Here is an 86,908-nt window from a genome sequence, read left to right as displayed (position 1 = left end):
ATGCTAGAGTTGGTTGAGATGGAATTGCGTGAGCTATTGGAAACTTATGAGTTCCCAGGCGACGACACTCCAATCATCGCGGGTTCTGCGTTGATGGCTCTAAATGGCGAAGACGACAACGAGTTGGGTACTTCTGCTGTTAAGAAGTTGGTTGAGACTCTAGACGAGTACATCCCTGAGCCAGAGCGTGCTATTGACGGTGCTTTCATTCTTCCAATTGAAGATGTTTTCTCAATTCAGGGTCGTGGTACTGTTGTAACCGGTCGTGTTGAGCGCGGTATCGTTAAAGTTGGTGAAGAAATCGAAATCGTTGGTATCAAGGACACTACTACCACTACTTGTACTGGTGTAGAGATGTTCCGTAAGTTGCTAGACGAAGGTCGTGCTGGTGAGAACGTTGGTGTACTACTACGTGGTACTAAGCGTGATGAAGTTGAGCGTGGTCAGGTATTGGCAGCTCCAGGCTCAATCAATCCGCACACTAAGTTCGAAGGTGAAGTATACGTACTGTCTAAAGATGAAGGTGGTCGTCACACTCCATTCTTTAAAGGCTATCGTCCACAGTTTTACTTCCGTACTACTGACGTAACGGGTGCATGTGAGTTGCCAGAAGGCGTTGAGATGGTAATGCCAGGTGACAACATTCAGATGTCTGTTACCTTGATCTGCCCAATCGCCATGGACGAAGGTCTACGCTTCGCGATTCGTGAAGGTGGCCGTACCGTTGGCGCTGGCGTTGTATCTAAGATTCTTGATTAATCGTTAACTCGATTTTCAAAATCTAAAAACCGGGGCTTGCCCCGGTTTTTTTATGCCCGTAACTTAATGTTATTGAAGTGTTTCTAACATAAGCTACTTTTAACTCATTAAATTTACCGTAATAAAGCGCTGCTTATTACTAAAAGTAGTTAATTTATATGGTTTTTTAATAAAAGCTAAATTAGACTCACTTTCACAAGAACTTTCTAATTATGGGGTATAAATAGGAATTATGAAAAAATTACTGACAGCTGCAATGAGTGCGGTGGCATTAAGTTTGGCCGCTTGTAATGGAACCATGCCAACCATGGGTAATGCTGGGGGCAATACTGTTTCTGGCGCAGCAGGTGGTGCAAATGCTGAAAATAAAAACACAGCATTGGAAAGCTGCTCCGAGCCACTCGGGACCATGTCGGTTTTTGAGGATCGCACTCTTCCATGGTGGAATGTTTACGCCTCACGTTATCCTCAGTTGGGAAGCACTATTCCTGTAATTCGTACAATGATTCAGCAATCAAACTGCTTTGTGGTTGTTGAGCGTGGACGAGCTATGCAGGCCATGAATACTGAACGTGAGTTAATGAACTCTGGGGAAATGCGATCTGGTAGTAATTTTGGCAAAGGCCAAATGGTTGCGGCTGATTACACCATGAACCCTTCAATTCAGTTCTCTGCCAAAGGTACTGGTGGTGTGGGCGGCTTGCTTGGTGGCGTTTTGGGGTCAACAGTAGGTGTGATTGCTGGTGGTTTAAAGAAGAACGAGGCGTCAACCACTCTATTATTGATTGATAACCGCTCAGGTGTGCAAATTTCAGCAGCTGTTGGTAATGCCAAAAACTACGATTTTAATTTGTTTGGCGGCTTTTTTGCCGGTGCTGTAGGTGGTGCTGGTGGCTTTACCAATACCCCAGAAGGCAAGATTATCGCCGCATCTTTTGCAGATTCTTACAACAATATGGTTAAAGCTTTGCGCAACTACAAGGCTCAAACCGTTAAAGGTGGCTTGGGTAAAGGCGGCAAGCTGAAAGTTGGTCAGTAATAGTCAACAGGCACAAAAAAGCCGGCATTATGCCGGCTTTTTTGTGCCTGTTATTTTTATCTGTTACGGAGTTCTAGATCCGAGCTTAATGGGGCTATTAATAAAGCGTTAATTTTGAGTTAAGTGAAAGTTTAAGGCGCGCCTCCAGAATACAATTTTTATTCGGAGGAAAAGTAATGTTCAAATCTAATTTATTTAATAAGCCTGTTCTACTTGCGGCGGCGCTCTTAACTCTAAGCGCCTGTGAATCTACCGGTGTTATCGAGGGTGTTAGTGGGGGTGAAGTCGTGCGAATGGAATACCAGCAAGGTTTTATGGATAGTGATGGTAAGTTATCGCTCACCATGCCCAATGGTGAGCGATTTGAAGGTAAGTTTATCCAAGCCTCACAGGTGAGTGAGGGCGATGAAATTCGCATCGGTGAGTCTTCACGTGATGATATGTGGGTTTGGGGTGATGCAACTCAGCGCTCGTCTTCTGCTAAAGCTCTATTGCTAGGTGATCGTGGTCGGAATATGAAATGCCAATTTCAGTTTGCTTCGGCTCGCTGGGGGATCGAAGATGGTGGAATTGGTGAGTGCAAAGTTTCTAGCGGCGAAACAGTTGAGGTGGTTTTTTAATTTTCAAGCGCCCTTGCTTGCACAAACCTAACAATAAGATTTGTGCAAGCGCTATCAGCTTAATCGTTTAAAAATTAAGGAAGTATTAATGCCACCAAAAGCAAAGTTATTGCTCATAATACAATTGCAATCTAGTGAGCGAATTGAATCGGTAACATAGTCTAGCTGCGCGCATTCAGGGTCGATATTGATAAGGTTGGCAGTTGGGTGTACCCAGCCTTCATTCATCATGTTTATGGATACCCAGGCTTCGAGCGCCCCGCAGGCCCCTAATGTATGGCCAGTAAAGCTCTTGAAAGCGCTAATGGCTGTATTCGAGCCAAATACTTGAGCTGTAGCGTGGCTTTCGGCAATGTCGCCTCGGTCGGTAGCGGTGCCATGTGCGCTAATATAAGTAATTTCTTCCTTGGCTATACTCCCATCTTGTAGGGCTCTTTGCATTGCATTAGCCATGGTTTCAGGTGATGGCTGCGTTACATGATTTCCGTCTGAGTTGGTTCCAAAGCCGACTACCTCTGCAAAAATCTTTGCGCCGCGGGCTTGGGCGTGCTCATATTCTTCAAGAATTAGGGTGCAGGCTCCTTCGCCAATAACTAATCCATCACGATTTGCATCAAACGGGGACGGTGTTCGTGATGGGGAATCATTTTTAGTACTGGTTGCATAAAGCGTGTCGAATACCGCAGCTTCGGTTGCGCAAAGCTCCTCAGCCCCACCAGCTATCATGATATCTTGCTGCCCATATTTAATGCTTTCGTAGGCATATCCAATGCCCTGGCTCCCTGAAGTGCAGGCACTGGAAGTGGTTATGATCCTTCCTTTTACACCGAAATAAACTCCAATATTAACCGCCGCGGTGTGGGCCATCATTTTGATATAGCTCGTTGCATTTAAACCATCTGTACTGTGGTTTAACAGCATATTGCCAAAATCTCCCATGGCGCTGGGCGTGCCGGCAGAGGAGCCATAAGCGATGCCGGTGCTGCCATCTACAATGCGTGGGTGATTGAGAAGTTGTGCGTTTTCCAGAGCTAATTCTGTTGCCCTTGTGGCCATAATGGCAACGCGCCCCATGCTTCGAACGTCTTTGCGGCTGTAATGTTTGGGTCTGCTGAAATCGCATGGACCGCCAAGGCGAGTTTCTAGGCCGCTGTATTTTTCCCAGTCATCCATAACTTGAATGCCGGTGTGACCAGACTTTAGATTGCTTGCAACGGTGCTCCAGTCGTTACCTATCGGGCTAATACCGGCCATGCCAGTAACTACCACTCGCCTCATTAGACCATCCCTCCATTCACCGAGATAACCTGTCGGGTAATGTAAGAGGCGCTATCTGAAAGTAAAAAGCACACTGCGGCTGCTACTTCTTCGGGTTGCCCGACACGTTGAGCAGGAATAAGCCTTAGTGCTTCTTCAAGTGGCGCATCATCGACCATATCGGTCTCTATGAGGCCTGGGGCTACGCAGTTAACGGTAATTTTGCGCTTGGCAAGCTCTATTGCTAGTGCTTTAGTAGCTCCTATGATGCCGGCTTTGGATGCGCTGTAGTTAACTTGGCCGCGATTTCCAGATATGCCAGAAACGGAGGAAAGGGTAACGATTCGTCCGGGCTTTCGTCGTCGAACCATCGGCATAATTAATGGATTCAAGACGTTGTAAAATGAGTCTAGGTTGGTGTGAATTACTTCATCCCACTCGTTCTCTGGCATAGCTGGGAAGGCGTTGTCTTTGGCAATGCCCGCATTACAGACTACGCCATAGTAAGCTCCGTGTGTTTCAACATCTTGCTCTAGCAACTCTCGGCATTCTTCGCGATTTGCAATATCAAAATTTAGTACACGGACATTGCGTCCCATTTCGCTAATTTTTTCGGCCACTTCATTTGCAGCGCAAACATTGCGGCGACAGTGAAGGACAATATCAAATCCATGCTGTGCGGCCATCACGGCTACGGCTTTGCCAATGCCGCGGCTAGATCCCGTTACGAGAACTGTGTTACTCACATTCCCTCCTTTAAAATGTCTTCTATGCTGTTAGGTTGGTAGACGTTTAAGCTGGCTTGTGCGGTGCACATACGGCCGCAAGGTGCTTCTCCTTGGAGCTCGCATTGGAAGGCACCTAAACCATTTTCACCCCACAGCGATTCTTCAATATTGATTTTAATCTTGCTGCCAATGGCAAGCTTACTTCCATGGCTTTTGTATTTTCGGGTGCCGACTAAAAATCCTAATTTTACTTCCTCGCCTTTATTTCGTGCATCTAAACCAGCGTAGGCGGCAACAGCTTGCGCCATGTATTCAATGCCTACCCAAATGGGCAGGTGATCATCAACTAAAAAGGGGTTGTCTGCTTTAACGGTGGCGACGGCTCTCAATTGTTTGTCTTGCGCGTAGCTTACCTTGTCAAGTAGGCTCATTGCGCCCCTATGACTGATTAGTTGTTCTATCGTATACATGTTTGTCTATGTTCGTTTAGCTCAAGGGTTTTGATAAAACCAAGCTGATATTATTTCCGCCAAAAGCAAAGGAGTTGCTCATCACTGTATTAATTTGGCCGCCTCTCTCTACTGATTTTAGCCAATTTAATGGGGGCAGGTTGGGGTCCCATTGATGGTCGCCCAGCTGAGCTGGAAGCATATTCTGCTCGAGGCTTAAGTAGCAAAAGCCAGCTTCGAGAGCACCTGCAGCGCCCAAAGTGTGCCCTGTTAGTGCTTTGGTTGAGCTACATGGGCATTGATCGCCGATGACTCGGGCGGTAGCTAAGCTCTCCATCTTATCATTTTGTATCGTCCCCGTACCGTGGAGATTTAGATAATCAACCTCTGCAGCGCTTATGCCAGCATCCTGTAGTGCTTGTTGCATTGCTTCCTCAGCTCCGTTGCCTTCAGGATGAGGGGCGGAAATATGATGAGCATCTGAGCTTTCTCCAACACCCGTTAGCGCGATCAAGCTTGGGTCTCGACTCATTAAAAATAAACAGGCCCCTTCACCAATATTGATACCATTGCGGTTTTGGCTGAAAGGTTGGCAAACTTGACTGCTTATAGCGCCTAAGGATGCAAACCCCTGTTGCGTCAGCTCGCAAAGGCTGTCGGCGCCTCCACAAATTACTGCATCGCACAAATGAGCGTTGAGGAGTCGCTTAGCGCTTGCCAGCGCCTTTGCTCCGGAGGAGCAGGCCGTAGAAATAGTGTAGCTAGGGCCGCCTAGCTCGAAATGCTCGGAAAGAAATTGGGCGGGTGCGCCAATTTCCTGTTGCTTATAGTCAAATGAGTTTGGCCATTCCCCTTTTTTCTGTTTTAGAGAAATAGCCTCCTCAGCTTCGGCAATACCAGACGTACTTGTGCCAATAACTACCGCAATTCTAGATTTTCCGTAACAATTGATGGCTTGGTTTAAGTCCTGTTGAATTTGATGGGCAGCACTCAGTAATAGCTGGTTGTTCCGGCTGCGATGCACTGCAGGTAGTTGCTCAATATTGGGTAGCTCTGTGAGCACTCGGCCAGTGGGGGTGTGTTTAGCGCCATAGGACTCAGCCTCTATCCCCAGTGCTTTTGGAGTGTCGGAAAACAACTGCTGAGCAATCTCTTCTCTATTCGCTCCAAGCGCACAAACCATACCGGGTTTTGAAAGGTAGCCTGTCTGCTCATTCATAATGGTGCCAATTCGTGAGTCTTAATGTTTATGGAAAAGCCGCTTCTGTGGTCATCAATTCTTGCGCCAAGTAGCCGCTGTGATGTGCTGCCTTCAGCGTGAGCGCAATAATTTACCGTAAGAACTAATTCTTGGCGATAAGTTATGTTCCTTTGGCATAGCGAGTCTGTTATCGACCACTCTTTAGTATAGGTTTGATTCAAAATGTCAATGGGCCAAAGTGAGGCTTGTAGCTGCCTAATAATGGCTTCAGCGGGGAGCGTGATATTTGGCCAGTGTTTATTCATTTGAATGCCGTCGCCATCATGTCTCAACTGAACTAGCCTTTGACCTAAATTACTTAGGATAGTGATTTCTAGGCTGTCACCTTGCTTAACTAAAGCAAGTAATAGAGCGCTATCTTGACCACTAATGATTATCGACTGATTCAGTTGGAATCTAGAGTCCCAACTATCTGCCGGCAAAAGTGGGAGCTTAACTTTTGGCTGCAAGGAGACATGGGTGCAAGCGATTAGGCTTAGGGTTGTGACAAGGCTAAATAGCTTGCCTGCAGGTTTCCACCAAAACATTTAAGCGCCTCTCGCTGTCTTTCACATAAGGGTTTTTTAGATCCCAGGCATAGCCGGCAAGTATCGAACTTATCATGTCTCGAATAGGCTTCGACTGGTTTTTGGAAAAAATAACATCTTGAAAGCGGCCATCGTACCAGGCTTCGACGAAAGTCCTGAAAGTGTTTACTCCTTGTTTCAGGGGCACTGAATATTCATTTTCCCAGCAAACAGCTTCCCCGCGCAACTGCTTATCCAAGACTGGAACTGCTAGGCTCGCCGATTTCATAGCAATGGTAACCCCGGATGAGAAAACGGGATCCAGAAATTCTCCAGCATTACCAAGTAAGGCGAAGCCCTCACCCCAAAGTGATTTTACATCACAGGAATAACCGCAGATTTCTTGGACTTTAGTATCCCAGTGACAGGATTGTAATAGCTCTTTCAAAGCTGGGTCTTCATTGCATAACTGTTTTAGTTTCTCCGTACTTGTGCCTGGTAGTGGGTCGAGAAATTCAGGCGTAGCGACCACCCCTATTGAGCTTCGGCCATTTGAGAAAGGGATTAACCAGTACCAAACATCTTTGTATTTGGGGTGTACTGTAATTAAGATCTTGTTTCTCTCAAGCCCGGTTTGAATATTATCTTCAATGTGGGTAAATATTGCCTTGCGCACAGGAAAACTAGATGGGGTTTCCAAATCTAACAGACGAGGCAGTACTCGGCCAAATCCGCTGGCATCCAAAATGAATTTAGCGCTTGCAGTGTATTGGGCACCTTCTTCGGTAAGTACTGTTAGCGTTGGATCGGATCCAGGTTTAACGGCTGTAATTTCATGGCCATAATAAATATCAGCGCCGGCTTTTTCTGCTTGCTGAGCTAGGATGTGGTCGAACTCCCCTCGCTGAACTTGAAACGTTGTGCCCCAGCCGGGAGTGAATTTCTCGGTAAATTCAAACTCGGTATATTGATTTCCAAGGCGAAATGCAGCTCCATTCTTAAACTGAAATCCTGCCTCTTCGACAGCTGCTAGCATTCCGCTGGACTCAATAAATGACATGCATTGTGGTAGCAGGCTTTCACCGATGGAGAATCGAGGAAAGTGTTGTTTTTCAAGTACCGCGACTTTATGCCCCCTCTTGCAAAGCTGCGCTGCTGCGATTGCTCCTGAAGGGCCTGCGCCTATTATAATTACATCCGCTTCCAGGCGGTTCATATGTTTCATGACGTACATTCTCTGCTGTGCTGACTGTTTGATAGAGACCAACTGAAAAGCCAGTTAAAAGTTATTCCGAGTAAAATAGTTAGCCCAAAGTGATAAAGCACTGGAGTTTCACTTAGGCTAAGAAGCCCAAATGCTAATAATGTGGTACATGCTGATAGGCTTATTGTTTGCCAAGCGTGACAGCTATAGGCTTCTTCTCTTAGTACAATTCCCATGTCTAGCCCAATGCCTAATATCAGTAGGCTTGCTAAAACGCTAAAGATATTTAGCGGTATGCCCATTAGTGACATTAATGAAAATGCGCAAAGCGTTGACATTAATGGAACTAAGATTATAAACAAGGCTTGCTGCTTAAATCGGAGGGATAAAATAAATAATGCAGCGCCATAGCTTAGGGCGAGAAGCAGCATAATCTCGAGGCGATACTGCCTTAATATATGAGAGATGTTCGACAGTTTGTCTACATATTGAACTTTCTCGGAGTTCAGCGCAGAGAGGGCCTCTGCATCAATAGGTGGCTTGAGCGCTGCAATAGCCGCTTTATCTTTGTTAGGGGTTTCTACCCAGAGGTGATCGGCCAGTTCGGCTATTGGTGAGTTTGACCATGAAAGCCAGTTGAGTTGATTAGCTGCAGCTTGTTTATATAGGTCAAGGCTGTGTGTAGCGGCGCTCTTTGGGAGACCTAATTTCCCATAATAATAGCTAAGTGATTCTTCATTAAAAACGTGCTGGGCTAGAATTTTTTGGGATTCTTTTTGTTTTTCTATGGAGGGGATGTACTGGCTCAACAATTGAATACCACCCAACGCCCTATTTTCTTTCAATTGGATGATATCTTGTTCAAGTTCTTCTTGGGTTTGCAGGATCGATTGCCATCCGTCTCCTGTGATTAGTAGATATCTACTGCTATCGAATCCGCCAAGTAATGTCTGGCTGAGTTTCTCGTTTTTAAGGAGCTCATCGGGGGAGTTGTTAAGTAATCGTATGTCATCTTGGAACTTCCAAGGTTTGTTACTTCCGCTTAGTGCTAGCAATATTACAGATGCAATTAAAATAAGATAGACATTGGGCCTTTTAGTACTCTGAATAAAGTTGAAAATTTTAGCTGTTGTTCTCTGCGGTATTGGGGAAAAAAAAGGAAATACTGCTAATACGGTTAAGCAAGATATCGACAAGCCTGCGGCGGAGAATAGCCCCATTTGTTTTAGGCCCGGAAATGGGGTGATGGTCAGCGATAAATACGCCATTACTGAAGAGGTTAAGGCTAATGCCAGAGCGGGACCTATTCGCTTTAGGATCTTTTGTGGGTCGCTTTGCTGACTGCTAAAAAAGTGAAATGAATAATCTATAGAAACTCCAATTAAGCTCGCACCGAAAGCTAAGGTTATGAGGTGAATTTCTTGAAAAGCTAATAGGCATATAGCTAAGGCACCTACAAAGCCGAATGCTATAGCGCTTAGGCTTAATAAAATTGGTTTTGCTGATCGAAATGCAAACAGCAGTAATATGATAGCCCCTAAAGTTGATCCAAGGCCGATTGTGCTAATTTCTCTTTTGGCCTGATTGCTAGCATGCTGTGCATGAAATAACAGACCAGAATGAAAAACCTTAAGGTTCGGATTGCTAATTTGGGCGGTTTGCTGCGCGTTTTGAATGGCTGTAATGACTTTTGATTGATAGCTTTGCTCAAATGGTGAGCCTGTTAGCTGTAGAAAAACAACTCTGTATATATCTTTTTTTGATTGGGCAAAAAAACCATATTTATCCAATTTTAATTGGGAGCTCGCTGTAAGCTGTGAAAGCCAGTGTTGATAGGTGAGACCCGGATCCTCTAGGATATTCGTATTCTGAGAGAGGCTGAATAAGCTATTCCTTTGGATGATGGCCTCATCGATAAACGATTTATGGTCTAACTTGAGGGCGTCTTCGTCTTGTGGGCTCAATAAGCTATAGCGGTACGGTTTGTAGAAGCTAGTATTTGCCTGTACAGATTCTCGGCTCGGGCCCGTTATGGCGCTTGAAAAAAGGCCGCTATCATTAAGCTTGCTTTCAATTAATTTTGCGCTTTCAATAGCATGATTTTTGCCGTGAGTTTCCGGAATAATGAGTAAAGCTCGCCTCGAAAAAAGTTGGTTTAACTTTGACTCAGCCGCTTGAATGGTAGCGTTTTCGTCGCTGTGGGGCAGCAGTTTTAAGATGTTACTTTCAAAGCGGTTTGCTTTTGGCAATGTGCTAACTATCACGCCAATACTGATGCTAATAATGAGTAGCCAGAATCCAAAAAGTAGATTTTGCACATTACTTAGCTTCATCGGTAAACCAAATTACTGTCTGATCTTTATTACTTTTTGTGAATTCAAAGCGTCTTATTTTGGTGTCGCCAAATACAGTGGCTGATTCTATGGCAACTTCTAGCGCTTCTTGTTTGGGAGTCAGTTTTAGCTCCCAAGTCTTTTCGCTGCCTGTAAGCTTTAGCTTAAAACTCTCGGACAGCTCACTCCAGTCTCTGTCAAAGAGAGTGAGAAACAGTTGGTTAATGGTTTTTAGAATAGGTTGTTCCTCTGCGCTTACCGAGAGCCGCTTTTCACCCGCAACGTATTGCTCGATAGAATCGGCGGTAAGGATAAGAGAGCTTTTCACAGGGCTTATATTTTTCCACGTCAATGTGCCCGCCGAGAACTCATAGTGTCCACTGGACTTAATGGGGAAGGGTATACCTTGCAGTTTATTTTCTTGCTTAAAAAATCCTGTGTTTGAAAGCTCTATCTGGGAGAGCTGGCTCTCAAGCTTCGGGTCCATTTCGAAGGCATAACTGCCGATGCTTGATAGCATTGTACCGAGGAAAAGTAGGAGGGTTCTGGTCTTTGTCATAAGTTAGCCTCCACTCTGTCAACAAGCTCTGCTGGCGATGCGAAAAGCATTTCTCCATTACTTATATCAACCGCAACTTGAACGGTATAAGCTTTGGTAAGTCTTTCTCCGCTGTCAAGATCTCTAATAACATAGTTTATTTTTAGACGATGCTCCCACTCAACTATGGTGGCCGTGATCTTTATTTTTTGTTGGAATCTTGCTGGTTTGGCGTAGCGTAGCCTCATATCTATCACTGGCCAGGCATATCCTGATTCTTGCATTTGCATATAGTTGTAATCGATAGAATCCAGTAACTCGCAACGTGCTATTTCTAAGTATTTTACGTAATGTCCATGCCAGCTTACGCCCATCAGATCAACGTCATGAAAAGGTATTTCTAAGGTGGTTTCTATGCTGATGGTATTTGGCTTATTCACAGCTATTGATCCTCGCTAGTATTGGCGTTGGGAATATTTCTATCGCTCTGCCAAAGAGAGTAAAAGTTATACCATTGCAATGGGAACTTATAGCAGAAACTGGCCAAGATATTAGCGAAGCGCTGTCTGTGTAAGCTTAAAGCGGAATGCCGGTCTTTTCTTGCTAAGGTGAGCTGCTCTGAAAATTTATCTAGAAATATCTCGTAACGATAATTTGGATTTCGGCTGCGGAAGCAAAATATCGTAAAGACTGGGCATTTTAGCAGTGAGGCAAGTATAAGGGGACCATTTGGGAAATCTGCTTGTTTGCCTAGAAATTCAACCGGGGCACTATTTTTTTCTCCTGTTGGCGGGGTCCGGTCACCAGTAAGCACAATGAACTCCCCTTGCTCAACTTTTTCTTTGAGCATCATGGCAGTTGCAGGGTTGATGTTGTTCACCTGGATGATACTGATTTGTTCGCTGCCTAGCTGTTTGAGGAGTTTATTGAAATTCTCTGCATGAGATGTGTGCATCAGCACATTGATGCGAGTATTTTTTTGTTGAAGGGATAGTGCTCGACAAATTTCCAAGTTGCCTAGATGCGAACCTATCAAAACTCCCCCTCTACCTTTTGCGCAACAGTCCAAAAATTCTTCCCTGGGGTGAAAAAGTATATCGTCTAAGGAGATGTCACCTTGCCATACAGCTAATTTATCTAACAGGCTCTCACCAAATTCCAAGAAATGCCTAAAGCTCAGAAGCTTACTTGCTCCGATTTTGTTGTCAGCTTTAGAAAGCCGTTCTAGGTATTCGTGCGAGGCTTTGCGGGCCTCTTTTCGTCGGATAAAAAAGTACAGAATTACCGGATAGAGAACCAGTTTAAAAGGTAATCGACCCAAGTGTTTGTAAACAAAAAACATAAAGCGTATGCCGCTTAGGGCGCCAGCTTCTCGTAATTCCGACCAGTGCTGCTTATCCATTGTTGCTGTTACCTTTCAAGCGTTTTAAGGCGCGCTTTGGCAGTTGGCTAAGTAGGCCAAAGAACAGTCTGGCATGCATCGCGCTGATCAGGTAATTATCTTCAAGGCCACGGAAGTGCGAGATTCCATCTAGTGGGTATTGGACCTCGGTTTCAATATGGACAATATCTGAGTGAGCCCAGTGCCAGCGCACCATAAACTCTGGGTCGAAGTCCATTCGGTTCCCCATTTCTGTGCTTTCCAATAAGGCCGTTGATCTTGCTAAGGGGTACACCCTAAAGCCGCACATTGAATCTTTTATATCTAGCGAGAGGGTGTTGATCCATATCCAGATGTGGGTGAGGTATCGTGCGTAATAGCGTAACTTGGGTATGGAGCTGTCATACTTAGGTAGCCCGGAAATTAGCATGTTTGGCATTTTTTCGGCTTGCCTAAGAAAGATCGGTATATCTAAATGATTGTGCTGACCGTCGGCATCAATTTGCAAGGCGTGGCTATAGCCCTCTTTAAAGGCCGTGCGTAGACCTGCTTTAACCGCACCTCCCTTGCCGAGATTTTGCTTGAGTCTGACGAGGTGAACTCCTTGGTGTGCCTGGGAAATTTCCTCTAAAACAGTAGCGCAGCTCTGTTCCGATCCGTCATCGATAAGTATCACGTCCAGGCCCTGCTTCAAAACTAGCTTGGTCGTGTTGTTAATAGTAGCAGGATGGTTGTAAACAGGTATTACTGCGCAGGGCTTAAACATGAGCAGTACCATCGTGAGAAGGTTGGGTGTAAACCATGCGCCCGGATGAGAATTGATGCTCTTCGTCAAAGTACTTGAAGTACAGCTTTTGCTTGTCTTTCTTGAACTCGAGCTGTAACTGGATTTTTTCATTCGGGCGAATAACCTGCTGAAACTTAACGGCTTCTAGGTGTGAGAATCGCTCTTCTGGTGGCATTACCGTGCTTAGGTATATTCTTGCGAAGTGTTCGGCCCAAAATATCTGAGTTACTCCCGGAAGTATCGCCTGCTCTGGAAAATGCCCATCAAAATACACAATCTCTGGATCTATATTCAATTGCAGGTTAATGCATTCGGGGTCTGTTTCGCTTAATAAAGCCTCGGGGAAGAGTTTCTTCATTGCTTTGATTCCTTTCGAGGGAAAAGCGACTCTAGGTCGCTGATACGTACTTTACCTTGCTTGTCTTCAGGAAGGCGCTCCATAAAGCGCCATTTTTTGGGGATGACAGGCAGAACAAACTCTTTAAGTAGGTGTTTCTTAATTTGCTCTGCTAAGGCCCTTCTTGACTGGCTATTCAGTATGACAGAGGGTTTGATTTCAATTGCTGCTCCGAGTCCCCCGGTAGAGTTAATGCTAATAACCTTTGCGCGAGTTATGCTATCCAGTTCGCAGATCCGTGACTCAATGGCATTTAAAGAAACTCGAATCCCCTCTACCTTAGCTACTCTATCGCTTCTTCCAATTAATTTAAATTTGTTTGCTTCGGCCAGTTCGATTCTATCATTGACACTTTGCCAATCGGCTTCAAAGCTATGGGGGCTTTTTATTTTAAACTGTTCGTCGTCATTTGATATCTTGACCCCTGGGAGAGGTGTCCACAAGGCCTGTTTCGCTTGATTTCTCCAGGCTATGGCTCCGGTTTCTGAGCTGCCATATATCTCTATGATTTCCGCTTGGAAGTAATCTCTTGCAGTTGCGCTGTCCTGGGCCGAAAGCGCTGCAGTGGAGGATATTACAATCTGACTAGAGCGGTGAATGCTATTTTTATCAACATTAGGTGGAAGTCTGCTCAAATGGCTGGGGGTGCTAACTAAAATAGTTTTTTTGTTGTGTTCAAAAACTGAGGGTAGCTCATCTAGGTAATGAACACGCTGACAGGGGAATTCCCTCTTGTAAAGTAAGGGCCACAATAGGGAAAATGTTAACCCGTAAAGGTGTTGGTGGCTCACGGTGCTGGCGAAGCTGCAACCCTGAACCAAGTGGCCAAATTGCGTTTCAAGAGCCGCGGCTTCAGTTTCTAATTGCCCTAGGCGTATAGCCACTTCACTGGGTTCTCCGCTGCTGCCAGATGTGAATATTACCATCGCAATGTCTTGGCGGTTTAGCGGCTTGGCGCTTTGAACTGGATTTTGCTTAATTGTCGATAAGTTATTGTGTTTGGGAAAATCTCCAATAAAGCCTACTACTTTTTTCTCTAGTCTTTGTACGCTGACTGCTTGGGTGTCGGCTGCCAAATAAACGGTATTTCCAAGTTGCCACATGGCAATTAATTGGCATGCAAATTCATAGGCGTCACTGTTGTGCAGGGCCCAAGCTCCCCTTGGAAGCTCATTGAAGTGCTGAATATAGTGCCTGCAGTTGTGAGTGAAATCACCCCAAAGAAATTTTTTGGAGCCTTGTGAGGCTACTATCTCACATTCTTCTCTGGAGCTTGTTAAAATTTCTTCGAGCTTAAGAGGCGTAATCATTTTTCGTGCTTTGATCGATAGTAGTTGCGATAGAGTCGCTCAGCAGCGAATATCAAGCCAATAATTAAATAGGCTATCCCCCCGTTATATAGAGCCCACAACTTGTCGCTTGCAAATAAGGCAAGAGAGCCTGCAATCAGAGAGTTGAGAGCAAAAAAAGCTACCCAAACGATAGTGACTGCGCGAGTATAGCGTATCGCATGCTCAGGCAGTTCGGGCTCTGTAAGCCTAGCAAGCCTTTCGATAATTGGTGGCGGATTGAACAAACTCCAAGAGAATAAGGCTAGCATTCCAAGGTTGACGATAACGGGATAAAACTTAAGCCCAATACTGCTATCGTTAAACCAAGAGAATACTGCTATGGCTAGGCAGGCGATAACCCAGATTAGGCTTTTTTTATCTCCGCGATAAAAATTAAAAGAGTGTAGGGCGCCTAAAAACAGCACTAAAAATATTAACGAGCGCATACCGAACTCTTGGAGCCCGTAAAACACCAAGACAGGGTAGCTAATACTCAGAATAACTAGCAGCAGCTTATTCAATATGCTCAAGCTCTTATTCTTGCATTAACTCTATTACCGCTTGGATAACATCTTCAACGGTGCGAACGTTTTTAAAATCTTCTGGTTGTATTTTCTTGCCACTCCATTTTTTTAACTCTACTACAAGATCGACAGCATCAATGCTGTCGATATCTAGATCTTCATAGAGGTTTGCTTGGGGGGTAACTTCGTCAGCATCCAGCTCGAATAGCTCGCAAATAACATCGCTCACTTTCTGGCTGATTTGTTCCTCACTGTAACTGCTCATATCTCCTCCTTATGGGCGATGCTGCGCAATTAAGGCTGCAAGAGATTTTACATTGGCGAAGTGCTTTCTGTTTTCTTCTGAGTCAGAGTCAAGCTTTACGCCATATTCTTTTTGAATGGCTAGCCCAAGCTCAAGAGCATCAATTGAATCTAGGCCCAGCCCATCTACAAATAATGGTTCATTGCTGTCAATTTCCTCACAGCTCAAGTCTTCTAGGTCTAAGCTGTCTATTATGAGCTGTTTGATTTCTTGTTCGAGATTACTCATCTCACTTACTCTCCTTTTCAAAGTAATCTGTAAGGCTTTTGCTTAGTTCCCTCGCTGCTACGGAGGGTGCGCGATCCAGATATGAAGTAACAGCAATATCATCTCTAACACTAATGCTTATGTGGAAGCGACGGTGCGGGATATTGTACCAGCGCTCCTGCTTCGTCAGAGTTGAGGGGGTGCATTTTATGATAACGGGCGTAATATTGTTAGCTGTGCGAATAGCTATATTGGCCGCACCGCGTTGCAACTTGAGAGGTTTCCCGGGTTGCGTGCGTGTTCCTTCAGGAAAAACTATTAGAGAATTGCCTCTAGCGAGGGAGTGCTTGGCCGCTAGAATAGTGTCTTCGGCATGGTCGTTTGCAATATATCGGCCGGCGCTGATGGGGCCTTTGGTAAAGGGGTTCTTAAGGAGGCTTGATTTGACAACACAGTCAGCATTGGGGATCAGGGAAATTAGAAATACAACATCGATGAGGGTCGGGTGGTTTGCCAGAATTAGAAGCCCTTCGCGATTAAGCTTTTCACCTCCTTCGACTTCAAATGTGCAAACTCCTAGCCCTTTCATTAGATGCATAAACAAGTAAAATGATTTGTGGATCATCCATTTGATGCGTACTTCCAGTTTTTGTGGGTCTTTTGTGAAGAGTTTCACAGGCAAGACAGCAAGTGGCATTAAAAGACCGCCTAAGCCAAAGCAAAAAAAGCTTATGGCGGTAGCTATTAGTCGCCAGCAATAGTTTATTTGGTTCATTTTAATTTGTGCGCTTTAATGTCCAGTGGTGAGCGCTACTGCTGTATTGCATTGTCGCATCGGGGTTTAGGAGGAATTTTATAAGCTCTTCCCCAGGGTATCTTGTCTGTGCCGTTTGGGTTGGTTTTTTTATAAGCGGCTCACCCTGAAGCTCAAATTCATTGCTGCCCCCATTGCCGGAGCTGGTCGATATTAAGAGTGCAATGGCAAGCGCCTGTTGCCCTAGCTTGTGTGCTGGCAAGTACATGCTGGGTAAGGGTTCGTCGTATATGAGGCATGCCACTTGTTGGTGCTTGTCTTTAAGTAAGCTATACGCTTCGATAAGTGTGGTGAACACGCTGTCCGGGCCAGCACAAATCGCATTTATTGGGCTTTTGTAATTGTGTGCAATCGAGTAGATGCCTGCAATTGAATTGTGTACGGAAAGGCTGAAGCTTGTTGGTGACATATCTTCATTGCAGGCGATGCCACTGAGTAAAGAGGCAGTTCTTTCCACTTCTCCGTGCTCTGAACAAAAAACGATAGCGTCGGCTTGGTGCTCAGGAAGTGATTCGAAACAGCTGAGCGCAAGTTTTCCTAGGGGGTTGAGGCGCCGCCGAAGCATGGGGGGGATGCTTTTGGGGGTGGCAGGAGTTGCCTCGCGAAGGCTGTCCTTACCTTCGCTCCATGCCTGCCATTCGTCTAAGCTTTGAATGCCTGGGCTTTGAGCGGTCCATGCGTTTACGCTGAAGGTTACTTTAATCATCGGTTTGTAGAGTGATTACGTCAACTCTAACTCTCGGGTGAGTGTTGGCCTTATTGATAGGAGGCCATAATATCACGCGTTTGCTGAGATTTCCTCTCTTAGCTTGGGGATATATTTACCTTCAGGCCTAGCTTAAGTAGACTAATGAGAACTGATGCAAGTTTATGATTTATATAGGAGGTAATCATGGTGCGTGTTATCGCAATGTCAGGTTTATTATTGGCTCTGTTTTCATCTGTTTGTTGGGCAAGGGATACTACTCATTATCTTTCAATAAGCGACGCTATGAATACAGCTGATGCAAAGGCTAAGTTGAATGCTGGGGTTACATTCCATTTTGCATCAACTCCTAAAGGAGCAAAATTAATTACTTCTGCGGTAGCGAATCGAAAGACGAATGCTTTTGGTAAGTCAGATGAAAAAGCCTGCAAGTGGGTCTTTTTATCGGCCATGATTGCCTTGCAAGACCGCGCTGTAAAAGAAGGTGCCAATGCCGTAACGAATATTGTCAGCTACTACAAAAAAAATGAACGTAGTAGTAAGGATGAGTACGAGTGTCATGCTGGGGCAATTATGGCGGGAGTAGCTCTTAAGGGCGATATCGTTAAGTTGAAGTGATGAACGCTTGCGATCTATTCCTCATTCCCCTGACTGAACAAGTAAAGAGGCCAGCTGATCAGCTGGCCTCTTTGGTTTTGCAGCCTGCTGAGTTACAAGAATTATCCTACTTGCAAGGGCGCAAGCATTACCAGTACTTAGTTTCGCGCTTTTATTTAAAAATAATTCTTTCGGGGGTATTTGGGCTGCCTGAGCCTTTGGCTATGCAGCTCTTAAGGCGTAAAGATTTACCTCCTGTTTTAGAGCCTCCGTTCGATATTGATATCGCTATTTCTCATAGCGCTGATGTTGTTTTGTTGGCTGTGTCTAGGTGTGGGCCGGTGGCAGTGGATGTGGAGCAATATCGCCAACGAGCATTTGTTGAATTTGCCGAAGCGTATTTTCATCCGAGCATCGCTGGTGAATTAAAATCACTGCCGCTGTCAGCTATAGAGCAGAGGTTTTACGATTACTGGGCAAGGCTAGAGTCAGGGTTGAAGTTGGCAAAAGGTAGCGTTCTTTCTGATCTTATTTCTCGCTTTTATCCGGCGCGTTTATGTGCAGATAAAATTGAGAATCGCTTCTACAGTTATGCAGCAGGCTACAAGGGCTATTCATTGGCGATTGCAGCTGCTTCGCAGCTTGAAGTGCGGGCTTTTGTTCTTTCTAGTGATGGCGAAAGTTTCAGCTTTATTCCTTTTGCGGATGAATTCGCTTGTATGGGGTTTGGTATAAATTCGTAGCGGCATAAGTTGAAGGCAATAAAAAACCCCGCAAGCGCAAGCTGACGGGGTTTCTTTTGCTTAAAAAGCGCTAATTACTTCTTAGCTTCTTTCTTAGCTTTCTCGTCTGCGATGACTTCGTCAGCAACGTTTTGCGGACAAGGCATGTAGTGGCTGAACTCCATAGAGAACTGACCACGACCAGAAGTGATGGTGCGTAGGTGACCAATGTAACCAAACATTTCAGCTAGTGGTACGTCAGCTTTAATGCGAACACCGGTGGTGCCAGGCTCTTGATCTTTGATCATGCCGCGACGACGGTTCAAGTCACCGATAACGTCACCAACGTGATCGTCTGGGGTGAATACGTCAACGTGCATGATAGGCTCGATCAGCTGAGGGCCGGCCTTAGGCATGGACTGACGGAAAGCGCCTTTAGCCGCAATTTCAAACGCTACAGCCGAGGAGTCAACCGCGTGGTAGCCACCATCGTAAAGCTCAACGTGAACGTCTAGTACAGGGAAGCCAGCTAGAGGACCTTCGTCCATCATGCCTTTAAAGCCCTTCTCAATTGCAGGGAAGAATTCTTTAGGAACGTTACCACCAACAACGGTAGATTCGAAGGTAAAGCCTTCACCTGGCTCATTAGGCTTGATGCGGTAGTCGATTTTACCGAACTGACCAGAACCACCAGACTGCTTCTTGTGCGTGTAGCTGTCTTCGATTGGCATGGTGATAGTTTCGCGGTATGCCACCTGAGGCTGACCAACTTCAAGCTCAACACCGTAGGTGCGCTTCAAGATGTCTACCTTAATGTCTAGGTGCAATTCACCCATACCTTTAAGAATGGTTTCACCAGAATCTTCATCAGTTTCAACAACGAAAGAAGGATCTTCTGCAACCATCTTACCGATAGCAACACCCATCTTCTCAGTAGAGCCTTTATCTTTAGGTGCAACAGCAATAGAAATTACTGGCTCTGGGAAGATCATTGGCTCAAGAGTACAAGGGTTCTTAGGATCACATAGGGTGTGACCAGTTTGAACGTTCTTCATGCCTACAACAGCGATGATGTCGCCGGCTTGAGCGGTGCTCAATTCGGTACGCTCGTCAGCGTGCATCTCAACCATGCGGCCGATACGCTCAGTTTTGCCGGTGTAAGAGTTAAGGATGGTGTCACCCTTGTTCAAAACACCAGAGTAGATGCGGATAAAGGTTAGGGCGCCAAAACGGTCGTCCATAATCTTAAACGCTAGGGCGCGTAGTGGCTCTTCAGCAGAAACGATAGCGTGCTCACCAGTTTCCTCACCTTCTTCGTCAGTCAAAGGTTGTGGGTCAACTTCAGTTGGGCTTGGCAAGTAATCAACAACAGCATCCAGTACTAGCTGAACACCTTTGTTCTTAAATGCAGAACCACAGTAAGTTGGGAAGAAGTCTAGGGCGATGGTGCCTTTACGGATGCAGCGCTTGATATCTTCGATAGAAGGCTCTTCACCTTCCATATAAGCTTCCATTAGGTCGTCGTCTTGCTCAACAGCAGTTTCAACCATCTGCTCGCGATACTCGTCAACCTGATCAACCATATCTTCAGGGATATCGATGATTTCGAAGTTTTCTGGCAGGCCTGAGTCATCCCACTTGTAAGCAGTCTTGGTTAGGATGTCTACAATACCTACGAAATTGTCTTCGCGACCGATAGGTAGAGTCATAACCAGTGGGTTGGCGCCTAACACCTTCTCAACCTGACCAACTACGCGCAAGAAGTCGGCGCCTACACGGTCAAGTTTGTTTACGAAGATGATACGAGCAACTTCAGATTCGTTTGCATAGCGCCAGTTGGTTTCAGACTGGGGCTCAACACCACCAGAACCACAGAATACGCCTACGCCACCATCAAGTACTTTTAGGGAGCGGTATACTTCAACGGTGAAGTCAACGTGCCCTGGGGTATCGATGATGTTCATGCGGTGGTCTTTCCAGAAGCAGGTAGTCGCTGCTGACTGGATAGTAATACCACGCTCAGCTTCCTGTTCCATGAAGTCGGTGGTGGATTCACCATCGTGTACTTCACCGGTTTTGTGGATCTTACCGGTTAGCTTAAGGATACGCTCAGTAGTGGTAGTTTTACCGGCATCAACGTGTGCGAAGATACCGATGTTACGGTAGTGTGATAAGTCAGACATTTCTGTTTCTCGAGTTAAACCAAGTCCAATTCCAAAAAAATAGCGCGCAATTATACGGAGTCTTGCGCGCTTATTGAACCTAAAATAGTAGAAAATGGTGATTTTTTGCACGCTCATAGTAAAAAAGCCACCCCAAATTGGGGTGGCTTTGATCTTAAGCAGCTTGTGGGGCTATTCTAGTCGGGAATTGCGGCGCTTAGAAGTCATAACTTAAGCCGAAGTAATAATAAGCACCATTAAAGCCAAATGGGGCTGAACGGCGAGAGTAAGTAAACACTCCTTTGCTATCAACAATGAGATTGCCGCCGGGGCCATCTTCAATTGCGCCAGTACGAGAGTTGCCAATTTGGTTTTCGTCGGGAGTCACATCAAAGATGTTATTGCCGCCGAAGTTAATCCCCAAGCCATTGTCGAACTCGTAAGCGATGCGCAGGTCGGTCAATATCTCGGCGCCATAGGTCTGGCGTCCGCCATCTTCAATGGTGTACTCGCCAAAGCGATTAAAGGATAGGTTGGCCGTCCAGTTATCGTTGCTATAAAAGCCACTAAGGCTGATGCGGTCCTTTGGTTGCCACTCTTCGATGATCGAAATATCTTGCGAGCTGAATACCTGGCCTGTGCTCAATGTGGCAAGGCCGCTATCGGCTGGGGTAAATAGGCTGGTGACATCGGTTTTGGTGTAGTTGGCCGCAAAGGTGATATCGAGATTGCCGTTGCCGATCTCGATGCCCTCATAAGAGGCGACAATATCAACACCCTTGGTTTCGGTGTCGGCACCATTTAAGAAGAACTGGGCTTGTGAGGCGCCAGCGCTGTTAAGGGCGGAGTCTAGCTCGTCGTTTAAACCGAGTCCCAGTCCTTTACTGATTACAATGCGGTCATCAATTTGCACCTGATAGAAGTCAACAGTCATGTTCAGGTGGTCTGTAAGATCGGCTACGATGCCAAAGCTAAGGTTAACGGACTCTTCCTCTTTTAATGAAGGAATGCCGATGGCCTTTGCGACTGGGCTGTCATTGCGGAAGGTGCCCCGCTCGGCGGCAACAAGATTGCCGTTGCTGTCGGTGACGAATTGGGTGCTGACATTATTGAAATACAGCTGCTGCATAGATGGGGCTCTAAAGCCGGTGCTGGCAGCGGCGCGCAGGCGTACTGTGTCGCTGGCTTCAAAGCTACCTGCTAGCTTGTAATTAATTGTGTTGCCAAATCCGTCGTAGTCGTCGTAGCGCATGGCGGCGCTGATCAATAGCTCGTCGCTAACTTGGTACTCGCCATCTATATAGATGGAGTTTACGTCGCGTTCTTCGTTAACAGCTGATTGGGGTCCGATGCCGGGGAAGCCCTGGATGCCTCCGCTGCGATCGCTGTCGTACAGGCTTACGCCATTTTGGGTGTCGTAATCGTTGTACGCATACTCCTCCCCAGGGATAACCTTATAGCTGTCTTTGCGAATGGCGGCACCAGCTGCTAAGGCGAGGTCACCATAAGATTGAGTGAAATCGACATTGAATGTGTCTAGCCCGAGTTCAAGTCCATATGCCTTGGCCGTTCTTGGCACGCTGTTACGAATCTCAGCGTCGCTCATGTTAGTGCTGTTGAGCAGGTGATTGGCAAAGGAAGAATTGAGTGAGTCACTGGTGCTGTAGTCAATGCTGTTCTCGCCAGTGGTGTACGAGAAGTCCAATGTCGCTCCGCTATCAAGCTCCATGCGATAGCCAATATTTACCGAAATGTCTTCGATATCGCTGTTGATCTTGGGTAAGAAGCCGCTTGGAATGGTGGCGTCGCCATCTGAAAGTGGGGCGTTGCCTCCGTTATTGGCGTTATGGCGGAAAAAGGCGGCTGATTGGTTGTCTCGGCTGGAGTATGTGGCAAAACCATAGAGTTCTCCTTGGCCTATTTCTACTCCGGCATTTAAAGTCAGCGCGGTTTGTTCGGAGTCGGCATCGCCAATGCGAAAGGTTTGCCGTGGCGCAGTTACTTCTCTTGGGTCGCCAGCTTCCATAATGCCGTTGCTGTCAGTGTCGGCACAGCCGCTGAACTGGCAAGAGCCGTGTAGGCCGGCCCGATTGGTGTGCTCACGATCGCGAAAATTACCTGATATGTTGAGGTAGCCATCGCTGCCAAGGGTGAAGCCTTTGGAGAAATCTATGTTGGTGGTGTTGCCATCACCTTCAGAGTATTCGCCGTTAGAGATGCCTATATGGCCAGCTTCGTTGTCATCTTTCAAGACGATATTGATCACACCGGCGATCGCATCTGAACCATATTGGGCGGCGGCGCCATCGCGTAACACTTCAATGCGTTTGATTGAGGACGCTGGAATGGCGTTCATGTCCACGCCGGCAGTTCCTCGGCCGACTGAGGTATTAATGTGGATGAGAGAAGCTTGGTGGCGGCGTTTGCCGTTAACCAAAACTAGAGTCTGGTCGGGGCCTAGGCCTCGTAGCGTGGCGGGGCGTAGTGCATCCGTACCATCGGATATTGATGAGCTGGGAAAGTTGAATGAGGGGGCAAGTGACTGCAGCATTCGGCCCACTTCGGTTTGGCCGCTATTTGATAGGGCGTCTGAGCTTAAGGTGTCTACTGGAACGGGCATGTCGCCAGCTGATCGGCCAGCTTGGCGGCTGCCAAGGACGGTAACTTCTTCGATTTCAGCGGTGCTATCCTGGGCGATGATAGGCATGCTGCCGGTGCTGATTGCGCTGGCTACAGCGGCGGCTAGCAGGGTTTTTTTATTAGTCATGTTAACTGCATTCTCCGGTTGGCTTTGTATTTCAATACTCAGCTGTCCGGATTTACCAATGCGAGCTCTTAAACCGCTACCCCTCAGTAGTCGCTCAATACCTTGCTCTAGGCTGTGGCGCCCTCGTAAGGTGTTGGCTTTGAAGGTTTTGGTTGCCTTGAACGAGAACACGATAGTGCTATCACTTTGGCGGCCAAATTCGGTTAGTGCTCGGTCGGCTCTCTGTGCGGGTATGTTGAAGGAGTGTATCTGTCTTAGCTCTTGCTCATGAGCAGCTAAGCTATCGCTGCTGTGCCAGGGTATGGCAAAAAAGCAAGTGACTATATAAATGCGCAAAGATCCGTCAGCCTTGCCAAGTGCTGACAGTTGGTGAGAGAGTTTCCGCCATGAACCACCAAAAATATTTAAAGTTCTCATGCTTTAGCGTTGGCGGAGGTAGATGGTTTGTCCTTTGCGTTCAGAGCTTAGATCGAAACTCTGTTCTAGGGAGGCGATTAATTTGTCGATGTCGCTGGTCTTAAAGAAGCCTGCAATTTCAAGGTTTTGAATGTCTTCAGTGGCGACAATGTCGTACTCAGCGTAGCGCTGAACTTCTTGCAGCGCCTGGCCTAGGGGGGTGCCGTCAAATACGATAAAGCCTCTTTGCCATGCTAGCTTGCCGTCTATTGCTGAGCTGGCTACAGGTTCAATTGGGCTTTGTGCCAGGGTGTTGGCTGCTATTTTTTGTCCGGCGTCGAGATAGGTTGTGGTTGTCGGCGTTGTGGGGTTGGGCTGGTTGGTTGCGCTATCGTCAATTTTGTTTGCTAAAGATACGCGTCCCTCTGTAACCAGTAGCTCCATGTCGTCTTGTTGTGACAATCTGATGTTGAAGGCTGTTCCGACCGCGGTGACGGTTTGTTGTCCTGCGCTAACAACAAATGGACGCTGCTCGTCGTGCGCTACATTAAAATGTGCTTCACCTTGTTCTAGGGTGAGTTGCCTTAGGCCTAGGCTGTAATTGACGCTGACTCGACTATTGGTATTAAGGTGGATACTTGAACCGTCGTTGAGTTCAAAGAGTCGGTGCTCACCGATGGCAGTGGTATATTGATCTTGCAAAAGCAAGTGTTGGTTGATCCAGAATAGCCCAATTCCAAGGCTAAGCAGCATAAGGCTTGCGGCTATGGCGCTGTAATAGCGCCAGCTTGCCTTGCTGGGTTTGGCCTGCTCTTCCAGTGGGAACATTTCGGACAGTTCGCTAAGTATGCTCATGGAGTCCCACAATGCGGCCATGTCGAATAGGTTGCGGCGGTGCATGGGGTTGCTGTCTAGCCACTGCTGCAGGGCTAGCTGCTCGCTAGGGCTTAGCCCGCGGTCTACCTTAGCTAGCCACTCGCTAGCTTGGTCGAGGCTATCTTCGTTGTTGCTGAGTTGGCTTAGCTTGCTCATCGTATTGCGGTATTCTGCTCTTTACTTGTTGCGTTTGCCTGGGTGCTGCTAGGATGCTCAATATTCCTTATATAGGTAAAGCAGAGGCGCATGCCTTTGGCAATATGTTTCTCGATCGTGCTTTCACTGAGTTGTAGGTATTCTGCAATTTCTTTTTGACTTAAGCCATAGACCTTTTTGAGTACGAATGCTTTGCGGCAACTATCGGGTAGTTGCTCTACGGCGCGGCAAAACTGCAAAAAACGCTCTTTAGACTCGAAGTCCTGCTCGGCGCTCGGCGCTAATAGTTGGACAATTGGCTCGTCAAAATCCTCTATATGTTGGCAGCGACTATTGTCCCAGCGCTGATTGTGATTGATGGCTAGGCGCTGAACAGTCTGCAGCATATAGGTTTTGGGGTATTCGATTTCTTGCTTGAGCTCTGCCTCGTAGCAGCGCACGAAGGTGTCCTGGATAATATCATCTATATCCTGGGGCTTGACTAGGTGGCGGATTCTGCTGGCTAGCTTCTGTCGATAGCTCTGGAATACCTGGCTGATGCGGCTTGCTTTGTTGGTCATTTTTATGGGTTTATTATTTGACTGGGGGCAGTCTAGCAGGAATGTGGCTTTAGGCGCTACCGGGCAATTTGTGTGGGTTTTGGGGGTGTTGCTACGGGTGGGGCTTGCTTGTTTACTGTGCTGGTTAATTTTTTTACAAATAAGGCTTGACCAGTTTGAAATGGGTCTATAGAATTCCGCTTCCATTTTTCAGGGTCGTAAGGCTTTGCAAAATGGGTAAATTTATTAACGATTTTGGAGTTTGGTTCAGATGCAGAATCAACGAATTCGAATCCGCCTTAAGGCTTTCGACCACAAGCTCATCGACGCTTCTACTGAGGAGATAGTTGAGACGGCAAAGCGTACTGGCGCACAAGTTCGGGGTCCGATTCCGCTGCCGACTCGTAAGGAGCGTTTCACTGTATTGGTTTCTCCGCATGTAAACAAAGATGCGCGTGATCAATATGAGATTCGTACACATAAGCGTTTGTTGGATATTGTTCAGCCGACTGAGAAAACTGTTGATGCACTTATGAAGCTAGATCTAGCTGCTGGTGTTGAGGTTCAAATTAGTCTCGGTTAATTATTTAATTAATGCCGAAACCTAAGCCTCAATGCTTAGGTATGTGTAACGCTCTGAGATGGGCGGCCATAGCGGGTAAAAGCCCCGTACACTGAGAGGTTAGCAAAATGACGATTGGTCTAGTCGGCCGCAAAAGCGGTATGACTCGCATTTTTACTGAAGATGGTGTTTCCATCCCTGTTTCTGTGATTGAGGTTGATCCCAATCGCATCACCCAGGTTAAGAACGTGGAAACCGACGGTTACAACGCTGTACAAGTAACCGTAGGGTCTCGTCGTGCCTCCCGTGTCGCTAAGTCTGCTGCAGGTCACTTCGCTAAAGCTAACGCTGAAGCGGGTCGTGGTTTGTGGGAGCTTCGTAACGACAATGAAGAAGCTTTCGAAGTTGGTGGTGAAATCACCGTAGAAGCTTTCGAAGCTGGTCAAAAAATCGATGTTACCGGTACCTCTAAAGGTAAAGGTTTTCAAGGTGGTGTTAAGCGTTGGAATTTCCATATGCAAGATGCTACTCACGGTAACTCAATTTCCCACCGTGCTCCTGGTTCAATTGGTCAATGTCAGACCCCAGGACGTGTGTTCAAAGGCAAAAAAATGGCTGGTCACATGGGCTCCGAGCAGGTAACTGTTCAGAACCTAGAAGTGGTTCGCATTGATGCTGAGCGCAATCTGCTGTTAGTTAAGGGTGCTATTCCAGGTGCTCCAGGTGGTGACGTGATTGTACGTCCTGCTGTGAAACTGCAGAGCAACGGTTAAGGCTTCCTAGGGGGATGACCATGGAATTAAATATTGCAACACCTGAAGGCGCTAAAGGTACAGTTTCTGTATCTGATGTTGCTTTCGGTCGTGAATTTAATCAAGACCTGGTACACCAGGCGGTAGTAGCCTTTATGGCTGGTGCTCGTCAGGGTACTAAGGCCCAGAAGAACCGTTCTGCGGTTTCTGGTGGCGGCGCCAAACCTTGGCGTCAAAAGGGCACAGGTCGTGCACGTGCTGGTACCAGCCGTAGCCCAATCTGGCGCTCTGGTGGTGTTACATTTGCTGCTCAGCCTCGTAACCACGAGCAAAAGCTGAACAAGAAAATGTACCGCGCTGCGATGCGCTGCATCTTGTCTGAGTTGAATCGTCAGGATCGCCTAGTAGTTGTTGAGTCTTTCGCTGTTGAAGCGCCAAAGACTAAAGAGCTGGTAGCGAAAATGAAGCAGTTCGACTTGACTGAAGCGTTGATTGTTACTGAAGAGATCGATACCAACTTGTACTTGGCGTCTCGCAACTTGCACAAAGTTGACGTTCGCGATGCACAAGCTGTTGATCCAGTAGCTTTGATCCGCTTTGACAAGGTTGTAGTAACTGTTGCTGCACTGAAAAAGCTTGAGGAGACATTGGGATGAGCCAGGAACGCATTTATAAAGTGCTGCTAGGTCCAGTGATTTCTGAAAAAGCGGCGATGGCTGGCGATGCCGCCAACCAGGTAGTTTTTAAAGTAACTACTTGCGCCACTAAAGCTGAAATCAAAGCCGCAGTTGAGCAGCTTTTTGAAGTTAAAGTTGAAGGTGTACGTGTTTTGAACGTAAAGGGCAAAACTAAGCGTACCCGTCACGGAATGGGCAAGCGTAGCGATTGGAAAAAAGCTTACGTTCGTCTAGAGCAAGGTCAAGATATTGACTTTGCCGTAGCAGAGTAAGGGAGACGTTGAGATGGCTATTGTAAAACGTAAGCCTACTTCTCCAGGTCGTCGTCACGTTGTTAGTGTCGTCAATCCTGAGCTGCACAAAGGTGCTCCTTACGCGCCTCTGCTAGAGAAGAAGTCTAAGTCTGGTGGTCGCAACAATAACGGTCGTATTACGACTCGTCATATTGGTGGTGGTCACAAGCAACACTATCGTTTGATCGACTTCAAGCGCAACAAAGATGGCATTCCAGCCAAAGTTGAGCGTCTTGAGTATGATCCAAACCGTAGCGCTAATATCGCTTTGGTTTGTTACGCTGACGGTGAGCGCCGCTACATTATCGCTCCTAAAGGTGTTAGCGCTGGTGCGGAAATCGTGTCTGGTGACGCGGCGCCAATCAAGCCAGGTAACACTTTGCCACTGCGTAATATTCCAGTAGGTTCTGTTGTTCACTGCATCGAGTTGAAGCCTGGTAAAGGTGCTCAAATCGCTCGTTCTGCAGGTACCTCGGCTCAGCTGGTTGCTCGTGATGGCGCTTATGCAACTCTACGTTTACGTAGTGGTGAGATGCGTAAGGTTCTATCTGAGTGTCGCGCGACCTTGGGTGAAGTATCTAACAGTGAGCACAGCTTGCGCTCTCTGGGTAAAGCAGGTGCTTCTCGCTGGCGTGGTGTTCGTCCTACCGTCCGCGGTGTGGCGATGAACCCGGTAGATCACCCGCACGGTGGTGGTGAAGGTCGTACTTCTGGCGGTCGTCATCCGGTGTCACCTTGGGGTACGCCTACTAAGGGTTATAAGACCCGTAAGAACAAGCGTACCGATAAGATGATTGTACGCCGTCGTGGCAAGAAATAATCTTGTCTAAGTAAGTAGCTGAAAGAGGAAAGAACAGTGCCACGTTCACTGAAAAAAGGTCCTTTCATCGATCTTCACTTGATTAAGAAGGTCGAAACAGCGATCGAAAAAAATGATCGGCGTCCAATTAAAACCTGGTCTCGTCGTTCAATGATCATGCCGGAAATGGTTGGTTTGACCATCGCTGTGCATAACGGTCGTCAGCATGTGCCAGTTCTTGTTAATGAAGAAATGGTAGGTCACAAGCTGGGCGAATTCGCTGCGAGCCGCACTTACCGCGGCCACATCGCAGACAAGAAAGCCAAGAAGCGCTAAGAGGTAAATGACAATGGAAGTAGCAGCAAAATTGCGCGGTGCTCGTTTGTCGGCTCAGAAAGCGCGTCTAGTAGCAAATCAGATCCGTGGTAAGCACGTTGAAGAAGCTCTAGACATCTTGGCTTTCAGCCCGAAGAAAGGTGCCGAAATTATCAAGAAAGTGCTTGAGTCTGCAATTGCAAACGCTGAGCACAACGAAGGTGCGGATGTTGATGAGCTGAAAGTTTCTACAATTTTTGTAGACGAAGGCTTAACAATGAAGCGTATCAAGCCACGTGCGAAAGGTCGTGCAGATCGCATTTTAAAGCGTTCTTGTCACATCACCGTTAAAGTCGCCGACAGTTAAGAGAACAGACGTTATGGGTCAGAAAGTACATCCGACAGGTATTCGTCTGGGCATCGTTAAGAAGCACACCTCTACTTGGTATGCTGGCAGCGATGAGTATGCAGACAAGCTGAATACCGACTTGAAAGTACGTGCGTACATTCAAAAAGAATTGGCAAACGCATCTGTTAGCCGTGTAGACATCGAGCGCCCTGCTAACACAGCTCGCATTACTATTCACACTGCCCGTCCAGGTATTGTGATTGGTAAGAAAGGTGAAGACGTTGAAAAACTTCGCACCGCTGTGAGCAAAGAGATGGGTGTTCCTGTTCACATTAACATCGAAGAGATTCGCAAGCCTGATCTGGATGCGACTCTGGTAGCCCAAGGTGTTGCACAGCAATTGGAGCGTCGTGTGATGTTCCGTCGCGCTATGAAGCGTGCTGTGCAAAACGCTATGCGCCAGGGTGCTGAAGGTATCAAGATTCAGGTTGGTGGTCGTCTTGGTGGTGCTGAGATCGCTCGTAGCGAGTGGTATCGTGAAGGTCGTGTACCTCTACACACTTTACGTGCCGATATCGACTACGCAACTGCTGAAGCGGCCACAACTTACGGCATCATTGGTGTCAAAGTTTGGATCTTCAAAGGTGAAGTGATTGGCGATATGGAAGAAGCGCAAGCTGAAACCAAAAAGCCTGCACCGAAGAAGAAAAATTCTAAGTAAGGGGTACGCCACATGTTGCAACCAAAGCGTACAAAGTTCCGCAAAATGCAAAAAGGCCGCAATCGCGGTTTAGCGCATCGCGGTTCTAAAGTGAGCTTCGGCGAATTCGCTCTGAAAGCTGTAGGCCGTGGTCGTATCACAGCCCGTCAGATTGAAGCGGCTCGTCGTGCGATGACTCGTCACATTAAACGTGGCGGTAAAATTTGGATTCGAGTATTCCCAGACAAGCCTATTACTGAAAAGCCTTTGGAAGTTCGTCAAGGTAAAGGTAAGGGTAATGTTGAATACTGGGTAGCTCAGATCCAGCCGGGTAAAGTTCTTTATGAAATGGAAGGCGTTTCTGAAGAATTGGCCCGCGAAGCATTTGAGTTGGCTGCTCGTAAGCTGCCAGTAAGTACAACCTTCGTTAAACGTTCGGTGATGTAATGAAAGCTCAAGAACTCCGCGAAAAATCAGTTGAAGAGCTGAACCAAGAGTTGCTTTCTCAACTGCAAGCGCAATTTAAACTGCGTATGCAAGCCTCTACTGGTCAGCTGAATCAGACTCATTTGATTCGCCAGACTCGTAAAGACATTGCTCGCATCAAGACAGTGCTGAACGAAAAGGCAGGTAACTAACCATGGCAGAAGCAGAAAAGTTGGTACGCACGCTGACTGGTAAAGTTGTAAGTAACAAGATGGATAAAACCATTACTGTTCTTATTGAGCGCCGCGTTAAGCACCCGATTTACGGCAAGTATGTTAGTAAGTCATCTAAGCTGAAGGCCCACGACGAACAGAACGAGTGCAAGATGGGTGATGTTGTAACCATCTCTGAGTCTCGTCCTTTGTCAAAGACTAAGTCTTGGGCTCTGGTTAAAATCGAAGAGCGCGCTGCTGAAATTTAATTCAGTAGTGTGCATTAGAGTTTCGGAGACGAACGATGATTCAAACAGAATCTTACTTAGATGTCGCTGATAACAGTGGTGCTCGCCGTGTAATGTGCATCAAAGTGTTGGGCGGTTCTCACCGTCGTTACGCGTCTGTTGGCGATATCATTAAGGTAACGGTAAAAGAAGCCATACCTCGCGGTAAGGTAAAGAAAGGCCAGGTCATGAAGGCTGTTGTGGTACGCACCAAAAAAGGTGTTCGTCGCCCTGACGGTTCTCTGATCAAGTTCGATGACAATGCTGCTGTATTACTGAATGCCAGTGATGCTCCAGTGGGTACTCGTATCTTCGGCCCTGTAACTCGCGAGCTCCGTGGTGAGAAGTTCATGAAAATCATCTCTCTGGCTCCTGAAGTACTGTAACGGTACGACAAGCTAGGTATTGAGGACAGGGTAATGCGTAAGATTAAACGTGAAGATGAAGTGATTGTTATCGCTGGCCGCGACAAGGGCAAGCGAGGCAAAGTCGTTAAGGTTTTGCAAGACGATCGCCTAATCGTATCCGGTGTGCAGATTGTTAAGAAGCACCAGAAGCCAAACCCACAAGCAGGTGTTGCGGGCGGTATCGTTGAGAAGGAGGCCCCTATTCAGGCTTCTAACGTAGCGATATTCAACCCAGCTACCCAGAAAGCTGATCGGGTTGGTTTTAAAATCCTTGAAGATGGAAATAAAATTCGCATCTTCAAATCCAACGGCGAAGCCGTAGACGCATAAAGCAGACGGTAAAACGGTAAGAGTAAAATGGCTAAGTTGAAAGAACTTTACCAGAGCGAAATTGCTGCCCAGCTTAAAGAAGAGCTAGGTTTGGCAAACGTGATGGAAGTGCCGCGCATCACCAAAATCACCGTCAATATGGGTGTTGGTGAAGCTATTGGCGACAAAAAGGTTTTGGAAAACGCAGTTGCTGATCTAGAGAAAATCTCTGGTCAGAAAGTTGTTGTTACCAAAGCTCGTAAATCTATTGCTGGTTTCAAGGTTCGTGAAGGATGGCCGGTAGGCTGTAAAGTAACCTTGCGTCAGGATCGTATGTACGAATTCCTAGAGCGCTTGGTTTCTATTGCTATCCCACGTATCCGTGACTTCCGCGGCATCAGTCCTAAGCAGTTTGATGGTCGTGGTAATTTTTCCATGGGCGTGAACGAGCAAATTATCTTCCCTGAGATTGACTACGATAAAGTAGACAAGCTACGTGGTTTAGATATTTGCATCACCACCAGTGCTCGCACCGACGAAGAAGGTCGCGCACTGTTGAAAGCCTTCAACTTTCCTTTCAAAGGCTAGGGTAGAGTCATGGCTAAGAAATCTATGATTGCACGTGAAGCTAAGCGTGCAGCTACAGTGGCAAAGTACGCAGCTAAGCGTGCGGAGCTAAAAGCGATCATCGCCAACCCAGAGAGCTCAGAAGAAGAGCTTTGGGAAGCCCAGGTTAAGCTGCAGAAGTTGCCACGTGATGCGAGCCCAGCTCGTCAGCAACGTCGCTGTCGCGTAACCGGTCGCCCACACGCGGTTTACCGCAAGTTTGGCCTGTGTCGTAACAAGTTACGTGAAGCTGCCATGCGCGGTGATGTACCTGGCTTGGTTAAGGCCAGCTGGTAATTTAGATCGCTGAACCTAGGAGCAGATTCCGATGAGCATGCAAGATCCTTTAGCAGATATGTTGACCCGCATTCGTAACGGTCAGCAAGCTGCAAAAACTGAGGTAACCATGCCTTCTTCTAAGTTGAAGGTTAGTGTTGCACAAGTTTTAGAAAACGAAGGTTACATCAGCGGTTACAGTGTTGCAGAGGGCGCTAAGCCTGAGCTAACTGTTGAGCTGAAGTACTTTGAGGGCAAGCCAGTTATTGCTGAGCTTGACCGTGTAAGCCGTCCAGGCTTACGTAACTACGCTGGTAAAGATGGCCTGCCAACCGTACGCGGTGGTTTGGGTGTCGCTATTGTTTCTACCAGTAAAGGTGTTATGAGCGATCGTGCTGCCCGTGCCCAAGGCATTGGTGGTGAAGTTCTTTGCACCGTATTTTAATTTAACTTTTTTTAAAAGTTTTATAGGAAATCGTAATGTCACGAGTTGCAAATAGTCCGGTTGAAGTACCTGCTGGCGTGACTGTCGACCTTAAAGGTCAAGACATCACTGTTAAAGGCAGCAACGGTACTTTGGCGCTAAGCGTTCACGATAAGGTTGAAGTTAAATTGGATGATTCCAAGTTAAGCTTCGCTGGTCGTGACAGCGCCAAGCAGTCCCGCGCATTAGCGGGCACTACCCGTGCATTGATTAACAACATGGTTATTGGCGCAAGCCAGGGCTTCGAGAAGAAGCTTATTCTTAACGGTGTTGGTTATCGTGCAAAAGCAGCGGGTAACACTGTAGACCTGACTTTGGGTTTTTCTCATCCTGTTGTTTACACCTTACCAGAAGGTGTAAAAGCTGAGACCCCAAGTCAGACAGAAATTGTTCTGAAAAGCGCTGACAAGCAATTGCTTGGTCAGGCGGCCGCAGAAATTCGCGCCTTCCGTCCACCAGAGCCTTATAAAGGTAAGGGTGTTCGTTATGCCGATGAGTATGTGCGTCGTAAAGAAGCTAAGAAAAAGTAGGGCATAGGTCATGAGCGATAAAAAGCAATCTCGTTTGCGTCGTGCACGCCGCACCCGCGCTAAAATTCGTGAGTTAGGTGAAACACGTTTGTGTGTTAACCGTTCACCACGTCATATTTATGCACAAATCATCGCCGGTAACGGTGGCCAGGTTTTGGCCAGCGCTTCTACTCTTGATAAGAGTTTGCGCGGTGGTAAAACTGGTAACGCTGAATCAGCTGCAGCTGTTGGCACTTTGATCGCTGAGCGTGCAAAAGCCGCTGGCGTTGAAAAAGTAGCTTTCGACCGTAGCGGTTTTAAATATCACGGTCGCGTTAAAGCTTTGGCTGACGCTGCTCGTGAAGCTGGCTTAGAATTTTAAAGGTTGAGATATGGCTAACGGTAAAAAAGAAGACGCCAACACAGAAGGCCTGCAGGAAAAGCTGGTTCAGGTTAACCGTGTTGCTAAGACTGTAAAAGGTGGTCGTATCTTCGGCTTCACTGCACTAACTGTAGTTGGTGACGGTAACGGTAAAGTAGGCTTTGGTCGTGGTAAAGCTCGTGAAGTGCCTGTTGCTATTCAAAAAGCAATGGAAGCTGCGCGCCGCAACATGATTCAGGTTGAGTTAAATGGTGATACCATTCAATACCCAACCAAAGGTCGTCATGGTGCCTCTAAGGTATACATGCAGCCAGCCTCTCAGGGTACTGGTGTAATTGCTGGCGGTGCGATGCGTGCCGTTTTGGAAATTGCCGGTGTTCAGAACGTACTAGCTAAGTGCTACGGTTCTACCAACCCTGTAAACGTTGTGCGAGCTACTTTTGAAGGCTTGAAGGCAATGGCTTCTCCGGAGTCTGTTGCAGCCAAGCGCGGCAAGAGTGTTGAAGATATCTTGAACTAAGTTTTTAACTTAGTTCTTAAAGAGCTGGTAAATAACCATGGCTAAGAAAACAGTTAAAGTTACTCAGGTTAAGTCCACTAATGGACGCCTGCAGTCCCATAAAGCCTGTGTTGCAGGCTTGGGTTTACGCCGTATTGGTCACACTGTTGAAGTTGAAGATACGCCTTCAACTCGCGGTATGATCAACAAGGTAAACTATTTGGTTAAGGTAGAGGGAGAGTAAGACTATGCGTTTAAATACTCTAAGCCCCGCTCCTGGCCGCGTTAAAGATCGTAAGCGCGTAGGTCGCGGTATCGGTAGCGGTGTAGGTAAAACTGGTGGTCGCGGTCACAAAGGTTTGAAGTCTCGTTCTGGCGGTAGTGTTCGTCCAGGTTTCGAGGGTGGTCAAATGCCTTTGCAGAAACGCCTTCCAAAATACGGTTTTACTTCTCGTATTGGTCGCGTAACCGCTGAAGTTCGTTTAGCTGAGCTAAACAAAGTTGAAGCAGAAGTTATCGATCTGGAAGCTCTAAAGGCTGCCGATTTGGTTAAGCAAAACATGAAGCGCGCGAAAGTGTTCTTGTCTGGCGAGCTGACCAAAGCTGTGACCGTTAAAGGTCTTGCAGTAACTAAGGGTGCCAAGGCTGCGATTGAAGCGGCTGGCGGCAAGGTCGAAGAATAACTTTGTTAACGCTTACGGCTAAGTGAGGTAGCGATGGCAACGGCAAAGATGCCATTAGCGAATCAGAAAGGACTAGGCGAGCTTTGGGCTCGCCTTCGTTTTCTGTTTTTAGCGATTCTGGTTTATCGTATCGGCACCCATATTCCTGTTCCGGGCATCGACCCTGATCAGGTAGCGAACCTCTTTAATCAGGGCAAGGATACTATCCTTGGCCTGTTTAATATGTTCTCGGGTGGTGCACTAGAGCGTATGAGTATCCTGGCATTGGGTATCATGCCATATATCTCTGCCTCGATTATTATGCAGTTGATGTCTGCAGTATCGCCCAGCCTTGAACAGCTGAAGAAAGAAGGCGATGCAGGACGTCGCAAGATCAGTCAATACACCCGTTATCTAACAGTAGCACTGGCCCTTGTACAAGGTACTGGTATGACTGTTGGTATGGCGAGCCAGGGCTTAGCCTACGGCGGCGGTGGAATGTCTTTCTACATTGTGGCGATTACCTCTTTGGTAACCGGTGCAGTATTTATGATGTGGTTGGGCGAGCAGGTGACAGAGCGTGGTATCGGTAACGGTATTTCCATGTTGATCTTTGCGGGCATTGTTGCTGGTTTACCAGCAGCTATTGGTCAGTCCTTTGAGGGCGCTAAGCAGGGTGATATCAATATTTTGATGTTGCTGGCAATTACCTTTTTGGCAATTGCTCTGATTTGGTTTGTGGTTCGTATGGAGCGCGGTCAGCGTCGAATTACGGTTAACTACGCTAAACGTCAGCCTGGTCGTGGTGCGCAAAGTAGTCATCTACCACTGAAAATTAATATGGCTGGTGTTATTCCTGCCATTTTCGCCAGCAGTATTCTGTTGTTCCCAGCCTCTGTAGCTCAGTGGTTTGGTCAGGGCTCAGAAGGTGTTGCTGCCGAAGTATTACAAGAAGTTGCCCTTTGGTTAGGGCCTGGTCAGCCGTTGAACTTTATTTTGTTCACCGCGATGATCATCTTCTTCTGTTTCTTCTATACGGCGTTGATGTTCAACCCGCAAGAAGTTGCAGATAACTTGAAGAAATCCGGCGCGTTCATTCCTGGTATTCGTCCAGGTGAACAGTCCGCAAAATATATTGACAGTGTTTTGACTCGCCTTACGGTAGTTGGCGCTGTTTATATTGCCGCGGTGTGTTTGTTACCTCAGTTCTTGGTAGTAGCGGCTAATGTGCCCTTCTATCTAGGTGGTACTTCACTATTGATCGTAGTAGTGGTGGTCATGGACTTCATGGCCCAGGTGCAATCACACTTGATGTCTCATCAGTACGACTCACTGATGAAGAAGGCTAACTTAAAAGGCTACGGCAACTCCCGCTAAGGGAAGGGTCTAGCTTCGCAAAGAGGTTGAAACATGAAAGTTCGTGCTTCAGTTAAAAAGATGTGCCGTAACTGCAAAGTTGTACGTCGCAATGGTGTTGTTCGAGTAATCTGCAGCGCCGAGCCACGTCACAAGCAGCGTCAAGGCTAACAGAAAGCAGTTCATCACTGCCTTCTGCTTTGGGGGCGTTGACTGTCGCCCGGGGGGAAACCTCCGGGCTATTGCATTTGTGCGGCTTTATCGGTATCCTTTCGCGCCTTTTGGTGCTGAGGGAGCTGTTAATTGCTGTCAGCGCTACAATTTATATGATATGTGGAGTATCTAGATGGCTCGTATAGCTGGTGTAAACATACCAGATAACAAACACGCCGTTATCTCTCTGACCTATGTTTTTGGTGTAGGTAAGACCACCGCACAGCAGATCCTTGCTGCTACCGGTATTGCAGAAACGACTAAAATCGGCGAATTGTCTGAAACAGAAATGGACGCGATTCGCGCCGAAGTAGGTAAAATCACTGTAGAAGGTGACCTGCGTCGTGAAATTTCCATGAACATCAAACGTTTGATGGACTTGGGTTGCTACCGTGGTTTGCGTCATCGTCGCAGCTTGCCGCTACGTGGTCAGCGTACTAAGACTAACGCTCGCACCCGTAAGGGCCCGCGTAAGCCAATTAAGAAATAAAGGTTAGGAAGATCGTTATGGCTAAGCCAAGCAAAACTACCCGTAAAAAGGTAAAAAAGACGGTCGTTGATGGCATCGCCCATATCCACGCCTCTTTTAACAACACAATCGTGACTATCACAGATCGCCAGGGCAACACCCTGAGCTGGGCTACCGCAGGTGGTTCCGGTTTCCGTGGTTCACGTAAGTCTACCCCTTTCGCTGCCCAGGTTGCTGCAGAGCGCGCTGGTGAAGCTGCAAAGGACTATGGTTTAAAGAACCTAGACGTTGAAGTAAAAGGTCCAGGACCAGGCCGTGAGTCTGCAGTTCGTGCCTTAAATAACGTTGGATATAAAATCTCCAACATTACGGACGTAACACCCATTCCGCACAATGGTTGTCGTCCTCCTAAGAAACGTCGCGTATAAGGGGGCTTAAAGAAGATGGCACGTTATATCGGACCAACTTGTAAATTGGCTCGCCGCGAAGGAACTGATTTGTTCCTTAAGTCTGGCGCTCGCCCATTAGATTCAAAATGTAAAGCTGAAACCGCACCTGGTGTACACGGTGCTCGTCGTGGTCGTCTATCTGACTACGGTGTTCAGTTGCGTGAAAAGCAAAAAGTTCGTCGCATTTACGGCGTACTAGAAAAGCAGTTCCGCGGTTATTACAAAGAAGCAGCCCGTCGTAAGGGTGCTACTGGTGAAAACCTGCTTAAGCTGTTGGAATCTCGTTTAGACAATGTTGTATACCGCATGGGTTACGGTGCTACTCGCGCTGAATCTCGTCAGTTGGTATCTCACAAGTCAATCACTGTTAACGGTCAAGTAGTAAACATTGCTTCTTACCAAGTGAAAGAAGGTGACGTTGTTGCTGTTCGTGAAAAGTCTAAAACTCAGCTACGTATTCAGAATGCATTGGCAATTGCTGCTCAGCGCTCTGAAGTAGAGTGGGTTGACGTAAACTCGGACAAGAAGGAAGGCACTTTCAAGCGCGTTCCAGATCGTGCAGATTTACCTGCAGAGATCAACGAGAACCTAATTGTTGAACTTTACTCCAAGTAACGGACTAACCTAAGGTATGGCTATGCAGAGTGCTGTAAACGAATTTTTGACCCCGCGTCACATTGATGTTACCGACACCGGCCCAACTCGCGCCAAGGTTGTATTAGAGCCTTTAGAGCGTGGTTTTGGTCATACCCTTGGCAACGCCCTACGTCGTATTTTGTTGTCTTCAATGCCAGGTTGTGCTGTCACTGAAGTTGAAATCGACGGTGTATTGCACGAGTACAGTGCAATTGAAGGTATTCAGGAAGACGTTATCGAAATCCTGTTGAACCTAAAAGGTGTTGCCGTGGTTATGCACGGTAAAGATCAAGCGGTTTTGACCCTGAGCAAAAAAGGCCCAGGCGTAGTTACTGCTGGTGATATCCAAGTTGATCATGAAGTAGAGATCAAAAACCCAGACCACGTTATCGCTAATATCACTGGCGACGTTGAGTTGAGCATGAAGTTAAGTGTTGCTCGCGGCCGTGGTTACCAGCCTGCTGATGCACGTCGTAGTGATGACGAGGAAACTCGCGCTATTGGCCGTTTGCAGCTGGATGCTTCTTTCAGCCCAGTTCGTCGCTTGGCGTACTCTGTAGAGAGTGCACGTGTTGAGCAGCGTACTGATCTGGATAAGCTGGTTTTGGATTTAGAAACCAACGGTACTATTGACCCAGAAGAAGCGATTCGTCGTGCAGCTACTATTCTGCAGCAGCAGCTAGCCGTATTTGTCGACCTTGAAGGCGAGAAAGAAGCTGAGCCAGAGCAGAAAGAAGAAGAGATCGATCCAGTTCTATTGCGTCCTGTGGACGACTTAGAACTAACTGTTCGCTCTGCTAACTGCTTGAAAGCTGAGAACATCTACTACATTGGTGACCTGATTCAGCGCACCGAAGTAGAGTTGTTGAAGACGCCGAACCTGGGTAAGAAGTCGCTTACCGAAATTAAAGACATCCTAGCTTCTCGCGGTTTGTCTTTGGGTATGCGCTTGGAGAATTGGCCACCAGCCAGCCTACGTGCTGACGACTAAGCCAAATTCAACGCTTAAAGTAATATGGTTGGCATTTGGCCCAGCCAATGCCAACGTTAATAGCGCCTTCGATGTAAATTGAAGGCCCAAATGAAGGATTTAGAGTCATGCGTCATCGTCATAGTGGCCGTCAACTGAATCGCAACAGCTCACACCGTAAGGCTATGTTCAAGAACATGGTTTCTTCATTGGTTGAGCATGAGTTGATTAAAACAACCTTGCCTAAAGCGAAGGAACTGCGTCGTCACGCTGAGCCTTTGATCACTTTGGCCAAGGAAGACAGTGTAGCTAACCGTCGTTTAGCTTTCGACCGTCTACGTAACAAAGAAGCTGTAGGTAAACTATTTTCTGTATTAGGTCCTCGTTATCAGGATCGTCCAGGTGGTTACCTACGTATCTTGAAGTGTGGTTTCCGTACTGGCGATAAGGCCCCAATGGCCTACGTTGAGTTGGTAGATCGCCCTCAAGTTGAAGCGGCTGCTGAAGAAGAGTAAGCAAACGTTTCTAAAGAAACCGGCATATCTCATTGAGAATGCCGGTTTTTTTACGCCTAAATTTTATGAATTTGGAGTTTTGCCTTTTAAATTAAATTGCATAATCAATGGTTAAATAATCAAATTTGGTCAGTTAGATTAAATTTTTATGACACTGTTTACTAATTGAGACTATCGCCGACACTTGAATGGGTACCGCAGCTATTGCCAAGGAGGCAAACATGACTTTGCGTATTAGCCATAGGCTTGGAATTCTAGTCACAATGTCTATTGGTGTATGTATCTTTGTATCGTTTATGGCTTGGACTAAGATACGCTCTGAAGTCTCATTTGCAAAAAGTCTCAGCCAGCAGCGTCTAGAGCCCGTTTGGATTCTAGAGGAGCTTTCGCGAGTTTATAGTCATGAGATTAGTGACACCGCTCACCAGCTTCGTGCGCAGATGATTTTTTGGGGTGAGGGTGAGAAAACAATACTGAAAGCCGATCAGCATATTAGAGAACTTTGGGATAAATTCAGCGAGCGTTCTCTGACCTCTGAAGAAGAAAAGCTTCTTTCTGAGATTGCTCCGGCGGTTGAGCAATCGTTATCGACCATCAAGGAGCTTGAATCAAAAATACAGTCTAAATCTACATACGAGCTCGGCCAGTTTGTAGACATGAAAATGTATCCTGGATTGCAGCCGTTGTTTGAATCTCTCGATCAGCTAATAGAGCAGCAAACGCAACTGGCTAAGGCCGAGCAAATTGCCGCTGATCAACGGCTCGCGGATACTACCAATCAAATTTTAATTTTATTATCTGTACTTACTATTTTTCAATTGGCGCTAAGCCTATGGCTTAGCCGTAGTATATTACGGCCACTGGAAAGTATTCGCGCGTCCGTGGCGGGGATCATTCAGAGTATGGATTTTTCGGGCCGTGTTGCAGTGACTTCAAAATGTGAAGTTGGCGAATTGGGGCAAGACGTGAATCAAATGATTGGTGTCTTGGATCAGTTGTTAGCTTCGCTGCGCCCTATAACGAAGCAGTTGCAGGATTCTGCCGGTGATTTAGTTAATGGTGCAAAGAAAGTTGATGTTCAAGTGGAGCTTCAGAACCAAGAGCTTCTTGGCGTCCAGCAGTCTGTCGATAGTGTTTTCAAGGCAGGGCAAGATGTTCTAAATACAGCTCAAGCTAGCAACGAAGAAACTAAGGCTGCAACAGATGCAGCGGCGATTGGGTCGGAGCGCTTAGCTAAGACGATCGATGCCATAAACCAGCTCGCAAGTATCGTACAGCGTTCCTCCAATGATATGGCAAAACTATCCAGTAGTAGCGAAGCCATTGGTGGTGTGCTCTCAGTTATCAGTGAAATTGCAGAGCAGACAAATTTGTTAGCGTTAAATGCTGCCATTGAGGCGGCTCGAGCAGGAGATCAAGGTCGAGGCTTTGCTGTGGTGGCTGATGAGGTTAGGCAGCTAGCGCAACGGACGGCCAGTTCGACAAATGAAATTCAAGCCATGGTGGAGGCCATACAAGCCAGCAGCCATGAAGTTTCGAATTCCTTAGGTGACAGTGTGCAGGCAGCCAGCAAAAGTGTTGAACAAGCTGAAGCTACCGGCGAAATTATTGAGCAAATTCTTCAGGCAATTACTTTGATTGCAGCGCAAAGCGGGGGTATTTCAAGCAGCTCTAAACAGCAGATTGATTTATCTAAATCGTTGAGTGCTCAGGCTGCAAAGCTGTCTGATCTTAGTCTGCAAACCGCTGGTTTAGCTGAGGGTTCATCAAAGGCCAGTGAAGTGGTTTCAGAGATTTCCTTAGGTTTATCAGAGCAGCTAAGCACCTACCGCCACTCCTAAAGCAAATCGCCCTCTTTAAAGAGGGCGATTGATCTACTCGTTTTAACTTTAAAAGCTAAACCGGCGCCGCTAGCGACATTAGCCAGGCGCAAAGCATAGCGCCGTAAGTTCCAAGCGCATAACCCAGTACGGCAAGTAAAACACCTACTGGCGCTAGTGAGGGGTGAAAGGCGGCTGCAATAATGGGTGCTGAAGCGGCACCCCCAACGTTCGCTTTACTACCAACGGCTAAGAAAAAGAAAGGAGCGCGTATCATCTTAGCAACGATGATTAGAAGTCCAGAGTGAATGCTCATCCAAATGATACCTACAAGTATCAATCCTGGTTGTTCGACAATTTTCATAACATCCATTTTAGTGCCGATGATCACCACCAACAGATAAATAAACAAGCTGCCAAACTTAGAAGCACCCGCGCCTTCGAGTTTATTAAAGCGTGTAAAGCTGAGCCCTAGCCCCATGGTGGTTGAGACGATGACAATCCAGAAAAAGTGATTGGCTAGAATGCTATCGGAGGTCGCAGGAATGGCTTTAAAGAAAGGCGCTAGTACATCACCAAGTAGATGACAGAGGCCGACGGTTCCAAAAGCAATGGCGAAGATGGCAGTTAGCCTAGGTAGGTCTAGCTCCAGCTTTTCGCGGCCGTGATACTCTTCTAAGCGACGCTTCACGTCATCAATAGCAGTGGTATCCGCTCCAAGCCAGCGATCAACTTTAGCGTTGTTACCCGCCCCCCAAAGTAGAAAGGCCATCCAAATATTGGCAACGATAATATCGACAGTAACCATGGCCGAATAATTGGCTGGGTTATATTGGTATAGCTCTAGCATCGCGGCTTGGTTAGCACCGCCGCCAATCCAGCTACCGGCAAGTGTTGCAAGGCCTCTCCAAACCGCCTCCGGGCCGACGCCCCCAACTGTTTCCGGGCTAAAGGCAGACATTATTAATATAGCCAGCGGGCCACCGATTACGATGCCCACGGTGCCCACTAGAAACATAATAATGGCTTTATCGCCAAGTCGCATAATGGCCTTTAAGTCGATACTTAGGGTCATCAAGACTAGGGCAGCAGGCAGGAAATAGTTTTTTGCGATGGTCCAAAGACCAGAGCCCTTAGAGGAAATAATGCCGAACGTGTTCAGCAGCGAGGGAATCAGATAGCAAATCAACAGCATTGGAACGATGCTATAAAAACGCTTCCATCTCGGGCCGGCATTGTTGGCAGTATGCATGATTAAGGCAAGGATCAACGCTAGCAGGCCGAAGCTAACGGCATCATTGGTAATCAGTGGGCCGGTTGAATTCATAGTTATTCCTCAGCTCTCGATGGAGCCTTTTTGTTGTAGTAGTTTGAACCCGCTTAGCGGCTTCAAAAGCTCTGTATTACTAAACGAAAGACTACGCCTTTGCCTCCTTTTACAGGAGTATTGGTCGTCCGGATGACCTCTAATCCCAGTAAATAAGGAGTGTTCAGTTGGTTTGTTGGTACTTACTATTGATAAGCCCTACACAGTGTGTGCCCCAGCTAAAACTGATTCTTAAATCTACAAAAAATACATTGATTTACTTGTAAGGTATTAATTTAAAGGTTAAATTAAACTTAAATTAACGCCAGATAAAAATAATGAGGTGAATCATGAGCACAAACCACTACTTTCATCGCGACCACTTTAAGCTAGGCACCTTCTCTGCAAACTGTTCAGGCGGTTTGGCGGTCACCAAGGTGCCCGAGCGTTGGGATAACAGTTGGGAGAACAATCTGCAGATGGCTAAGATGGCCGATGAAGCGGGTTTTGATTTCTTGCTGCCTATCGCTCGCTGGATTGGCTACGGTGGCGACACCAACTTCCATGGCAATGTTTTGGAAACCATCACCTGGGCAACTGCTTTGTTAGCTCACACCAAAAACATTCACGTATTTTCTACGATTCACACTTCCTGCAATCATCCGGTGGTATTGGCTAAGCAGATTGCCACTATGGATCATATCGGTGGCGGTCGTGCGGGCCTGAATGTGGTGTGCGGCTGGAATCGTCCTGAGTATGAGGCTTTAGGTCAAGAGCTGCCAGATGACCATGAGACGCGCTACGCCTATGGCCAAGAGTGGTTTGATATTGTGAAGCGTCTATGGAAAGAAAATGATGCATTTGATTATGACGGTGCTTGGCACAAGCTAAAGCAGACTTACTCGTTGCCGCACCCGGTACAAAACAATGTGCCTATTTTTAATGCGGCGGGCTCCGCCCAAGGGCGTGATTTTGCTGTCAATAATGCTGATTTTCTATTTACCCCAGCGATGGATCTTGAAAAAACCACACAGGATATTAAAGATATCAAAGCAGCTGGAAAGAACGTTGGTCGTGACGTGGGAGTGCTAACCTTGTCGTTCTCTGTTTGTCGCCCTACACAAAAAGAGGCTGAAGAGTATCATCGCTACTACGCTGAAGAAAATGCCGATTGGGCTGCGGTAGATAATATCACCCGCATCATGTTTGAGAATGCTGAATCTTTCCCGAAAGATCAAATTTTACAAATGAAACAAGCAATGGCTACGGGCCACGGCGGCTTCCCGCTAGTAGGTGATCCAGATACCGTAGCCGATGGCTTAGAATCGCTTCACAATGCTGGATTCGGCGGCAGTGTTTTGGGCTTTGTGGATTACGTTAAAGAGATGCCGTATTTCATTCAAGAAGTTGTTCCGCGTTTGGAGCGCAAGGGTATCCGTATGCCGGTCACTACTGACAGCTAAAGCGTCTTTTGTCTTAGCTTAGTTAATTAGCCTTTTTATAAAAGGCTAATTGGTGAACAAAAAAGCACAACAGCGGGTGCCTCTGTTGTGCTTTTTGGTTATTCTAGGGGTGAAGTTTTAACACCAAGGAAGCCAATGAACAATAACAATGTAACTAGCCAAGATAACAACGAAATTCTAGATAAAAAATGGCACTTGGCAACGGATACCCATGAAGTCGCTCTAACTGAGTTGGAGTTCGCCTTGTTTCGGATATCCGAAGCCTTCGAGCGCTGGCAGTCGGACTGTTTAGCCTGTTGTATAGAAGGAAACTTTAGTGGTACGGATAACGCTCTGCTACATATGATTCGTATGCACGATCGTCCAAAAAGTATTTCTGATTTAGCTCGCTTGTTAAACCGTGATGATCTGTCGAACCTGCAGTACAGTTTGCGCAAAATGAGCAAAGCAGGTTTGATTGAAAAAGCCAAAGGTGACAGTAAAAAAGGTGTTACCTATCAGGTGACGGAAGTGGGGATGCAGGTTACTGATCGCTATGCTAAGTATCGCCAAGAGTTATTGCTTAGCTTGACAGGCTCAATCGCTGAGTTTGAAGGCAAGTTAAATGGCGCAACTCAAGCCCTTAATTTAATGGTGGGTATGTACGATCAAGCTGCATGTGTGGCGGCGTCTCACAAAGGTAGCTAAGACGTAATTTGGAAAATAAAAAACAGCTTAATGTGTTCATGGAGTTTAGCCAGAACGCCTTAAGCTGTTTTTTTTATGTCTGGGTCTATGCCTGCCGAGCTAGTTTAATCAAGAGTTGCTTTCAGAAAATAATTGATCCTCCAGGCTAAGCCCCTTTTTAAGCTGTTGGTATTCAATGCCTGAGTGGGCTAACAAATCCAGCAGCTGGCGATCGAAACCCTTTTCCTTAGCGTCGTAGCGAATCAAAAGATGCCTTGGATTGCGGCTGTCTGCGCGCTGAAAAGAAGGAAGACGGCTAAGTTGTTGATGTAGTTGCTCGGCTTGTTCTTGGCAGAGCTCGATGTCAATAACTGCGCTACTGCCAGTATCGCTTTGATGGTTTTGGTGCTCTTGTAAAACCCCTTGTTCAATATACAGCACGCGTTGGCAGAGTTTTTCTAGCTCGGCGATATTATGCGAGCTGATAATAAATGTCTGCTTGTGCGACTGCTGCTCGATAATATTGCGAATTAAACGTGCGTTGTTTGGGTCAACACCTGCAGTTGGTTCGTCAAGTAATACCAACTCTGGATCGCCAATTAATGCCTGCGCAAATAGCACGCGCTTATTCATGCCGTGGCTTAACTGCTGAGGTTTTTTATCCGCTGATTCCGCCAGATCAACAAGGCCTAGAACTCTTAAGGCCTCTTGTGTTGCAGCAGCGCTACTAAAGCCTTGCAGGCGCGCCAGAAAGCTAAGCTGTTGCACAATGCTTAGCTCTCTATCTAATTGGGCATCTTGTGGCAGGCTGCCGATTCGGCCTTGAATCTTAGGGCTGTCGATGGGCTCTCCGAGTAATTTAATGTCACCACTGCTAGCTTGTATGTAGTTACAAAGCAGGCTAAAAAAAGTGGTTTTACCCGCGCCATTGGGCCCGATTAAGGCAATTGGGCTGCCTTTATCCAAGTGCAAATTCGTCGATTTTAAAGCCTCAACAGTACCGAAGCTTTTGCTTAGATTTTGACATTCCAATAAGCTCATATGTCTTGCCTCTTCCATAACCAAAGAGCCAAAACTAATACCCAGCTGCTTTGCAGGATCGGCAGGCCAATTGCCGGTAGGCACTCGCTGGCGGAGCACTGTTCTAATAATTGACTGTGAGAGCCAGGTAATAAATTATCTACAAGGGCAAATGGTGCAAAGCTGTTTGCGAGTGAAGAGAATAACCAGCCTACAATAACCAACCCAATAAATGCGAGCAGTAATGAACGAATAGGGCTAGATGCAAAAATACTGCTCAAGCTCATTAACGCAATATAGGGCAGTCCCAGAAAAAATAATAATAGCCACATCACGATTGCGCCGCCGAGGCTAGCTTCAAAGCCGCCGCTTTGACGGCTTAAGCTAAGTGCCAGGGTGCTAAAAATGGCGATAGCGAGAATACCGGCGAGTATCGCAGCTTTGGTCAAGCAGCGGCCAAGCACAACACTTAATCGATGGCTGCGGGCTTGCCAAAAGCGTAAGCGTCTAGTTTGGCGGTCTTGGATTAATAAGTCAGCGCTAAGCAGCATTACCAATAATGGTAAACACAGCTCAAGCAGATACCAGCAAATTGCTAATTCATAACTTGGCCAATCAAAGCGTTGCAGCAATTGAAGTTTATCTAGAATCAAGAGGCTGATACCGCTTTCTTCACCGCTTTCTATCAGGCGTGTGCTTGCCAGAATAACGTAGCGCAGTACGAGGCCCCAGGCGATAAGGAAGCTGCCACCAAACAAAAGCCATTTAAAACTGCTAAAGTTTCTTTTTAAATCATAACTGGCATGAAGTAGAGAAGCCCGGCCAAAGCTTGGCGGGGCATGCAGATTATTCAAGGTGTATCCTTATTCTTGATTCTTATTGTGTCGTAAGCCTGCAGTCAACGAATTTTGCTAGGCTAAATTGCGCGGTTTGCTATCCTGTTGCGCAGCGCTAAGTTCTGACCAGCGTTTTTCAATGGCCTGCTGGATACCTTTAGCGTCTAGTTGTTCTTTTTCTAGCAATTGCTGTGGTTTACCGTGATCTACATAGCGATCATCCAGCCCCAGTTGTAATATCGGCAAGCAAATACCTTGGCTATTTAAAAATTCGCTGACAGCACTACCAGCGCCACCGGCGATAGCGTTTTCTTCAATAGTGACGAGCAGCTGATGGCTGCTGGCAATTTTTAGAATTAGCTCTTCATCGATTGGTTTTACCCAGCGCATATCGCATAGGCTGGCATCAACTGCGGCCGTGGCTTCTTTCGCCGCTTGCAAGCGTGTACCGAAGTTTAAAATGGCAATGCGATTGTTTTTGCTTTGGCTTAACTGCTTGCCCTTACCGATAATGACCGTATCAAGGTTTTCTTCAATACTGACGCCAACACCGTTGCCACGAGGGTATCGAACAGCAGATGGGCCATTGTATTGATAAGCGGTGCTCAACAACTTGCGACATTCATCCTCGTCGGAAGGTGCCGCGATAATCATATTGGGAATGCAGCGCATAAAGGTAAGGTCAAAACTGCCTGCATGGGTAGGGCCGTCTTCACCAACTAGCCCGGCTCGGTCAATGGCAAAGGTAACATCAAGGTTTTGCAAAGCGACGTCGTGAATTAATTGATCGTAGGCGCGTTGCAAAAAGGTCGAATAAATAGCGACTACCGGTTTTTGTCCTTCACAGGCCATGCCGGCTGCTAGTGTGACCGCGTGTTGCTCGGCAATAGCAACATCGTGAAACCGTTCACTGTATTGCTCGGCAAATTTCACCATGCCAGAGCCTTCACACATTGCTGGGGTAATGCCGATTAATCGTTTATCCGCGGCAGCTTGGTCGCATAACCAAGCACCAAACACATCCTGGTATTTGGGTGGTTTTGGCACAGCTGTTACCGGTGCGCTATTGGGCGCTTCAATTTTATTGAGCGCGTGATAGCCAACTGGATCTTCTTCGGCAGGGCTAAAACCTTTACCTTTTTGGGTTACGATATGAAGCAGCTTAGGGCCTTTGATATCCCGCAAATTTCTTAAATCGTGGACAAGGCGAGGCAGGTCGTGGCCATCAATTGGGCCGATATAGTTAAAGCCTAGTTCTTCAAATAAAGTGCCTGGCGAAACCATGCCCTTCATATGTTCTTCGGTACGGCGAGCAAATTCCCAGGCTTGCGGGATAGCGCTCAGCACTTTTTTGCTACCTTCGCGCATTTGGTTATAGGTTTTGCTGGCCCAAATTCTTGAGAAGTAAGTGGCTAAGCCGCCGACATTTTTGCTGATCGACATATTGTTATCGTTCAGAACGACCAACATATCAGTTTCAGTGTGGGCGGCGTGGTTTAAGGCTTCAAAAGCCATGCCTGCCGTCATTGCGCCATCGCCGATAATTGCCACAGCTTTGCGGCGTTGCTCGGGGGCTTGCTCTTGCTGAATAGCTTCTTGCTCGGCACCCAACGCCATGCCTAAGGCGGCACTAATGGAGGTGCTTGAATGGCCCACGCCAAAGGTGTCGAATTCACTTTCTTCGCGCTTTGGAAAGCCTGCTAAGCCGTCGAGCTGACGAATGCTTTGCATTTCTTCGCGTCGTCCAGTAAGAATCTTATGGGGGTAGGTTTGATGCCCTACATCCCAAACTAGACGGTCATCCGGGGTTTGATAAATGTAGTGCAGCGCAATAGTAAGCTCTACCACACCTAGGCCAGCGCCAAAGTGCCCGCCGGTTTTCCCCACGCTGAACAGCAGAAATTCACGCAATTGGCGCGCTAATTCTGGCAGCTGTTCTTCTTCCAGTTCACGTAATTGTGCTGGTGAATCGATGCTATCCAATAGGGGCGTCGATGGCCGCTCTAGGGGGATTTCTTTAAACATTCAGTACAAGGTCTCTAGGTTGCAAGGCAACCACATCATCAAGCTATCAGGGTTGTCACGGCCATGCTGTATTTGAGCTGGCGCGGAGGATCGCCCATTGTATTCGGCCCGGCCCGCCAACGCAAAGAACTGGCGGATAAGCAGACCTATTATTAGACGATTAATGTGATCTTTCGACGATATAGTCGGCCAAAGCGCGCAAGGCCTGAGCTTCGGGGCCAAAACCCGCTAAGGCCTGCTGGGCGTCTTGGCGTAGCTGCTCGGCCTTGGCTTGGGCTGCTGCCAGTCCTAGCAGCGATACATAGGTGGGTTTGTTGAGCTGTTCGTCTGCGCCTTGTTGCTTGCCAAGGGTGTCGGTATCAGCGGTGACGTCTAAAATGTCATCCTGTACCTGAAAAGCTAGGCCGATGGCGTCTGAATAGTCATCCAGAGCTTGCAGCTGGGCTACGTTGCTATTGCCAGAGGCGATAGCTCCCATGCGGATGGCAGCTCTAATAATGCGTCCAGTTTTTAGTTGGTGCATCTGCTCCAGCTGCGCAAGGCTAATGCGTTGATTAACCGATGCCAAATCAATGGCTTGGCCTGCTACCATGCCTGCAGCACCAGAGGCATAAGCCAATTCCTGAACTAATCTTAGTTTGATTCTATCAGGGCAGTTGGGGGTGTTGCTTAGCTCGCTAAAAGCTTGGGTTTGCAGAGCATCACCGGCCAAAATGGCGGTGGCTTCATCGAAGGCGATGTGACAGGTTGGCAAGCCGCGTCGCAGCTTATCGTCATCCATTGCTGGTAGATCGTCATGAATCAAGCTGTAGGCGTGCATCATTTCGATGGCCGCTGCGGCGCTATCTACAGTAGGATTCTGGCTGTTGCCGCAGGCCTCGGCGCCGGCCATTACCAACAAAGGCCGCACTCTTTTACCACCATTAGTTGCACTGTATTGCATAGCTGCGAGCAGTGTAGCTTGCGGGCAATTTGCACGGCTTAGCGCTTGGCTAATGGCTAAATCAGCGCGCTCTCGACACTGCTGTACATAGGCGGAAAAATCGAAACTCACAGAGGTACTTACCTTTTAATGGTGGATCAGCTCTCGCCGGCATCCTGAGTGTCAAAGGGCTGGCTCAATAGCTGACCTTGCTGTTCCATTAATAGCTCAACCTTTTGTTCGGCAGCGCTGAGCTCTTGCTGACATTGACGGGTTAGTTTCACGCCGTTTTCAAAGGCAGCAAGAGAGTCCTCTAGGCTCATATCACCAGCTTCCATGGCCTCTACCAGAGATTCTAGCTCGGCTAGAGAGGTCTCAAAACTCGGTTTTTTCTCTTTTGTCATAGTGCACTCAAGGCTAAGAAAAGAATGGCGCCACCCTACCTGAGGCTAGGAGCTTGGTCAATGCACCTTTAGCCGCAAAAAGTTGGCTGCCCTAATATCGTGCCAATGTGAAAGCAGGTGCCAAATTACGGGCTTAAGTTGCTGGCTGTACTACATTTTAAAGATAAGGGGTTAACTTGTCTTGGGAATGGCCGATATAAGCCATAGCGAAACCTATAAACCACTCATTCCTCATGATGAGTGCACGCTAAGGAGCAATCTGTGGATTTAGCAACCATAGTCGGTATTATCGGCGCCTTTGGTCTTATCATCGTCACCATGCTAATGAGTGGCGACTTAGGTATGTTTGTGAACATACCATCGCTGGTAATCGTAGTCGGCGGTAGTATTTTTGCGGTGATGGCCAAATTTGGCCTCGGCCAGTTTTTGGGAGTGGGCAAGATTATTGGTAAAGGTATGACCAATAAACTCGAGCAGCCTGGCCCTTTAATTGATGAAATTGTTGAGCTGGCAGATGCAGCGCGCAAAGGCGGCTTGCTGTCACTTGAAGGCAAAGAAGTGAGCAGTGACTTTTTGCAAAAGGGCATTCAGCTCTTGGTGGATGGTCATGATGCCGATGTGGTGAAGCAGCTGCTGAGCAATGATAAAAAGCTTGCTGAAGAGCGCCATAAGATCGGCTCTAACATCATGATGTCTATGTCCAGTATGGCTCCTGCGATGGGGATGATCGGAACCCTGATTGGTCTGGTGGCGATGTTGGCAAATATGGATGATCCCAAATCGATTGGTCCGGCAATGGCGGTAGCACTTTTGACCACACTTTACGGTGCGGTTATGGCGAACGCCTTCTGTGAGCCAATGGCTGACAAACTCAAATTGCGCGCCGCCGAAGAAGCGATGATCAAAAGTTTAGTGATCGATGCTTTGCTGGCCATTCAAGGTGGGCAAAACCCTCGTGTTATTGAATCAATGCTGCGCACCTATTTGCCGGAAGGCCAGCGCGAAGCATCTGAGTAGAGGGCTGACAGATGAGTGATGAAGAAGAGCAAAGTTGTGATTGCGTCGAAGGCCTCCCCCCGTGGATGGGGACCTTCGCGGACTTGATGTCTCTATTGATGTGTTTCTTCGTATTGCTATTGTCATTCTCGGAGATGGACGCACAAAAATTTAAGCGTTTAGCGGGTTCTCTCTCGCAGGCTTTTGGCGTGCAAACCAAATTGGCTGTGACAGATCCGCCAAAGGGTACCAGTATTATTGCACGTGAATTTAGCCCAGCTATTCCAGAGCCAACACCGATCAATGAGATCTGGCAAAAGACGGAAGATATTACCCAATCCAGTTTGGAGTTCGATCAGGCTAATGAGTTCGACATCGAAAAAGGTGAAGAGAATTTAGAAGCTGGTGTCGAGAAGGCCAGCGACAAAGAGCTGCAAGAAAGGCTTGAGGAAAAGCTCGAAGAGCTGGTGAAAGAAACCGAGCGTGATGCGGCTGTCTTAGCGCAGGCTTTGCAGGCACAAATTGTCACTGGTGAAATTGAAATTGAGACTATTGGGCGAAAAATTATTATACGAATTCGTGAAAAAGGCTCTTTTAAATCTGGCTCGGCTACCTTAACCGAGAAATATTTCCAGGTGTTAGAAGAGGTCTCGGCGGTGCTGGCAAAGCAAGCGGGTAAAGTACAGGTGCAAGGCCATACTGATGATTTACCAATTCGTACTAAACGATTTAGATCGAATTGGGAGCTGTCCACGGCGCGGGCAGTGTCGGTTGCTCATGCATTAATGGTGGGCAAGCGGGTGGCAGAAAATCGTTTCGAAGTGGCAGGTTATGCGGCAACGAAGCCCTTGGTAGAAAATACCAATCGTAAAAACCGAGCCAAAAATCGACGGGTAGAGATCATGATCAGCCAAGGCTTAGATGATGAGCTGAACGAAGAAGATAAGAAGCTTCTGCAAAATCAGGAAGGGCAGGACTTGTTACGCAACCTAGATTTAGAGCCACCAAATTATCAGTTTGAGTTAAAACCAAACGAAATATTTTAAATCAGCCGTGGCATTGCCACTGCAATGACTGGAAGACACTATGAGCCATGAACGCCGCCGTTTTTTTCGTATTGACGACAGCATAGGTGTTGCCTATCGCCTACTGAGCGATGAAGAGCTGGCTGATCAGTTAGATGGAGAGATTAAGCCTGTCGACTCGATGAATTTGATCGCTTCATACGATAATAAAATAGCTAATCTATGTGGCCAATTGCAGACTCGCGACCCCTTGGTTGCAGAGCTGATGGAAACCTTAAACGCCAAATTAAGCGCGGTAATCAATCAGCTTGAACTGGATAGCCGCTTGGTTCGCCGCGTTGCTTATAAAGTTCATGAAGTTAATATCAGTGCTTGTGGTATGGCTCTATTCACCGATGAGTCGATACCAGAAGGTGCGACGATTAGTTTAGAAATGTCATTAAAACCCGGCAATCATTTGGTGCAGTGCTATGCCAGCGTCGTATCATGTGGAATGGATGAAGAAAAACAAAAATTCTACATTCGTATGGATTTTGCCAATATGAGTGAGCATGACCAAGAAATCTTGATTCAACATATTGTGCGCCGCCAAGGTGATCAGTTGAGAGAGGCTAGGCAAGATACCCGTATTGAAGTAGCGGGTGATGTGCAGGAAGATTAATATGCACCAATAATAACCGCGCAGTACAGTGAAACGCTATAAACACTAGCCATAAAAAAACCGGAGCATGCTCCGGTTTTTTTATGGCTTCAAGCTGTTGCCTATTGACTTAATAGGAAGTCAATAACCGCCCCTAAGTCTTGGCCAACCGCGCCTGGGTCAACCAAGTATTTGCCGCCAACCAGAATAGATGGCACGCCACGTAGGCGATATTTCTGCGCTGTATCGATCGAGTCAGCAATGGACTTATGGGTATCTTGGGCATTCATATGCACCAAAATCTTGGCGGCATCTTCACCGCTAACCTCTGCTAAAAACTCGGCAATATCTGTTGGCGCAAACAGCTTCTTGCGATCTTTATGAATAGCATCAAATAGTGCTTGGTGAGTCTTATCGCTAATGCCCAATTGCTCAGTGGCATAGAAAGCTTGAGCATGGGGGATCCAATTGCGACCTAAAACGGCCGGTATGCGGGTAAAGGCGATATCGGCAGGCTTGTGCTCTAGCCAGCTTTCTAAGGTGGGCTCAAAGGCATAACAGTGGCCGCAGCCATACCAGAAGAAGCCCGCTACAGATTTAGGAAGGCCTTTAGCTGAAATCTGTGGAGCGACGTCCTCATAGTGTTTATGCTCCTGAAACTTAGTCTGGGCGCTTGCCAGCAAGCTAAACAGCGCCAGTGTCAGGCCGGCTAAAAGAGCGGTAAAACGCTTCATACTTATCTCCAAGATCTATAGGTCTCAATAAAAGGCCAAAGTGTATACCGTTTAGCCAAAGCCTGAAAGCAGGCGCAAGCTTAGACTTTCTTTAATGAGAACTTAGAAGATCTTAGGTGAAATAGTTCCGTGTTTTAGGCTATAATCGCGGTTCGCATTGCGAGGGTTTCAGGTCTGGCAGCTGCCAAAGCTTGAAACTCCGGGGCCGATTAGGATTCGACGCCGGTGACAAAACCTTAGGTGCATGTCGTGATGGTAGCCAATCACGTTAATCCAAAGCTGCACATTATTAGTTGCCAATGATGACAACTACGGTGCTCAACTAGCTGCGTAAGTAGCTTTTTGCTGTACCACCTAGGGGTACGCCCCTAGCGGTCCTTAACAAGGTGCCTATACCGCGTTATTGACTGTCATTCAGAATAGGATCGCAGCAATATTTGCTCAGGGTGGCGCTGCTAAACACTTAACTGAGATCGCAAATTACGTCACGCCCGCCGGGCTGTAAGGCGCTAAATTAACAGGCGGAACTAAACATGTAGACCCTAAGGCGGAGTGCTGACGGACGCGGGTTCAAATCCCGCCGGCTCCACCAATACCAAAAAGGCCCATCCCCGCAAGGGGATGGGCCTTTTTGGTATTGGTGGAGCCGGTGGGTGAATGACCACGCCCGGGTTCACAAAATCGCCCGGAGCGATTTTGGATTGCGGCGCCCAGCCGCAACCCCGCAGGGGTGAGCGCAGGAGCGCGAATCCAATCCCGCCACAGTCCTCGAACCTTAAACAACACTAAACACTGTGATATAACTGTCAGCCTGTACTTCCCACAAGGAACTGTGATGAAGAGAAAGCCCCACATTCGCAAAGACGAAAGTCATACATGGCTCATAGTGTCAGTCCTTGTGATAGTTTTCTTTATCTATCAGTGGCAATTGATCTATATGATTGTTACCGACAGCTGTAAGTTGTTTAATAGCTATTGGTTAAACTATGGTCATGGTGTTTATTCCCCTTTGGGACTTACCTTCTTATCTTTCTTTTTAATAGCCGGTTTGTCAGCTATAGAGCTAATGCGGGCTATCTATAATCTCGTCTCTGACAAGTATTTTTCAGTGTTTGTAAATAGCGCAATTATTGTTTGTGCTCTAAGCTGTATGGCAATTCAATTTCGTCAATTGGAATATATGCAGGTGCAGTGGGATAAAAAGCGCTACGCTGAAACATTCTCCCCTGTGCCCTTTGGTTCCTATCGAGAGTACATGGAATTTTTAGATTTTCAGGCAGACCAGTTTTGCGACGCGCAAGGCCAGTTAACGGGGAGCTATGATGATCGTAGAGATGCGTTTTATGAATCAGATAGAATGCGAAAGTTAAGGTAAGTATCACAAAAACCCCACCACCGTCGGGGTCAGAACCCATGGGTTCTGACCCCAGATTCATGCACGATTCAAACACTCCTCCCAACCCCAAAAACCAATCATTCGAATCCATAGAACAAATCTTTCAATAAATTCCGTTATTCATACACCCTTTAGAACATTAAGCTTTCTCCTAACTTAAACCTCCATCAAAGGCTTTTTAAACAACAGGAGCAAGGCAATGGGCCTACTAATCGAAGGACAGTGGCACGACCGCTGGTATGACACCGAGGGTAACGATGGCCACTTTCAACGTGAAGAGGCTCAGCTAAGGAATTGGATTACTGCTGATGGCCAAGAGGGCCCCAATGGAGCATTGGGTTTTAAAGCTGAAGCTGGCCGTTATCATCTGTATGTCTCCTTAGCCTGCCCTTGGGCACACCGTACTTTGATCTTTAGAAAGCTTAAAAACCTTGAGAAATACGTCTCTGTCTCAGTTGTTAGTCCCGATATGTTGGGTCAGGGCTGGAGCTTCAATGAAGCTGAAGGTAGTAGCGGCGACGACTTATTTGGCGCAACACATCTGCATGAGATCTACACCCGTAATAAGTCAGATTACAGTGGCCGAGTCACTGTGCCGCTATTGTGGGATAAATTAACAGGTTCGGTAGTCAGCAATGAATCCTCTGAAATTATCCGCATGTTTAACTCGGCCTTTAATGAGTTAAGCGGTAATCAAGATGACTATTATCCGAAAGAACTTGCCGCCGAAATTGATGAGGTTAATAGTTGGGTATACCAAGATATTAACAATGGCGTATATCGTAGCGGCTTTGCTACCTCTCAAAAAGCCTACCAAGAGTCTTACGACCGTCTATTCTCTGCTTTGGATAGAGTAGAAGAAATTCTATCCACGCAGCGATATTTAGTGGGTAAAAAAATTAGCGAGGCGGATTGGCGATTATTTACAACACTGATTCGTTTTGATGCGGTATACCATGGCCACTTCAAATGTAATCGTCAGCGCTTAGAAGATTTCCCAAATATCAGCAATTATGTGCGCGAACTATATCAGTGGCCTGGAATAGCCGAGACTGTCGATTTTTATCATATCAAACGGCACTATTATTACAGCCACGATATGATCAACCCTAGCCGCGTTGTTCCTGCAGGCCCAGATATTGATTACTCCTGTTCACACGATAGAGGGCGTTTTGATTAATGCAAAAAGCAACTCTTGAGCAATGGCGGATGTTTAAATCCGTCGCGGATGCTGGCGGTTTTAATCAGGCAGCGCTCGTTGTACATAAAAGCCAGTCGACGATTCACCATGCGGTAAATAAATTAGAAGAGTCTCTGGGTATCAAATTGCTAACCGTTGTGGGGCGTCGCTCTCTTTTGACCGAAGCTGGGCGCCTGATGCTAAGGCGTGCGGAATATCTATTGGAAGAGAGCGCACGCATAGAGGCCGTAGCCAAATCGCTTCAGGCGGGAGTCGAAACAGAGTTAAGGCTGGCAGTCGATAGCGCCTTCCCGAAAGGCCTACTCTACAAGGCACTAGACCAGGTTTCGCTTATCTACCCCCAGTTGCGCATAGATATCATAGAGACAGCGCTTTCAGGCGCCAATGAATTAACCGCAGCAGCACGAGTAGATATAGCGCTTTCGCCCCTGTCTATGCCCGAGGGTTTGAACGAAGAAATTTGTAATATCGAATTTGTCGCGGTCGCGCATAATCTGCATGCATTGTTTTCAAATGGTGCAGAGCTCAGTTATGAAAACATTAAATCCCATCGTCAAATTGTGGTGCGAGATTCAGCCGAGCATCAAAGTGTCGATGTGGGTTGGCTAGGTGCCGAGCAGCGCTGGACGGTGAGCCATATGCAGGCTTCCATAGCGTTGTTGCAACAAGGTATGGGCTTTGCTTGGCTGCCACTACCCGCGGTCTCCAGCTTGTTGCAAAGTGGCGAGCTAAAATTGATCCCCTTGGCAGAGGGCGCAAGGCGCAGTCAGAGTTTTTATTTGAATTATCAAGATCGTGACAAGCTTGGCCCTGCTGCCAGGGAATTTATGGGCGCCCTACGTATGTGTAGTTTTGATCTAAGTAATACTGAATTGGCGTAGTTGAGGGCGGTATGAGGTACATTCGTCGAGGTTCACAAAGAGGCACAGCTAATTATGGCTGGCTGAAAAGTCGACATTCTTTTTCTTTTGCAAACTATTATGACCCAAAGTTTATGGGCTTCTCCTATTTGCGAGTTTTAAATGATGATCTGGTCATTGCTGGGGCAGGCTTTGGTGCTCATGGCCACCAAGATATGGAGATTCTATCCTATGTTGTAGAAGGAGCGATGGAGCACCGAGATAGCGAGGGTAATAGCTTTATTTTACCAGCCGGTGATATTCAGTTAATGAGTGCAGGTCGCGGCATACGCCATTCTGAATATAACCACTCCCAAAAGGAGCGCTTACGCTTTTTGCAGATCTGGATAGAGCCCAATAGCCTTGGTGGACAGCCAACTTACCAACAAAAAAGCCTACAGCAACATTTAACTGAAGAGCTCTTGCTTAGCCCTAGTGGTCAAGACGGCTCATTAAAAGTAAAACAAGATGTAGAGCTTAAAATGCTACGTCTAAAAACCGGCGAGAAGTGGAGCCATCAAACCGCAGGGCGAGCTTACTATGTTCACTTGATTGCGGGATCGGCCAGCTTGGCTGGTGAATTTCTAAAAGCGGGGGATGCTATTGCTATATCAGACGAAGGCTTTTCGCTGGAGGCTATAAATAAACCTTGCCAAGCGTTACTGTTCGATCTACCTATACCGTGAGTAAAAGTTACCGTTGAACTTGTCTGAAATAGCGCTGTGGCTTTGTTTTCAATTGGTCGGTATAAAGCTTTAACAAACTAATGAGCTTGCCGTCACAGATTTGTGATAATTCAAGAAGAGATGGCTTTTAGCATTTGCACACATAAAAATGCTGGAGAAGCCCATGAAGCTTGCTGCAAAAACGGCCATGTTTAGTGCATTGCTAATATTGATCGCCCTGCTTAATCTAATCTTTCATAATCAGAGTGCTCGTTTAGAGCAACAGTCTACCTTGTTGCTTTCTTCTGCAGAGACTCTAGAGCGCGATATTAAAACCCTAGAGGCCAAAGCCGCCTCCTATGGGGCGAATGCGCCCAGAGATTATCAATCGTATTTTCGTGATGTAGCTTTGTATTACAAAGAGTTTGAAGCTGCCGTCAGTTCGCTGCAACAAGATGATTTGCATTTGGGTGAACGTTTGGCGGATATCGATGGAGGTTCTCTTATTTTACAGCTTAGTACAAAGGGGCTGGCTCAAAGTCATCAGCAATGGCAGCTAGCTTTGGCCAGCTTTACTCGAAGTTACAACGAGGCTATTGGTGATAATAAGGAAGAGCCTAGGCTCGAGTGGGCGACACAGAAAATTCGCGAGCAAGGGCCGGGCTTAACAACGCTAGCGCAAGTGTTGGTTGAAAAAGCGGAGCAGTATAATCAGGAGCGTCAAGTGAAGCAGCAGCAGTTCGCTTTGAGCTTGGCATTGGCCGTAATTGTCGCTAGCTTGATTTTCAGCTTTTGGTTTTTTATGGCAGTAGTTAAGCCCGTTAAGCGTTTGGCCGAAACAACCAATAAAGTAGCAGAGGGTAATTTTGGTTTGCAATTGGAAGCCAAGGGTAAAGATGAAGTTTCTGAAGTAACAACAGCGTTTAATTCACTGTCAATTCGAATCGATCTTATTCTTAAGCTACTGGATCAGCTTGAAGAAGGTGCCAGTGAGCAGCAGACAGTGGATGCCGTTCTCGATATTTGTGGTGACTATTTTAATGTTGATTGGGTAGGGATTATTTCTTTACAGGAAGCAGAATTGCGCTTGCAGGCGGCAAGCCCTGCCAGCAGCATGAAGCGTTGGTTTGCAAAAACAGCAACCATAGAAGATGGCAATTTAGCTGAATTTATTGCAAGACATATTATCGCGAAGCGACTTTGGGCCGAAAAGGACATCGATAGTTTTGCGGTAAAAATCAAAGATAGCCGCTTGATGCGTGAGCTCATGCGTAATACTCATGCGCATTCTATTCTAGGTGTCCCTCTTGGAGAGCCGGGCCAACGCAGAGGCATGCTCTTACTGGCTAGCAAACAGCAAGGCTTGCTAGAGGGTAAGCGGGGTGAGTTATTGATGAAGTTAACTCCGCTAATATCTCAACGCACCTTGGTCAATGAGCTCGAGCGAGCAGTTTAAGAGCTCAGGCAGATGGCCAGACTGCCAATGTCAGTCTCAACACGCAAAATAGAAACTTGCTCGAATATTGTATTCAGGCTAGAAATATCTTGGCTAAAAACTGGCGGCTTGGCTTTATAGCTACAGTCGTCGGGAATAGTTTCCTTTGCGAAATAACCCGCAATTAGGTTTAAGAACTCTCCGCTAGCATCCCAGGCCAGCTCGCTATCGACTTCATCGCTTGGGATTTTTATCAGCCGACAAGCAATGTCAGTCATAAGCTGTTCTTTGCAGCCAAGAGTAATAGTAAGATCTCGAACACTTTCTATAGTAATGCTGCTTAAGAAGTATTCTTCAGAAGCATAAGGTAGTTCGTCTATTGAAACCAAGCCTTGAAAATGAGCTTGTGTTGCCAGTGCACGTTGGCTTAGCCGGCATGCGATCCCCGCCAGCGCATTAATATTGTATGTGTTGCCATGTTGTTTGATGGCGGATTGAATTTGTGCGAGCGCCAAAGTTTGTTCGTTATGGTGGGCCTCTAGCTGCTCTCGTAGCCGCTCGCTACTCAAATGCCCCAGCTCCACAAGCACTTCGCCAAAAAATTTACGGCCTTGTTTCTGTAAGCTGATTAGTTGTTGCAATTGCTCGACACTTATAAACTTCATACTTACGGCAATATCGCCAAAGCGTGCGTCTTCGGCCTGCTGGCGTTGGTTGACTTTTCTAGCCTGCTCTAAACTAAGAAATCCATGCTCGACAGCTATTTCACCCAGCAGAGGGTTATTTGCTCTTTGATAGGTCAATGCTTCTAAAAGCTGATCTTTGTTGATTAAGCGGTGTTCCAACAAAAACTGACCGAAAAACTTAGTCGCCATTATTCTCTCCTGCTGTATTACAGTTCGTTCAATGTGCTAAGTAAAATATCTTCTTCAAAAGGCTTTTGGATATATGATGAAGCTCCACTGCGTAAGCACTCTTCGACGTCAGACTCTGAGCCCAGCGAGCTTAATATGACTACCTTAGCTGAGGGGTTGTGTTTGACAATTTGTCGCAGAGCCGTTTTGCCATCCGTTTCAGGCATTACGAGGTCCAATAGAACCAAGTCTGGGTTATGTGTTTTAAAAGCTTCAGTTGCTTCTGTACCATTGCTTGCTTCACCAACTACTTGGTAGCCATGCCCTTGTAGTAGGCGTTTGGTCATCAGGCGAATTGATCGCGAATCGTCGCAGATAAGCACCTTGTTATTAGTCATAGTTAAAATTCCCTTAGTAATACTTAGAGCAAGTCAGGCTTGCTAACACGTAAAAATCAGCGTTCATTTTTGAGTATAGGAGTGATTTGTAGCTTTGCTGATGGAAAGTCTGTTGAGGCTTTCTTAACTAGCAATAACAGCTCGCTTTTATGGGTTCAGTGACCAGTGGCATGTGGTTGCTTAAGCAGTTGCGTTTGGAAGCTCTTTGTAATCAAAAAGGACAATCAATGGGGCTTTAAGTATCAAGCTCTTTTCGCCTCGCGAAACACCAAGTTAAAGGATAAAGTTCTAATTAATTTGCTTGATTCAGACGCGGAGCAGGGATTAATATAACCCTAAATTAATAAGGGCTAATGCAATGCTGGCTAAATTAGCTCTACTATAAAGTCAGCGTAATTCTGGCCGAAGCATTCGTATATGAGTTGTTACGAAATAATCCCCGCAGGCGCTCGTCGAGACCTGAAATTTACCCCCTCTTCAATTGTGGGTTTTGCCTTCTTTTGTTTGTTACGAATCAGTTTTCCTTGCTTGGGAGTTGCCCGTGTCGTTTGAGTCACTCACCTGTGCGGATTCTTCATTATTGGATGCTATTCCTGATAGCTTAATTGTTTGTAATCATCAGGGTGAGATCCTTTGGTGTAACAAATCCATTCAAGAGTTATTGGGTTACAGCAAAGATGAGTTGCAAGGGCAGCCGGTTGAGGTCTTGTTGCCATTTAAATTACGAGAAGTGCATAAGCGTCACCGCGAGGAATATGTTAAAAAACCTGTCCGTCGCCCGATGGGAAATGCTGCGGAGCTTTTTGCTTTAGCAAAAGATGGCAGTAAGGTTGCTATTGATATCGAATTGGCGCCGTTAAACTGGCATGGCCAAGCTTGTGTGTCAGCGGTTCTGCGCTGCCGGGAAACAAAATTAGCTCATGAAGCCGACCAGCAAAAATTATTGCGGGAAAACGAAGAGCGCTTACGGCGATCCCAGGCCATTGCAAAAATCGGAACCTGGGATTGGAATCTACCTGAGGATCGAGTTACCTGGTCAGAGGAAATATATTCTATTCTTGGCCTGCCTACTGATTTTGAAATACTGGGCATTCAAACGGTATATGACCTTGTATTACCCGAAGATGTTCAAAGCTTCAAAGAGAGCTTGATTGAGGGAGGCCGACAAGGTTCTACATTTGTGTTTGAGCACCGAGTCACAAAGGCTGATGGCGCTATATGCCATATTCGGCAGAATGGTGAAGCATTTCTAAACGCAGATGGTGAAGTTGTACGTATGTTGGGAACCGCTCAGGATATAACACAAGAGTTCGAGCGAACCCGTCAGCTGCAGTTATCCCAAACCATTTTTGAAAGCGCTAATGATGGCATTGTCGCCACTGATTCTGATTTTAATATCATATCTGTAAATCCAAAGGTCGAGGAGCTTTGCGAGAGCACTGCCGGGCAGATGTTGGGGCAGCACATTATGACTTTGGCTCCACAGTACGCAAGAGCGGAGCTGCTTCGTAAACTGCAAGAGAAGGTGCTTAAGGAAGGCAGTTGGCGAGGGGAAACTGAACTGCTTGTTAAGAATGCTCCCAATGTGCCTGTTGTGGCATCAGTCGCTCTTATAAAAAATACGCAGGGTGATAATGATGGTGTGATCATTACGGTCACGGATATCTCTAAAATTAAAATGAATGAAGCTCAACTTGAGTTTTTAGCACATTATGATCAGTTAACTCGCCTGCCAAACCGAACCTTATTGCTGCGTGAGTTGACGGCTAAAGCAAATGCAGACTTTGCGAATGGGTCTAGTTTGTATGTTTTATACATTGATTTAGATGGTTTTAAGCAAATTAATGATAGCCAAGGGCATAGTGCGGGTGATGAGCTCTTGTCTGAGGTGGCTGAACAGTTGCGTAACTGTGTGCCGGATAGGGCTGTGATATCACGCCTTGGTGGAGATGAGTTTGCTGTCGTTTGTGATTTTTCTGATGTCGAAGAGGTGGAAGCCCTGGCACGTAAGATTATCCGTCGTCTTCAGCTGAGAAAGGAGTTTTCAGAGTTTAGTGTGGGAATTAGTGCCAGTGTTGGTATTGCTTGTTGTCCGAAAGATGGCCGGGAGCCTCTGGAGCTTATTAAAAAAGCAGATCAGGCAATGTATGAGGCTAAAGCAAATGGCAAAAATGGTTTTGAACACTACAGCGATAGCGTTGGTAGATTATTAAGGCAAAAGCTACAGATAACATCGGATCTTGCCAAAGCCTTACAGCAAAGGGATTTGAGTTTAATGGTTCAGCCCAAGCTTAATCTACAGAATCCAGAGCTCTATTATGTAGAAGCATTGGTGCGCTGGCCGCACCCTAAGAAAGGTTTAATCCCTCCCGATGAGTTTATTCCTCTTGCCGAGGAGTCAGGTCAGATTCTAGACCTGGGGCGCCAGGTTTTGGCAATGGCTGCAGAGTTTGTTGCTAGTTGGAAAAGGCACAATGATGCTGAAATATCTGTCGCTGTGAATCTTTCAGCGCGACAGTTGCACGACAAGCACCTATTGAATGATATAGCGGTGATTCTCAACTACTACGATGTAGACCCGTCTTGTTTTGAGTTTGAGGTAACAGAAAGCGTAGTGATGGATGATGTTGAGGCCAGTCTTCCGGTTCTTAAGGCTCTCAAGAAAATGGGTGCAAGATTCGCGATTGACGATTTCGGTACAGGCTATTCGTCGCTTAGTTATCTCAGTAAATTGCCCATTGATGTGTTAAAAATCGATCGAAGTTTTATTTCCGAGCTGCCGGAAAATCAAGAGGATTTAGCCATTGTGGAGGCCATTATTTCAATGGCCAAGGGTCTTAATGTCGAGGTGGTCGCTGAGGGTGTGGAAACCCATGGCCAGTATTTACTGCTAAAAGATCTTGGCTGCGAGCATCTGCAGGGTTATTTCCTGTCTAAGCCAAAGGCCTTGCAAAAATATTTACAAAGCCCTTGGCGCTTCGATGGCTCTATTTTATCTGCTTGTATTGCTTAGTTCGGTTTGTCGTCGCTTGGTGATTTATTTGTTTGGCCTAAGCTGTACCAATCAATATTTCTTGTGCCTAGCATCAAGGCTGATAATAAAGCGAATACTAAAATACTACCCATCAGTAAGGCAAAGTCTTCTGCTTGAATAATTATATACAGTAAGGCCCATAAACTGACAATGCCGGCCGAGAAGGACAGTGTTAGGGCTTGATTTTTAAGAACCCTTTTCAAGTAGCCATAGAGCAATGCGGAACAGGCCACGGTAGACAGTAGATACGCAAAGGCAAAGCCGATATGTTCGGCCAGGGCTAATAGAAGTAAGTAAAAAATAGCAATGGCTAGGCCGACGAAAGCATATTGGATCGGGTGCATTGATAAACCTTTAATATGTTCAATAATATAGAACACCATAAAGCTTAAGCCGATGAGCAAAAATGCATATTTTATAGCGCGTTCGGTTTTAAGATAAATATCAACAGGATTTATAAAGTCTACCCCTAAAAGCAATCGGTTCTTCCTTTCGAGCACAGCACAGTTGTTTTGTTTTAAACAGCTCTCAATATAGCCTAAGTTGTCCAGAGCAAAGTGATTGCTATGCCAGTTGGCTGAAAAGGAGTTGGCTTCAATTTTATAATCAAGCGGAAGTTGAGCGCCCATGAATTTAGGGTGAGGCCAATTTGCTTGCAGCGAAAAGGTATTGCTTTGCGCTAAAGGGAGATAGTAAATCTCGCTCATGCCCTTAAGCTGCAAACTGACTGCAAAATCTATTTTTTTGCTTTTTTCGGTATCAATTAGATTGGCCATTTGATGGTGCAAACCTTGCGATAAATTTTTGAGTTTGCTGCCAACTTCAAAGCTTTGGGTTTGGCCATTAATGTCGAGACTTTGTTGCTCTAGGCCTCGCATGTCGGCAAAGCTCAAGCTCAAAATAGCTTGGCCTATATGGTCCACTGATGGGTCAGCCGCAAGCTTTTCCATGGCGCTAGCGATGTCTTCTGTTTGAAAATACCCCTGTATTTGGAAGCGGCTGCGATACACTGGAATCTCATAAATACCTTTCTTGCGCTTCTCTACAGATAGCTCAGCATTAAGGGATGCCTCTTTAGCCGGCACGAAAGCCCACAATTGACGAGAGGCCGCGCTATAACCGTTGTTTTGGACGATGGCTTTAGTTTGGTATGGGATGGCTATTACAGGGCTGCCGAGCCACTGTTTGCCGGTCCAATGTTGCGCTACCGAGAACTGCGCCTGACTTTGGCTGCGGGATCTATCTTCGGTTTTGTGTTGCACCATAGTGATGGGGATGACGAGCAACAGAAAAAGGAAGAGCAAGAGTAAAAGTTTAAAACTGGGTGATCTGAACATGGTTTGACCTGAGCAATGGCTTGGTTTTATGGTTCTGTTTAACTTAAACGTAAATAATGACTAGCCTGCGGCTCAAATATGATCAAATATGGCAATAGTGAAGCTCAGATTGTGGCTTTGAATGCGATAGTCTGGTGTTCTTATAAGGTCAAATAAGGCCTAATACACACTTGCTTCACATTCTTGCCATATAATGCCCCCCTTAAAAATAGCGTTTTAACGCACATGAATAAAAGCCTTAGATAAGACCCTTGATAAGAGAAGTAGCTATGTCTGATACCGCACAAAAACTAAGCAAAATGACAGTCGCCTTGCATTGGGTAGTTGGCCTGATGATGATTGGTTTGTTGGCCGTTGGGGTCTACATGGAAGAGAACGAGGTTTACTCTCTGTATCCGATTCACAAATCCTTAGGTGTTCTTATTCTATTGGTGGTTTTACCTCGCGTTATTAACCGTATGCGAAATGGCTGGCCAGAGCCAGCTAGCCAATACACCGCGATCGAGAATGTACTGTCTAGAATTACCCACTATTTATTGATTGTTGGTACGCTATTAATGCCTATTTCAGGTGTGTTAATGTCTGCTATGGGCGGTCGTGGTGTTTATGTCTTTGGCCTAGAGCTATTTGGTAAAAACTTTGATGCTATCGACCCTACTAAAATTGCACCGATCAATGAGTCCTTGGCAGGCCTTGCCCACAGCTTGCACGGCTGGGGCGGCGATATCTTAATTGTAGCGATCGCCTTGCATGTTATCGGAGCCGTTAAGCACCATGTGATCGACAAAGACGGCACTTTGCGCCGCATGTTGGGTAAGTCAATCTAAGTACTGACTTTGATAGGCCTGGCATAGTGCTGGGCCTTTATGCATGGGCTAGCCTGAACAGTGAGCTTATACCCATGTCTCTTGATACCAACTTTTACTCTCCCTTCCCCGAGCTTCCACTGCCCCAGTTAAAGTCTTATAGCAAAAGTTCCAAGGCGCTTAGCGTGAAAGAGGTAGGTGATCTTTTTAGCGAGCTAGAGCTATCGAGTCATGCTTGGCGTGTAGTAGATAATCTGGAAATTATCCGTAGCTATAGGCCAAGTGACTATTTGAGCGGCTTGGCATTTGTGCAATATTTAGCCGTGGCGGCCGAGCTGTGTGATCATCACCCAGACATACGCTTTACATACAGCCTGGTCGAAATACGTTGGCACACTCACTTTGTAAAAGGTTTGCACTTTAACGATCTAGTCATGGCAAAATACAGTGATCAGCTATTTGCAGCTTTAAATGAAAGGAGCAGCACTTGAGTACACTATATTGGCATGATTATGAGACCTGGGGTGAGGTGCCAAGCCTAGATAAGCCCAGCCAATTTGCTGGCATTAGGACGGATGAAGAGCTAAATATCATTGGTGAGCCTCTAATGGTGTATTGCAAGCCAAGTAGCGATACCTTGCCAAAGCCAGATGCCTGTTTGATTACTGGGATTAGCCCGCAAAAAGCACTGGCTGAGGGCTTGTCTGAGCCCGAATTTATGGCAGCTATTGCAGGAGAGCTGGCCGCTCCAGGAACTTGCGGTGTGGGTTATAACAGCATTCGCTTTGATGATGAGGTGAGTCGCTATGGTTTCTATCGAAATTTCCACGACCCTTATGAGCGTGAATGGAAAAACGGTAATTCGCGGTGGGATTTAATTGATGTCGTGCGCCTGTGCTGCGCTTTGCGCCCGCAAGGCATTGAGTGGCCGCAACATGAAGATGGCAAGCCGAGCTTTAAACTGGAGCATTTATCGGCAGCCAACGGTCTTGCCCACGAGGCTGCGCATGATGCACTGAGCGATGTCTATGCCACTATTGCCTTGGCGAAGTTATTGAAAGAGAAACAGCCTGCTTTGTATAGCTACGCCTACAGTTTGCGCGATAAGCGTAAGGCTATGGAGCTGATTGATTTACAAAGCCGTAAACCATTATTGCATATTTCCTCTATGTTTCCGTCGGAGCGATACTGCTCGGCACTCGTGATGCCAGTTGCCATGCATCCAAAAAACAAAAATGCCGTAATATGTTATGACCTTATGATTGACCCTGAGCCTCTATTGAGTTTGCCTGTGGATGAAATCATTCAACGTTTATACACCGCAAGTTCAGAATTGCCCGAAGGTACAGAGCGTATTGCCCTTAAACTGGTTCACTTAAATAAAAGCCCAATGTTAGTGACGGCGGCGATGGTGAAAGAACCCGAAGAAGAGCGGTTGCAGATTAATTTAGCCCAATGTCGGCAAAATTGGAGCAAAATTAATAAAGCTATTTTGCAAGGAGGGTTGCTGGCAACCTTGCAAAGCGTGTATTCCCATAATGAGTTTACTCCGCAGACAGATCCAGAGCGAATGCTTTACGATGGTTTTTTTGCTGATGGCGATAAAGCCGTCATGGAGCAGGTGCGTAGGGCAGACGCAAACCAGCTGGCCGATAGCCGTATTGAGTTTCAAGACCAACGCTTGCAAGCTCTCTTGTTTCGCTACAAGGCCAGACATTTTCCAAGTAGCTTAACGGCTGAAGAAGCCGAAGAGTGGGAGGCTTTTCGTTTTTCTCGCCTAACGGAAGCGGAGGCTGGCGCTTCCATCACCTTAGAGGATTTTTTCGAAAGAATTGCATGGTGGCGAGAGCAGGCGGATCTTAGTGAAAAGCAGGCCGCCCTACTGGATGAGCTAGAAGCCTACGGTGATGGCTTGCTAGCATAGTGGTGGACCTTAAACGGTCATAATACGCTCAAATTCTAGTTCAAATTTGCCAGTGACGATCTTCGCCTGAAATATTTTGGTCCGGCGATAGCGTTTTTGCAAAAGACGCATTAGGACATCTTTAGCTTTCTCATCCATAAAGGCACCAAAATAAACCGCTGCAAGATCTTCAGTCTCAAAGTGAATATCTTCAAACCATGTTTTAGGGTCGCTGTCTTTTTCGGTCTCTTGATAGCGAAAGCAGCGCCACTCAGCGATATCTTTTTGGTGCGGAGCTTTTTGTAAAAGCTTACTTCTAAATTCATCTTTGTGATCTTCGGCGTTGGCGGTCACGATGGTATTGAGCTGTTGCTTGAGCGTGGTGATTTCAGGGCAAATGCCTTTGTAGTTAACCTTTTCGGGGTAGTTGAAATCACTGTCGTCGTGGTCGCTGCCGCGGAATTTCAGTGCGGCACCAGTGTGAGCTGCGCCATAGTGCTCCCAGGCGCTCATATTTTCTGCTTTGGCGCTGAAGCTACAAATCCGTACTGAGCGGGAATATTCGCGCCAATCTTGGATAATGGTTTGGATCTCGTTGTAGCGTTGATCGACCATTTGCACCAGTAGCTCACTGAGCACCTCTTCAGCTTCTTCGGGGGTATCAAATCGCTCTTCATCGCGCCAGCGACGAATAGCTTTAGCGAGCGGTGACACACCCTTCGGATCGTCTTTGGCAAAAATCATTGACGAGGCCATCTGAATAGTGGCTTTTAGCAGTTCACCATGGGTAAAGGTGAGCTGAGAGCTTGATGAAAGCTCAAAAATGTCATCAAACAGGCCGGGCGCGCTCCAGCGCAACTCCTGATTGTTCAGAACTCTCCCAGCGCAGCCAGCACTGCAAAATTTGATGAGGTTTTCTTGGTTTAAAGCCACTTTGGTTCCTTTCAACGATACTGCACGGGCCATCTAGATGGGGGCATTCCCTTTTCGGCCCAGCCTACAGGCTGTTTTACTCTATAACTGTAGGTCACGATTCTTAAAAATTAAAGCTGTGTAGGGTATATCGGTCATATAAAACCAGCCTTTAGCGAAAACATTAGACTCTTGAGTAATGAAAGCCTCACGATTGGGCTGCGAAAGCGGCCAATTCCATAGGATGCTGTTGAAGGTGGCTACAACAAGCTACAATACGCCGGTTTCTTTTTCGCTGCCCGCAACGTTGCAAAGATCTCCTGTGGGGCGGCGTTTTTGGCTAATTTAGGAGGTTTTGTGGATTTTAAAGGCGCCAATATCGTATCTATCGGCCAATTTGAGAGAGCCGATATCGAAAGAGTGTTTTCCGTGGCCGACCAGATGGAGCCTTATGCATTACGACATAAGGTAACTCGGGTACTTGAGGGGGCTATTCTGGGGAATATGTTCTTTGAGCCTAGTACTCGTACCAGAGTAAGTTTTGGTTGTGCCTTTAACTTGCTTGGGGGTGAGGTACGCGAAACCACAGGCTTTGAATCATCCGCCATCGCAAAGGGCGAGTCGCTATACGATACGGCACGGGTGCTATCGGGCTACAGTGATGTGATCTGTATGCGTCACCCAGCGGCGGGCTCTGTGGGCGAGTTTGCTGCGGCCAGCCGGGTGCCGGTAATCAACGGCGGCGATGGCCCAAATGAACATCCAAGTCAGGCTCTGCTGGATTTGTATACTATTAAGAAAGAGTTGGCGACTAATAACCGGGGTATCGATGGCTTGCGTATCGCGATGATTGGCGATTTAAAGCACGGCCGCACAGTGCATTCGCTTTGTAAGCTACTTATGCTTTATAAGAATGTTCAGCTGACTATGGTTTCACCTCCTGAGCTGGCGATGCCAGAGGCGATCATTGAGCAATTACGTGAAGCCGGGCATTCGGTGCTTATCTCTGATGATTTGGCCGCTAGCTTAGGTGATCAAGATATCGCCTATGCAACACGCATCCAAGAGGAGCGTTTCTCTAGTCAGGAAGAGGCCGACCTTTATCGTGGGCGCTTTCGATTAAACCAAGCGGTATACACCCAATTCTGTAAACCCAACACGGTTATTATGCACCCGCTGCCACGAGACTCGCGTGAAAGCGCAAATGAGTTGGATAATGACCTGAACCAAAATCCAAACTTGGCCATCTTTAGGCAGGCTGATAATGGCGTGCTGGTACGTATGGCTCTATTTGCTTTGGTGTTGGATGTAGCCGATCAGGTAGATAAATATTCTAAGCCGGTAAATTGGTTTCATCGACGAAGCTAGATCGTTAACCATAAAAAAGGCCAGCTACTGCTCGCCTTTTTTATGGTGCTTACAGGTCATCAAAAACGAGCCTCATAGCGCAAGCCAAAGGCGAGCTCTCTCGATGTCACATCATCGGTCATAAACTGCGACTGATAATCGATAAACCCGGATAAGCCGTATTTAAATTGCGCGGCTAAGCCAATACCTAGGCTTAGGTAATTTCTATCGGGGATGTCCGAAATAATCAGCATGTCACGAGTAGGATTGTTGGCGTCGAATTTAAATGGGTCGTGCACAAAGCGTGCTCGCATGATGCCATTTTGGTTTTTAAACTCGCGATAATAAGTGCCGGTGACATTAGCAATTAACACGCCCCAATCGGTTAAAAATACCCGGGAACCGTGAAAGCCTAACCCTAGGGTGCTGGTAATATTATCTTGTCCGCTATACTCCAGCTCCAAGCCAGAGTCACCTCGCTCCGCATAACCATCGATACTGGTATCGCTATAGCTTAAGCTGCCGTTAGGGCCGAAGGTCCAGGGTCCGCTGTTGTAGTCCCAGCCAAAGTCCAAGGTGGCAAGTAGCTGTTCACCATTGGTATTTCCGCTACGACGTAAATCTACTAGGCCTGACATGTCTCGATATTTAATGTGCCGAGAGACATCGAAGTCGGAATCGGCATAAGTAACGCTGCTATCGATATAGTAATTTGCCGCATTGTAATAAGAGGTATAAGCCGAGTAGAAAGTACTGCTTCCTTCTAGCACTCCACCGTCGTTGGCGTAATCCAAATCACTATTAGAGTAGCCGACTGCGACACCGCCAATAAAGCTATCACTAAAGCGATAATCCATACCTGCGGTTATGCCTTCAATATCCAGCTTGAAACCGCTGTTGTTTTTCGTTGGGTCACGCTCACCGTATGAAATATTGCCGTTTACGAATAAGCCAAGACGAGAATTGGCAAATATTTCAGGTTCGGTCTCTTCATCACCACTTGCTGCCCCGCCTAGAATATCTTGGCCTAAGGAAACAAATTGACGACCATTAAGGCTGCCACCATCGAACTTTAATCGAATATCGCTAACATCAATTAACGCTTTGCCGCCGCGTCGCAACTGAGTAAAACGATTGCGTAAATTGGTGTGATGCATATTGGTAAAGCGAGCTGCAGTTATAATTATCGCTTCGGCTTCTTCACCAGCTATCTGATCTAGAGCGTCGACAATGTCCTCGTCGCTTAAATCTGGATCTCTTAGCTGCTCGCAGCGTTGCCGTAGATTCCCTTGTCCAGTCGTTAAGCTGTTTTGTTGCCCAAGCTCGGATAGGCGCGGGCATAAATCATCTAGAGCGCCAGCAACAGTACCCTGTTCGTTATTTAGACCAGGGGTATCTCCTAGCATTCGAGTGGCGTCAGGATTGAGTTCTTTTACTTCAGCAATAAAGTCGACTGCGGCACGTTTTCCATTGTTATCGGTAGCAATCACCCGTAGTGGGTGAGTTCCGATAGGAAGTTTTGCACTGGTGACCATTCCGTTAGCGATGTTTTGCCCATCCTTAATCCAGGTGACATCATCGATTGGGTTGTCGCTCACAATTTTACCGGTAGCATCAAGCACAACATCTACTAAGCCGTCGCCATCAAAGTCAGTGACACTGATATCGTCTTTACTTATTGCGGGTGCTCCGGCTTCGCTGACATTGGTAATGTTAAGGACAGCGTTTGCTAGCTTACCTAAAGCTGCAGTTCCGCTTGGGCTTGAAAGCTCTAATAGGACTTTTTCAGTATCTTCATTCAGGATGTCTGTGTTAACGGGGATATCGAATGTTTTATTACTAGTGTCGCCTGCGGCCCAGCTCAAACTCCCCGCCGCTGTACTGTAGTCCTCCCCAGAAGTAGCGCTATCATCGCTACTGCTATAATTAACACTCACCGCCCCGTTACTACCACCGCTGCGGGTAACGGTAATAGTCGCACTACCACCATCTTCGCTGACTTCATAGCTGGCGGCACTGAAGTTTAGCTCACCGCCAGGCTCAGCATCATTCTCCACAATGGTGATCACGAGTGCTGGGTCGAAATTAAAACTAGCCCCGCTACTTAAATTGCTTGCGTTGGCGCGGAAGGTTTCATCACCTTCAAACAAATTATCATCGATAATAGGAATGCTGACGGATTTATTGCTGCTGTCGCCCGCTGCCCAGCTCACCGTTGTGCTCGTGCTTGTATAGTCATCGGGGGCAATAGCCATGCCGTCGCTGCTAATGGCCGGTGAGCGTTTGAGAGCTCGGCTTTCAACTGTTGCAAAATCAAAGCTGATGGCATCGCTATCATCACCGTTTCGACTGAAAGTGATCAAAGCTCTCCCCGAATCTTCGCTAAAACTTCTTTGGCTGCTGGCGCTTATGCTAGGAGCAGCAGCGGTCTCTGGTGGGGCATCGTTATCGACAATGGTTACTGCTTGTGAGCTATTACTGTTGCTGAGTAGTAGGCCAACTTCTGATTCTAGAAAGATGTCAAAAATCTCGCCACCTTCGATTACCGTATCATCAAAGATATTGAAACTAACTTGAGCGCTGGTAGGGCTTAAGATGCTGTAACCTGTCCCGGCGACAAGGCCGGAGTTGTTAAAACTAATGATAACGGTTTTTTCTTCAAAGTCATCGCTGCTGGCTGCAGGGTTGCTTCCTGCTGCTGAAGTTATTTCAACGCTGGAGGTATCATCTGGAATCTTATCAATTTCTACTGTGGCGAGTATCGATCCTGCGGATTCGTTAACAGAGCTAAGCGCACTTACGCTAACAACAGGGGGGCCGTCATTATCTAAAATGCTAACATCTTGACTGTTGCTATTAGTGCTTATATCAATGCTGTTGGAATCGGTAAAAGAAATATTTAGCCTTTCTTCAGGTTCTTGTAGGCTGTCATCTACAATATCAAAAGGAACGCGTACGGTGGTGCTATTCACAATTTGATAGTCTGAACTGCTCACCGCGCCGCTTGAATTAAATTGCACGATGACGGACTTTTGCTCAAAATCATCTCCGCTCGCTGGGCTGCTGACGGCAGGGGCTGAGCTTATTACTAAATCAGCTGCATCACTTGGCAGGGCATTAATTGAAACGGTTGCCATTAAAGGGCCGTCTGCTTCGCCGATACTACTGGCAACATTTAATGATGCGATGGGGGTGGCGCTGCTGTCATCATCGATAATAAGAACATTGGCCGAGGTGTCGGAGCCATTGATGCCGGAAGATTGCTCGCTGACATCCATAAAGATCACCAGGTTTTCATTGGGTTCGGCTTCGCTATCGTTGGTGATGCCAAAGATGACATCAACGGCTGTTGAATTAACTATGTCGTAGTCTGGAGAGTCGATAGGACCGTTATCATCAAATTCTACAAAAACTTGTTTGTTTTCATAGTCTGCCAGGCTTACAGGGTTTGGACTTCCAGGGAAATTGGTAATATGAATAGTAGCGCTAGAGTCCGGAAGAAAGCTTAAGCTAACCCTGGCCAATAGGGGGCCGCCGGCTTCATTAATTGAGCTGGGAGCTGTTAAGGTGGCTGTAGGTGTTTCATCATCAATAATTCGAATAAATACGTTTGTCGAACCAGCAGCTACAGGTAGATTAAAGTTGTCAGTCGATGATACGGAAAGTCCAACACGGAAGTTTTCACGCCCCTCAGTTAATCCGTCATCATTAATAGGGATTTCAATTTGAATGGCTTGTGGGCTTATTGGTGTGGCGGTTGCTGAGCCAAGCATAGAGGGTAGACCGCTTGAGCTAAATACAATGGTGCCGCTGGTTTCAGTAAAGTCACTACCATCTGCGCTGCCGGTAGTGGTGCTAAAATCTACGGATGCCAAGCCAGCACTCACAGGGTGATCGAGGCTTACAGTTACTATCAGTGGACCATTGTCTTCGGCTACAGAATTGGCGACGCTAAGGCTGGCAGTAGGTGTTGGAGCGTTGACAGAAAAGTTTCTTGAAAAGGTGCATGTGCCAGAGCAATCGCTGGAACTGGAACCCACATTAAAATTGTAAGCACCTGCATCATCCAGTGTGATGCTTTCAAAACTAACCGTAATTTCTTCGCCAGTGAGAAGCTGCGTGCAGCTAAACTCTGACCCTGAAGAAAGCTCACTGCAGTCAGCCGTAGATGGCGAGATGTTGCTGCTCACGCTGCTGATATCCCAAGCATCATCAATCATAGTAAGTGGGCCATCGGTAATGATGCTTATGGGGATGCTACTTATGGTGGCGTTGCTTTTGTTCGCAGAGTTTCCTTTAGCTAAGCTGCTTCTACTCGTTTTTTTTAAAGTAGTAGTAGAGGTGCTGGTATTGGTGATGGTTAAGGAAAATGTTGCCGTATCGCCAACTTCAAATGGCCCCGGCGGATTTACGGCAACGTTACCTATCTGAAATTCTTGGGCAGAAACAAGCTGGCTAGAAAAGCCAATTACTATTAGCAAAAATAGTTGTAAGTACCCGAGGCTGGCAGCTAAAGCTGCACGAATGTAAGTGTTCATTTCAAAGCCCATGTCCATGGATTATTTAATAGCTGTGCTTGAGATAAATTCCTTTCTCATGTTTAACGTTAAAAGCAAAACCGGATTTTAACGATTACATTTTGTTACCAAGAAAAATAGAAAGAGGGTGAGAATTATGCTTGCGCCTAAGTTTGGCAAACACTACTAGTTTTGGTGGAGGTTGGCGTTTAAATCTCTTGCTTTGTTTGGATGGCTTGGCTCGTTAGTATCTAGGCGTCTCTTGGTGATTAAGCAATTAAAAATATTTTTGGAATTTGTGATGAGCTTTTGGTTTTTTTGACTCTTGCCAGTTTGTGGTTGAAGTTTAGCCGTGGACAAATAAAAAGGGCCTCCATAACAGGAGGCCCTTATAGTGTTTAAATTAATGACTTTAGTGTGAGCTGACTTGGCCTTTATGGGCTAAAATTTTGCTTCATAACGTAAGCCAAAGGCGAGCTCTCTAGACTTTATATCATCAGCCTTAAGTAATGACTGATAATCAATAAATCCAGATAGGCCATATTTGAACTGTGCTGCTAGGCCAAGGCCAAGGCTAAAGTAATTACGATCTGGAATGTCTGAAACAATTAGCATTTCTTGAGTAGGATTTGTGTTGTCAAATCTGAATGGATCATGCACGAAGCTCGCGCGAATAATACCGTTTTGGTTTTTAAACTCACGATAGTAATTGCCGTTTAGATTTGCGATAAGTACCCCCCAGTCCATCAAGAAAACACGAGAGCCATGAAAGCCTAAACCCAGCGTGCCGGTAACATTATCTTGCCCGCTATACTGAAGCTCTAAGCCTGAGTCGCCTTGCTCTGCATAGCCATCGATACTGGTGTCGCTATAACTGAAGCTACCGTTAGGGCCGAATGTCCATGGGCCGTTGTTATAATCCCAGCCGAAATCCAAAGTAGCCAGCAACTGTTCGCCGTTGGTGCTTCCCCCGCGACGTAAATCGACCAAACCAGACATGTCCCGATACTTGATGTGGCGGGTGACGTCAAAATCGGAGTCGGCATAGGTGATGCTGCTATCGATATAGTAATTATTATCGCTATAGTAAGAGGTATACGCTGAATAGAAGGTGCTGCTGCCTTCCAAAATACCACCATCGTTAGCGTAGTCGAGATCACTGCTTGAGTAGCCGATTGCAATGCCGCCAATAAACTTATCGGTAAAGCGGTAATCCATACCTGCGGTAATACCCTCAATATCTAGCTTAAAGCCGCTGTTGTTTTTAGTAGGGTCTCGTTCGCCATACGAGATATTGCCGTTCATGAATAGCCCTAGGCGCGAGTCGCTATAAATTTCAGGCTCAGCTTCGTCGCCACTAGCAGCACCACCGCCAATTAAGTTGCGCCCTACGGCGGCAAACATATTTCCGCTTAAGCTACCGCCATCAAGGCGCATATTCAATCCACTTACATCAATCAATGTCTTGCCGCCACGACGTAGTTGAGTAAAGCGGTTGCGTAGGTTGGTTTGATGCATATTAGTAAAGCGTGCCGCTGTGATAATGATGGCTTCTGCCTCTTCGCCTGCTATTTGATCCAATGCATCTACAATTTCAGCATCATCAAGATCCGGATCACGCAACTGCTCACAACGATTACGCAGATTGCTTTGCCCAGTTGTTAAACCATTTTGCTGGCCAAGCTCAGATAAGCGCGGACAAAGATCGTCAAGTGCACCAGCCACTGTGCCTTGTTCGGTATTAAGGCCTGAAGTGTCGCTCAACATGCGAGTTGTTTCTGGATCCAACTCTTTAACTTCGGCAATAAAGTCCACCGCTGCCATCTTGCCGTTGCTATCAATAGCGACAACTCGCAATGGGTGGGTACCAATAGGAAGTTTGGCAGAGGTTGTCATGCCTGTCGCGATGGTATCGCCATCTTTAATCCAATTTACATCACTGATCGGGTCATCGCTGACAATTTTGCCTGTGGCGTCCAGTACAACTTCTACAAGGCCGTCGCCATCAAAATCCGTAACACTAATATCTTCCTTGCTGATTTCAGGGGCGCCTGGCTCGTTGATATTCAGAATATTTAGCACGGCATTTGCTTGACTGCCTAGGGTGGCCGAGCCAGCAGGGCTACTCAATGTCAGCAGTACTTTTTCGGTGGGCTCATTCAAAATGTCCGTGTTGATAGCAACGCTAAAGGTTTTATCAGTGGTATCGCCACTTGCCCAGTTTAAGGTTCCAGCGCTGGAGCTATAGTCACTAGAAGCGCTGGCGCTGTCGTCGCTAGTGGCGTAGTTAACACTGACGTCGCCGTTGCTTCCCCCGGTACGGCGTACTGTAATCGTAGCTGAACCGGCATCTTCATTTACATCATAACTTGCGGCGCTAAAATTAAACTCGCCTCCAGGCTCGACATCATCTTCTACAATGGTGAGCACCATTGCCGGGTCAAAATTAAAGCTTGCTGAGCCTGTTAGATTACTTGCTAGGGCTTGGAAGGTTTCATCGCCTTCAAATAGGCTGTCATTAATAATTGGAATACTAACCGTTTTGTTGCCTGCCTCTCCAGCTGCCCAGCTAACAGTGGTGCTGGTGCTGGTATAGTCTGCACCGGCAGTGGCAATGCCGCTGCTAGTGGCCGCTGATTTTATAATTGGGCTGGCATCAATTGTGGCAAAGTCGAAACTCAGGGCGCCTGTGGTACTTCCTGTACGAGTAAAGGTAATACTCGCTTGGCCTGAGTTCTCTGCAAAGCTTCTTTGGCTGCTGGCATTAATTTGCGGCGGTGTTGCAACAGCATCGTTATCTATGATGCTAATATTTTGAAAGCCGTCGGTGCTGCTAATTGTTAAGTCTGAAGCTTGGCTAAGAAAGATATCGAAGTTTTCGTTACCTTCCACGTCGCTATCATCTGTTATGCCAAAGTTTAGCTGTACTGTAGTTGAGTTAATAAACGTGTAATCGCTTGTATTTACGCCGTCAAAAAGAATTGTTACGGTTTTTTGTTCAAAGTCATCGCCACTGGCCGCTGGCGTAGTACCTGGAGCGGAGATTAAGTCGACACTTGCGGTGCTGCCCGGTGTTTGGTCGACACTAACAGTGGCAACTAATGGGCCGTCACCCTCTCCAATGCTATTGTTTGCTATAACGCTTACCTCTGGAAAAGAAGGGCCACTGTCATCATCGATGATCTGTAGTTCAAAGCGAGGTTGGCTTGGGGTAAAGGCACCGGTGATATTTGCAATATCGCCTGCCACAATATAAATAGACTCGTCTCCCTCAGCTAGAGTATCGCCAATGATATCGATGGACACGGATTGAGTTAGTGAGCTGCTGCCGGAATTCCAAGTAAAGAACGGTGGAGTGCTTTGAAAGTTGTAGTCAGCACCTTGTGATGCAACCGGGTTACTGGCGAAAGCGGTGTTTGTGGCAACTACTTCATAAGTACTCTCTAGTATGGTAGATCCAGCTGGAAGCGTATCCAGAGTAAAATCTAGCGTCACAGTAGTATTGCCGGAGTCACCTTCGGCCACTGAGTTACCACCACCGGAAAGGGAGATAGTCAATGTTGGTGTGAAGATATCGAAGCTTACGTTACGCGAGCATACGGCCGCTGGTGTACCTGAACCTGCAATACAATCCGTAGAGCCAAGAGCAACCGTAGTTGTGTAATTATCTGCTGAAGTAATTTCTGGAGAAATAAAAGAAAAGCTCGCCGTAGTGGATATCGGCATTGTGCAGGTAAATTCGTTGGTGGTTCCGGTAGGGGTACAAGGTGAACTATCAGGCGTCCAGTTAACTCCAGAGCCACCGGTGGTAGCCAATGAAACTGTTATGTTGCCACCGGCGGGAGTAGAGCCTGTCACATCCTCAATATTAACGTCTAGGCCAAGCGTAGAACCAATAACGCTGCTTGGCTGCGATACGTTAGTTGAGGCTGAAACGCTAAATGGGCTGGCGCTGGCGCTATGGCAAAATAGGCTGCTGCCCATCACGGCTGTAAGTAAATAGAGTCCTTTTTGTATCTTTGTTAGAGGGCACATAATCCTTTCCCGGCGAATGACGTTATTTATTTGGCTACCTTAGTTCGAAAAATGATGGGTATCGATTACACATTGTTACCCAAATACTTGCTTCTATTTCAAGCTCATTGCGGTTGCGTCTAAATTATCTCTTTTGAGCTGGCAGGCGGGCACTACTAGTTTTAGTAGTTTGGCGCGTAAAGTTTCTTGCCACGGTGTTGAGTAGTGAATTTTGATGCTCGAAGAGAGTGAAGGCGGCCGTTGGGCGTCGTTTAATGGCATGATTGAAGGGGGCTTGCTTTAAGGTGTAACTGTAAGTTGTTTGCCAAAAGGCTAGCTGTGGTAATTCAAGAGTGCCTTAAATACTATAGCTAGCGCTAAGTGTCTTGCAGCTATTCGGGATTTCGTGGTTGCTTAACGGGGTTTTAAGAAACCTCGATGGGTTTATAATTTAAAGCGATTTACACAATTTGTAATGCGCTGTGACACTTTACTAACATCGCCACTTGCTTTGCGCACTCGCTCCGCACTTTCATTGGTTGCCAAATACTGCTTGCGAATAAATTGAACATTCTGGTCGACTTCAGTGCTAGTGCTAGATTGTTGTTCTGTTGCAGTTGCAACTTGGCAATTAAGCCTATTGAGTTGCTCCATTTGTTGAGTGATATTGCCAATGCCCTCTAGTGTTTCTTGCAGGCTAACGTCAGTGCTCTGGGCTCTTTGCATGCTGCCACTAATTGCGGATGCTGAACCGCGACTGCCGGCTTGAATCTTCTCAATATTTTCTTGAATTTGTCCGGTTGATTGTTGGGTCTTGAGAGCAAGTGAGCGCACCTCTTCGGCGACGACGGAAAACCCTCTCCCAGCCTCTCCAGCGCGAGCCGCTTCGATAGCAGCATTCAAAGCTAATAGATTTGTTTGCTCTGAGATACCCTCAATAACATCTAATATACTGCCTATTTCCTCACTGTCCTTTGCTAGCTTTTGTATGATGGTATTGGTTGTACTTAAGTCGTGACTGAGTTTTTCCATTTCTTCGCGAACATTATTAATCGATTGATTGCCAAGCTTGGCGTGCTGTGACGCGCTTTTGGATTGCTCCGCCGCGTTTGCACAATTAAGTGCAACTTCTTTTACCGTATTACCCATCTCACTCATGGCCATAGAGGCCATTTCAGCTTGACGTACTCCTTCGTTAACCTGTTTAGTAACATTATTGGACTCGCCGTCTAAACTGGCTACTGCATTATTCAATGAGAGATCGGCGATCCTCACTTCTTCAACTAGGTTTCGAATGTGGTCTACCGTGGTGTTGAAGGACTCAGCTAACGAGCCCAATTCGTCTTTAGCATAAACCTGTGCTTTTACGCTGAGATCAGAGTCTCTGATTAGGGTGTTCATTGAACTGTTGATAGAGTTAAGCTGCTTGGTAATCAATTTAAGAAAAAACCAACTAAGAAAAACTGAAGCCAAAGATGAGATTATTGATAGAGCGATTAAATTCCAAAAAGTATTCCAGGCGTTTTTGGCATTCGTTTCTGTTAAGCGATTAAAGCTAGACTCTAGTGATAGTTCGATTTCCCTTAGCAAGTTTATACGTTTGCTTGAATCGGAAAACCAATCCCCTGCTGCTATTGAGAATTCGCTATTTTTACTCCATGCTATTTTACGTACCTGCTCAATTTGAATGCTTATGGTACTGCTAAGTGCTTGCTTGATTCTTTCTGAGTCGCTATTGCTCGCGTATTGCTGAGCTAGCTCAAAAAAATTGCTTTGTAATACAGCTAAGGAGATATATTTATTCTTGAGGTCGTTTGTGGCGTAATCTTAGGAGAAGGCGCGACTGATCAAGGCCCTTTCCAATCCGGCAAGTTCCTTGGCTTTTAGCAAGTAAACATAAGCTGAAGCAGATTTAGATACTTGGCTATCATCAGCGTCCTTAACAATAAATGAGGTGATAGCCAGTAGGTTACGATTCTTCTGCGTGTATCGCTCAACTGCGGTCGACACATTTATTTGTAGTGCATCGATTTCCTGGCGTAGCTTATCTATCCCTGCCAGTGAGCTATCAAGGTCTTTTAATATACTTTCAAGAACCGGTGTGTAGGCTTTGTAATTAGATAAGCTTTGGCGTAGTGCTTGCAGGCTTTTCTCGCTATTAGCTCGTTGTTGGGTAAGTTCATTGGCAAAACTCTCGCCTTCGCTGCTTAGAAAAATGGCGGAAGCTCCGCGCTCTTTTTGTAATTCATGAACCAATGCGTTGGCATGTAGGGAGACTTGACTGAGTTTTAGATAGGCTTCCATTTTTACTGCGCGGCTATGATTGTCAGTGATACTTGTCGCCATAAAATACAGCGCTAAGAGTAGCGGTGGCACAGCCATTAGTAAGAGCTTGAGAATAATAGGAAAACGTAAAAAAGCCTGCATAGGTCCCTCCGAGGCAAATTGAAAAACACCCTGTTAGGAGGTTTATCGGCTGTTTAGACAACTATATTAGCTTAGGTTGCTTGACCTAGATCAGCGCTTGCCATTCTTTTTAAACCACGTGGTCATATCTAAAAAATGGGCAACTTAGACGAACGGCAAGTACTTGTCCCAGAAACTGCTAGAGTGAATATATAAGCATTTCAAAATCGCAGTAGAGTCTGATGTGTACTGGAGTATTGCTCAAGAGTGCGCTTTTAGTGGCCTATGCACAATTGAAGTGCGTGAAAATTACACAGATAACCTAAAGTTATGGTGGGTTTAAGCGATAACTTAATATCACGTTTTTATAATATGGGTGTTCAACAATGTTTGGATTTGGTTCTGCAGAGTTAGAAAGAGAAAATAGCCAGCTCAAGGAAGAGCTGCGGGCCTGCAATTCTGTGCTGGGAATGCTGGATCAATCTATGGCAGTGATCGAGTTTGATCCTGCCGGTAATGTATTGAAGGCTAACGATAATTTTTTAAAAACAACGGGCTACTCGATTAGTGACGTTTTGGGTAAACATCATCGTATGTTTTGCGCGCCAGACTACGCCCAGAGTGAAGAGTATCGTCAGTTTTGGGAAGAGCTTCGCAGTGGCCAGCTGGTTTCGGGGCGCTTTGATCGAGTGAATAAGGAAGGCGAGGTGGTCTGGCTAGAGGCGACTTACAATCCTATTCGAGGCCATAACGGCCAGGTGGAAAGGGTGGTGAAATTCGCTGCCGATATTACCGCCCGGGTTATGGAGCAGCAATCTATTAAAGCAAAGGTGGATGCTCTTAGCCGATCTTCTGCCATTATCGAATTTGAACCTGATGGCACTATCATTGATTGTAATGAAAACTTTCTAAGTACCGTGGGCTACAGCAAAGAGCAGATTGTTGGAAAGCATCACAGTATGTTCTGCGACGCTGAGCTAGTTGCCAGTGACGAATATAAACAGATGTGGCAGCAGCTAAATAATGGTCAGTTTGCCGCGGGGCAATTCAAGCGTGTCGATGCCAGTGGTCGCGTGCTGTGGCTAGAGGCTTCTTATAATCCTGTTTACGATACTAAGGGGCGCTTGTTTCGTGTGGTGAAGTTTGCTTCTGATATTACCAAGCAGACTGAAATGGCCCATCGAACCGAAGAGAGTGCTTCAATTGCCAGAAAAATCTCTGGTGAAACTTTAGATATCGCCAAGCAAGGTGGCGCGGTTATCGAAAACGCTGCCCAAGAAATGAATAATATTGCTGGCTCGGTGAAGCAATCCTCTGAACATATCGAAAGCTTAAACGCTCGCTCTACACAAATTAACTCAATTATTAGCACCATCCAGGAGATTGCGGATCAAACCAACTTGTTGGCATTGAACGCGGCTATTGAGGCGGCTCGAGCTGGTGAGCAAGGCAGAGGCTTTGCCGTGGTGGCTGATGAAGTAAGGCAGTTGGCCGCGAGAACCTCGCAATCTACTTCTGAGATATCAACAATGATTCACTCTATCCAAGAAGATACTTCTTCGGCATCGACCAGCATGGGTAAAACCCTTGAGCAGGCATTGCACGGTGTCGAGTTGGCCCAAGAGACAGGTGAGGTTATTGATAAGATTCAAACCGCGTCTAGTGAAGTGGTAAGCGCGATAGATTCATACTCGCAGGCTGTGCGTTAATTCCAGCTCATCTCGAAGGCAGGTTCTCTGCCTTCGAGTGATTAATCTTTTCTCTTATTTTTCCCTTTGTGGTTCACTTGAGCAAAAAGATTTCTTGTTTATCTTGCACGATTCTCTTCTAAGCAACTCTCTACTAAGTAACTCTCTACTATTTACAAATACCTATCTGGCGCACCTTTCTTATCGCACTGCGCATAATTCGGCATGGTTTGATAGCTTGGCTTAATAACAGCAATGCCTTTTGGGTTTTCTTTTCACCTTGCGGTATTTCAATTGTGAGGGGCATCGGTTTCGCTGGGGTCGCCGTTATGTTTGGCAAGTGCTCAATAAAACGAGAGTCTTTGCAGCAGTATTTGCAAATCTAACAAAACCCTTTGCAGCCTCTGTGGGTGGCGCACTGGTTTGTACTGTTTGCCGCTAGTATCCGTATCAAGGTAGCGCGATATCGATGTAAAGGTACGGCTCTTTGTTTTGCGAAGTATAAGTTTTGTCGCCCCGTTGTTGGCACATGGCGATACTCCAAGCTGAATGCCCTTAAGAATAGTCCCGCAGCAGTTGGCGGAGACTCCGATGGGCACAGGGCTCTTGGTGGACTTTATGGCCCTGATTGTCATCGTGAGTTGATATTGGGCCTTTGATTAGGCTAAACGGGTCAACAGCGACATTAAATCGATGCTTTGGGAGGCCTAGTGGCCCTCTTTCCGACTTCTTAGTGGTCTTTGCTTTAATGGGACAGTGCTCCGCTTATATTCATTGGGTTTCCTATAAAACTTAGTGCTAGAGGATCTTCTAATACTAAGGTTTATATGCAAGCGCACGTTTGGTCTACTCGGCAGATGGACGGCTTACTACTTTGTGGTGTGGGTCACATTTTCAATATAAAATGAAGGTTGCTATAGCAATAAATGATTGTTAAGCCATTTTGTTACCAAATTGCCGTGTTGTTGCAAAATGCCGACCAGTTTTAGAGGGAATTGCAGTGACTAATATTGCATCTAAAGATATTCAAAACTTGCCAGTAAGTGATCAGAAGGGGATTGTTTTTGCTGTAAAGGGCAAGGCTGTAGATCAAAATGGCCGTATTGTCTCTGTAGGTGAAAGCATCACCAAAGGGCAGGTTCTGCATACTGGCCCTGAATCAGCGGTATTGGTGAAGTTTGCTGGCGGCGTTCTGGTACTGGGACATGAGCAAGAGATTGATATCGACCAGCGTTTGCTGGATCTGATCAAGAAGAACAAAGTTGAAGACGCTGTCGATGAAGGTGTGAACTTTGACCGACTAGAGCAGGCCCTAGAAGAAGGGTTGAACTTGGAGGAGCTACTGCCCGCGACGGCGGCGGGTACGGCCCCTACCTCTTCAGGGACTGGTAGTTCGGCGGGCGCCGGCGTGCGTTTTGTATTAACTGGCGCTGAAACTATCCCCTTGGCGGGCTTTGAAACTAATGCTCCAGATAGTGTGTTCACAGACCCAAGCGATCAATCTGAGGCTTTCGACTCTGAACCAGAGGCTACTGATGATGTAGATTCGGTGACCAGTCTTGGAGTGGCCACTGGTAATGTAGTAACGGGTATTGATGCTGCAAATGGCGACAGCAATACGGACGATGGCAACGCTGATGATGGCGGCCTTAACGGTTTTGCTGCCTCGATTGTTGTTGGGGTCAGTGTAACTGCTGGTGTCGTGGTCAGCGATGGCAGCAATGTAGGCCAAGCTTTTAGCTCTGATAAAGGTACCTTGATCTTAAACGCTGACGGCTCCTATCAATATACTCCTTTTAGAGAGTCCATAGGTCAAGATGTATTCAGCTACACGGTAAGTGATGCGGATGGTGATCTATCCACTGCGAGCCTCACGATTAATATAGATGCAATCCCAAGTTTAGACATTGCTCCTCCGGGCCCTGATGGTTCAGGTGTGGATCAAAATACGGTCAGCGAAGCCGGTTTACTCAATGGCACCTCGGCAGGAGATAATTCAAATATCACAGAAGGTGAGATTCGATATTTCGCCGGTGATGGTGTTGCCACAGTGCAAATTGGCGGTGCCAATATTATCGTCAATGGCGAACTGCAAGTATCTGAAGTACAGGGGCAGTTTGGACGACTAATAATTACATCGGTAGATGCCAATAGCATTAACTACCGCTACGAGCTTGATCAGGCCGCAGACCATAGTCAAGGAGCGGTGCAAGAAAGCTTTTCTGTATTGATCAGTGATAATGATGGAAATGCAGCTGACGATATTAGCTCCACTTTAAATATTGGGATTCTTGATGACGCCCCGATAGCACAAGACCAGAATGATGCTGTCGACGTCAGCTTACAAGCTACAGGCAATGTAATCACAGCCCAAGATGTGGCAGCGGGTGACGCAAACAATACTGATGGCGTGGCTGATCAACTGGGTGCAGATGGTGCTGGAGCCGCTGTTGTAGTCGGTGTGGTTAGTGGCGACAGCGCAGAACAAAGCAATACCGGAGTGGGGCAAACAATCGTTTCTGAAAAGGGAACCCTGGTCTTAAATGCTGATGGCAGTTACCAATACACCGCCAATCCAGGTGCGTTTGGAGAGGATATATTCTCTTACACAATGCAAGACGCGGATGGATCAAGTGATGTGGCGACGCTGATCATCAATGTAGATGCGGCCAATATTCTGGCCGATAGCGATGAAACCGCAACCCTCTTGTCTGGTGAAACCACATCAGGAAATGTCTTAGCCAATACAGATAATCCGGATGGCCCGGAACCTGCGGTAGTGACCAGCTTTACCTTTAATGGTACGCAATACCAAGCTGGTGAGTCGGTTACTGTTGCTGGCTTGGGCTCGTTCACTATTGGCGCTGACGGGAGCTACAGCTTCGGCGCCAGTTCCGGTTTTGCCGGTACAGTACCGGCCGTTCAATACATCGTCAGTGATGGTATTAACGAAGTCACATCTTCTTTAAATATCACTGTAATTGCGCCCAATATTCTAAGTGATGGTAATGAAGTTGTGACGGTACCTGAAGACACTGTGGGTACTGGAAATATTTTGGCGAATGTTGTCAACCCTGACGGGCCTTCCGAGAATTTGGTGAGCTTTACAGTTGATGGCAGCAACTATACCCCTGGCCAAACCGCCACGATAACTGGCGTTGGTAGTTTATTTATTGATATTGATGGCTCCTATACCTTTACCCCTGAGCTGAACTACAACGGCCCTGTTCCTGTAGTCAGTTACACCGTAACGGACGGGGTGGATACGGTATCCTCTACCTTATCGATCTCCGTCGGTGCGGTGAATGACTTAAGTGATGGCGACGAAACTTTCTCTACACCTGAAGATACGCCCCTATCAGATAACGTCCTTACTAATAGCACGAACCCAGATGGCCCTGGGCCAACTGAAGTCACGGGCTTTACGGTTGGTGGTACAAACTATGTGGCCGGTGATACCGCTACTATTGTTGATGGTGGGGTAACAGTAGGGCAGCTTACGCTTAATAGTGATGGCAGCTTTACCTTTAATCCTGCTAACAACTATGCGGGTCCTGTTCCGGCTGTGAACTACACAGTGGGTGATGGTGCATCATCAGTCACCTCAACTTTGAATTTAAGTGTGGGAGCGGTAAACGATTTAACTGATGGTGATGAAAACGTCACTACCAATGAAGACACTCCTATCAGTGGTAATGTTTTAGATAATAGCAGCAACCCGGACGGGCCAAGTCCCGCCACAGTTAGCGGGTTTAGCATTGGGGGTACAAACTACGCAGTGGGTACGACAGTTCCTGTAACTCAGGCTGGCGTAGCTATTGGTGACTTCACTTTAAACAGTGACGGAAGTTATACATTTAGCCCTGCACCAAACTATAACGGCGCAGGCCCCACGGTGGATTATCAAGTTACTGATGGGGCTGCGATAGTTAATTCTCAGCTACAAATAACGATCAACCCTGTAGATGATGGTGACCCAAGTGTTACTATTTCTGACAACAATGGTGCAGCTACTGGTGATGAAAGTGTGGCTGAAAACTCGAGTATTACCGCCAATACTTTCACTATCAGTGCTCCAGATGGTTTGGCAAACTTCACCATTGCTGGGCAGCTTGTTAGCGCTACGGCCTTAGCGAATGCCTCGCTTAGCAACATAACTGTTGCTGGTAGCGAAGGCACGTTGACCATAACCAATTACGATCCTTCTAGCGGCTTAGTGACCTACAATTACGACCCAAGCGGAACGGCTAAAGACCACGCTGGTGGAGAAATTACCGATGCTTTTGCGGTTACCATTGAAGACCTAGCAGGTAGCACGGCTTCAGGCGTATTAGATATTTTGGTTACAGACACAGCGCCTGTAGCTAATGCGGATGCAGATTCAACTGATGCTGTTACAAACGCAACAGGTAATGTTCGCACCGATGTTGGTGGTGCCGATATAGATGGCGCTGATGCCGCCGCCATTACCGGTGTAGTTGCTGGCATACAAGCGGGTGATATCTCCGGCGGTGTTAATACGGCTATTGCAGGTTCGCTGGGTTCGCTAACCCTTCAAGCTGATGGTTCTTACACTTACACTCCTGGCGCAGGTGCCGCTGCATTGGCTGAAGGCGCTACGGCGACAGATACATTTAGCTACACCTTAAAAGATAGCGACGGAAGTTTCTCGACTACCACTGTAATCGTAACTGTTACTGGCACAAGTGATGGCTCGCCAACTGTCACCATTGATGACAATAATGCTGGTGCAACCGGTGACGAA

87 protein-coding genes, 1 other RNA gene and 1 pseudogene are annotated in these 86,908 nt (G+C 46.7%); 52 read left to right on the top strand and 37 right to left on the bottom strand.

The features are described from left to right. From Q1A41_RS18870 to Q1A41_RS18860, 3 genes are all read left to right on the top strand, one after another. The coding region (locus Q1A41_RS18870) for an EF-Tu/IF-2/RF-3 family GTPase (RefSeq protein ID WP_299982261.1) at window positions 1–759 on the top strand (759 nt) is incomplete at its 5' end. Window positions 760–991: 232 nt separating this feature from the next. Continuing rightward, entirely contained in the window at window positions 992–1,798 is an 807-nt protein-coding gene (locus Q1A41_RS18865) for a CsgG/HfaB family protein (protein WP_299982258.1), read from the top strand. 176 nt (window positions 1,799–1,974) lie between these two features. Beyond that, window positions 1,975–2,418, top strand: coding sequence for a hypothetical protein (locus tag Q1A41_RS18860; protein WP_299982255.1), 444 nt, complete (start codon window positions 1,975–1,977; stop codon window positions 2,416–2,418). 54 nt (window positions 2,419–2,472) lie between these two features. On the opposite strand, the gene Q1A41_RS18855 is transcribed toward Q1A41_RS18860, so the two are convergent. The 18 genes from Q1A41_RS18855 to Q1A41_RS18770 form a co-directional block, all read right to left on the bottom strand. After that, the gene (locus Q1A41_RS18855) at window positions 2,473–3,696 is read right to left on the bottom strand and encodes a beta-ketoacyl-ACP synthase (RefSeq protein WP_299982252.1); all 1,224 of its coding nucleotides are present in this window, start codon (window positions 3,694–3,696) and stop codon (window positions 2,473–2,475) included. Continuing rightward, window positions 3,696–4,421, bottom strand: coding sequence for a 3-ketoacyl-ACP reductase FabG2 (locus tag Q1A41_RS18850; RefSeq protein ID WP_299982249.1), 726 nt, complete (start codon window positions 4,419–4,421; stop codon window positions 3,696–3,698). The genes Q1A41_RS18855 and Q1A41_RS18850 overlap by 1 nt, the downstream gene beginning before the upstream one ends. Continuing rightward, a complete protein-coding gene (locus Q1A41_RS18845) occupies window positions 4,418–4,834 on the bottom strand; it encodes a thioester dehydrase (protein WP_299982246.1) in 417 nt (138 codons plus the stop codon). Before Q1A41_RS18845 ends, Q1A41_RS18850 begins: the two co-directional genes overlap by 4 nt. 55 nt (window positions 4,835–4,889) lie before the next feature. After that, window positions 4,890–6,071 carry a beta-ketoacyl-[acyl-carrier-protein] synthase family protein gene (locus Q1A41_RS18840; protein WP_299982243.1) on the bottom strand — a complete coding sequence of 394 codons (1,182 nt, stop codon included), beginning with the start codon at window positions 6,069–6,071 and terminating at the stop codon, window positions 4,890–4,892. Further along, a complete protein-coding gene (locus tag Q1A41_RS18835) occupies window positions 6,068–6,640 on the bottom strand; it encodes a DUF3261 domain-containing protein (RefSeq protein WP_299982240.1) in 573 nt (190 codons plus the stop codon). The genes Q1A41_RS18840 and Q1A41_RS18835 overlap by 4 nt, the downstream gene beginning before the upstream one ends. Further along, window positions 6,606–7,844: an NAD(P)/FAD-dependent oxidoreductase gene (locus Q1A41_RS18830; protein ID WP_299982237.1), complete on the bottom strand. Its 1,239-nt coding sequence runs from the start codon at window positions 7,842–7,844 to the stop codon at window positions 6,606–6,608. The genes Q1A41_RS18835 and Q1A41_RS18830 overlap by 35 nt, the downstream gene beginning before the upstream one ends. Next, window positions 7,841–9,787: an MMPL family transporter gene (locus Q1A41_RS18825; RefSeq protein WP_299982234.1), complete on the bottom strand. Its 1,947-nt coding sequence runs from the start codon at window positions 9,785–9,787 to the stop codon at window positions 7,841–7,843. Before Q1A41_RS18825 ends, Q1A41_RS18830 begins: the two co-directional genes overlap by 4 nt. A gap of 355 nt (window positions 9,788–10,142) precedes the next feature. Then, window positions 10,143–10,715, bottom strand: a complete 573-nt coding sequence (locus Q1A41_RS18820; RefSeq protein WP_299982231.1) for a hypothetical protein — start codon at window positions 10,713–10,715, stop codon at window positions 10,143–10,145. Further along, entirely contained in the window at window positions 10,712–11,134 is a 423-nt protein-coding gene (locus tag Q1A41_RS18815) for an acyl-CoA thioesterase (protein WP_299982229.1), read from the bottom strand. The genes Q1A41_RS18820 and Q1A41_RS18815 overlap by 4 nt, the downstream gene beginning before the upstream one ends. Before the next feature lie 2 nt (window positions 11,135–11,136). Continuing rightward, on the bottom strand, window positions 11,137–12,036 hold the full coding sequence (locus tag Q1A41_RS18810; RefSeq protein WP_299982226.1) for a hypothetical protein: 900 nt from the start codon (window positions 12,034–12,036) through the stop codon (window positions 11,137–11,139). A 52-nt stretch (window positions 12,037–12,088) separates the two neighbouring features. Beyond that, complete coding sequence (locus Q1A41_RS18805; RefSeq protein WP_299982223.1) at window positions 12,089–12,841, bottom strand: glycosyltransferase; 753 nt, start codon at window positions 12,839–12,841, stop codon at window positions 12,089–12,091. Further along, complete coding sequence (locus tag Q1A41_RS18800; RefSeq protein ID WP_299982220.1) at window positions 12,834–13,220, bottom strand: hypothetical protein; 387 nt, start codon at window positions 13,218–13,220, stop codon at window positions 12,834–12,836. Before Q1A41_RS18800 ends, Q1A41_RS18805 begins: the two co-directional genes overlap by 8 nt. Then, on the bottom strand, window positions 13,217–14,569 hold the full coding sequence (locus tag Q1A41_RS18795) for an AMP-binding protein (protein ID WP_299982218.1): 1,353 nt from the start codon (window positions 14,567–14,569) through the stop codon (window positions 13,217–13,219). Before Q1A41_RS18795 ends, Q1A41_RS18800 begins: the two co-directional genes overlap by 4 nt. Continuing rightward, complete coding sequence (locus Q1A41_RS18790; protein ID WP_299982215.1) at window positions 14,566–15,036, bottom strand: hypothetical protein; 471 nt, start codon at window positions 15,034–15,036, stop codon at window positions 14,566–14,568. The genes Q1A41_RS18795 and Q1A41_RS18790 overlap by 4 nt, the downstream gene beginning before the upstream one ends. An 88-nt stretch (window positions 15,037–15,124) precedes the next feature. Further along, entirely contained in the window at window positions 15,125–15,379 is a 255-nt protein-coding gene (locus tag Q1A41_RS18785) for an acyl carrier protein (RefSeq protein WP_299982212.1), read from the bottom strand. A 9-nt stretch (window positions 15,380–15,388) separates the two neighbouring features. Further along, window positions 15,389–15,646, bottom strand: coding sequence for a phosphopantetheine-binding protein (locus Q1A41_RS18780; RefSeq protein ID WP_299982209.1), 258 nt, complete (start codon window positions 15,644–15,646; stop codon window positions 15,389–15,391). 1 nt (window position 15,647) lies between these two features. Further along, entirely contained in the window at window positions 15,648–16,400 is a 753-nt protein-coding gene (locus Q1A41_RS18775; RefSeq protein ID WP_299982206.1) for a lysophospholipid acyltransferase family protein, read from the bottom strand. A 1-nt stretch (window position 16,401) separates the two neighbouring features. Then, entirely contained in the window at window positions 16,402–17,145 is a 744-nt protein-coding gene (locus tag Q1A41_RS18770; RefSeq protein ID WP_299982204.1) for a beta-ketoacyl synthase chain length factor, read from the bottom strand. Window positions 17,146–17,331: 186 nt separating this feature from the next. On the opposite strand from Q1A41_RS18770, the gene Q1A41_RS18765 reads away from it, so the two are divergent. Further along, window positions 17,332–17,763, top strand: a complete 432-nt coding sequence (locus Q1A41_RS18765) for an excinuclease ATPase subunit (RefSeq protein WP_299982201.1) — start codon at window positions 17,332–17,334, stop codon at window positions 17,761–17,763. Further along, a complete protein-coding gene (locus Q1A41_RS18760) occupies window positions 17,763–18,485 on the top strand; it encodes a hypothetical protein (RefSeq protein WP_299982198.1) in 723 nt (240 codons plus the stop codon). The genes Q1A41_RS18765 and Q1A41_RS18760 overlap by 1 nt, the downstream gene beginning before the upstream one ends. 74 nt (window positions 18,486–18,559) lie before the next feature. Here Q1A41_RS18760 and fusA read toward each other — a convergent pair whose 3' ends face one another. From fusA to Q1A41_RS18740, 4 genes are all read right to left on the bottom strand, one after another. Continuing rightward, the gene (gene fusA, locus Q1A41_RS18755; RefSeq protein WP_299776272.1) at window positions 18,560–20,647 is read right to left on the bottom strand and encodes an elongation factor G; all 2,088 of its coding nucleotides are present in this window, start codon (window positions 20,645–20,647) and stop codon (window positions 18,560–18,562) included. A 196-nt stretch (window positions 20,648–20,843) separates the two neighbouring features. Beyond that, a complete protein-coding gene (locus tag Q1A41_RS18750) occupies window positions 20,844–23,810 on the bottom strand; it encodes a TonB-dependent receptor (protein ID WP_299982195.1) in 2,967 nt (988 codons plus the stop codon). A 3-nt stretch (window positions 23,811–23,813) separates the two neighbouring features. Continuing rightward, the gene (locus Q1A41_RS18745) at window positions 23,814–24,821 is read right to left on the bottom strand and encodes a FecR domain-containing protein (protein WP_299982193.1); all 1,008 of its coding nucleotides are present in this window, start codon (window positions 24,819–24,821) and stop codon (window positions 23,814–23,816) included. Continuing rightward, a complete protein-coding gene (locus Q1A41_RS18740; protein ID WP_299982191.1) occupies window positions 24,818–25,381 on the bottom strand; it encodes an RNA polymerase sigma factor in 564 nt (187 codons plus the stop codon). The genes Q1A41_RS18745 and Q1A41_RS18740 overlap by 4 nt, the downstream gene beginning before the upstream one ends. 250 nt (window positions 25,382–25,631) lie before the next feature. Here Q1A41_RS18740 and rpsJ point away from each other — a divergent pair, with 250 nt between their 5' ends. The 29 genes from rpsJ to Q1A41_RS18595 all read left to right on the top strand — a co-directional run bounded on the left by rpsJ (window position 25,632) and on the right by Q1A41_RS18595 (window position 41,315). After that, complete coding sequence (rpsJ, locus tag Q1A41_RS18735; RefSeq protein WP_299776268.1) at window positions 25,632–25,943, top strand: 30S ribosomal protein S10; 312 nt, start codon at window positions 25,632–25,634, stop codon at window positions 25,941–25,943. Window positions 25,944–26,050: 107 nt separating this feature from the next. Further along, entirely contained in the window at window positions 26,051–26,695 is a 645-nt protein-coding gene (gene rplC, locus Q1A41_RS18730; RefSeq protein WP_299982188.1) for a 50S ribosomal protein L3, read from the top strand. Window positions 26,696–26,715: 20 nt separating this feature from the next. Beyond that, a complete protein-coding gene (gene rplD, locus Q1A41_RS18725; protein WP_299982185.1) occupies window positions 26,716–27,330 on the top strand; it encodes a 50S ribosomal protein L4 in 615 nt (204 codons plus the stop codon). Continuing rightward, window positions 27,327–27,623, top strand: a complete 297-nt coding sequence (rplW, locus tag Q1A41_RS18720; RefSeq protein WP_299776265.1) for a 50S ribosomal protein L23 — start codon at window positions 27,327–27,329, stop codon at window positions 27,621–27,623. Before rplD ends, rplW begins: the two co-directional genes overlap by 4 nt. 13 nt (window positions 27,624–27,636) lie before the next feature. After that, window positions 27,637–28,464, top strand: a complete 828-nt coding sequence (rplB, locus tag Q1A41_RS18715; protein WP_299776264.1) for a 50S ribosomal protein L2 — start codon at window positions 27,637–27,639, stop codon at window positions 28,462–28,464. Window positions 28,465–28,500: 36 nt separating this feature from the next. Then, the gene (rpsS, locus tag Q1A41_RS18710) at window positions 28,501–28,779 is read left to right on the top strand and encodes a 30S ribosomal protein S19 (protein ID WP_166843492.1); all 279 of its coding nucleotides are present in this window, start codon (window positions 28,501–28,503) and stop codon (window positions 28,777–28,779) included. Between the two features lie 13 nt (window positions 28,780–28,792). Beyond that, entirely contained in the window at window positions 28,793–29,125 is a 333-nt protein-coding gene (gene rplV, locus Q1A41_RS18705; protein ID WP_166843493.1) for a 50S ribosomal protein L22, read from the top strand. 13 nt (window positions 29,126–29,138) lie between these two features. Continuing rightward, window positions 29,139–29,828, top strand: a complete 690-nt coding sequence (rpsC, locus tag Q1A41_RS18700) for a 30S ribosomal protein S3 (RefSeq protein WP_299982182.1) — start codon at window positions 29,139–29,141, stop codon at window positions 29,826–29,828. A gap of 12 nt (window positions 29,829–29,840) precedes the next feature. Continuing rightward, the gene (gene rplP, locus Q1A41_RS18695; protein WP_166843495.1) at window positions 29,841–30,254 is read left to right on the top strand and encodes a 50S ribosomal protein L16; all 414 of its coding nucleotides are present in this window, start codon (window positions 29,841–29,843) and stop codon (window positions 30,252–30,254) included. Further along, window positions 30,254–30,445 carry a 50S ribosomal protein L29 gene (gene rpmC, locus Q1A41_RS18690; RefSeq protein WP_166843496.1) on the top strand — a complete coding sequence of 64 codons (192 nt, stop codon included), beginning with the start codon at window positions 30,254–30,256 and terminating at the stop codon, window positions 30,443–30,445. The genes rplP and rpmC overlap by 1 nt, the downstream gene beginning before the upstream one ends. Before the next feature lie 2 nt (window positions 30,446–30,447). After that, on the top strand, window positions 30,448–30,714 hold the full coding sequence (gene rpsQ / locus Q1A41_RS18685) for a 30S ribosomal protein S17 (protein ID WP_299776262.1): 267 nt from the start codon (window positions 30,448–30,450) through the stop codon (window positions 30,712–30,714). Window positions 30,715–30,749: 35 nt separating this feature from the next. Further along, a complete protein-coding gene (gene rplN, locus Q1A41_RS18680) occupies window positions 30,750–31,118 on the top strand; it encodes a 50S ribosomal protein L14 (protein ID WP_166843498.1) in 369 nt (122 codons plus the stop codon). Between the two features lie 33 nt (window positions 31,119–31,151). Next, window positions 31,152–31,469: a 50S ribosomal protein L24 gene (gene rplX, locus Q1A41_RS18675; protein WP_299776261.1), complete on the top strand. Its 318-nt coding sequence runs from the start codon at window positions 31,152–31,154 to the stop codon at window positions 31,467–31,469. 27 nt (window positions 31,470–31,496) lie between these two features. Next, on the top strand, window positions 31,497–32,036 hold the full coding sequence (gene rplE, locus Q1A41_RS18670) for a 50S ribosomal protein L5 (protein WP_299776260.1): 540 nt from the start codon (window positions 31,497–31,499) through the stop codon (window positions 32,034–32,036). A gap of 9 nt (window positions 32,037–32,045) precedes the next feature. Beyond that, window positions 32,046–32,351, top strand: a complete 306-nt coding sequence (gene rpsN, locus Q1A41_RS18665; protein WP_299776259.1) for a 30S ribosomal protein S14 — start codon at window positions 32,046–32,048, stop codon at window positions 32,349–32,351. 31 nt (window positions 32,352–32,382) lie between these two features. Further along, entirely contained in the window at window positions 32,383–32,775 is a 393-nt protein-coding gene (gene rpsH, locus Q1A41_RS18660; RefSeq protein ID WP_299776258.1) for a 30S ribosomal protein S8, read from the top strand. Between the two features lie 35 nt (window positions 32,776–32,810). Continuing rightward, window positions 32,811–33,344: a 50S ribosomal protein L6 gene (gene rplF, locus Q1A41_RS18655; RefSeq protein WP_299982179.1), complete on the top strand. Its 534-nt coding sequence runs from the start codon at window positions 32,811–32,813 to the stop codon at window positions 33,342–33,344. Between the two features lie 10 nt (window positions 33,345–33,354). Beyond that, entirely contained in the window at window positions 33,355–33,705 is a 351-nt protein-coding gene (gene rplR, locus Q1A41_RS18650; protein ID WP_299982176.1) for a 50S ribosomal protein L18, read from the top strand. Between the two features lie 10 nt (window positions 33,706–33,715). After that, the gene (gene rpsE, locus Q1A41_RS18645) at window positions 33,716–34,225 is read left to right on the top strand and encodes a 30S ribosomal protein S5 (RefSeq protein WP_299776255.1); all 510 of its coding nucleotides are present in this window, start codon (window positions 33,716–33,718) and stop codon (window positions 34,223–34,225) included. A 37-nt stretch (window positions 34,226–34,262) separates the two neighbouring features. Beyond that, window positions 34,263–34,448 carry a 50S ribosomal protein L30 gene (rpmD, locus tag Q1A41_RS18640; protein WP_299776254.1) on the top strand — a complete coding sequence of 62 codons (186 nt, stop codon included), beginning with the start codon at window positions 34,263–34,265 and terminating at the stop codon, window positions 34,446–34,448. A 4-nt stretch (window positions 34,449–34,452) separates the two neighbouring features. Continuing rightward, entirely contained in the window at window positions 34,453–34,887 is a 435-nt protein-coding gene (rplO, locus tag Q1A41_RS18635) for a 50S ribosomal protein L15 (protein ID WP_299776253.1), read from the top strand. Window positions 34,888–34,920: 33 nt separating this feature from the next. Then, complete coding sequence (secY, locus tag Q1A41_RS18630) at window positions 34,921–36,243, top strand: preprotein translocase subunit SecY (RefSeq protein WP_299776252.1); 1,323 nt, start codon at window positions 34,921–34,923, stop codon at window positions 36,241–36,243. Window positions 36,244–36,276: 33 nt separating this feature from the next. Beyond that, window positions 36,277–36,393, top strand: coding sequence for a 50S ribosomal protein L36 (gene rpmJ / locus Q1A41_RS18625; RefSeq protein WP_166843509.1), 117 nt, complete (start codon window positions 36,277–36,279; stop codon window positions 36,391–36,393). Between the two features lie 175 nt (window positions 36,394–36,568). Further along, window positions 36,569–36,925 (top strand): 30S ribosomal protein S13, encoded by a 357-nt coding sequence (gene rpsM, locus Q1A41_RS18620; protein ID WP_299776251.1) that lies wholly within the window; start codon window positions 36,569–36,571, stop codon window positions 36,923–36,925. Between the two features lie 17 nt (window positions 36,926–36,942). Beyond that, window positions 36,943–37,332 (top strand): 30S ribosomal protein S11, encoded by a 390-nt coding sequence (gene rpsK / locus Q1A41_RS18615; protein ID WP_166843511.1) that lies wholly within the window; start codon window positions 36,943–36,945, stop codon window positions 37,330–37,332. 15 nt (window positions 37,333–37,347) lie between these two features. Then, window positions 37,348–37,968: a 30S ribosomal protein S4 gene (gene rpsD, locus Q1A41_RS18610; protein ID WP_299776250.1), complete on the top strand. Its 621-nt coding sequence runs from the start codon at window positions 37,348–37,350 to the stop codon at window positions 37,966–37,968. A 22-nt stretch (window positions 37,969–37,990) separates the two neighbouring features. Next, window positions 37,991–38,980 carry a DNA-directed RNA polymerase subunit alpha gene (gene rpoA, locus Q1A41_RS18605; protein WP_166843513.1) on the top strand — a complete coding sequence of 330 codons (990 nt, stop codon included), beginning with the start codon at window positions 37,991–37,993 and terminating at the stop codon, window positions 38,978–38,980. Window positions 38,981–39,087: 107 nt separating this feature from the next. Continuing rightward, on the top strand, window positions 39,088–39,474 hold the full coding sequence (gene rplQ, locus Q1A41_RS18600; protein ID WP_299982173.1) for a 50S ribosomal protein L17: 387 nt from the start codon (window positions 39,088–39,090) through the stop codon (window positions 39,472–39,474). 221 nt (window positions 39,475–39,695) lie between these two features. Further along, complete coding sequence (locus Q1A41_RS18595) at window positions 39,696–41,315, top strand: methyl-accepting chemotaxis protein (RefSeq protein WP_299982170.1); 1,620 nt, start codon at window positions 39,696–39,698, stop codon at window positions 41,313–41,315. A 55-nt stretch (window positions 41,316–41,370) separates the two neighbouring features. Here the strand turns inward: Q1A41_RS18595 and Q1A41_RS18590 are convergent, their stop codons facing one another. Beyond that, on the bottom strand, window positions 41,371–42,621 hold the full coding sequence (locus Q1A41_RS18590) for a DUF819 family protein (RefSeq protein WP_299982167.1): 1,251 nt from the start codon (window positions 42,619–42,621) through the stop codon (window positions 41,371–41,373). Between the two features lie 329 nt (window positions 42,622–42,950). Here Q1A41_RS18590 and Q1A41_RS18585 point away from each other — a divergent pair, with 329 nt between their 5' ends. Both Q1A41_RS18585 and Q1A41_RS18580 read left to right on the top strand, forming a co-directional pair. Continuing rightward, window positions 42,951–44,063 carry an LLM class flavin-dependent oxidoreductase gene (locus Q1A41_RS18585; RefSeq protein ID WP_299982164.1) on the top strand — a complete coding sequence of 371 codons (1,113 nt, stop codon included), beginning with the start codon at window positions 42,951–42,953 and terminating at the stop codon, window positions 44,061–44,063. 135 nt (window positions 44,064–44,198) lie between these two features. Beyond that, window positions 44,199–44,750 (top strand): winged helix DNA-binding protein, encoded by a 552-nt coding sequence (locus Q1A41_RS18580; RefSeq protein ID WP_299982161.1) that lies wholly within the window; start codon window positions 44,199–44,201, stop codon window positions 44,748–44,750. 108 nt (window positions 44,751–44,858) lie between these two features. Here Q1A41_RS18580 and Q1A41_RS18575 read toward each other — a convergent pair whose 3' ends face one another. The 5 genes from Q1A41_RS18575 to Q1A41_RS18555 all read right to left on the bottom strand — a co-directional run bounded on the left by Q1A41_RS18575 (window position 44,859) and on the right by Q1A41_RS18555 (window position 49,936). Further along, window positions 44,859–45,770 carry an ABC transporter ATP-binding protein gene (locus Q1A41_RS18575; protein WP_299982158.1) on the bottom strand — a complete coding sequence of 304 codons (912 nt, stop codon included), beginning with the start codon at window positions 45,768–45,770 and terminating at the stop codon, window positions 44,859–44,861. Then, on the bottom strand, window positions 45,767–46,603 hold the full coding sequence (locus tag Q1A41_RS18570; RefSeq protein WP_299982155.1) for a hypothetical protein: 837 nt from the start codon (window positions 46,601–46,603) through the stop codon (window positions 45,767–45,769). Before Q1A41_RS18570 ends, Q1A41_RS18575 begins: the two co-directional genes overlap by 4 nt. A 57-nt stretch (window positions 46,604–46,660) precedes the next feature. Beyond that, window positions 46,661–48,610 carry a 1-deoxy-D-xylulose-5-phosphate synthase gene (gene dxs, locus Q1A41_RS18565; RefSeq protein WP_299982152.1) on the bottom strand — a complete coding sequence of 650 codons (1,950 nt, stop codon included), beginning with the start codon at window positions 48,608–48,610 and terminating at the stop codon, window positions 46,661–46,663. Between the two features lie 160 nt (window positions 48,611–48,770). After that, window positions 48,771–49,664, bottom strand: a complete 894-nt coding sequence (gene ispA, locus Q1A41_RS18560) for a (2E,6E)-farnesyl diphosphate synthase (protein ID WP_299982149.1) — start codon at window positions 49,662–49,664, stop codon at window positions 48,771–48,773. A 26-nt stretch (window positions 49,665–49,690) separates the two neighbouring features. Next, window positions 49,691–49,936, bottom strand: coding sequence for an exodeoxyribonuclease VII small subunit (locus tag Q1A41_RS18555; protein WP_299982146.1), 246 nt, complete (start codon window positions 49,934–49,936; stop codon window positions 49,691–49,693). 261 nt (window positions 49,937–50,197) lie between these two features. On the opposite strand from Q1A41_RS18555, the gene pomA reads away from it, so the two are divergent. Genes pomA through Q1A41_RS18540 form a run of 3 tightly spaced genes read left to right on the top strand, consistent with a single transcriptional unit; the run spans window position 50,198 to window position 52,618 of the window. Further along, the gene (gene pomA / locus Q1A41_RS18550) at window positions 50,198–50,953 is read left to right on the top strand and encodes a flagellar motor protein PomA (RefSeq protein WP_299776239.1); all 756 of its coding nucleotides are present in this window, start codon (window positions 50,198–50,200) and stop codon (window positions 50,951–50,953) included. An 11-nt stretch (window positions 50,954–50,964) separates the two neighbouring features. After that, window positions 50,965–51,978, top strand: coding sequence for a MotB family protein (locus Q1A41_RS18545; protein ID WP_299982144.1), 1,014 nt, complete (start codon window positions 50,965–50,967; stop codon window positions 51,976–51,978). Between the two features lie 40 nt (window positions 51,979–52,018). Then, a complete protein-coding gene (locus tag Q1A41_RS18540) occupies window positions 52,019–52,618 on the top strand; it encodes a PilZ domain-containing protein (RefSeq protein WP_299982141.1) in 600 nt (199 codons plus the stop codon). A 101-nt stretch (window positions 52,619–52,719) separates the two neighbouring features. On the opposite strand, the gene Q1A41_RS18535 is transcribed toward Q1A41_RS18540, so the two are convergent. Further along, window positions 52,720–53,331, bottom strand: coding sequence for a thiol:disulfide interchange protein DsbA/DsbL (locus tag Q1A41_RS18535; protein ID WP_299982138.1), 612 nt, complete (start codon window positions 53,329–53,331; stop codon window positions 52,720–52,722). Window positions 53,332–53,532: 201 nt separating this feature from the next. On the opposite strand from Q1A41_RS18535, the gene ssrA reads away from it, so the two are divergent. The 6 genes from ssrA to Q1A41_RS18505 all read left to right on the top strand — a co-directional run bounded on the left by ssrA (window position 53,533) and on the right by Q1A41_RS18505 (window position 58,948). Further along, window positions 53,533–53,923, top strand: a transfer-messenger RNA (tmRNA) gene (ssrA, locus tag Q1A41_RS18530). A 243-nt stretch (window positions 53,924–54,166) separates the two neighbouring features. Continuing rightward, window positions 54,167–54,706 carry a hypothetical protein gene (locus Q1A41_RS18525; RefSeq protein ID WP_299982135.1) on the top strand — a complete coding sequence of 180 codons (540 nt, stop codon included), beginning with the start codon at window positions 54,167–54,169 and terminating at the stop codon, window positions 54,704–54,706. 220 nt (window positions 54,707–54,926) lie between these two features. Continuing rightward, window positions 54,927–55,907, top strand: a complete 981-nt coding sequence (locus tag Q1A41_RS18520) for a glutathione S-transferase family protein (RefSeq protein ID WP_299982133.1) — start codon at window positions 54,927–54,929, stop codon at window positions 55,905–55,907. After that, window positions 55,907–56,809, top strand: a complete 903-nt coding sequence (locus Q1A41_RS18515; protein ID WP_299982131.1) for a LysR family transcriptional regulator — start codon at window positions 55,907–55,909, stop codon at window positions 56,807–56,809. Before Q1A41_RS18520 ends, Q1A41_RS18515 begins: the two co-directional genes overlap by 1 nt. 11 nt (window positions 56,810–56,820) lie before the next feature. After that, window positions 56,821–57,513 carry a pirin family protein gene (locus Q1A41_RS18510; protein ID WP_299982128.1) on the top strand — a complete coding sequence of 231 codons (693 nt, stop codon included), beginning with the start codon at window positions 56,821–56,823 and terminating at the stop codon, window positions 57,511–57,513. A 163-nt stretch (window positions 57,514–57,676) separates the two neighbouring features. Then, the gene (locus Q1A41_RS18505) at window positions 57,677–58,948 is read left to right on the top strand and encodes a HAMP domain-containing protein (protein WP_299982125.1); all 1,272 of its coding nucleotides are present in this window, start codon (window positions 57,677–57,679) and stop codon (window positions 58,946–58,948) included. On the opposite strand, the gene Q1A41_RS18500 is transcribed toward Q1A41_RS18505, so the two are convergent. Further along, window positions 58,945–59,802, bottom strand: a complete 858-nt coding sequence (locus tag Q1A41_RS18500; protein ID WP_299982123.1) for a hypothetical protein — start codon at window positions 59,800–59,802, stop codon at window positions 58,945–58,947. The genes Q1A41_RS18505 and Q1A41_RS18500 overlap by 4 nt on opposite strands. Before the next feature lie 17 nt (window positions 59,803–59,819). Beyond that, window positions 59,820–60,179 (bottom strand): response regulator, encoded by a 360-nt coding sequence (locus Q1A41_RS18495; RefSeq protein WP_299982120.1) that lies wholly within the window; start codon window positions 60,177–60,179, stop codon window positions 59,820–59,822. A gap of 541 nt (window positions 60,180–60,720) precedes the next feature. Between Q1A41_RS18495 and Q1A41_RS18490 the strand changes: the two genes are divergently transcribed. After that, on the top strand, window positions 60,721–63,192 hold the full coding sequence (locus Q1A41_RS18490; RefSeq protein ID WP_299982118.1) for an EAL domain-containing protein: 2,472 nt from the start codon (window positions 60,721–60,723) through the stop codon (window positions 63,190–63,192). On the opposite strand, the gene creD is transcribed toward Q1A41_RS18490, so the two are convergent. After that, the gene (gene creD / locus Q1A41_RS18485) at window positions 63,189–64,550 is read right to left on the bottom strand and encodes a cell envelope integrity protein CreD (protein ID WP_299982116.1); all 1,362 of its coding nucleotides are present in this window, start codon (window positions 64,548–64,550) and stop codon (window positions 63,189–63,191) included. The genes Q1A41_RS18490 and creD overlap by 4 nt on opposite strands. A 269-nt stretch (window positions 64,551–64,819) precedes the next feature. Between creD and Q1A41_RS18480 the strand changes: the two genes are divergently transcribed. The 3 genes from Q1A41_RS18480 to sbcB all read left to right on the top strand — a co-directional run bounded on the left by Q1A41_RS18480 (window position 64,820) and on the right by sbcB (window position 67,280). Further along, complete coding sequence (locus Q1A41_RS18480) at window positions 64,820–65,377, top strand: cytochrome b (RefSeq protein ID WP_299982113.1); 558 nt, start codon at window positions 64,820–64,822, stop codon at window positions 65,375–65,377. Window positions 65,378–65,541: 164 nt separating this feature from the next. Next, window positions 65,542–65,847, top strand: a complete 306-nt coding sequence (locus Q1A41_RS18475; RefSeq protein ID WP_299982111.1) for a 4a-hydroxytetrahydrobiopterin dehydratase — start codon at window positions 65,542–65,544, stop codon at window positions 65,845–65,847. Then, window positions 65,844–67,280, top strand: a complete 1,437-nt coding sequence (gene sbcB, locus Q1A41_RS18470) for an exodeoxyribonuclease I (RefSeq protein ID WP_299982109.1) — start codon at window positions 65,844–65,846, stop codon at window positions 67,278–67,280. Before Q1A41_RS18475 ends, sbcB begins: the two co-directional genes overlap by 4 nt. A gap of 9 nt (window positions 67,281–67,289) precedes the next feature. On the opposite strand, the gene Q1A41_RS18465 is transcribed toward sbcB, so the two are convergent. Next, the gene (locus Q1A41_RS18465) at window positions 67,290–68,192 is read right to left on the bottom strand and encodes a DUF2971 domain-containing protein (protein ID WP_299982106.1); all 903 of its coding nucleotides are present in this window, start codon (window positions 68,190–68,192) and stop codon (window positions 67,290–67,292) included. A 336-nt stretch (window positions 68,193–68,528) separates the two neighbouring features. Between Q1A41_RS18465 and Q1A41_RS18460 the strand changes: the two genes are divergently transcribed. Continuing rightward, window positions 68,529–69,539: an aspartate carbamoyltransferase gene (locus Q1A41_RS18460; protein ID WP_299982104.1), complete on the top strand. Its 1,011-nt coding sequence runs from the start codon at window positions 68,529–68,531 to the stop codon at window positions 69,537–69,539. Between the two features lie 59 nt (window positions 69,540–69,598). Here Q1A41_RS18460 and Q1A41_RS18455 read toward each other — a convergent pair whose 3' ends face one another. The 4 genes and pseudogenes from Q1A41_RS18455 to Q1A41_RS20425 all read right to left on the bottom strand — a co-directional run. Continuing rightward, window positions 69,599–74,056: an autotransporter domain-containing protein gene (locus Q1A41_RS18455; RefSeq protein ID WP_299982101.1), complete on the bottom strand. Its 4,458-nt coding sequence runs from the start codon at window positions 74,054–74,056 to the stop codon at window positions 69,599–69,601. Between the two features lie 420 nt (window positions 74,057–74,476). Further along, on the bottom strand, window positions 74,477–78,070 hold the full coding sequence (locus Q1A41_RS18450) for an autotransporter domain-containing protein (RefSeq protein ID WP_299982099.1): 3,594 nt from the start codon (window positions 78,068–78,070) through the stop codon (window positions 74,477–74,479). A 423-nt stretch (window positions 78,071–78,493) separates the two neighbouring features. Further along, window positions 78,494–79,198, bottom strand: a complete 705-nt coding sequence (locus Q1A41_RS18445) for a methyl-accepting chemotaxis protein (protein ID WP_363322478.1) — start codon at window positions 79,196–79,198, stop codon at window positions 78,494–78,496. 153 nt (window positions 79,199–79,351) lie between these two features. Then, a pseudogene (locus Q1A41_RS20425) lies at window positions 79,352–80,353 on the bottom strand (nitrate- and nitrite sensing domain-containing protein); the annotation flags it as partial. A gap of 488 nt (window positions 80,354–80,841) precedes the next feature. On the opposite strand from Q1A41_RS20425, the gene Q1A41_RS18435 reads away from it, so the two are divergent. Continuing rightward, entirely contained in the window at window positions 80,842–82,164 is a 1,323-nt protein-coding gene (locus Q1A41_RS18435; RefSeq protein ID WP_299982091.1) for a PAS domain-containing methyl-accepting chemotaxis protein, read from the top strand. Between the two features lie 979 nt (window positions 82,165–83,143). Further along, window positions 83,144–86,908, top strand: a 3,765-nt coding sequence (locus Q1A41_RS18430; RefSeq protein WP_299982089.1) for a retention module-containing protein, incomplete at its 3' end; no start/stop codon positions are given.

The organism is uncultured Pseudoteredinibacter sp. (assembly GCF_947502065.1).
Lineage (GTDB): Bacteria > Pseudomonadota > Gammaproteobacteria > Pseudomonadales > Cellvibrionaceae > Pseudoteredinibacter.
Note: the sequence above shows the minus strand (reverse complement) of the source record. Positions and strands in the feature narration are given on the sequence as shown.

What these genes read in the sequence shown, in the direction of transcription:
- Q1A41_RS18865 (WP_299982258.1), top strand. Translation starts at nt 992, where the DNA reads ATGAAAAAATTACTGACAGCTGCAATGAGTGCGGTGGCATTAAGTTTG.
- Q1A41_RS18860 (WP_299982255.1), top strand. Translation starts at nt 1,975, where the DNA reads ATGTTCAAATCTAATTTATTTAATAAGCCTGTTCTACTTGCGGCGGCG.
- Q1A41_RS18855 (WP_299982252.1), bottom strand. Translation starts at nt 3,696, where the DNA reads ATGAGGCGAGTGGTAGTTACTGGCATGGCCGGTATTAGCCCGATAGGT.
- Q1A41_RS18845 (WP_299982246.1), bottom strand. Translation starts at nt 4,834, where the DNA reads ATGAGCCTACTTGACAAGGTAAGCTACGCGCAAGACAAACAATTGAGA.
- Q1A41_RS18840 (WP_299982243.1), bottom strand. Translation starts at nt 6,071, where the DNA reads ATGAATGAGCAGACAGGCTACCTTTCAAAACCCGGTATGGTTTGTGCG.
- Q1A41_RS18835 (WP_299982240.1), bottom strand. Translation starts at nt 6,640, where the DNA reads ATGTTTTGGTGGAAACCTGCAGGCAAGCTATTTAGCCTTGTCACAACC.
- Q1A41_RS18830 (WP_299982237.1), bottom strand. Translation starts at nt 7,844, where the DNA reads ATGAAACATATGAACCGCCTGGAAGCGGATGTAATTATAATAGGCGCA.
- Q1A41_RS18820 (WP_299982231.1), bottom strand. Translation starts at nt 10,715, where the DNA reads ATGACAAAGACCAGAACCCTCCTACTTTTCCTCGGTACAATGCTATCA.
- Q1A41_RS18810 (WP_299982226.1), bottom strand. Translation starts at nt 12,036, where the DNA reads ATGTTTTTTGTTTACAAACACTTGGGTCGATTACCTTTTAAACTGGTT.
- Q1A41_RS18805 (WP_299982223.1), bottom strand. Translation starts at nt 12,841, where the DNA reads ATGTTTAAGCCCTGCGCAGTAATACCTGTTTACAACCATCCTGCTACT.
- Q1A41_RS18800 (WP_299982220.1), bottom strand. Translation starts at nt 13,220, where the DNA reads ATGAAGAAACTCTTCCCCGAGGCTTTATTAAGCGAAACAGACCCCGAA.
- Q1A41_RS18795 (WP_299982218.1), bottom strand. Translation starts at nt 14,569, where the DNA reads ATGATTACGCCTCTTAAGCTCGAAGAAATTTTAACAAGCTCCAGAGAA.
- Q1A41_RS18790 (WP_299982215.1), bottom strand. Translation starts at nt 15,036, where the DNA reads ATGCGCTCGTTAATATTTTTAGTGCTGTTTTTAGGCGCCCTACACTCT.
- Q1A41_RS18785 (WP_299982212.1), bottom strand. Translation starts at nt 15,379, where the DNA reads ATGAGCAGTTACAGTGAGGAACAAATCAGCCAGAAAGTGAGCGATGTT.
- Q1A41_RS18780 (WP_299982209.1), bottom strand. Translation starts at nt 15,646, where the DNA reads ATGAGTAATCTCGAACAAGAAATCAAACAGCTCATAATAGACAGCTTA.
- Q1A41_RS18775 (WP_299982206.1), bottom strand. Translation starts at nt 16,400, where the DNA reads ATGAACCAAATAAACTATTGCTGGCGACTAATAGCTACCGCCATAAGC.
- Q1A41_RS18770 (WP_299982204.1), bottom strand. Translation starts at nt 17,145, where the DNA reads ATGATTAAAGTAACCTTCAGCGTAAACGCATGGACCGCTCAAAGCCCA.
- Q1A41_RS18765 (WP_299982201.1), top strand. Translation starts at nt 17,332, where the DNA reads ATGGTGCGTGTTATCGCAATGTCAGGTTTATTATTGGCTCTGTTTTCA.
- Q1A41_RS18760 (WP_299982198.1), top strand. Translation starts at nt 17,763, where the DNA reads ATGAACGCTTGCGATCTATTCCTCATTCCCCTGACTGAACAAGTAAAG.
- fusA (WP_299776272.1), bottom strand. Translation starts at nt 20,647, where the DNA reads ATGTCTGACTTATCACACTACCGTAACATCGGTATCTTCGCACACGTT.
- Q1A41_RS18750 (WP_299982195.1), bottom strand. Translation starts at nt 23,810, where the DNA reads ATGAGAACTTTAAATATTTTTGGTGGTTCATGGCGGAAACTCTCTCAC.
- Q1A41_RS18745 (WP_299982193.1), bottom strand. Translation starts at nt 24,821, where the DNA reads ATGAGCAAGCTAAGCCAACTCAGCAACAACGAAGATAGCCTCGACCAA.
- Q1A41_RS18740 (WP_299982191.1), bottom strand. Translation starts at nt 25,381, where the DNA reads ATGACCAACAAAGCAAGCCGCATCAGCCAGGTATTCCAGAGCTATCGA.
- rpsJ (WP_299776268.1), top strand. Translation starts at nt 25,632, where the DNA reads ATGCAGAATCAACGAATTCGAATCCGCCTTAAGGCTTTCGACCACAAG.
- rplC (WP_299982188.1), top strand. Translation starts at nt 26,051, where the DNA reads ATGACGATTGGTCTAGTCGGCCGCAAAAGCGGTATGACTCGCATTTTT.
- rplD (WP_299982185.1), top strand. Translation starts at nt 26,716, where the DNA reads ATGGAATTAAATATTGCAACACCTGAAGGCGCTAAAGGTACAGTTTCT.
- rplW (WP_299776265.1), top strand. Translation starts at nt 27,327, where the DNA reads ATGAGCCAGGAACGCATTTATAAAGTGCTGCTAGGTCCAGTGATTTCT.
- rplB (WP_299776264.1), top strand. Translation starts at nt 27,637, where the DNA reads ATGGCTATTGTAAAACGTAAGCCTACTTCTCCAGGTCGTCGTCACGTT.
- rplV (WP_166843493.1), top strand. Translation starts at nt 28,793, where the DNA reads ATGGAAGTAGCAGCAAAATTGCGCGGTGCTCGTTTGTCGGCTCAGAAA.
- rpsC (WP_299982182.1), top strand. Translation starts at nt 29,139, where the DNA reads ATGGGTCAGAAAGTACATCCGACAGGTATTCGTCTGGGCATCGTTAAG.
- rplP (WP_166843495.1), top strand. Translation starts at nt 29,841, where the DNA reads ATGTTGCAACCAAAGCGTACAAAGTTCCGCAAAATGCAAAAAGGCCGC.
- rpmC (WP_166843496.1), top strand. Translation starts at nt 30,254, where the DNA reads ATGAAAGCTCAAGAACTCCGCGAAAAATCAGTTGAAGAGCTGAACCAA.
- rpsQ (WP_299776262.1), top strand. Translation starts at nt 30,448, where the DNA reads ATGGCAGAAGCAGAAAAGTTGGTACGCACGCTGACTGGTAAAGTTGTA.
- rplN (WP_166843498.1), top strand. Translation starts at nt 30,750, where the DNA reads ATGATTCAAACAGAATCTTACTTAGATGTCGCTGATAACAGTGGTGCT.
- rplX (WP_299776261.1), top strand. Translation starts at nt 31,152, where the DNA reads ATGCGTAAGATTAAACGTGAAGATGAAGTGATTGTTATCGCTGGCCGC.
- rplE (WP_299776260.1), top strand. Translation starts at nt 31,497, where the DNA reads ATGGCTAAGTTGAAAGAACTTTACCAGAGCGAAATTGCTGCCCAGCTT.
- rpsN (WP_299776259.1), top strand. Translation starts at nt 32,046, where the DNA reads ATGGCTAAGAAATCTATGATTGCACGTGAAGCTAAGCGTGCAGCTACA.
- rpsH (WP_299776258.1), top strand. Translation starts at nt 32,383, where the DNA reads ATGAGCATGCAAGATCCTTTAGCAGATATGTTGACCCGCATTCGTAAC.
- rplF (WP_299982179.1), top strand. Translation starts at nt 32,811, where the DNA reads ATGTCACGAGTTGCAAATAGTCCGGTTGAAGTACCTGCTGGCGTGACT.
- rplR (WP_299982176.1), top strand. Translation starts at nt 33,355, where the DNA reads ATGAGCGATAAAAAGCAATCTCGTTTGCGTCGTGCACGCCGCACCCGC.
- rpsE (WP_299776255.1), top strand. Translation starts at nt 33,716, where the DNA reads ATGGCTAACGGTAAAAAAGAAGACGCCAACACAGAAGGCCTGCAGGAA.
- rpmD (WP_299776254.1), top strand. Translation starts at nt 34,263, where the DNA reads ATGGCTAAGAAAACAGTTAAAGTTACTCAGGTTAAGTCCACTAATGGA.
- rplO (WP_299776253.1), top strand. Translation starts at nt 34,453, where the DNA reads ATGCGTTTAAATACTCTAAGCCCCGCTCCTGGCCGCGTTAAAGATCGT.
- secY (WP_299776252.1), top strand. Translation starts at nt 34,921, where the DNA reads ATGGCAACGGCAAAGATGCCATTAGCGAATCAGAAAGGACTAGGCGAG.
- rpmJ (WP_166843509.1), top strand. Translation starts at nt 36,277, where the DNA reads ATGAAAGTTCGTGCTTCAGTTAAAAAGATGTGCCGTAACTGCAAAGTT.
- rpsM (WP_299776251.1), top strand. Translation starts at nt 36,569, where the DNA reads ATGGCTCGTATAGCTGGTGTAAACATACCAGATAACAAACACGCCGTT.
- rpsK (WP_166843511.1), top strand. Translation starts at nt 36,943, where the DNA reads ATGGCTAAGCCAAGCAAAACTACCCGTAAAAAGGTAAAAAAGACGGTC.
- rpsD (WP_299776250.1), top strand. Translation starts at nt 37,348, where the DNA reads ATGGCACGTTATATCGGACCAACTTGTAAATTGGCTCGCCGCGAAGGA.
- rpoA (WP_166843513.1), top strand. Translation starts at nt 37,991, where the DNA reads ATGCAGAGTGCTGTAAACGAATTTTTGACCCCGCGTCACATTGATGTT.
- rplQ (WP_299982173.1), top strand. Translation starts at nt 39,088, where the DNA reads ATGCGTCATCGTCATAGTGGCCGTCAACTGAATCGCAACAGCTCACAC.
- Q1A41_RS18595 (WP_299982170.1), top strand. Translation starts at nt 39,696, where the DNA reads ATGACTTTGCGTATTAGCCATAGGCTTGGAATTCTAGTCACAATGTCT.
- Q1A41_RS18590 (WP_299982167.1), bottom strand. Translation starts at nt 42,621, where the DNA reads ATGAATTCAACCGGCCCACTGATTACCAATGATGCCGTTAGCTTCGGC.
- Q1A41_RS18585 (WP_299982164.1), top strand. Translation starts at nt 42,951, where the DNA reads ATGAGCACAAACCACTACTTTCATCGCGACCACTTTAAGCTAGGCACC.
- Q1A41_RS18580 (WP_299982161.1), top strand. Translation starts at nt 44,199, where the DNA reads ATGAACAATAACAATGTAACTAGCCAAGATAACAACGAAATTCTAGAT.
- Q1A41_RS18575 (WP_299982158.1), bottom strand. Translation starts at nt 45,770, where the DNA reads ATGAGCTTATTGGAATGTCAAAATCTAAGCAAAAGCTTCGGTACTGTT.
- dxs (WP_299982152.1), bottom strand. Translation starts at nt 48,610, where the DNA reads ATGTTTAAAGAAATCCCCCTAGAGCGGCCATCGACGCCCCTATTGGAT.
- Q1A41_RS18555 (WP_299982146.1), bottom strand. Translation starts at nt 49,936, where the DNA reads ATGACAAAAGAGAAAAAACCGAGTTTTGAGACCTCTCTAGCCGAGCTA.
- Q1A41_RS18545 (WP_299982144.1), top strand. Translation starts at nt 50,965, where the DNA reads ATGAGTGATGAAGAAGAGCAAAGTTGTGATTGCGTCGAAGGCCTCCCC.
- Q1A41_RS18540 (WP_299982141.1), top strand. Translation starts at nt 52,019, where the DNA reads ATGAGCCATGAACGCCGCCGTTTTTTTCGTATTGACGACAGCATAGGT.
- Q1A41_RS18535 (WP_299982138.1), bottom strand. Translation starts at nt 53,331, where the DNA reads ATGAAGCGTTTTACCGCTCTTTTAGCCGGCCTGACACTGGCGCTGTTT.
- Q1A41_RS18525 (WP_299982135.1), top strand. Translation starts at nt 54,167, where the DNA reads ATGAAGAGAAAGCCCCACATTCGCAAAGACGAAAGTCATACATGGCTC.
- Q1A41_RS18520 (WP_299982133.1), top strand. Translation starts at nt 54,927, where the DNA reads ATGGGCCTACTAATCGAAGGACAGTGGCACGACCGCTGGTATGACACC.
- Q1A41_RS18515 (WP_299982131.1), top strand. Translation starts at nt 55,907, where the DNA reads ATGCAAAAAGCAACTCTTGAGCAATGGCGGATGTTTAAATCCGTCGCG.
- Q1A41_RS18510 (WP_299982128.1), top strand. Translation starts at nt 56,821, where the DNA reads ATGAGGTACATTCGTCGAGGTTCACAAAGAGGCACAGCTAATTATGGC.
- Q1A41_RS18505 (WP_299982125.1), top strand. Translation starts at nt 57,677, where the DNA reads ATGAAGCTTGCTGCAAAAACGGCCATGTTTAGTGCATTGCTAATATTG.
- Q1A41_RS18500 (WP_299982123.1), bottom strand. Translation starts at nt 59,802, where the DNA reads ATGGCGACTAAGTTTTTCGGTCAGTTTTTGTTGGAACACCGCTTAATC.
- Q1A41_RS18495 (WP_299982120.1), bottom strand. Translation starts at nt 60,179, where the DNA reads ATGACTAATAACAAGGTGCTTATCTGCGACGATTCGCGATCAATTCGC.
- creD (WP_299982116.1), bottom strand. Translation starts at nt 64,550, where the DNA reads ATGTTCAGATCACCCAGTTTTAAACTTTTACTCTTGCTCTTCCTTTTT.
- Q1A41_RS18480 (WP_299982113.1), top strand. Translation starts at nt 64,820, where the DNA reads ATGTCTGATACCGCACAAAAACTAAGCAAAATGACAGTCGCCTTGCAT.
- Q1A41_RS18455 (WP_299982101.1), bottom strand. Translation starts at nt 74,056, where the DNA reads ATGAACACTTACATTCGTGCAGCTTTAGCTGCCAGCCTCGGGTACTTA.
- Q1A41_RS18450 (WP_299982099.1), bottom strand. Translation starts at nt 78,070, where the DNA reads ATGTGCCCTCTAACAAAGATACAAAAAGGACTCTATTTACTTACAGCC.
- Q1A41_RS18445 (WP_363322478.1), bottom strand. Translation starts at nt 79,198, where the DNA reads ATGGGTAATACGGTAAAAGAAGTTGCACTTAATTGTGCAAACGCGGCG.
- Q1A41_RS18435 (WP_299982091.1), top strand. Translation starts at nt 80,842, where the DNA reads ATGTTTGGATTTGGTTCTGCAGAGTTAGAAAGAGAAAATAGCCAGCTC.